Consider the following 112577-nt stretch of genomic DNA (forward strand, 5'->3'; position numbering starts at 1 on the left):
GGGGAAGATGACGGCGGGCAGCCGCTGACCCCAGCCCAGTTCCGTCATCATCATGAACAGCGGTACGACGCCGAGTTGGGGCGGCACCATCATGGGGAGATGGTCGAGTCGGCGTGGCGGGGATGGCTGCTGCACCACGGCCACTGATCCGCGTCTGTCCTGACCTGCGGAACGTTTCCGCAGGTCACGGCAGACGACAACGGTGTTCAGTGCCGCGTTGCCCGATACCCCCCGCCCGTAGTTGACTGTGGTCCCGGGCCGAACACAGGAGGCGCTTTTCATGGGGGCTGGCCACGATCACGGGCACGCGCACGGCGCGCACGGCGGCGGTACGGCGACCGCCGCGTACCGCGGGAGACTGCGGGTCGCGCTGTCGATCACGCTCACCGTGATGGTGGTCGAGATCGTCGGCGGGGTGGTCGCCGACTCGCTCGCCCTGGTGGCGGACGCGGCCCACATGGCGACGGACGCGGTGGGCCTCGGCATGGCGCTCCTCGCGATCCACTTCTCCAGTCGGCCCCCGAGCGACCGGCGCACCTTCGGCTACGCCCGCGCGGAGATCCTGGCCGCGCTCGCCAACTGCCTGCTGCTGCTCGGGGTCGGCGGCTACGTCCTGTACGAGGCGATCCAGCGGTTCGTCACCCCCGCCGACACCGACGGCGGTCTGACCGTCGTGTTCGGTCTGGTCGGTCTGGTGGCGAACATGATCTCGCTGTCCCTGCTGATGCGCGGGCAGAAGGAGAGCCTGAACGTGCGCGGCGCGTTCCTGGAGGTGGCCGCGGACGCGCTGGGGTCGCTCGCGGTGCTGATCTCGGCCGTGGTGATCCTCACCACCGGCTGGCAGGCCGCCGACCCGGTCGCCTCCCTCGCCATCGGCGTGATGATCGTGCCGCGCACCTGGAAGCTGCTGCGGGAGACCCTCGACGTGCTGCTGGAGGCGGCCCCCAAGGGCGTCGACATCGCGGAGGTGCGGGCCCACATACTGGCTCTGGACGGGGTCGAGGACGTCCACGACCTGCACGCGTGGACGATCACCTCGGGGATGCCGGTGCTGTCGGCGCACGTGGTCGTGCGTTCCGACGTGCTCAGCGCGATCGGCCACGAGAAGATGCTGCACGAGCTCCAGGGCTGCCTCGGTGACCACTTCGACGTGGAGCACTGCACCTTCCAGCTGGAGCCCGTCGGGCACGCGCGGCACGAGGCCCGGCTGTGCCACTGAGGACACCAGTTCGGCCGGTGACACGCCCGTTCTGACGGAATGCAGCGATCCGGCGAACGGGTGCGTCCTCATGCTCACAGCCCCGCCCCGGACGGTTCCGCCGCCGCCGCGCCGGGCACGCTCCCCTGCCGGGAGTGCCGGATTCGTACGGCACACTTGGGGCGCGAAGACCGAAGTGAAGGATGGGTATGCCGATCACACCTGCCACCGCGACGCACAGGCCGCCGAACGGCACCGCGGACGCGATCCTGCTGGAGCTGGTCGACGAGAACGGTGTGACGATCGGCACCGCGGAGAAGCTCGCCGCGCACCAGCCGCCGGGGCGGTTGCACCGCGCCTTCTCTGTGTTCCTCTTCGACGAGCGGGGCCGGCTGCTGCTCCAGCAGCGGGCGTCCGGCAAGTACCACTCCCCCGGTGTGTGGTCCAACACCTGCTGCGGCCATCCCTATCCCGGCGAGGCGCCCTTCGCGGCGGCGGCCCGGCGGACGTTCGAGGAACTGGGGCTCTCCCCGTCGCTGCTCGCCGAGGCGGGCACGGTCCGCTACAACCACCCGGACCCGGATTCGGGGCTGGTGGAGCAGGAGTACAACCACCTCTTCGTCGGGCTGGTGCAGTCCCCGCCGCGGCCGGACCCGGAAGAGGTCGGCGAGACGGTCTTCGTGACCCCGGCCGAGCTGGCGGAGCGGCACGCGAAGGACCCCTTCTCGTCCTGGTTCATGACCGTTCTGGACGCGGCCCGTCCGGCGGTCAGGGAACTGACGGGCCCGTCCGCCGGCTGGTGAGCGGCCGGGGGCCGGCCGGGCCTACGGCAGCTCCGCGGGCTTGAGCGGCACGGCGGCCCAGATCACCTTGCCGCCGCTCGCCGTGTGCTCCACGTCGCACATGCCGCCCGCCTCCCGGGTGACCTCGCGCACCAGGAGCAGACCGCGGCCGCCGGTCTGTCCGTGGTCGGCCTCCAGGGCGGTCGGGCGGTAGGGGTGGTTGTCCTCGACGGACACCCGTACCCACGCCGCGCCGACGGCGACCTCCACGGCGAGCATCGGTGACAGCAGGGCCGCGTGCCGCACGGCGTTCGTGACCAGCTCCGAGACGATCAGCAGCAGGCCCTCGACCAGGTCGTCCGAGACCGGCACGCCCTGGCGGTGGAGCAGGTCCCGTACGGCGTGTCGCGCCTGCGGGACGGAGGCGTCGACCGCGGGGGCGGTGAACCGCCACACGCCTTCGTACGGCAACGGATCCGGCGGCCCGGGGTCGCGGGGCTGGTCCGTTCCGTCCGGGCGTGGGCCGGACCCGCGCCCATGGTTGTTCATCGTCCGGTCGCCACCCTCGCGCTCGATTGTCACCACACGTCGAGTGTTGGCAACCGGCTCGGTCACCCGGAGAACTGAACAGAAGTCAGCTGGTATCGAGCGCTTCTGACCGTTGGCGCAAGTCCCGATGAGGTATGGGACCGTTCTTGTCCTCCCGTGTGTCGGCTTCGTGGATTTTTCGGGTTGTACGGGTTTGCCGACGCGGACGACGAGGACGACGAGGGACCCGCGGGTCCCTCGACCGGGGCGGATAGCATCCGGCGCATGGAGCCCCAGCTGCTGCACGGTGTCGCCGACGCGGTCGCCACCGTCGTCATCCACCACCCGGCCAAGCGCAACGCGATGACCGCCGCGATGTGGCGGGCGCTGCCGCCGCTGCTCGACACGCTGGCGGCCGACCCGGGCGTACGGGCCCTGGTGCTGACCGGTGAGGGCCCGACGTTCTGCGCGGGCGCCGACATCACCACGCTCCGGGGTTCCCCGAAGGAGGCGCAGGGGCTCGCGGTGCGCGCCGAGGAGGCTCTCGCGGCCTTCCCGAAGCCGACGCTGGCGGCGGTCCGCGGGCACTGTGTGGGCGGCGGGTCGCAGCTCGCGGCGGCCTGCGATCTGCGGTTCGCCGAGGAGGGCGCGCTGTTCGGGGTGACTCCGGCGAAGCTCGGGATCGTGTATCCGGCGTCCTCCACCCGGCGTCTGGTGTCGCTGGTGGGACCGGCGACGGCCAAGTACCTTTTGTTCTCCGGGGAGTTGATCGACGCGGGGCGGGCGCTGCGCACCGGGCTGGTGGACGAGGTGCTCCCGGAGGGCGAACTCGACGGGCGGGTCGCCGAGTTCGCCCGGATCCTGGTGTCCCGCTCCCAGCTGACGCAGGCCGCGGCGAAGGAGTTCGCGGACGGTCGCACGGACCGGGACGACCACTGGGCCGGGCAGGCACACGGCAGCGGCGACACCGCGGAGGGCGTCGCCGCGTTCCTGGAGCGCCGGCAGCCGCGGTTCACCTGGACTACGTCAGCATGAAGCGGCTGCGGGCCCGCAGCCGGTCGACGAGGTGTGCGGGCGCCTTCTCGGGCGACCCGGCGTCGTAGGGCGGCTGCGGGTCGTACTCCGTGGCCAGCTGGACGGTCCGGGCGTGGTCGTCGCCCGCGATCCGGCCGAGCAGGGTCAGGCCCATGTCGATGCCGGAGGAGACACCGGCGGCGGTGACGTACTTGCCGTCGAGGACGACCCGCTCCCCCGTGGGCACGGCTCCGAAGGGCTTGAGGTGGTCCAGGGCGAGCCAGTGCGAGGTGGCGCGGCGGCCGTCGAGGAGACCGGCGGCGGCGAGCAGCAGGGAGCCGGTGCACACGGAGGTCGTCCAGGTGCTGGTGGCGTCGGCGGTGCGCAGCCAGTCCAGGAGGGTGCCGTTCTCCATCTGCGCGCTCTGGCCGGGGCCGCCGGGCACGACCACGATGTCGGGGCCCGGCACGTCGGCGAGCGTCCGGTCGGCGACGAGGGCCAGGTCGCCGGTGTCGGTGCGCACGGGACCGGTCCGCTCGGCGACGAAGACGGTCTCCGCGTCCGGGAGGCGGCCGAGGGTCTCGTACGGGCCGACGGCGTCCAGGGCGGTGAAGCGGTCGAAGAGGACGATCGCGATCTGCATGAACTTCCTTCCGGGAGTTTGACACTTCGGGACTTCGGGACTTCGGGATTTCGGGGGGCTTGCCAGGGGCGTTCAGCGGGGCGCGGGGGCGGGGCGGAACCGGCGGCGGTACTCGGCCGGGGCGGTTTGGAGGGTCTTGACGAAGGCGCGGCGCATCGCCTCGGGGGTGCCGTAGCCGCTGGCGCGGGAGATCTCCTCGACGCCGTCGGCGGTGTCCTCCAGGAGACGGCGGGCGTGTTCGAGGCGGACCCGGTCGACGTAGCGGCCGGGGGTCATGCCGGTCTCGGCGCGGAAGGCGCGGGCGAAGTGGCGGGGCGACAACCGGGCGCGTCCGGCGAGGGACTCGACGCTCAGGTCGTCGGCGGGGTGCTCGGTGATCCACTGCTGGACCTCGCGCAACGGTGCGCGCTGGGCGGTCTGGGCGGCGAGCTGGGCGCTGAACTGGGCCTGGTTGCCGGGCCGGCGCAGGAAGACGACCAGGTGGCGGGCGATGGTGAGCGCCACGTCCCGGCCCAGGTCCTCCTCGACCAGGGCGAGGGCGAGGTCGATCCCGGAGGTGACGCCCGCGGAGGTGGAGACGTGTCCGTCGCGGACGTAGATAGGGTCCGGGTCGACCTCGACGGCCGGGTGGTCGCGGGCGAGCCGGGCGCCGTACGCCCAGTGGGTCGTGACGCGGTGGCCGTCGAGCAGTCCGGCCTCGGCGAGCAGGATCGCGCCGGTGCACACCGAGACCAGGCGGCGGGCGCGCGGGCCGTGCTCCCGCAGCCAGTCGGTCAGCGCCGGGTCGGGGCTTCGGGTGCCCCGGCCGCCCGGGACGAGGAGGGTGTGCGGATCGGGGGCGCCGGCGAGGGCCTCGTCCGGTACGAGGGCCAGGCCGCTGGAGGCGCGTACGGCGGCGCCGTCCAGTGAGGCCGTGCGGAGCCGGTAGGTGCCCGGGGAGTGCCGCTCGGCGCCGGCGAAGACCTCCCAGGGGCCGGTGACGTCCAGGCTCTGGACGCCGTCGAAGAGGACGAGGAGAACGGTGCGCTGCGCCATGCGGACGATTCTTCGGCGGCCGGAGCACGGCCGCAATGACGAGTAACCCACCTTTCCTGCCACGAACGGATCGCGTCCCGCCCTGGCCTGGATCAGGTACCGACGGGACCCGACGCTGCGAGAGCTGGACATGTACCGGCGCACCGAGCGCGCGGCGCAGGTCCGGGCTGGGGCGAAGGCCCTGTGGATACGCCGCGAGGAGTTGTTCATCGTCGATGACATCGACCTGCGGCGGATGAAGGTGAGAGGGATGCTCGACAGCAGGCGCCGCATCATCCGGGTCGAGAGCACGAACGCGGACAAGCGCCGCCGCGCAGTCATCGAAGGCGATCACGGGCTGGAGCCGATGGCGATGTTCGTCGGCCGCGGCGGACGAATGCCGACCCGACAGCGCTGGGAGCAGATATTCGACGCCGCACATCTGCGCGCCGTGGGGCTGAGCGAGGAGCCCCGGGTCGGCATCGTCATGCCGCGGGGGGTCCGGATCCACGACACTCGGCACACCTTCGCGGTCTACATGCTGCGGCTGCTGACGAAGCCGCTCCCTGGACCTGCCGATCCTCCCGAAGCACACCGAAGGCATCCGCTCCAAACTGGAACGCCTGCTCAGCCGGGGCATCCTCATCGAAGCCGAACTGATCAGTTTCCAGGCGGGAAAACAGATCGGTTTCCTCACAATGAAGGTGAGGCGAGCGGGTGACGGGCTGAGATCTCAGGGCTTCAAGATCATCCTGTGACCCCTTTTGGGCTTACCTCGGCGATCCCCCCTGGAGGGCCGCGTCGGTGTCCGCGGTGGCCAGCATGCTGTTGATGTTGGCGCCGGCCAGTGCGCCGGCCGCTGCGGAGGCCCCGACCTGGGCGGTCAGATCGGTGGCGTTGCCGGCCACCCACACACCCGGCACCTCGGTGGTGCCGGCCATGCCGGAGGCGAAACCGCGGCCCATGTTGTTCGGCAGGTCCTGCACCGGCAGGCGCAGACCTTCCAGGCCCTGGGTGCGGGCCTGCATCTGCGCGGCGACCGCGAGGACGCGGCGGGCCACGACCTGGCCGTCGGCCAGGCGCACCCCGGCGAGGGCACCGTCCTCGTCGTTGACGACCTCGGTGACCGGGGTGTCGATGACGCGGATGCCGCGGGCGGCGAAGCGGGTGCGGCTGTCCTCGTCCAGGTCAGTGCCGTGGGTGAAGTAGGTCAGGTCCTCGGTCAGCTGACGGAACAGAAACGCGTGGCCGATGGAGGCCGCGCCGGTGGCGAGGATACCGATGGGCTCATCGCGCACCTCCCAGCCGTGGCAGTACGGGCAGTGCACCACACTGTGCCCCCAGTGCTCGGCGAGCCCGGGCACCTGTGGCAGCACATCCGTGAGGCCGGTGGCCACCAGGATGCGGCGAGCGGTGATGCTGCGGCCGTCGGCCAGGGTGACGGTGAACCGCAGGTCCCCGTCCACCGACGGGGCGGCGGACTCGGCCGAGATCACCTCGCCGAACACGACGCGTCCGCCGTACTGGCGCACCTGCTCCCGGCCCCGTCGAAGGATCTCGGGCGGCGGGGTGCCGTCCAGGGCGAGGAGGCCGTGCACGGCCTTCGCGGGCGCGTTGCGCGGGGAGCCGCTGTCGATCACGACGACCGAGCGGCGGGAGCGGGCGAGGATCAGTGCACCGTTCAGCCCCGCGGCGCCCCCGCCGATCACCACCGCGTCGACGGTCCCCTCGGCCAGTGCGTCGCTCGCGTACGGAGGAGTCGCCACAGCCATGGCCTCCTGCCTTTCCTTGTCAGTCATGGTTCGGTCAACCCTTCGGGTTCTGGGCGGTTGGAGGGGGGTCAGCCGTTCAGGAAGCCCAGGATGTGGTCGGCGACCGTCTTGGGCTGTTCGAAGTGCAGGAAGTGCCCTGCGCCGGGTATGACGATGCGTTCGAGGCCGTTCGTGAACAGGTCGTCCATGCCGTCGCTCAACTCCACGGAGATGCAGTTGTCGTCGGCACCGTGGAGGTAGGGCGACGGGACGGTGAGGGCGCCGAAGGCCCGGGCTTGCAGGGATTGGGTCACCTCGTCCGCGGGCGGCGATCCGGCGGATGCGTCCCCGGCGATCCAGTGGACGCCCCGCCGGCGATCTAGCGGGTGGACCCGGTGTGCTCCCGCACAGTCGCCGCCTCGCTCGCCGTCGCCCCGGCCCCCGGCTCGGCGCTCTTCCTCGCGAACCCGCGCCGTCCCGGCAGGACCGCGAGGACGATCAGTGTTCCGGCGGCCATGATGATCCCGCCGATGAGGCTGGTCTGGGCGACTCCGTGGGCGAAGGCCTGGTGGACGGCGTCCACGGCGGCCTGGGCCTGCTGGGGCCCGGCGGAGGGATCCTGCCCGACCCGCTCCGCGACGGCCAGGCCGGCGCCGACCGAGTCCTTGGCGGTCTCCATCGCCTCCGCCGGGAGCCGGTCGCCCACCAGGTCGGTCAGCTCGTCGCGGTAGGCCGTGCCCAGCAGCGAGCCCAGCACCGCGATGCCCAGCGCCCCGCCCAGCTCCAGCGCGGTGTCGTTGACACCGCCGCCGACGCCCAGCTCGGACTCGGGGAAGGAGCCCATGATCGTGTCGGTCGCCGGGGAGATGGCCAGTCCGAGCGCGAGGCCCAGCATCATCAGCGGCGCCAGGAAGTCCCCGTACGTCGACCCCTTGTCGATCTGGGTGAGCAGGAACATGCCCGCCGTGCCGACGGCCATGCCGGTCACGGCCATCACCCTCACGCCCAGCTTCGGGGCGAGCACCCCGGTCGCCGCGGACCCGAGGAACACCGCACCGCCCAGCGGCAGCAGCCGTACACCCGTGTCCAGGGCGCCGTAGCCGAGGACGAACTGCAGGAACTGCGTCGAGTAGTAGATCACGGCGAACATGCCGAAGAAGAAGAACATCACCGCGAGCATCGAGCCGCTGAAGGGCCGCAGCGCGAACTGTCGGACGTCCAGCATCGGGTGCGGGTGCCGCAGCTCCCAGGCGACGAAGGCGACCAGACCGACACCGGCGACCACGGCGGCGGTGACGGGGCCGGCGCCCCAGCCGGAGTGCGGGCCCTCGATGGCGGCGTAGATCAGGGAGCCGACGGTGACGATCGACAGCAGACCACCGACGTAGTCGATCCGGCCCATGCCCTCCGCCTTGGACGGCGGTACCAGGGCGAGCGCGCCGAACACGGCGAGGACGGCGATCGGCACGTTGATCAGGAAGGTCGAGCCCCAGGCGTGGTCCTCAAGCAGCCAGCCGGAGACCAGCGGGCCGACGGCTACCGCCACCCCGGAGGTCGCGGCCCAGGCGGTGATGGCCTTGGCCCGCTCGCTCCGGGGGAAGGTCGCGACCAGCAGGGACAGCGTGGCCGGCATCACGACCGCGGCACCGACACCCATGATCGCGCGGGCCGCGATGACCAGCGAGGTCTCGTCGACCATGCTCCCCATCACCGAACCGCCGGCGAAGATCAGCAGACCCAGCACCAGCGCGCCGCGCCGGCTGTACTTGTCGCCGATCGCGCCCAGCACCAGCATCAGCGCCGCGTACGGAACGGTGTAGCTGTCGACGACCCACTGCAGATCACTGCTGCTCAGGCCCAGGTCGGTGGTCATGTCGGGGGCGGCGACGATCAGCGACGTGTTCGCCATCACCGTGATCAGCAGGCTCAGGCACAGCACGAGCAGCGCCCACCAGCGCCGCGCGTACGGCCCGGGCATCTTCTCCACGGGGGTGTTTGCAAGGAAGGGCATCAGTAGCTCCTGAGAGGGGGCGGGGCGGACGGGCGGGAGCACTTAATTGCCCATCAATGTGCAGACTAGTTTATTGCCCCTCGCTGTGCAACTATCGCGATGACTCCCTCCTCCCACCCGCCCTCGAGGTACCGACGTGACCAGCCGACCAGCACGAACACCGACGACGAGGCCGAGACGGTCTCCGGCCCGGCCCCACGAGACGCCGCCCTCTCCTGCTCCGACTTCGACTTCGTCCCCCTCGCCGACTTCGACCTCGGCTTCGGCGCAGCGTCGGGACGCGCGGGCCACCCGTGCCCGGATCCTCGACGCGGCTCGGCGGGAACTGACCCGCGACCCCGACAGCAGCCTGGAGGACATCGCCGGTGCCGCCGGTGTGGCCCGGCGCACCGTGTACGTCCACTTCGCCGGCCGGGCCGCGCTCGTCGAGGGCCTGGCCGCCGAGGCCGCGGAGGCGATCCGGCGCGCCGTCGCGGGTGCCCCGGCCCCGACCCCCGACGCCGTCGCGGACATGGCGCGATTCGTCCTCATGGTGTGGCCCGTCGGCGACCGCTACCGCGCCCTCATCCGGCTGGCCCGCGGCCATGACCTCGCACGCGCACGCGTCGACGAACTGCTGACCCCCGCCCGCTCCATGGCCACGAGGGTCTTCGCCCACGGCCGCCGACAGGGCGTCTTCCAGACCACCGTCCCGCCCGACCCGCTCACCCGAGCCATCGAGGCCGAACTGCTGACCCTGCTCGACTGCGTCGACTGCGGCCTGTGGTCCGACGACGGCACCGGCGCCGCCACCGCCGCCCTCATCGCCGCCGGAGTCGCCCCGGACACCGCCGCCGCGAAGGTCGATCACGTACGGAAGTCCGGGTCGCCCCCGAGTCCCGTCTGAAACCCGCGCCCGTGGGTCGACGAAGTCGGACGACGACAGCGAGGCACGGGCCCGCTCGGCGGAGGCGACCGTCTTCCTGTCGTACGCGGACCTGTCCGACGCCCTAGTCCTGGAACTGACCCGGGGCTACGGTTCCGACCGGATCCGCGCCCGCGTCCTGACCACCCTCGGCTTCGAGGTCACCGCGACGACGACCGTCCCGGCGGCCTCCGGCAACCGCGTCACCTTCAAGGACTTCAAGGTCGCGGGCCGCGTCGCCCTGCCCGAAGCCGGTGAGACGTTGCCCGGCCAGGTCTTCGCCGAGCCGATCGCGCCACGGAACTTCTCCGACGGCCTCCGACTGCGCTCGGTCACCACCACGGAGCAGGGCCTCACCGCCCACTTCTCCGGCAAGTCGGTCACCTTCCGCCGCGACGACGCCCGGGACACCTCGTCGAACGGGTCGGCCGGAGAGAAATCAGGTGCCGTGGGCCGGAAGAGCCGTAGCCATCGCCGACGCAACCTCCTCGACCACCGCGCTCGCCCGGTCCTCCGGCACGCCGGCCGCGATGAGGGTGGCCGTGGCGATCCGGTGCCCGTCGTCCTCCAGCGCGCCGGTGTTGACGGACTCCACCAGAGCCACGATCAACGCCATCAGGCCTGCGCTCTGCACGGCCGGCGGCAGATGGGAGTGGAAGACGCCGTCCCGCTGCCCGCGCTCCAGGATCCCGATGGCGGCCTCCTGGGCCGGCGCGAGCACCTCGTCGAGGCGCTCGGAGCCGAGGTCCCGCCGGGTGAGCGCCAGCAGCATGCGGTAGCGGTCGCCCACGGGCCACATCCGGAGTACGAACCACGCCAACGCCCGCTCGGCCGACTCCCCCGGCTCCGGCCCGGCCTCCACCGCGTTCCGCAACGTCTCGGCGGCTTCCTCGGCGAGCGCCTCCAGCAGCGCCGCCCGCCCCGGGAAGTGCCCGAAGAGGGTGCGCCGGACGACCCCGGCGGCCCGCGCCAGCTCCTCCAGCGTGACATCGGGGTTCCGCCCCAGCTCCTCACGGGCCGTGGCCAGGATGCGCGCCCGGTTGGACCGCGAATTACGGCGCAGCGGCTCGCGGGCCACGTGCTTGCTCACGGAGAACCTCGCAGCATCGAAGGACGGACGAACGGCCCCCCATTTTGTCACGCCGAGCCGAAGCCCCCGTCTCACGCCCCAGCGGCCGCTGCCTCACGCGAGACCCGCCCCACCTCGTCGCCCCGAAGCTGGGCCGACGCGGAACCGAGCGCGCCTGGTGCGGCCCTCGCGCTTGTTCCTCCAAGAGAGCCCCGGCGCGCCGGGCGCCGCCGCCGACCTCGTCCGTCGCGGCCATCCCACCGGCCACCCCCGTCGGATCAGACCGCGAACTCCCGGATCACGATGTTCCGGAACACCGCCTGCCCGTCGATGGTGAAGAGGGTCGGCCCGGTGTCGGACACGTCGGGGAAGACCACGGTCGAGTGCGCGTACCGGCCGTCGTCGACGAACATCTCGACGGACGTGCGGTCGACGAGGACGCGCAGGCGGAGCGTGCGGGCGGACAGGTCGAAGGGCGTCCGGTTCTCCTGCCAGCGGTCCGAGGCATCGAGGCCGGCGGTGCAACCGCGGTCGACGAAGGCGTAGTCGCCGTAGACCCCCACGTCGACGTGCCGCCCGCCGTCCGCCGAGCGCCGCAACTGCCAGCCCGGCACCCGTCAGTTGGTCCCAGGTGATGTCGCAGGTCAGTCCTTCTGGTCCCGGTCGGGGAACGCCTTGCCGGCGTGAAAACATGATCGAGGCGCCCGTCCGCCGACTCCTGTAGCTCGTTGGGACTCCAAGCCCGCAGGTCAGTCTGGTGCAGGGGCCGCTGCGGGGCCTTGCCTTGTTGCCGTAGGTCACGAACGGGCTACGGTTCTTGGCGTGCTCTGAGACAGCGGCCTGCGAGGTCCGATGTACATCATCGTTGTTCCTCACCTGGAAGTCGTGAGACAGGAGAGGGCCTGAGACATGCCAGCTGTTCATGAGCCGCACCGGGGCGACGGGCACCTCGCCGCGCTGATGTCCGCGGGGCTCGACGGCCTGGAGGCCCTGGTGACCCATACCGCGACCGGCAGGGGCATGACCCCGAAGTGGGTGCGCGGCACCCGCGGCTGGACCCGCAAGGACTGGGAGGCGGCGGCCGGGCGGCTGCGGGAGCGCGGACTGCTCGTCGAGGCCGGCGAGCTGACCGAGCAGGGGCTCGCGCTGCGCCAGGAGATCGAGCGGGAGACGGACCGGCTGGACCGGGCTCCCTACGAGCACCTGGGCGCGGACGGTTTCGCCCGGCTGACCGAGCTCGGCGCCGGCTTCGCGCAGGCCGCGCTCACCGCCGGGGCCTTCCCCGCCGATCTGTTCGGCAAGCGCTGAACAGGCCGGAGATCAACTGCCGAGGCATGCCGGGCCGTTCTTGAGGTACCCGTTGCCTTCCCGGTCGTCGTGACCGGGAGAGGAGAGGGGAATTTCCGTGTTCCGTGCGATCGCAGACGTACTCCGCCAGATCGGTGGGGCCATCGCCACTGTCGTGACCCTGCCCTTCCGTGCGGTGGCGCGCCTCTTCGGCGGCGCCTCCAGCTCGACCCGCAGCCGCCGGGCCTGACCCGCGCGGGACGTTCGCCGGGCCCGCGGCACCGTGCCGCGGGCGGCGGGCCGTCCCCCCGGCCCGCCGGGAATCCGCCCTGAACCCCGAGTGTCGGTGTCACCTGCCACAATTGCCGCGCAACCTCAGTGGAGAAGGCGGTACGGGATCGTGACGACACCCCTCGTAGGGTCCATCGAAGGCAGGATCGCCGAGGAACTCGGCGTGCGGGAGCGGCAGGTCCGGGCGGCCGTCGAGCTGCTCGACGGCGGCTCGACGGTTCCCTTCGTCGCTCGCTACCGCAAGGAAGCGACCGAGATGCTCGACGACGCGCAGCTGCGCACGATCGAGGAACGGCTGCGCTATCTGCGGGAGCTGGAGGAACGGCGGACGGCGATCCTGGAGTCGGTGCGCGAGCAGGGCAAGCTCACCGAGGAGCTGGAGGCGCGGATCCGCGGCGCGGAGACCAAGGCGCGCCTGGAGGACATCTACCTGCCGTTCAAGCCGAAGCGGCGCACCAAGGCGCAGATCGCCCGCGAGGCGGGCCTGGAGCCGCTGGCGGACGGACTGGTCGGCGACCCGACCGTGGAACCCCTGGCCGCGGCGGCCGCCTTCGTGGACGCCGACAAGGGCGTGGCCGACCCGCAGGCCGCCCTGGACGGCGCGCGGGCGATCCTCACCGAGCGGTTCTCCGAGGACGCGGACCTGATCGGCGAGGTGCGCGAGCGCATGTGGGCGCGCGGGCGGCTGGTCGCCAAGGTGCGGGAGGGCAAGGAGGAGGCGGGCGCCAAGTTCGCCGACTACTTCGACTTCGCCGAGCCGTTCACCGCACTGCCCTCGCACCGCGTCCTCGCCATGCTGCGCGGCGAGAAGGAGGAGGTCCTCGACCTCGTCCTGGAGCCGGAGGAGCCGACCGACGGGCCGTCGTCGTACGAGGGGATGGTGGCGCACCGGTTCGGGATCACCGACCGGGGCCGTCCCGGCGACAAGTGGCTCAAGGACACGGTCCGCTGGGCCTGGCGCACCCGCATCCTGGTGCACCTGGGCATCGACATCCGGATGCGGCTGCGCACGGCCGCGGAGGACGGGGCGGTCGACGTCTTCGCGGCGAACCTGCGGGACCTGCTGCTCGCGGCGCCGGCCGGCACCCGCGCCACGCTGGGCCTGGACCCCGGTTTCCGTACGGGCGTGAAGGTCGCCGTGGTCGACGCGACCGGCAAGGTCGTCGCCACGGACGTCATCCATCCGCACGTCCCGGCCAACAAGTGGGACGAGGCCATCGCCAGGCTCGCCCGGCTGGCGAAGGAGCACGCGGTCGAACTGATCGCGATCGGCAACGGCACGGCCTCCCGTGAGACCGACAAGCTGGCCGGTGAACTGATCGCCAAGCACCCGGAGCTGAACCTCACCAAGGTGATGGTGTCCGAGGCGGGCGCCTCCGTGTACTCGGCCTCCGCCTTCGCCTCGCAGGAGCTGCCCGACATGGACGTGTCGCTGCGCGGCGCCGTGTCGATCGCGCGCCGGCTCCAGGACCCCCTCGCGGAGCTGGTGAAGATCGACCCGAAGTCGATCGGTGTCGGCCAGTACCAGCACGACCTGTCCGAGGTGAAGCTGTCGCGTTCGCTGGACGCGGTGGTGGAGGACTGTGTGAACGGCGTCGGTGTCGACGTCAACACGGCGTCGGCCCCGCTGCTCTCCCGGGTCTCCGGCATCACCTCCGCTCTCGCCGAGAACATCGTGGCGCACCGCGACGCCAACGGCCCGTTCACGTCCCGCTCACAGCTGAAGGCCGTGGCCCGGCTCGGTCCGAAGGCGTTCGAGCAGTGCGCGGGTTTCCTCCGCATCCGCGGCGGCGACGACCCGCTGGACGCGTCCAGCGTGCACCCCGAGGCGTACCCGGTGGTGCGGCGCATGGTGAGGACGGCGGGCAGCGAGGTCGCCTCGCTGGTCGGCAACACGGCCGTGCTGCGCTCGCTGAGGCCGGACGACTTCGTGGACGAGACGTTCGGTCTGCCGACCGTGACGGACATCCTCAAGGAGCTGGAGAAGCCCGGGCGCGACCCGCGGCCCGCGTTCAGGACGGCCACCTTCAAGGACGGCGTCGAGAAGATCTCCGACCTGTCCTCCGGGATGATCCTGGAGGGCGTGGTCACGAACGTGGCGGCCTTCGGGGCGTTCGTCGACGTCGGTGTCCACCAGGACGGGCTGGTGCACGTCTCGGCGATGTCGAAGACGTTCGTCAAGGACCCGCGGGACGTGGTGAAGCCGGGCGACATCGTCAAGGTGAAGGTGCTCGACATCGACATCCCGCGCAAGCGGATCTCCCTGACGCTGCGGCTCGACGACGAGGCGGCGCCGCAGGAGCGCCAGCAGGCCGGGGGCGGCGTCGAGCGCCGGCAGCGGGGCGCGCGTCCGCCGCAGCAGCGGCAGAACCGTGGAGTCGGTGCGGGCGGCGGGGGCGGCGGCGGCGCGCGTCAGGCGACGCCGCCCGCCAACAGCGCGATGGCCGACGCCCTGCGCAAGGCGGGCCTCGCCGACCCCAAGAAAGGCAGGCGCTGAAGGGCAGGCGCTGAACGGCGGGAGTTGAGCGGCGGTCGCTGAGCCGTCCGGCCCGGGTTCTCCGGTACGGACGGGGCCGGGCCGGGCCGGGACGGTTCGTCCGTAGGCCGGCACCATGCGGTCGGCCTCGGCGACAGGGATGCACCGCGGGCGCGCGGCACGGCGGTCAGCGACGCCTCCGGCGTCAGGCCCAGCCGCCAGGCGCCCGGCGGGCCGTCAGCGCTCGGTCACCTTGCCGTCGGCCACCTCGAAGCGGCGGGTCACACGGACGGCGTCCAGCATGCGGCGGTCGTGGGTGACCAGGAGCAGCGTGCCCTCGTAGGCGTCCAGGGCCGCCTCCAGCTGTTCGATGGCCGGCAGGTCCAGGTGGTTGGTCGGCTCGTCCAGGACCAGGAGGTTGACGCCCCGGCCCTGGAGCAGGGCCAGCGCGGCCCGGGTGCGCTCGCCCGGGGAGAGGGTCGACGCCGGGCGCAGGACATGCTCCGCCTTCAGGCCGAACTTCGCCAACAGCGTGCGGACCTCGGCCGGTTCGGTGTCCGGCACGGCCGCGCCGAAGGCGTCCAGCAGGACCTCCGGGCCGTGGAACAGCTTGCGGGCCTGGTCGACCTCGCCGGTCAGGACACCGGACCCCAGGGAGGCGGCGCCCACGTCCAGCGGCACGCGGCCCAGCAGGGCGCCGAGCAGGGTGGACTTGCCCGAGCCGTTCGCTCCGGTCACCGCGATCCGGTCCGCCCAGTCGATCTGCAGGGAAACCGGGCCGAGCACGAAGCCGCCGCGCCGGACCTCGGCGCCCCGCAGGGTCGCGACGACGGCGCCCGAACGCGGGGCCGTCGCGATCTCCATACGCAGCTCCCACTCCTTGCGGGGCTCCTCGACGACGTCAAGGCGTTCGATCATGCGCTGCGTCTGGCGGGCCTTCGCGGCCTGCTTCTCGCTGGCCTCGCTGCGGAACTTGCGGCCGATCTTGTCGTTGTCGTTGGCCGCCTTGCGGCGGGCGTTCTTCACGCCCTTGTCCATCCAGGAACGCTGGACCTGGGCCCGCTCCTGGAGGGCTGCCTTCTTGTCGGCGAACTCCTCGTAGTCGCCGCGCGCGTGCCGCCGGGCGACCTCCCGCTCCTCCAGATAGGCCTCGTAGCCGCCGCCGTAGAGAGAGATCTGCTGCTGGGCCAGGTCGAGTTCGAGGACCTTGGTGACCGTGCGGGTGAGGAACTCGCGGTCGTGGCTGACCACGACCGTGCCCGCCCGCAGGCCGCCCACGAAGCGTTCGAGGCGTTCCAGGCCGTCCAGGTCGAGGTCGTTGGTCGGCTCGTCGAGGAGGAAGACGTCGTAGCGGGACAGGAGCAGCGAGGCCAGTCCGGCGCGGGCCGCCTGGCCGCCCGACAGGGCCGTCATCGGCAGGTCCAGGTCGACCGCGAGGCCGAGTCCGTCGGCGACCTCCTCGGCCCGCTCGTCCAGGTCGGCGCCGCCGAGCCCGAGCCAGCGCTCCAGGCTCGTGGCGTACGCGTCGTCCGCGCCCGGGGCCCCGTCGACGAGGGCCTGCGTGGCCTCGTCCATCTGCCGCTGGGCCTCGGCCACGCCGGTGCGGCGGGCGAGGAAGTCCCGTACGGTCTCGCCCGGCCGGCGCTCCGGCTCCTGCGGGAGGTGGCCGACGGTCGCCGACGGCGGGGACAGCCGCAGCTCCCCCTCCTCCGGGGCGGTGAGGCCGGCGAGCATCCTGAGCAGCGTGGACTTGCCCGCGCCGTTGGCCCCGACCAGGCCGATCACATCACCGGGCGCGACGACGAGGTCGAGCCCGGAGAACAGGGAGCGGTCGCCGTGGCCGGCGGCGAGGTTCTTGGCGACGAGAGTGGCAGTCATCAGGGAGCCGATCCTAACGGGCGGCCCGCGCGGTCCGCGTCCCGGTTTCTCAGTGGGCCATCGCCGCCACCAGCACGCTCCCCGAGGTCCGCGCCACCACGAAGGACTCCCCCTTGACCGCCCTGGCGTCCAGGGCGATCCGGTGGTGGCCCGGTTCCAGGACACCGTCGAAGAGCTCGTGGGTGTGGGTGCGGTGGAGGCGGTCGAGACGGTACGCGGTGAGGACCACCCGGCACGGGGAGGTGACCTCGATGCCCGCCTCGCCGTCGGCGGCCAGCAGGCGGGTGAGGCGGCGCCGGTCCACCGGGCTGCGGTCGAGGGCGTGCTCGATCTGGGCGACGAGGAGGGGCACGATCGGGGCGAGTCCGTCCACGTAGGCCACCTCGACGCCGGCCTGGTCGAAGGAGCGGCGTACGGTGGCCCGTTCCTCCGGGGTGACCGCGCGGCCGAAGGCGACGGCTCCGTAGGCGTGCAGTTCGTCGGCGGAGATGTCGTGCGTGCCGTGGGTGATGTCGGCGCCGATGCCGATGATGCGCAGCGCGGCGGCGAGCTTGGCCAGGAGGGCGGCCCGGGCGCCGACCAGCAGGACCCGGCGGCGGGTGCCGACGGTCTCGCCGGTGTCACCCGTGTCGCCGGTGCCGTCGAGCAGGGAGGCCAGAGCCGCCCGATACTCGGCGCCGTGGAAGCGGAAGGGGCCGATGCCGTGGTAGCCGTTGAGCCGCAGGTCGGCGTGTTCGTCCGTCTGCCAGGCGAAGTCCCGCCAGACGTAGTCGTCGCCGTCGCGGACGATGACCGCGGTGACGGCGCCGCACCCCAGGTCCGCGCACTCGGGGCAGCCGTAGACGACGAAGCGGCCGCCGGGCAGGGGCGCCTCCGTCTCCAGGAGCAGGGTGCGGACCTGGGCGGTGAAGAGGGCGGGCGGGACGTCGGAGGCGAGCGGGGAGACGGCGTCGAGGTCGGAGAGCTGGAAGAGGAGCGGGCGTCCGTCGACGATGAAGTCCACGAAGTCGCGGTGTACCTGGTAACCACCGTCGGCGAGGACTCCACCGGCACGCATCGCCGGTGCCAGGCCGAAGGTCGCGTATGCGGCAGACATGCTGTGAGTATTCCCGCAGCGGGACCGCCATGAGCACGGCATGACACATTCCGCTAACGTCCCCGTGTGGAGAGCGGACTGAGGGGTGACGTCGTCGTGGTCGGCGGCGGGGTCATCGGGCTGACGACGGCCGTGGTGCTCGCCGAGCGCGGCCGGCGGGTGCGGGTGTGGACGCGGGATCCCGTGGAGCGGACCACCTCGGCGGTTGCCGGGGCGCTGTGGTGGCCGTACGCCATCGAGCCGGTCGCGTCCGCGCGCGCGTGGGCGCTGCGCTCGCTGGACGTCCACGAAGAGGCGGCGGCCTCGCCCGAGGTCACCGGCGTACGCCTGGTCGAAGGGGTACTGGGCGAGGCGGACCTGGACGAGGCCCTCGCCTGGGCGGGCGCCCGGATGCCGGGGCTGCGGGCGGCGACGGCCGCGGAGTACGCCGGGACGGGCGTGTGGGCCCGATTGCCCCTCATCGACATGTCGACCCACCTGCCGTGGCTGCGGGAGCGGCTCCTGAAGGCGGGCGGGGTGATCGACATCCGTACGGTGTCCGACCTGGCCGAGGTCGACGCGCCGGTGGTGGTCAACTGCACCGGGCTGGGCGCCCGCGCGCTCGTGCCGGACCCGTCGGTGCGTCCGGTGCGCGGGCAGCTGGTCGTCGTGGAGAACCCCGGCATCCGCACCTGGGCGGTCTCCACGGACGCCTTGGGGGCGAAGACGTACGTCTTCCCGCAGCCGGGCCGGCTCGTGCTGGGCGGCACGGCGGACGAGGACGCGTGGGCGCTGGAGCCGGATCCCGAGGTCGCGGAGGCGATCGTACGGCGGTGTGCGGTGCTGCGGCCGGAGATCGCCGGGGCGCGGGTGCTGGAGCACCGGGTGGGGCTCAGGCCCGCCCGGCCCGCGGTCCGGCTGGAGCGTGAACCGCTGCCCGGCGGGCGGGTGCTGGTGCACAACTACGGTCACGGCGGTGCGGGCGTGACCGTGGCCTGGGGATGTGCGGAGGAGGCGGCGGACCTGGCCGTCGCCTCCCCCGCGTGAACGCGATGCGAGCCGGACGTGAGCAAAGTCAGCAGTCGGTGACCGGCTCACCGGCGGTGAGGTGGTACGGGGCGCGCTCGTCGAGGAGCAGGGGGACGAGGGCGCGCAGGGACTGGCGCAGCGGGACGTAGGTGTCCTTCGTCCGCACGCCGTGCAGGGCGAGTTCGTCCTGCACCTCGGCGTACTGGCCGGCGGTGAGCCGGTAGCCGCAGGGCGGGTCCGCGATCACCTCGGCCGCGTCCGGCGGGTCGTTGTCGGCGCCGCCGAGGTAGACCGGCCCGGTGTCGGCATGACCCGCGCGCCGGGCCGTGGCCGTGGCCGCCTCGACCTGCGCGCGCCGCTCCCCGGCGAACCGGAACAGTCCCTTCAGCGCGGCCAGTTGGGAGTCCACCCGGCGTCGGTTGTTGACCGGTTCCGGGACCTGGGTCAGCGGCTCGACCCGGCTCTCGATGAGCAGGCCGAGCGCGTGCTTGATCCCGGACAGGTTGCGCAGGATGCGTTCCTGCCCGTCCCCGGCGACCTGCCGGATCGGCTCGCCGGTGACGGGGTCGGTCCAGATGCCGTACGTGCCGGTGGAGTGTCCGGCGCGCTGTGCGGCGGGGCGGACGTACGCCTCGGACAGGGCCCGGGCCTGGTCGTGGACGGCCGCGTCGGTGTTGAGGTTGCGCGGCCACAGGTCGAACAGGTCCTTGTCGTAGTACGGGGGCGTGCCGCCGTACTCGTGCAGGTCGTAGATCACGTCGGGGCGCCGGTCGCGGATGATCGCGGCCATGGCGCGTCCCTCGGCGGTCCGCAGGGCGATGTGGTCGCGGTTGATGTCGACGCCGTCGCTGTTGCCGCGGGTGCCGGCGGCGCGGCCGTCGGGGTTGGCGGTGGGCACGACGAGCAGGGTGGTGCGCTCCAGGAACCGGCGGGTGGGCCGGTCCTTGGCGTACGCCAGGTCGCGGACCGTGCTCAGGCAGGCCTCCCGGCCGGAGGGTTCGTCACCGTGCTGACTGCACACGAGCAGCACCTTGTTCGGTGCGTGTGCCGCGCCGATCCGGACGAGCTGGAGGGGGCGGCCCTGCTTCGTCGTGCCGACGCGGGTCATCGAGACCCGGGCGCTCGCGCGGTCGACGGCCGTGAGGAAGGACCGCTCCTCGCTCTCGCCGGTCCAGCGGGCGCCGTCCGTCCGCTCGAAGCCGGTGCGGGGCGGGGGCTCCGCGGCGGCGGCCGGTACCGCGGCCAGGGAGGCGGCCAGGGCCGCGGTGGTCAGGGTCAGCGCGCGGATCATCGGCCGCCCCCGGGTATCCGCTGGGCGGCGCGCGGTGCGGCCACCCCGTCGAGGGGGGCGGCCTCGGGCCCGGTGGCCGCGGACCCGGCGGTGGCGCGGGCGAAGGCGGTGGTGCCGCCGACGAACGGGACGCGGGCCGCGGTGCGGGACAGGTCGAGCGTCAGCGTGGGCCGCGTGGACGGCGGGTCGATGAGGTCCTTGTCGGTGCCCGCGACGATCAGCGCGAGGCGGTGTCCGGCCGGGACGACGTGGTCCGTGGCGCCCAGGTCCAGGGTGATCGTGTAGGCCTTGCCCGGGGTGAGCGGGACGCCCTTGCGGTCGGAGGCGTACGTGCCGAGGTCGGCCCAGCCGCGGCTGACGACCGTGTGGTCGACGTCGGCGGTCCTGGCCCGGGTCTCCTTGTAGCAGGCACTGTCGCCGGTGGTGCTCACGCCCCAGCAGGTGCGGTCGGTGAGCGTGGTGATCCCCTCGCCGCTCGCGCCATAGTCCCGGACGGTGTCGGGGCCGAGGTCGACGAGGACGGCGGACAGGTGGGCCGTCGAGGTGGTCGGGGTGGCGGTGACGGTGACCTTCGAGGAGCCGGACAGGCGCAGGTCGCGGGTGAGCGGCCCGGTGGTGAAGCCGGCCTTGTCGGGCGTGGCGGTGTCGATCCGCTCGGCCCAGTCGGTCTCGCTCGACCGCGGGTCGTCGGTGAACGTCTCGGTGCCGGTGCCCTTGCGCAGGCCGAGGGCGCCGACGCCGTCCCGCGCGCCCTCGGCGGGGCGCAGGGTCGTGGTGGCGGTAGCGTGCGGCGGCCAGGCCCGGGAGGTGACCCACTGGTCGGGGTGGCGTTCGATGTCGGCCATCGGCTCGCGGTCGATGCCGTTGTCGTAGCCGAGGAGTTCGTGGTCGAACCAGCGGTGCAGGGTGTCGACCCAGGCGGCGCGGCGGAAGTCGAAGGGGTCGACGTGGCCGGTCTGGGAGAGCCAGATCTTGCGCTCGACGCCGTTCTTCGCGAGGGCGTCCCACCACGGACCGACGTGCTGCATACGGACGTTGAGGTCCTGCATGCCGTGGACGAGGAAGACGCTGGCCTTCACCTTGGAGGCGGCCTTGACGTAGTCGCGCTCGCTCCACAGCCTGGTCCGGTCGCCGGTGCGCGGTGCCTGCTCGACCAGCTTCCGCTGCACGGCGGCGCACTTGGCGCGGGCGTCGGGGCTGTCGACGTAGTCCGACAGCCAGTCGGGGCCGGAGTCGTACAGCGGGGCGCCCTGGGCGAAGTAGTAGTCGTACCAGGTCGAGATGGCGCCGATCGGGACGATGGTCTCCAGGCCCTCGACGCCGGTGGCGGCGACGCCGTTGGCGACGGTGCCGTCCCAGCTCTTGCCGATCATGCCGGTCCTGCCGTTGGTCCAGGTCGCCTCGGCGCGGGTGGTGCCGGTGCGGCTGGTGTAGGCCTTGCCGCGGCCGTTCAGCCAGTCGACGACGGCCTTCGCGGACTGGATGTCGGAGCGTCCGCCGACGTCCACACAGCCGTCGGAGCGGTTGGTGCCGGCGAGGTCGACGCCGACGAAGGCGTAGCCGCGGGGCACGAAGTAGTTGTCGTAGAACAGCGGCATCTGGACGACTTCGCCGCTCGCGTCGTACGTCTTGAGCTGACTCTCGTTGCCGCGCCCGCAGCAGGAGTAGTACGGGCTGGCGTCCATGATCACGGGAACCTTGCGGCCCTGCCGGGCGGGTTCGCGCGGCCGGACGATGTCCGCCGCGACCCGGTCGGTCCTCCCGTCGCCGTCGCCGTCGAGTCCGGTGTCCACCCAGACGGCTTCGCGGACCGCGTCGTCGTACGAGTGGACGGGCCGGCTCTCGCGCGGGGCGGCGTGGGCGGCGGCCGGGGTGAGAAGGGTGGCCATCAGGGCTGTGAGGGCCACCGCGGCGAGCGGTCTCCAGGTCGTTAAGCGCATGCGTGTCGGCATGCGCGGACGGTACATCGGTCAACTCCCGCGCAGAAGAGGGCCGTCACCCGCGCGCGGTGCCGTCGCAACGTCCGCGGCGCGACATGTGACGGCCGAATGGCATGTGTGTGACAGCGGCGGCCATGGACAGGTTTGGTCTCACAGGCACTGAATAGGCTTCGAACAGACTTCGGTCCCCTACGACTTGGAGCTTTCGTGCACCGCAGAATCTTCGCGCCGGGCGCACTCGCCGCGGCCACGCTGCTGCTGGCGATCCCGGCATCGGCCGCGAGCCACACGCCCGGCGCACCGGGCATCGGCGACCCCTACTACCCGGACTACGGCAACGGCGGCTACGACGTCTCGCACTACGACCTGCGGCTCCGGTACCAGCCGCGGACGGACGAGCTGGAGGGGACGGCGACGCTGCTGGCCCGCACCACGCAGGACCTGTCACGGTTCAACCTGGACTTCCTGCTGGACGTGAGCGAGGTGCGGGTGGGCGGCGTGCGCGCGGCGTTCACCACTTCCGGCGAGCACGAACTGGAGATCACCCCGAAGACCCCGCTGCCCAAGGGCACGGCGGTCACGATCGTGGTGCGCTACAGCGGTGTGCCGTCGTCGAAGGAGGCGTACGGCTTCACCAACTGGCTGCGCACACCGGACGGCGCAGTCGCGGCGAACGAGCCCGAGGCGGCCTGGTGGTGGTTCCCGAGCAACGACCACCCCCTCGACAAGGCCACCTACGACGTGTCGGTGCAGGTGCCCGACGGCACCCAGGCCATCTCCAACGGCACGCTCCAGTCGACGAGTTCACGGGCCGGCTGGACGCGGTACAGCTGGCGGTCGAACAAGCCGCAGGCCACGTACCTCGCGACGCTGGCCGTCGGCCGGTTCGACGTCACGACCGGGACGACCGAGAGCGGCATCCCGGTCCTGAACGCCTACAGCAAGGACCTCGGCGACCACGCCGCCGCGGCCCGGGCGAGCATCGAGCGGACCGGGGAGATCGCGGACTGGCTGACCGAGTACTTCGGGCCCTATCCGTACAACGCGCTCGGCGGGTACGTGCCGAACGTGACCACCGGGTACGCGCTGGAGACGCAGACCCGGCCGTTCTACAGTCCGCGGCAGTTCGCGAACGGATCGAACACCTCCGTGGTCGTGCACGAGCTGGCCCACCAGTGGTACGGCGACCTGGTGTCCGTCGCGGGCTGGAAGGACATCTGGATCAACGAGGGCTTCGCGCGGTACGCGCAGTGGCTGTGGTCCGAGCACGAGGGTGAGGGCACGACGCGGGAACTCGCCGACCACGTGTACGCCTCGCACCCTGCCGACGACCCGTTCTGGACGGTGCGGCCCGGTGATCCGGGGCCGGAGAACCAGTTCCACCTCGCGGTCTACGACCGGGGCGCGCTGGCCCTGCAGGCGCTGCGCGACGAGATCGGCGACGAGGCGTTCTTCGCCGTCCTGAAGGGCTGGCCGCGGACGTACGCGCACGGCAACGCGTCGGTGGCCGACTTCCGCGCGTACGCCGAACAGGTGTCCGGCAAGCCGTTGGCCGCGCTGTTCGACACCTGGCTGTACCAGCCGGTGAAGCCGGCAGCGGCCGCGGCACGCGACGCGTCCGTCGCGCGGGGCACGGCGGCGGCCGTACCGCCGAAGTCGTGGGCGAAGATCGCGGCGACGAACGACGTGCACGCGCACTGAGAGCTCGCGCGGGCGCCGGGGGGTTCGGTCCGTCCGGCGGTCCGCGGTGGGCAGGCGCGGGGCGCGGGGGCTGGTCGCGCAGTCCCCCGCGCCCCTTGCGCGCGTCCCTGACCGTCCGCCGGCAGATGTGGACGCGACCGCCGCGCGGCGGCTCGGCACGGCCGCGGAGTACGCCGCCGACGTGAGCGTGGGGAAGCGTACGGCACCGCTGACACCGCCGTCGGGCTGCTACTTCGTGAGGCTGGACAGTTCGTTGTCCGCCTTCGTCGACACCCTGCGCCGGACACCGAACCAGCCGCCGGTCAGGAGGACGGCGATGACAGGGATGAGGAGGAGGGTCCTGCGGCCCACCTCGGGGTCGTTGCCCATCATGGCGAGGCAGGCGAGGAGGAAGGCGATCGTGGTGATCTCCGTGACCGGGCTGAACGGCAGGCGGAAGGAGGGGCGGGCCAGCAGGCCTGCGCGGGCGCGGCGGACGAGGACCAGGTGGCAGACCATGATGATCACCCAGGTGCTGATGATGCCGAGGGAGGCGACGTTCAGCACGATCTCGAAGGCCTGGTGCGGCATGAGGTAGTTCAGGCCGACGCCGAGCACGCACACCGCGCAGGTCAGCAGGATGCCGCCGTAGGGCACCTGGCTGCGGTTCATCCGGGCGGTGAACTCCGGCGCGGAGCCCGCCATCGCCATGGAACGCAGGATGCGGCCGGTGGAGTACAGGCCGGAGTTGAGGGACGACATGGCGGCGGTGAGGACGACCAGGTTCATCACGTCGCCCGCCGCCGGGACGCCGATCTTCGACAGCACCGTGACGAAGGGGCTCTCGTCGGCGGAATAGGCGGAGCCGGGGAGGAGGAGGGCCAGCAGGACGACCGAGCCCACGTAGAAGAGGCCCACCCGCCACATGATCGAGTTCACCGCGCGCGGGACGACCTTCTCCGGCTCGGCGGTCTCGCCCGCGGCGACGCCGACCAGCTCCAGGGCGGCGTACGCGAAGATCACGCCCTGCATGACGAGGACGACCGGCATCACGCCGTGCGGGAGCACGCCGCCGTTGTCGGTGATCACGCCGACCCCCGGGGTCCGCCCGCCCACCTCGTGCTGCGTGGCCAGCAGGAAGACGCCGATCAGCATGAAGCCGACGAGGGTGGCGACCTTGACGATCGCGAACCAGAACTCCATCTCGCCGAAGTACTTCACCGAGATCAGGTTCACCGCCAGGACCACCGCGAGGGCGATCAGGGCGAGCACCCACTGCGGGATGTCGGTGAACGGGCTCCAGTAGTGCGTGTACAGCGCGATCGCGGTGATGTCGGCGATCCCGGTCGTCGACCAGTTCAGGAAGTACATCCAGCCGGCGACGTACGCGCCCTTCTCCCCGAGGAACTCGCGCGCGTACGACACGAACGAACCGGAGGACGGGCGGTACAGGACCAGCTCGCCGAGCGCCCGCACCACGAAGAAGGCGAAGACGCCGCAGACGAGGTAGGCGAGCGCGAGCGCGGGGCCCGCGTTGTGCAGACGGCCGCCGGCACCCAGGAAGAGCCCGGTGCCGATCGCGCCGCCGATGGCGATCATGTTGACGTGACGGGCCTTGAGGTCCTTGCTGTATCCGGCGTCGCCCGCGTCCGCGGGCACCTGCGCCACGTCGGTGCGGGAGACGGCCTGGGCCGATTCCACGGCGTCCTTGCTCACGGGTGGTTCCACTCTCTGGTGCGCCCCCGGCGGGTCCCGCTCGGGTGTCCGGACGTGTCTGGGTCCGTGCCCCCGGTCGGGGCGCGGACCGACGGGGCGCCTTCCCCGGAAACCACGCGGCACGCGATGACACACATCACACGGACGAGCCTTCACAGGGGCCTCAAGAGTCCCGGACGAAGCTTCACACCATCGGTGACACATGCCCGGTGAGACAGCGATACTGCTGCACATGACGACCGACGCCGAGGAGCCGACCCTCACGATCGACGAGCTGGCCGCGCGCGCGGGGGTCACGGTCCGCACGGTCCGCTTCTACGGCACCAAGGGTCTGCTGCCCCCGCCGGTGCTCGGCCCACGGCGGGTCGGTCACTACGGGCGGGACCATCTCGCGCGGCTCGCGCTCATCGAGGAGCTGCAGCAGCAGGGCATGACGCTGGCGGCCATCGAGCGCTATCTGCACCGGCTGCCGCCCGACCTGAGCCCGCACGACCTGGCCATCCACCGCGCCGTGGTGGCCTCGTGGGCGCCGGACACGGTGGAGACGGTCACCCGTGAGGAGCTCGGGCGGCGGGCCGGGCGGGAACTGGACGACGGCGAGGTGGCGCGGCTCGCCGCGATGGACGTGGTCCGGGCCGACGACGGCGACGGCGGGTACCGCGTCGACCTCGGGCTGCTGCGGCTCGGCGTCCGGCTGCTCGACGTACCGCTGTCGCAGGAGGCGATCCTCGCGTCGCGGAAGGTGCTCATCGAGCACTCGCGCGCGGCGGCCCGCGAACTGGCGCGGCTCTTCCACGACGAGGTCTCGGAGCGGGACGCCCGGGACGTGAGGTCGCTGTCCGAGCACATGCACCCCCTGGTGGTGCAGGCACTGCTGACCGCCTTCCAGCGCTCGCTGAAGGAGGAGCTGCGCGAGTGGCTCACACCCGCGCAGTCGCCGGTGGCCGGCTCGTCCGGCACCCCCGGCGCCCCCGGCACGTCGAGCTCCCCGGGGTCAGCGGTGGGCCGGTCCGCCTGACACGTCGCGTGTCTGGCCGGTCAGGCCGCCGCCGGCCTCGTCGACCACGTACAGCAGGGTCGAGACGAGGTCGGGCGGCCCCCCGTCCCTCCGCACGGCCGCGATGGCGTTGACGGTGATGTCGTGGCGACCCAGTGCCGCCGCCGGCGCGCGGGGCCCGGAGCGGGCAGCTGCCGGATGCGACGGCGTTGGACGGCGTCATGTGACCTGTACGGGTGTCTCAGACCCAAGGTGTCTCAGTGGGTCAGCACACCAGGCAAGGGGGCTCTCACGGTACCTGTATCACCAGGGTCTCCCAGACGTTCAGAACGCCTGTCAACCTGGTTGAGTCGAAAGCGCCGACAACGCTCCATGGACACGCACTGCAGCTTTACCCCCGTCAGTTCATCAGCTGCCCCGAATTCGCGACCGTGTCGGCGCACTTTTCCACGACAGAAGGGACGGAGACCAATGGCGGACAACCAATGCACCACTCACACAGGACTTTTCGATCTGCGTGGGAAGTACGCTCTTGTCACTGGCGGCACCAGGGGAATCGGGATGATGATAGCGCGCGGCCTTCTCCAGGCGGGCGCCCGCGTCGTCATCAGCTCACGCAAGGCAGACAGGTGCGCGGAGGCACAGCGTCTGCTGTCCGAATTCGGCGACGTTCGAGCAATCCCCGCCGACCTGTCCAGGCACGACGAGTGTCAGCGCCTCGCTGACCTTGTCCAGGCTGACTCGGAACGCCTGGACATCCTCGTCAACAACGCGGGAGCCATGTGGCGCGAGCCGCTGGAGACGTTCCCGGACGAGGCCTGGGACGCAGTGATCGACCTCAACCTCAAGTCGCCGTTCTGGCTGGTGCAGGCGCTGCTCCCCGCACTTCGCAAGGCGGGCACCGCCGATGATCCCGCGCGGATCATCAACATCGGCAGTATCGCCGCCATCCACGTCGCCCAGGCGCCCAACTACTCGTACGCCAGCAGCAAAGCGGCACTCCATCAACTCACCAGAGTGCTTGCCAGAGAGCTGGGCCCACAGCACGTCACGGTGAACGCGGTAGCACCGGGAGTGTTCCCGTCGCAGATGATGGCGTCCACGCTCGATGCCATCGGCGACACGATCGCCGCGGCGACACCTCTGCGCCGGCTCGGCCGCGACGACGACATGGCGGGTATCGCCGTGTTTCTCGCCAGCCGGGCTGGGTCCTACCTCACGGGCACCATCATCCCGGTAGACGGCGGCACCGCGACGACCGCATCGGGTACCCCTTAGATTGCGGGACGGGCTTACGGTGAGGGGATGGCCACGATGGATCTACGCACCGAGATACGGGAGTTTCTCAGCTCGCGTCGCGCCCGCATCACACCCGAGCAGGCGGGCCTGCCCGCTTACGGCGGCAACCGTCGGGTCAAAGGTCTGCGCCGCGAGGAGGTAGCGCTACTGGCGGGGGTATCGGTCGACTACTACGTGCGCATGGAGCGCGGCAGCCTCGCCGGTGCTTCCGATGGCGTGCTCGAGGCGTTGGCCTCTGCCTTGCAACTCGACGAGGCCGAGCGTGACCACCTGTTCCACCTCGCGCGTCAATCCGGGGCGCCCAGCGGCCCACGCCGGCGCAGGCCTGCCGTGACGGTGCGCTCGACGTTGCAGCAGGTGCTCGACGCGATCTCCGATGCGCCGGCCTGGATCGGTAACGCCCGTTATGACGTGCTCGCCATGAATCAACTCGGTCGTGCGCTGTATTCCCCGGTGCTGGCCGACCCGCGACGGCCCGCGAACACATCACGGTTCGTCTATCTGAACCCCGAGACGGCCAGAGATTTCTTTGTCGACTACGACCGAATTGCCGGTGACGTGGCCGCGAAGCTACGCATGGAAGCCGGCCGCAATCCGCACGACGAGGAGCTGATCGCCCTGGTCGGCGAACTGTCAACGCGCAGTGAGCTGTTTCGGCAGCGGTGGGCATCTCAGGACGTGCGGCTGCACCGGTCCGGCCGCAAGCGGGTGCGCCATCCGATCGTGGGCCAACTCGACTTGGACGTCGAGTCCTTGGAACTGCCCGCCGAACCCGGCTTGCACCTCATCGTCTACACCGCACCCGCGGGCACGCCGACCGCAGACAATTTGGCGCTCCTGGCGTCGTGGGCGGCCACCCAACAGACGCTCGCGACCGAGATCGAAGCACACAACGGATAGTCCGACCCCTTCAGCCGTACTAGTCAGCGGACCATGACGTGGGGCGACAATCGCGAATGCAGCGGATTCAGCGAGCGGCCGGCGCGGTCGTCGGCTCAGCGGTGGGCGACGCCCTGGGCGCCCCCTTCGAGTTTGGCCCCGAGGGAACGTTCTCCGCGCGGTTTCCCGCGCCTGGTGCCGGTGGCGAGATGTGCGGAGGCGGTGGCTGGGACCCCGGCGAGGCCACTGACGACACGCAGATGGCCGTCCTGGTCGCGGAGTCGCTGCTGGAGCGGGGCGGGCTGGATCTGCCGGACATCTTCGCCCGCTTCCAGCGGTGGGCGGCATCAGAGCCGAAGGACATCGGCTTGCAGACCGAGGACGTCCTGACCAACGGCATGCCCTGGGACCTCGCCGCCGCGATCCATTTCCAGGTCAATCAACGAGCAGCGGGAAACGGCTCTTTGATGCGGGCATCCACCTCCGCGGTTCACTTCGCACCCGCCGGCCAGGAAGCCACCATGGACGCGGCCCACCGCATCGCTGCCCTCACCCACGGCGACCGCGCGGCCTGGGAAGGCACCGCGATCTTCCACGAACTCATCCGCCTCACGTTCGAGGACACCGACCCCCTCGGTGCGCTCCCGGACATTTTGGCCCTTGTCCACCCCGACCACCGCGGCCGCTACGCCACCGTCCTCGCGCCCGACTGGCACCCCGATCAGGCGACCGAGTTCAACGGTGCCGTCTGGCCCTGCCTGGGCTCAGCCGTCTGGGCCTTGCGCACCACCACCAGCTTCGAAGACGCGATACGCGCGGCGATCGACCTCGGCGGTGACACGGACACCGTCGCCGCGGTGACCGGAGGCCTCGCGGGGGCGTACTACGGGCTGGACGCAATCCCCGCGCGCTGGACCCAGCCGCTCCATGTCCCCCTCCCAGGCTTCGACGGACGGGTGCTGCACCTGGCAGATCTGCTCCACCTTGCACACCGCCTCGGAGGCTGAACCGGGTGCTGCTCCGCACTCTCCACGAACTCCGGCCTCAGCCGCAGTCACCTGACCAGTGGCTCCGCAAGAAGGACGACTCGATCTGCTTCGACATCGAATCCGAGCACCGGATGACCATGGGCACCCTCCGGATGCATCAGCACCGGCTTGCCCAACCGCCGCCCGATCTCCCGCAAGAAGCCGCAGAACAGTTCAAGTCGCTCCTGCCCCTGCACCTCGCGCAGATCAATGTCGAAATCGATCTCCTCGTCCGAGGAGAAACGGAAGATCGCCAGCACATCAGCTCTCAGCCAGACACGCAGGCTCGGGGACTCAGTATCCGCTGCCCGAGACGGTGCAGCCGCCGCCCGGGGCAGGGGAAGCACCCTCTCTCCTTCGGAGTATCGGCACTTCCAGCCCTTCTCCACGACGAGATCCAGTACGTCTTGCCAGTTGTGCCCCGAGGCATCAGGGACACTCACGTCCGGTAGCGATCCCATCAGGTCCGGATCGAAGCCGGCCGTCGGAACGCCCCCGGTGCGGGACGGACGGGTGCGGGCGGGTGCCCGCACCCGCGCGGTCAGCGGTCGTCGCCGAAGGTCTCCCCCTTCTCCGCCTTCTCCACCAGCAGCGCCGGTGGCGTGAACCGCTCCCCGTAGCGTTCGGCGAGTTCACGCGCGCGTGCCACGAAGCCGGGCAGGCCGGTACCGGCCCCGCCGCCGTCGTAACCGTTGATGTACTGGAGGACCCCGCCGGTCCAGCCCGGGAAGCCGATGCCGAGGATCGATCCGATGTTGGCGTCCGCGACGGACGTCAGCACGCCCTCTTCGAGGAGCCTGACGGTGTCGAGCGCCTCGGCGAACAGCATGCGTTCCTGCATGTCCCGGAAGGGGATCTCGGCTCCTTCGCGCGTGAAGTGCTCGCGCAGGCCCGGCCACAGTCCGGTCCGCCCGCCGTCCTCCCCGTACGCGTAGAAGCCCGCGCCGCCGCTGCGGCCGGTGCGGCCGAATTCGTCGACCATGCGGTCGATGACGGCCTCGGCGGGGTGGGGCGTCCAGGTGCCGCCCGCCTCCTCGACCGCCCGCCTCGTCTCCTGGCGGATCCTGCGCGGGAGCGTCAGCGTCAGCTCGTCCATCAGGGACAGCACCTTGGCCGGGTAACCGGCCTGGGCCGCCGCCTGCTCGACCGACGCGGGCTCGATGCCCTCACCGACCATCGCGACCCCCTCGTTGAGGAAGTGCCCGATCACGCGTGAGGTGAAGAAGCCGCGCGAGTCGTTGACGACGATCGGCGTCTTGTTGATCTGCCGGACCAGGTCGAAGGCGCGGGCGAGTGCCTCGTCGCCGGTGCGCCGGCCCTTGATGATCTCGACGAGCGGCATCCTGTCGACCGGCGAGAAGAAGTGCAGTCCGATGAAGTCGGCCTGGCGTTCCACGCCGTCGGCCAGCGCGGTGATGGGCAGGGTGGAGGTGTTGGAGCACAGCAGCGCGTCCGGCTCGACGACGTGCTGGATCTCCTGGAACACCTTGTGCTTGAGCGAGGTGTCCTCGAAGACGGCCTCGATGACGGCGTCACAGCCCGCGAGGCCGGCAGGGTCGGCCGTCGGCGTGATGCGTCCCAGCAGCGCGTCCGCCTTCTCCTGGGTGGTACGGCCGCGGGAGACGGCCTTGGCGCACAGCTTCTCGGAGTAGCCCCGGCCCTTGACGGCCGCCTCCAGGGACACGTCCTTCAGGACGACGTCGATGCCCGCGCGGGCGCACGCGTAGGCGATGCCCGCGCCCATCATCCCGGCGCCGAGGACACCGACCTTGCGGACCTTGCGGGGCTCGACGCCCTTGGGGCGGTTGGCGCCGGAGTTGACGGCCTGGAGGTCGAAGAAGAACGCCTGGATCATGTTCTTCGCCGTCTGGCCCGCCGCCAGTTCGACGAAGTAGCGGGCCTCGATGACCTGCGCGGTCTCGAAGTCGACCTGGGCGCCCTCGACGGCGGCGGCGAGGATGTTCCGCGGGGCCGGGTAGGGGGCGCCGTTCGTCTGCTTGCGCAGGGTGGCCGGGAAGGCGGGCAGGTTCGCCGCGAACTTGGGGTGGGCGGGGGTGCCGCCGGGGATGCGGTGACCCGGCCTGTCCCAGGGCTGCCGCGACTCGGGGTGGGCCTCGATGAAGGCGCGGGCCTTTTCGAGCAGCTCGTCCTGGGTGGCGGCCACGTCGTCGACCAGGCCGTTCTCCAGGGCGCGCCGGGGGCTGTACTGGGTGCCCTGGAGGAGGACCTTCAGCAGCGCGTCGGCGATGCCGAGCAGGCGGACCGTGCGGACGACGCCGCCGCCTCCGGGGAGCAGGCCGAGGGTGACCTCGGGGCAGCCGATCTTCGAGCCCGGCGCGTCCAGGGCGATGCGGTGGTGGCAGGCCAGGGCGATCTCGTACCCGCCGCCGAGGGCCGCGCCGTTCATGGCGGCGACGACCGGCTTGCCTAGGGTCTCGATGCGGCGCAGGTTCCGTTTGATCGCCATGCCGCCGTCGAACAGTTCCTGGGCGGTCTCGGGCGTGACCCGGATCAGGTCGCGCAGGTCGCCGCCGGCGAAGAAGGTCTTCTTCGCTGACGTGATGATGACGCCGCGGACGGTGTCCTTCTCGGCCTCCAGGCGGTCGGTGATCACCGCGAGGGAGTCGCGGAACGCCTGGTTCATGGTGTTGGCTGACTGGTCCGGGTCGTCGAGGACAAGGGTGACGACGCCGGTGCGGTCCTGTTCCCAGCGGATGGTGGTGCTCTGTGTCATGACAGGGTCTCCGTAGAAGTCTCTTGGGTCCGGATTCCGCCGGGGATTCAGACGCGCTCGACGATCGTGGCGATGCCCATGCCGCCGCCGACGCAGAGCGTGGCCAGGCCGTACCGCTTGTCCTGGCGCTCCAGTTCGTCGACCAGGGAACCGAGGATCATCGCGCCGGTCGCGCCGAGCGGGTGGCCGAGAGCGATGGCGCCGCCGTTGACGTTGACCTTGTCGAGGGACAGGCCCATGTCCTTGACGAAGCGCAGGACGACCGCCGCGAAGGCCTCGTTGATCTCGACCAGGTCGATGTCGTCGATCGTCAGCCCGGCCCGGGCCAGCGCCTTGCGGGTGGCCGGCGCGGGACCGGTGAGCATGATGGTGGGCTCGGAGCCGGAGACGGCGGCGGAGACGATCCGCGCGCGGGGGGTGAGCCCGTAGCGCTCGCCGATCTCCTCGGAGCCGATGGCGACCAGCGAGGCGCCGTCCACGATGCCGGAGGAGTTGCCCGCGTGGTGGACGTGGTCGATCTTCTCCACCCAGTGGTACTTCTGCAGCGCCACGGCGTCGAAGCCGCCCAGGTCGCCGATGTCCGCGAAGGACGGCTTGAGCCGGGCGAGCGAGTCGGCGGTCGTCCCCGGGCGGGGGTGCTCGTCGTGGTCGAGGACGACGAGTCCGCTGCGGTCCCTGACCGGGACGACGGAGCGGTCGAAGCGGCCCTCCTTCCAGGCGGTGGCCGCCCGCTCCTGCGAGAGCGCCGCGTACTCGTCGACGTCCCGCCGGGAGAAGCCCTCGATGGTCGCGATGAGGTCGGCGCCGATGCCCTGCGGCACGAAGTTGGTGGCCAGGTTGGTCATCGGGTCGTTGAACCAGGCGCCGCCGTCCGACGCCATCGGCACCCGGGACATGGACTCGACGCCGCCCGCGAGGACCAGGTCCTCCCAGCCCGAACGGACCTTGGCGGCGGCCATGTTGACGGCCTCCAGGCCCGAGGCACAGAAGCGGTTCTCCTGGACGCCCGCGACCGTGTCCGGCAGTCCGGCGGCGATGGCGGCGATCCGGGCGATGTCGGAGCCCTGGTCGCCGACCGGGCCGACGACGCCGAGGACGATGTCGTCGACGGCGGCCGGGTCCAGGCCCGGGAAGCGGTCGCGGATCTCGTGGATGAGCCCGACGACCAGGTCGATGGGCTTCGTGCCGTGCAGGGCGCCGTCCGCCTTGCCGCGGCCGCGCGGGGTGCGGATCGCGTCGTACACGTACGCTTCGGTGCTCACAGGTCAGGCCTTTCGGGTGAGGGTCAGCCCAGCAGGGAACGGCCGATGATCTCCTTCATGATCTCGGTGGTCCCGCCGTAGATGGTCTGGATGCGGCCGTCGGTGAAGGCCCGGGCGATCGGATGCTCTGTCATGTAGCCGTAGCCGCCGTGCAGTTGGAGGCAGCGGTCGGCGACCCGCTTCTGCAGCTCGGTCGCCCACCACTTGGCCATGGAGGCGTGCACGGCGTCGAGTCCGCCGTTCACGTGGTCCTCTGCGCAACGGTCGAGGAAGGCTCGGGTGACGGCGCACTCGGTGGCCATCTCGGCCACCTCGAAGCGGATGTGCTGCTTGCTCGCCAGGGGCCGCCCGAAGGCCTCACGCTCCTTGACGTACCGCGTGGTGATCTCCAGCAGGTGCTCGGCGGCGGCGATCGCGGCGACGGCGATGCTCAGGCGTTCCTGCGCGAGATGGGTCATCAGGTGGGCGAAGGCGCCGTCGAGCTCGCCGAGCAGGTTCTCCTTGGGCACGCGCACGTCCTGGAAGAACAACTCGGCCGTGTCCTGGGCCTTCTGGCCGATCTTGTCGAGGTTGCGGCCCCGCTCGAAGCCCGCCATGCCGCGCTCGACGACGAGCAGGGACAGGCCGTGCGCGCCGCCCTGCGGTCTCGTCCTCGCCACGACGATCACGAGGTCGGCGAGGATCCCGTTGGAGATGAACGTCTTGGAGCCGTTGAGCAGCCAGTGGTCGCCGCGGTCCGCCGCGTGCGTCCTGATGCCCTGGAGGTCGGATCCGGCGCCGGGCTCGGTCATGGCGATGGCGGTGATCAGGGTGCCGTCGCAGAAGCCGGGCAGCCAGCGCCGCTTCTGCTCCTCGGTGGCGAGGCCGGTCAGGTACGGGCCGATGATGTCGTTGTGCAGGCCGAGGGCGAGCCCCGGAGTGCCCGCGCGGGTGAACTCCTCGGCGAGGACCATGCTGTGGCGGAAGTCGGCGGTGCCGCCGCCCCCGTACTCCTCGTCCACGGCGAGTCCCAGCAGGCCCTGCTTGCCGGCCGCCCGCCAGGCCTGTCGGGAGACGATGCCGTCCTTCTCCCACTGGTCGTAGTACGGCAGCACCTCGCGGGCCAGGAAGCCGCGCACGCTCTCGCGGAACGCGTCGTGCTCGGGGGAGAAGATGCGCCGCTTCATGGTCGGTCCTTCATGCGTGGCCCTTCATCGTGGCCTTTCAGGAGGCCGGGTACGTGCCAGTCGCGCGCCACGTCCGCCGTGTCGGCGCCGGGCCGGGCGGGGCCGGTGCGGACCGCTGTCGGGGTCGCCGAGAAGCGGGGCGCGGGTGCGGGCTGGGTGATGCCGCCGTGGTCGGTGAAGGTGCCGCGCGCGGCGAGGTGCGGGTGGTGCGGGGCCTCGCGCAGCGACAGGACGGGGGCCACGCAGGCGTCGGTGCCCTCGAAGACCTCCGTCCACTCGTCCCGCGTACGGGACCTGAAGCGGGCCGCGACCGCCTCGCGCAGTTCGCTCCAGCGGGTCCGGTCCGTGCGGGCCGTGGCGAGGCCCGTGAGGCCGAGCAGGTCCAGGAACGTGTCGTAGAACCGGGGCTCCAGGGCGCCGACCGCCATGTGGCGGCCGTCGGCGGTCTCGTAGGTGCCGTAGTAGGGGCAGCCGCCGTCGAGGAGGTTGGCTCCTCGCCGGTCCTGCCAGCCGCCGGCGGCGAGCATCCCGTGGATCATCGCGGACAGGTGCGCGGTGCCGTCGACGATGGCGGCGTCCACCACCTGGCCGGTGCCGCTCGCGCGCGCGTGGTGGAGGGCGGCGAGGACGCCGACGACGAGGTAGAGGGAGCCGCCCGCGTAGTCCCCGAGCAGGTTGGCGGGGACGGCCGGGGGCTGGTCCGGGGCGCCGATCATGCCGAGGGTGCCGGTGAGGGCGATGTAGGCGATGTCGTGGCCCGCGCGCGGGGCGAGGGGGCCCTGCTGGCCCCAGCCGGTCATCCGGCCGTAGACGAGTCGCGGGTTGCGGGCGTGACAGGCCTCGGGGCCGACGCCGAGACGTTCGGCGACCTGCGGCCGGTAGCCCTCGACGAGGATGTCGGCGTGCTCGGCGAGGTCGAGGACGCGGGCGGGGCCGTCGGCCGCCTTCAGGTCGACGATCACCGAGCGCTTGTTGCGGTTGGTGACGTCATAGGCCGGATCGATCGCGAGCCCCTGGCCTCCGGGCCGGTCCACGCGGACCACGTCGGCGCCGAGGTCGGCGAGGAGCATGCCGGCGAACGGGCCGGGCCCGATACCGGCCAGCTCGACCACGCGCACGCCGGTGAGCGGGCCCTGCCCTGGCGTCGTTGCCATCCAGCCCCCAGAGATCTGACACACATGATGTAACACCAGTGATGCTAAGAACGCCGTCAGCCCGGCACAAGACCTGGGCGAGCAAGCGCTCAGTGGGCTGCCCGGCCCGCCGTCCGCTCAGCGCGCGTCCAGCTCCGCCGTCCGCCGCTTCGTGGCGATCGTGCGGTAGCTCTCCTCCACCCAGTCGCACAGCAGCCCGGCGGCGGGGGCGCCCTGCCCCTCCAGCGGGATGCTCACCCAGCCGGATCTGCCGAGGCCGTATCCGGCGGGTTCGGCGCCGGGGCAGGTCAGCGCGTGGGCGTGGGCGGCCTCGTCCCTGAGCTTCACCGTGACGCCCAGCGGATGACTGCCGTCGTCGACGCCGAGGAAGACGAACACCTTCTTGTCGACCTTGGCGACGGTCTCGCCCCAGGGGAACTCCTCCGTGGCACCGGGCATCCCGAGCGCGAACGCGCGCACCTTCTCCCACGTCCTCAGGGCTTTCTTCGGCACGGCCACCTGCCACCTCCGGCCTCGTCGTCGGCCACCGCACTTCTCACGCTAGCCTCGGCCACCGACAACGGCGCGTGCGACGCGGGACCAAGGGGTGTCATGAACAGGCCGAACAGGGCGGATCGTCCGTACGACATCGTGCTCTTCGGAGCCACCGGCTTCGTGGGGGCGCTCACCGCGGAGTACCTCGCCGCGCACGCCCCGGAGGGGCTGCGCTGGGCGATCGCCGGGCGCAACGAGGGCAAGCTGCGGGACCTGCGCGAGCGGCTGCCCGGCGGCACGCGGCCCGGGGTGGTGCGGGCGGACGTGGCCGACCCGGCCTCGCTGCGCGCGCTCGCCGAGCAGGCGCGCGTGGTGGCCACGACGGTGGGCCCCTATGTGACGTACGGCGAGGAACTGGTCGCCGCGTGCGCGGACACCGGCACGGACTGTCTGGACCTCACCGGCGAGCCGGAGTTCGTGGACCTGATGTACGTCCGTCATGACGCCCGCGCGCGGGAGACGGGCGCGCGGCTGGTGCACGCGTGCGGTTTCGACTCGGTACCGCACGACCTGGGCGTGTACTTCACGGTCCGGCAGCTGCCCGAGGGGGTGCCGCTCAGGGTGGACGGGTTCGTGACGGCGGACGCGGCCTTCTCGGGCGGCACGTTCGCCTCGGCGCTCAACCAGGTCGCGCGCGGGCGGCAGATGATCGCCGCCGCGCGGGACCGGGCCCGGCACGAGCCCCGGCTGATCGGCCGGCGGGCCTGCGCTGCGACCGCGGTGCCGCGGTACGCGCCGGAGGTCGGTGCCTGGGCGCTTCCCCTGCCGACGATCGACGCGCAGGTCGTGCGGCGCTCCGCGCGGGCGCTGGAACGCTACGGGCCCGACTTCCGCTACCGCGAGTACGCGGCGGTACGGCGTCTGCCGGTGGCGCTGGGCGGGGTCGCGGCGGTGGGCGCGCTGGTCGCGGCGGCGCAGTTGCCGCCCGCGCGGCGCTGGCTGTCCCACCGCGTCAGGCCGGGGGACGGGCCCGGTCCCGACCAGCGGGCGAAGAGCTGGTTCAAGGTCCGCTTCGTCGGCGAGGGCGGCGGCCGGCGCGTGTACACGGAGGTGGCGGGCGGTGATCCGGGATACGGCGAGACGTCGAAGATCTTCGCGGAGTCGGCGCTGTCCCTGGCCTTCGACGACCTGCCGCCGAGCGCCGGCCAGGTCACCACGGCGGTCGCGATGGGCGACGCGCTGACCGGGCGGCTGCGCCGGGCGGGGATCACGTTCCGGGTCGTCGCGACCCGCTGACCCGGCTCTACAGAGGCCACTGGACGACGGTGTAGATCATGCCGCCGATCCAGCCGAGCCCCGCCAGCACGGCGAGGATCAGCGCGGCCGTCACTGCACGCTCGACAGGCCGGTCGGGGTCGGCGAGGGGCTTGGGCGCGCGGTGTGTCGTCATGCGGCACAGCCTGCCGAGCGGGCCCGCGCCCGCGCATCCGTACAGGTACTCAGAAGGGATACTCAGGCCGGCCGTCCCGTCAGGCGGTCGCCGTCCCGTCAGGCGGTCGCCTCCCCGTCAGGCGGTCGCGTCCTTCAGCGCGCTGCGGCACAGCGCGTCGGCCGCGCGGGTCGTCTCCGGCAGGCGGTACCGGGGGGTCAGCGCGAGTGTGTGGGCGCAGGCGCCCGCGAGGCCGGCCCGGTGGCCGACGGAGACGAACACCGGTTTGACACCGTCGCGGGTGCGCAACGCGCGGCCGACCTCCTCGGTACCGGCGAGCAGGGGGGACGTACTGCCGCGCGGGGTGCCGGGATCGTCGTACGTGAAGGTGAAGGGGTTCTTGGCGACGCCGATGGTGGGCAGGCCGGTGAGGACGCCGAGGTGGCTGGCGAGGCCGAAGCGGCGCGGGTGGGCGAGGCCGTAGCCGTCGCAGACGACCAGGCCGGGCGGGCACGGCAGCCGGTCGAGGGCGGCCAGCACCGTCGGGATCTCCCGGAAGGCGAGCAGGCCCGGCACGTAGGGGAAGGAGACCCGGCCGACGGCCGTGGCCCGCGCGACGACCGTGAGCCGTGCCGCGTCCAGCACGACGGCCGCGGCCACGACGAGGTCACGCTCGTCGTCGTAGGCCACGTCGACGCCGGTCACGTGGCCGGTGCCGGGCGGTGGGCCCGGCTCGTCGAGGATCACCCGTGCCCGCAGCTCGTCCTGGACCGCGCGGGCCTCGTCCTCGGTCGCGGGCCAGCCCGCTGGAATGCGTACGGTCGTCATGGTGGTGACGAGCGTACGGTCCGCGCGCGGGCGGCCTCGGCGCCGGGGTCAGCCCTTGTCGCCCAGCGCGCGCTGGAGCTGACTCTTGTTCATGTCCGAACGGCCCTGGATGCCCCGCTTCTTGGCCTCCTCGTAGAGCTGGTCGTACGTGGGGCCCTGAGAGCCCTTGCCCGACCGCTGGCCGCCCCGCTTGCCGGACGACATGTCCCGGGTCGAGGTGCGGCTGGCGGTCTTCGCCTCGCCGGACCGGGCGCGCTCCTTGTTCACCGTCCGCGCGGCGATCTCCTCGGCGCGTCCGGCGCTCTCACCGCGGTCCTGCGCACTCTTCTTGATGTGCTCGTACTGGCGTTCCCGCTTGGGGCTGGAACCACTGGGCATGTCCGCTCACTCCTCTCACGTGGGTGAACGGGTACCCGGATTCCGGCGGACGCGGCCTGCCGGTCGCGGTCAGCTTTCCAGGCGGGCCACCCGCCCCTGCTCACCGGCCGCCCAGCAGCTCAGGTCGGGGGTGCAGTCCACGGTGTCGTAGGAGCCCGTGTCCACGGTCCGCCAGGTGCGGCCGCCGTCCGTGGTGAGGTCCGTGCCGGCCGGCCCGACCGCGAGGGCGGCCGTGCGGCGGTGCGGGAGCCAGGCCACACCGGAGCGGTAGGCCGGCGGCGGCTCGGCGGCGGGCCGCCAGGCGCGGCCCCCGTCGGCGGTGCGGGCGGCCGGGCGCGGAGAGGCCTGGTCCGGGCGGTGGTCACCGCCGACCGCGAGGCCGTGCGTACGGTCGCGGAAGGCGAGCGCGAAGACGCCACGGGCCGGGTCTCCGGCGGGGATCGGCACGTCGGAGGCCGTCCAGGTCAGCCCGCGGTCGGCGGAGTGCAGCACCCGCGCGCGGGCGGCCCCGCCGGTCGCCAGCCACACGTCCCGGGGGCCGGAGGAGACCAGGCACTGACCGCTCGCCGCGAAGCCCGCCTCGCCCGGCTGCGCGGCCGGCATCCCGGCGCTGGGCAGCACCGTCCAGGTACGGCCGCCGTCGCCGGTCGACAGGATGCGGAACTTCCCGTCCACCGGGTCGCTCATCGCGAGGCCGTGACGGCGGTCGAAGAAGGTGAGGCAGTCGTAGAAGGCCTCCGGGTCGGTGTTGCGGAAGGACTCGGTCCAGGTCTCACCGCCGTCGTCGGTGCGGTACACGCGGGACGCCTCGCCCTCGCCGATGGCCAGCACCACGGCGCGCCGCGCGTCGAACGCCTCAATGTCCCGGAACTGGAGCGCGGCGGCGCCCGGCGGCGAGACGTCGCGCCAGCTCGTCCCGCCGTCGGTGGTGCGCAGCACGGTGCCCTGCGTTCCGGCGACCCAGGCGGTGTTCCGGCCGACCGCCGACAGGCCCCGGAGGCGGACCCCGGGACTCGCGGTGTCCTTGAGCTCCCAGTGCGGGGTCCGGCCCGGCGCCTGGTGTGCCTGCGCGGGTGCGGCGGTCAGGGCGGCGAGCGCCGCCACGCAGACCGCCCCCACGGCCACCGTCCGGGCCGGACGGCTCCTCCTCGTGCGTCGCGTCATCCCCAAGCGCCTCATGGCGGGCGAAGCTAGCCCAGCGTCCGGGTGCCGTCCAGAGGGCCGCGTCCGCCGTGTGCGGGTTTGCTCCACTCGCCCCAAGTGTCCTTCACGTCCCACGAGAAGAGCTCGGTCACTCCCGTGAATGAACGCGGTGACAGAGGTCACTCGATATTCGTGTGCACGGATCGACTGATTCCGACGTCTCTTCCAGTGCCCGGCCTCATCCCCGGAAGTCCGTCCAGCCGTCGCAAGGGAGCAAGGCGTTGTCCATCGTCATCGAGCAGCCCGTAGAGGCCCGTCTCGTCGCCGCCGCGCCGCGGATGCCGAGCATTCCCGCCACCCTGCACTACGACCGGCGCGACCCGTTCGCCGTCCGCATGACCTTCCCGGCCCCGGCCACCCTGGAGGGCGTGGAGGTCTGCTGGACCTTCAGCCGCGAGCTGCTGTCGGCCGGTCTCCAGGAGCCCGAGGGCCACGGGGACGTACGGGTGCGGCCGTACGGGTACGACCGCACCGTCCTGGAGTTCCACGCCCCCGAGGGCACCGCCGTCGTGCACGTCCGCTCGGGTGAGCTGCGGCGCTTCCTGGAGGCGACCAGCGAGCTGGTGCCGGTCGGTCTGGAGCACCTGCAGCTGGACCTGGACCACGACCTGGCGGAGCTGATGCGGGACGCCTGCTGAGCCCTGCGCGTCCGCCCGCCGAGCGTCTGCCGGGCGGACCGGCGCCCTCGGACCGGCACCCTCGGACCGGCCGGGCTCACACCCAGCAGCGCGTTGAGCTCCCGTGGCCGAGCCCGTCCGTCGGCGGCTCGTAGGTCCCCGCGGGCGGCGCTCGTAACCGGCCAGCACGTTCAGCGGCCCGTCGATCCCGTCGACGAGCGCCTTCACCACCCCGGGCTCGACGGCCCCGGGGACGAAGATCCCGTCGGCGCCCGCGGCCAGGAGGACGTCGGTCCTCTCCAGAGGGCGGTCCACTCCCCCGGCGCCCCGCAGGAACGTGTCGATCCGGGCGGTGACGAACAGCGGCCCGCCGTGCGCGTCGGCGGCCTCGCGGGCGGCGGCGACGCGTTCCGCCCGCTCGGCCGCCGGCGGCAAGGGGTCGCGCCCGGATCGTGCCGGCCACCCCCGCCGCATCCCGCGCGTCGCCGCTCTCGATGTCGGCGCTGACCGGCTCGTCCACCGCGGCGGCGATGCCCGCCACGGCCGTCAAAGCCCGGTCGCGGTCCAGGGTGTCGCCGTCGCCGCGCCCAGGGCCCAGGCCAGGCCCGTGCTCGTGGTCGCCACCGCCGCGGCACCGGCGTGCTCCGTGCTCGACGACGCCGGCACCGGCGGTGTCCCGGACGCCCGGCGGGACGAGGGGGCGGCCCCGGACGTGCAGGGCGCGGAAGGCGAGCGCGCGGCCGTGGCCGGTGTTCCGCTGCGCCACGGGGATCACTCAAGCAGCCGTCGCCCGCGCGGTCCGGCAGGACTCCGGCAGGGAGGCCGGTTCAGCCGGCGGCGGACAGCGCCACCCTCGTCGTGCGCACCTCCCGGACGACCGTGCGCAGCACGGCGGCCGCCGCCCCGCCGCGCTCGGTGAGCTCGTCGAGACGCCCCGGTACGCGCTCGGCGCCGGGCAGCAGACCGGCGGCTTCCGCGAGCGCGGCGAGGGCCGCGTCCCGCTCGGACAGCTCCGGGACCGGGAGCGGTCCCCGCACCGCCTCCCGCGCCTGATCGCACAGCGCCGCCACCACGGCGTTACGGTCCAGGGCGTACTCCACGGTCGGGAACACCCCGAGGACCCGTCGCTTCTCGGCCCGCAGATGGCCGTCGGCGGCCAGCTGCTCCCGTACGGCGTCCAGCGTGATCCGCGCCCGCAGGGTCACCCAGGTCCGCCACCGGTGCGGCCGGGACTCCCGGATCAGTTCCAGGAGTCCGTCGAGGACCGCGTCCCCCGTGCCGGAGTCCAGGTCGGCGGGCGTGGCGATGCCGTCGTCGTCGATGAGCAGGCCGCGCTGCGCCAGTTCGACGAGGGCGCCGGCCCGGACCAGAGGGGGCAACCGGCCGGCACCGCCGGTCTCCGTCTCCGTGCTGTCCCAGGCCAGCAGGCACAGGCGGGCCGGGAGCGAGAGCGAGCCGTGGGGCACGGGGTCTCCTTCGGAGGGTGGGATCGGGGCCGACGTTAATGCGTTGACAGCCGTCGAGAGCCGCTCATACGGTGTTGGCGGTTCTGTTGCCGTCGATAGGAGAAGGACGTTGCTCGTCTGAGGTTGTGAGACACCGCGTCACACACCTGGGGTGTGTGCCGCCGCGTGCGACCTCGGCGTTCGAGCCGTCCTTCGTGGAACAGGGCTCCTCCCCTGCCCCGGACCCCTCCTCCCTGGTCGCCGGTGTCTCGATACGCGTCTGCCCGTACCCGCATCGAGCAACCGCGGAGGCTTCCGTATGTCTGCGTCCATCACCTGTACGTCCCTCTCCTTCACCTGGCCCGACGGCACCCCCGTCCTCGAGGGTCTCGACGTCGCCTTCGGTCCGGGCCGCACCGGTCTCGTCGGCGTCAACGGGTCGGGAAAGTCGACCCTGCTGAAGCTGATCGCCGGTGAACTGAACCCGTCCGACGGAACCGTGCGCGTGGCGGGCGAGGTCGGCCATCTCCCGCAGAACGTCACCCTCGACACCTCCCTGCGGGTCGACGAGGCGCTCGGCATCGCCGCCCGGCGGAGCGCGCTGCACGCGATCGAGGCCGGTGACGTGGCCGACGAGCACTTCGAGACGGTCGGCGACGACTGGGACGTGGAGGAACGGGCCCTCGCCACCCTCGGAGAACTCGGGCTCGGCCACATCGAGCTGGACCGCACGGTCGGCGAGGTGTCGGGCGGCGAGTCGGTGCTCCTGCGGCTGGCCGCGCTGCTGCTGCGCCGACCGGACGTGCTGCTGCTCGACGAGCCCACCAACAACCTCGACCTGTACGCGCGCGGGCGGCTGTACGCGGCCGTCGCGGCCTGGCCGGGGGTCATGGTCGTGGTCAGCCACGACCGTGACCTGCTCGACCTGGTCGACCAGATCGCCGATCTGCGCGCCGGCGGGATCACCTGGTACGGCGGCAACTACTCCGCGTACGAGGAGGCGCTCGCCACCGAACAGGAGGCCGCCGAACGGATGGTGCGCGTCGCCGAGGCCGATCTGAAGAAGCAGAAGCGCGAACTGGCCGACGCCCACCTCAAGTTGGCCCGCCGCAAGCGGTACGGGCAGAAGATGTGGGACCAGAAACGCGAACCGAAGGTCGTCATGGGGGCCCGCAAGCGCGCGGCACAGGAGTCCGCGGGCAAGCACCGCATCCTGCACGAGGAGAAGCTCGCCGAGGCGAAGGAACGGCTCGACGAGGCGGCGGAGGCCGTACGGGACGACGACGAGATCCGCGTCGACCTGCCGTACACGGCCGTACCCCCGGGCCGTACCGTCCTCACCCTCCAGGACCTGCGCCTGCCCTACGGCGCACGGGCGGAGGGAGGCTTCGAGCTGCGCGGTCCGGAGCGGATGGCGCTGATCGGGCGCAACGGCGCGGGCAAGACGACGCTGCTGCGGACACTGGCCGGGGAGCTGGAGCCGCTGTCCGGCGAGGCGCGGACGCATGTCCCGCTCCGCTTCCTGCCGCAGCGGCTGGACGTGCTCGACGGCGAGCGGACCGTCGCCGAGAACGTGGCCCGGTTCGCGCCGGACGCCACCAACAACCGGATCCGGGCCCGGCTCGCCCGCTTCCTGTTCCGGGGCGCCCGCGCCGACCAGAAGGCGGCCACCCTGTCCGGCGGCGAACGCTTCCGGGCGACGCTCGCCGCACTGATGCTGGCGGAGCCCGCGCCGCAGCTGCTGATGCTGGACGAGCCCACGAACAACCTGGACATGGCGAGCGTGCGGCAGCTGACGACCGCCCTGGAGTCCTACGAGGGGGCGCTGATCGTGGCCAGTCACGACCTGCCGTTCCTGGAGTCGGCCGGCATCACCCGGTGGCTGCTGCTGGAGAACGGAGAACTGAGGGAAATCACGCCAGAAGCTGTCGGGTATTCCTTCTAGCGTCGGGCGCATGACCGATGTCATCACCCTCACCGGAGCCCGGCAGAACAACCTCAAGGACGTCACACTCCGCATCCCGAAGGGCCGGCTGACCGTGTTCACCGGCGTTTCGGGGTCGGGGAAGTCGTCCGTCGTCTTCGACACGATCGCGGTCGAGTCGCAGCGCCAGCTCAACGAGACGTTCACCTGGTTCGTGCGCAACCGACTGCCCAGGTACGAGCGGCCGCACGCCGACACGCTGGAGGACCTCACCCCCGCCATCGTGGTCGACCAGAGGCAGATCGGGGGCCACTCCCGGTCCACGGTCGGCACGATGACCGACGTCTACTCGGTGATCCGGGTGCTGTTCTCCCGGCACGGCACCCCGAGCGCCGGACCGGCGACGGCGTACTCGTTCAACGACCCGGCGGGCATGTGCCCCGGCTGCGACGGGCTCGGGCGGGCGGTACGGCCCGACTGGGACCGCATCCTGGACCCGCAGCGGTCGCTGGCGGACGGGGCGGTGCGCTTCCCGCCGTTCGCGGCGGGGACCTGGCAGGGGCAGGCGTACACGAACTCCGACGACCTGGACCCGCACAAACCGGTCGGCGCGTTCACCGCCGCCGAGCGGGAGTTCCTGATGCGCGGCCGCCCCGGCAGCAAGGTCACCGTCCACGGCAGCGGCGGCACCTGGACCACCGAGTACGAGGGTCTCGCCGACCGGTTCGAGCGGCTCTACCTGAAGCGCGACCTGTCCGCCATGAGCCAGAGGACCCGCGATCTCGTACGGGAGTACCTGGCCGAGGGCACCTGCCCGGCCTGCGCCGGCGCGCGGCTCAACCGGGCGGCGCTCGCCACCCGGATCAACGGCCGCACCATCGCCGACTGCACCCGGATGCAGGTCAGCGACCTGATCGGCGTGCTGAAGGAGATCGACGACCCGGTCGCCGCGCCCATCGCCGGGGCCGCGGTCACCGCCCTCGAACGGATCGACGCGATCGGCCTCGGCTACCTCAGCCTCGACCGGGAGACCGCCACGCTCTCCGGCGGCGAGGGGCAGCGGCTGAAGACCGTGCGCCATCTCGGCTCCAGCCTGACCGGAATGACGTACATCTTCGACGAACCCAGCGTGGGTCTGCACCCGCGGGACGTCGGACGGCTCGGCGACCTGCTGCTGCGGCTGCGCGACAAGGGGAACACCGTGCTGGTCGTCGAGCACGACCCGGACGTCATCGCGCTGGCCGACCACGTCGTCGACATGGGGCCGGGCGCCGGCGCCGACGGCGGACGGGTGGTGTTCGAGGGGACACCGGCCGCGCTGGCCCGGGCGGACACCCCGACCGGGCGGTGCCTGCGCCGCCGTACGCCGGTCAAGGACGAGGTGCGGCGGGCCACCGGCGAGCTGGCGGTGAAGGGCGCCGACCGGCACAACCTGCGGGACGTGACCGTGCGGTTCCCGACCGGGGTGCTCACCGTGGTGACCGGGGTCGCCGGGTCCGGGAAGAGCACACTGGTCGCGGAGTTGACCGCCGCGCACCCCGACGCCGTGGTCGTCGACCAGTCGTCGATCGGCATCTCCGGGCGGTCCACTCCGGCCACCTACGTCGGCGTCATGGACACGGTCCGGAGGATCTTCGCCCGGGAGACGGGGGCCGAGCCCGGGTTGTTCAGCTTCAACTCCACCGGCGCGTGCGGGACCTGCGAGGGGCGCGGGATCATCTTCACCGACCTGGCGTTCATGGACCCGGTGACGACGACCTGCCACGACTGCGAGGGCCGGCGCTTCAAGGACGAGGTGCTGCGGCTGACCGTCGGCGGCCGGTCCGTCGCGGACGTCCTGGAGATGACGGCCGGTCAGGCGCTCGGCTTCTTCGACGACCCGGGCGTACGGCGCCGGCTGCGCGCGCTGTCCGACGTCGGCCTCGCCTACCTCACCCTGGGGCAGCCGCTGTCCACGCTCTCCGGCGGCGAGCGGCAGCGCATCAAGCTGGCGACGCGGCTGCACCGGACGGGGACGGTGTACGTCCTGGACGAACCGACGACCGGACTGCACATGTCCGACGTCGACGGGCTGCTGACGCTGCTGGACCGGCTGGTCGACACGGGCAACACGGTCGTGGTCGTCGAGCACGACCTGGACGTCGTGGCGCACGCCGACTGGGTCATCGACCTCGGCCCGGGCGCGGGCCGCGACGGCGGCCGGATCGTCTTCGAGGGCACGCCCCGCCAACTCCTCGCCGCGGAGGGCTCGTTCACCGGCGAACACCTGCGGCGGGTGACGGCGGAAACGACGAAGGTCGTCAGGGGGCGGTGAGGGGAGACGGTGAGACGGGGCGGCGAGACCCGACGGCGAGGCGCGACGACGGGACGGTGAGGCGGGGCGTGCTGCCCCGGCCGGCCGGGACGGGTGCGACCGTCCCGGCCGTTCCGACGGGCCGGGGCCCGAGGGTCGGAGGGCGGAGGGCGGGGACCCGAGGCCGGGGGCCGGGGACCCGAGGCCGGGGGCCTGGAACCCGAGGCCGGGACCCGGAGGCCTGGAACCCGAGGCCGGGACCCGGAGGCCGGGGACCGGAAACCGGGACCCGGAGGCCGGAAGCCGGAGCCCGGGAACCGGAGCCCCGGAACCGGAGCCCCGGAACCGGCGGCAGGCTACGCTTCCCGGTGTCCCAGGCCGTTCACCGCCACGGTGGCCGCCTCGGCGATCAGCGCGTCGCGGTGTGCGGCGCCCTGCTCGTCCCGGCTGGACAGGACCGCCAGCACGATCGGGTCGGCCCCGTCGTCCGGCCACACCACGGCGATGTCGTTGCGTCCCCCGTAGCCGGCGGTGCCGCTCTTGTCGGCCACGGTCCAGTCGTCCGGGAGGCCGGCCATGATGAGCGTCTCGCCGGTGGTGTTCGTCTTCATCCACGTCCTGAGGAGCGCGCGCTCGTCCCGGTCCAGGGCCTTGCCGAGCAGGAACGCCCGCAGGCTCCCGGCCAGCGCGCGGGGCGTGCTCGTGTCACGGACGTCGCCCGGCGTGCCGTCGCTGAGCTCCGGCTCGTACCGGTCCATCTCGGTGACGTCGTCGCCGAGTCGTTCCAGGACCTTCTCCAGGCCGTCGGGGCCGCCGAGTTCGTCGAAGAGCAGGTTGGCCGCCGTGTTGTCGCTGTACCAGAGGGTGGCGGCGCACAGCTCGCGCAGACTCATCCCGGTCCCGACGAAGTTCTCCGTCACGGGCGAGTTGGCGACCACGTCCTCGCGCGAGTAGGTGACCACCTTGTCGATGCCCTCCGGTCCGCGCTTGTGGAGCACCGCGCCCACCGCGAGCGCCTTGAACGTCGAGGCGTACGCGAACCGTTCGTCCGCCTGGTAGGCGACCGTCCGGCCGGTGCCGGTGTCCAGGGCGTAGACACCGAGCCGCGCGTCGAACTCGCGCTCCAGCTGCCGGAACGCGCCCGCGGTGGCTCCCGGGGCCGCCGCGGAGGACGCGGAGGACGCGGAGCGCGGGGAGTCGGCGGCGGAGCCGGACGCGGCCCCGGTCTCCTGGCCGCATGCCGGGAGCGCGGCGAGGGCGAGTAAGCCGGCCGCCCAGGCGGCGCCGCGGCGCTTGCGATGCGGGTACGTCATGGGATGGACCTCCAGGACCGTCGAAGGGCTCGTCGAGGGAGTACTCGTCGAGCGACTTGTGGATCGTCGTGTCGTGATGGAACGCCGTGCCCGGGAAGCACCCGGCACGGAGACCACCCTCGGGGCCGAAGGGCACCGCTGTCCAAGACACTTGGACGCGCTCCCATGCTGTTTTGGCATAGTGGGTCCGTGGATCTTGTAGCGGCCTGCCGTGCGTTCGTCAGCGTGAGCGAGCACGGCAGTTTCACGGTGGGCGCGGCGGCGGCCCGGACGGCCCAGTCGGTCGTGAGCCGTCGCGTCGCCGCGCTGGAACAGCGCCTGGGCGAACGGCTGCTGGAGCGGTCCCCGCGTGCGGTGACCCTGACAGCGTTCGGCCGGGACATGCTGCCGCTGGCCCAGCAGCTGGTACGGCTGGCCGACCGGCTCGACCACGAGGCGGAGACCGCACGGCACAGACCGCTGCGCGTCGCCGTCCCCGCCATCTGCCCCACCGGTGCCCTCGCCCACCTCATCGCGGCGGCGCACGACCACGGGATCCTCCTCGACCCGCGCCCCGCCGGTCCCGCGGAGCGCGCCGACCTGCTGACGTCCCGGCAGGTGCGCGCGGCCCTGCTGGCGGTACCGCCCCGCGAGGCGGCCTGGACGGTACCCCTGGGACTGGCGCTCGCGGACGACCCGGGCGGCTCGGCGGTCTACCTGGACGTCCTGCGGCCCGGCCGGGCCGGGCGCGAGCGGAGGCCGCGCCGCGTGTGGCTCCAGCCGGAGGACGACGTGCCGCACGTCCGGGACCGTCTGGTCCGCCTGCGCGACGCCGTCGGGCTGCGCCCGGCGCAGCTGGCCGTGGCGCGGACCGTGGCCACCGCCGCGGCGGACGTGCTGAGCCGGGGCGACACCCTGCTGTGCTCGCCGGCGCAGGCCCGCGAACTGAGCCTGCACTGGCGGCCCGTCGGCGAGCTCGGCCCCGGTTTCGCACGGGGGTACGCCCTGGCCGTGGCCGACGAGGCGGACGCCGACGCCACCCGCACGGGCCGCACGTGCGCGGACGCCGTCGCCCGGTGCCTGGGCGCCACACAGCCCGCACGGCCCGCGGAGCCCACGCAGCCTACGCAGTCCCTACGGCCAGTGCAGTCCACGGAGGAGTCCCTGTGAACACGAACACCGAGAGACTGCTCGGGCAGCTGCGCCGGACCTTGCGCGAGGGCGGACTGGGCGGCTCGTTCCTGGTCCGCGACCTGGACACCGGCGAGGAGATCGGCATCGAACCCGACATAGAGTTCCCCGTCGCCTCCCTCACCAAGGTCCCGCTCGCGCTGGCGACGCTGGAACGCATCCGGCGCGGTGAACTCGACGGCGCCGCGACGGTCGAGGTGACACCCGGGCGGGTCACCACCCCGGGTCCGACCGGCCTGAGCCGGTTCCGCCACAGCGCCCGGATCGCCGTGGACGACCTGCTCTACCTCAGCGTCTGCATCAGCGACAGCGTCGCCGCCGACGCCCTCTTCGCGCTCACCCCGCCCGACCAGGTCGCGGCGACCGTGCACGCCTTCGGACTGCGGGGGATCTCCGTACGGCACACCATGCACGAGCTGACCGAGACCCCGGTGGAGCGCTTCGACCCGGCGGAGGTGCACCTCGCCCACGCCCTCGCGATCGAGTCCGGCACCCCGGGGCGCGGCCACCGGTTGCCGCAGCTGGACACCTCGCGCGCCAACACGGGTACGGCACGCGCGTTCGTCGACCTCCTCCAGGCGCTCTGGCGGCCCCGGCCGCGCACCCCGGGCGCGCAGACCCCGGCGATCCACCCGGACATCGCCGCACGCCTGCGCGGTCTCCTGGCCGACAACCTGCTGCGCCACCGCCTCGCCCCGGACTTCACCTCCGACGCCTCCACCTGGTCGTCGAAGACCGGCACCCTGCTCAACCTGCGCCACGAGGTCGGCGTCGTCGAGCACGCCGACGGCCGGACCTACGCCGTCGCCGCCCTGACCGAGTCGCAGGTGGCCGCGGGCAGCCAGCCCGACGCCGAGGCCCTCATGGGCCAGGTCGCCCGCCGCCTGCGCGATCATCTCCGGTCCGGGTCCGCCTGACCGGGACGCCCGTCCACGCGCGGCGCCGGCACGGCTTCGCCACCCGCGCCGGCGGCCCCGGGGGTGTCGTCCGCCGGCAGGGCGCTGCATGATGGTCCGCTGACGCCCGACGGATTCCGGTGATCCCGGAGCACCGCCGGCCCGGTCCCGACACGTCCCACCCGATACGGAGTCACGCTCGTGCCCAGCAAGAAGGCCCTCGTCCGCCGCCCCGGTCCGCGCCTCGCCGAAGGTCTGGTGACGCACATCGACCGGGACACGGTCGACGTCGGCCTCGCGCTCGAACAGTGGAAGGCGTACGTCGAGGCCCTGCGCACGCACGGCTGGGAGACCATCGAGGTGGAGGCGGCCGACGACTGCCCGGACTCGGTGTTCGTCGAGGACACCGTCGTCATGTACAAGAACGTCGCGCTGATCACCCGGCCCGGCGCCGAGTCCCGGCGCCAGGAGACCATGGGCGTCGAGGAGGCCGTGGCCCGCCTGGGCTGCTCGGTGAACTGGGTCTGGGAGCCGGGCACCCTGGACGGCGGCGACGTGCTGAAGACCGGCGACACGATCTACGTCGGCCGGGGCGGACGCACCAACGCGGCCGGCGTGCAGCAGCTGCGGGCCGCCTTCGAGCCGCTCGGGGCGCGCGTCGTCGCCGTGCCCGTGAGCAAGGTGCTGCATCTGAAGTCGGCGGTCACGGCGCTGCCGGACGGGACGGTCATCGGGCACATCCCGAAGGTGGACAGGCCGTCGCTGTTCCCGCGGTTCCTGTCGGTGCCGGAGGAGTCCGGGGCGCACGTGGTGCTGCTCGGCGGCGACAGGCTGCTGATGGCGTCGAGCGCGCCGAAGACCGCGGACCTGCTCGCCGACCTCGGCCACGAACCGGTCCTGGTGGACATCGGCGAGTTCGAGAAGCTCGAGGGCTGTGTGACATGCCTCTCGGTGCGGATGCGGGAGTTGTACGCCTGACCTGGTCCACGCGGTGGCCTTTCGGCCTTTAACCTGCGGTTCCGGAATCGTTCGCCACGCCGGGGGTACACGCCTGATCAGGGATCTTTACATCGTTCTTAACCTACGGTCTCGTAACCTACGGGTACGTAGCCTACGATTCCGTAGGTACAGGCAGGCACCGCTCGCCGGCCGTTTCCGACTTCAGTTCCGCGTCCCCATGGAGTACCCGTGACGATCACTTCCCCTCACCTCGGCAGCCCGTCCTCCGCCTGGACCGACGCCCGCCTGCTGTACGCGCTGGAGGAAGTGGTCGAGCAGGAGCTCAACCGGCACCTGAAGGTCGCCAAGGACTGGATGCCGCACGAGTACGTGCCGTTCAGTGACGGCCGCAACTTCCCCGGCATCTTCGAGGACGGCGAGGCCTGGGAGAAGGAGCAGTCCAAGGTCACCGAGATCGGCCGGATCGCGCTGGTGGTCAACCTTCTCACGGAGGACAACCTCCCCAGCTACCACCACGAGATCGCCTCCCTCTTCGGCCGTGACGGCGCCTGGGGCACCTGGGTGCACCGCTGGACCGCGGAGGAGGGCCGGCACGGCATCGTGATGCGCGACTACCTGCTCACCTCGCGCGCGGTGGACCCGGACCAGCTGGAGCAGTTCCGGATGGCCCACATGAGCGAGGGCTTCGAGTCGGACAACCGTCACTCCATGCTCCACTCGGTGGCCTACGTCGCCTTCCAGGAGCTGGCGACCCGCGTCTCGCACCGCAACACCGGCCACCAGTCCGGGGACCCGGTCTGCGACCGCATGCTGGCCCGCATCGCGACCGACGAGAACCTGCACATGGTCTTCTACCGGAACCTGCTGAAGGCGGCCTTCGAGCTGGCGCCCGACCTGACGATGCAGGCGGTGCGCGACGTGATCGTGAACTTCCGGATGCCCGGCCACGGCATGCCCGGCTTCGAGCGGGCCGCCGCGCAGATGGCGATCGGCGAGATCTACAACATGCGCATCCACCACGACGACGTGCTCCAGCCCGTGCTGCGCTTCCTGAGGGTCCTGGAGATCGACGGCCTCGGCCCGGAGGGCCTCAAGGCGCAGGAGGAACTCGGCCTGTACATGGGCGGCCTGGACTCCGAGGCCGCGAAGTTCGACGAGAAGCTGGCCGCGCGCAAGGCGCGGATGGCGGCCCGCGCCGCCGGCTGACGCCGCGTACGGGGGGTCGGGTGCGGCCGGAACGACCGGAACCGGGTGTCCCGGTTCCGGAGCCCGGCGCGCGCCCGCCCGGCCCGACCGCCCCGGCACGACGCCCCCGCCCTGACGCCGTGGACCGGGGCGTGCGGTCGAGTTGCGGTCCGGCGGCGCCTTGGGCCGGGGTCGCAGCGTGACGGCGGGCCAGGGCCTTCAGCCCGACGGCCGGCCATGGCTTCGGCGCGTCAAGGTCGCGCGCGCCTCAGCTGCAGGCGTTCCTTCTCCGACAGGCCGCCCCACACGCCGAAGCGCTCGTCGTTGGCCAGCGCGTACTCCAGGCACGCGGTCCGCATCTCGCACATGCCGCAGATGCGTTTCGCCTCCCGTACCGAGCTGCCCGGCTCGGGGAAGAAGAAGTCCGCCCCGGTCTGTGCGCACAGGGCCTGGGTCTGCCAGCCGGGACCGGCCGGGGTGATGGTGTCGATGTGCATGGACCAGAGCGTGCCGGGCGGCGGAAAACGTTCCATCAACGTGCGATCAACGCCGCGTCCGAGGCCTCCGGCCGCCCGATGATGACCCGGCCGGGCACCCCGGCGCACGGCGGCGCGCGGAGCGCGGTACGACAAGACGACGTCCGCCGGTCACCCAGGGTGACCTGACCCGTCGGCCGGACCCCGCGCGTGTGTCAGTGCGCGGTGCGAGACTCGGCAGTGCAGGCAACGGGACCCCTCAGAGGAGGGCAGAGATGCTCACCACCCGTTATGTCACCGGCGCTCCGAACTGGCTCGACCTCGGCACTCCCGACATCGAGGGCGCCGCCTCCTTCTACGGCGCGATCCTCGGCTGGCGGTTCCGGCCCGGCGGGCCGGAGGCCGGCGGTTACGGCTTCTTCCAGCTCGACGGCAGAACGGCCGCGGGCGGCATGCAGACCACCCCGGACCAGGGCCCGCCCTCCTGGACCGTGTACTTCCGGACGCCGGACGCCGACGCCACCGCGAAGGCGGCCGAGCAGGCGCACGGCTCGGTGCTCATGCAGCCCATGGACGTCATGGATCTCGGCCGCGCGGCGATCCTCGCCGACCAGGCGGGCGTGTCCTTCGGCATCTGGCAGCCCGCGGCCGGCAAGGGCCTGGACGTCGTGCAGGAACCCGGCGCACTGTGCTGGCTGGAGCTGTACACACCGGACCTGCCCGCGGCCGCCGGTTTCTACCACGCGCTGTTCGGATGGGAGACCTCCGCCTTCACGTTCGCCGGGAACACGTACACCACCGTCCATCCCCAGGGCACCGAGTCCGGCGCCATGTTCGGCGGCCTCGTCCCGCTGGAGGACGACCCGACCCAGGCGGCGTCCGGGACCTGGCTGCCGTACTTCGAGGTGCCGGACGCGGACGCGGCGGTCAGCACGGCGCGGGAACGGGGCGGCACGGTGCGCCTGCCGGCGACGGACCTGGCCGACGTCGGCCGGATCGCCGAGCTCGCCGACCCGTACGGTGCCCGCTTCGCGGTGCTCAGGAGCGCGCCGCCGCAGCAGGTGTAGCGGCGTCAGGCGGTGGCGCGGCGGACCAGGGTCGTCGGCAGGACGACGCCGGGCGGTGCCGCCTCCTTGGCGGTGGTGGGGCGCTCGGGGCCGCGCAGCAGCAGGCGGGCCATCAGTCGGCCCATCTCCTCGATGTCCTGACGGATCGTGGTGAGCGGCGGATCGGTCTGTTCGGCGACGGGCAGCATGTCGTCGAAGCCGATCACGGCGACGTCCTCGGGCACCCGCCGCCCGTGCTCGCGCAGTACCCGCAGGGCACCGGCGGCGGTCAGGTCGTTGGCGGCGAACACGGCGTCCACGCCGGGGCAGCGGTCGAGGAGTTCCCGCATCGCCAGCTCGCCGCCGGCCGGCGTGAAGTCGCCCTCCACCACCATCCGCGGGTCGGCGTCGGGCAGGACGTCCCGGAACCCGTCGAGCCGGTCCGCCGCCGAGGTCTGGTCGAGAGGGCCGGTGATGTGGGCGACGTGGCTGCGGCCGAGGCCGACGAGATGGCGTACGGCCTGGCGGGCGCCGCCCCGGTTGTCGCTGTCGACGTACACGACGCCCTCGCCGTCGCCGTCGTCGTTCCAGCCGGGGCGTCCCCCGAAGACGGTGGGGATGCCCGCCCGCCGGATCAGCCCGGGCAGCGGGTCGTCGAGGTGCAGCGAGAACACGAGCGCCCCGTCGACGTGACCGCCGGCGAGGTAGCGGCCGACCCGGGCGTGGTCGTCACGGCCCTCGGTGAGCAGCAGCACGAGCTGGTTGTCGTGAGCCGTCAGCTCCTTGCTGATCCCGCGCAGTTGCAGCGCGAAGAACGGGTCCGCGAAGACCCGGGTCTCCGGTTCGGCGACGACCACGGCGATGGCGTCCTGCCGTCTCGTCACCAGGCTGCGGGCGGCCTGGTTGGGCACGTACCCGAGCTCCTCGACCGCCCTCCGGACCCGTTCGACCAGCGGCTCCCGCACACCGTCCCCGCCGTTGACCACCCGGGAGGCGGTGGCCCGCGACACCCCGGCCAGCGCGGCCACGGCCTCCAGGGTGGGACGCGGCACTGTCTCGGTCACTTCGGGACTCCTCACCGGCGGGTGCCGATCAGGATAGCCCTGGTGAGAGAGCGGGAGTGAGAGCGCTCTCGACGTCATCGCCGGCGCCCGTGCCCGGGATCTCGGGGCGCCGGGTACCCGCTTGGGCGGTCAGTGGGCGTGCCCGGACCCGTGCTCGTGCGGCTCGTAGCCCGGGATCGTCCCGTCCGTCTTCTTGACCAGGAACAGCCCCACCATCCCCATGTCGGAGTGGCTCTGCACGTGGCAGTGGTACATCCACGCGCCCGCCCCGACGCCCTCCCCCGCGATCACCTGGAAGCCGAAGGAGTCCGCCGGGCCCACGATCTTGTTGTCGATGACCTGGCTGGGGTCGTCGGGCCCGGTGAGCATGCCCGTGCGGTTGTCCGCCCAGCGGTGACCGTGCATGTGGAAGGTGTGGTAGAACTCGCCGTGCGTGATCATCACGAACTCGACCCGGTCCCCTACCGTGGCCTCGAAGTCCGGGCCGCTGTGCGCCGGTTGGTTGTTGATCAGCATGTCGTTGAAGACGACGGTGTGCGTCCTGTCGGGCAGGACGTCCCCCTCGCGCCGGACGATCACCGGACCGTACAGGCCCCTGCGGATGCCGCCGGTGCCGTGTTCCGTGCCGACGACGTGGTCGTGGTAGTGCCAGTAGCCCGCGCTGCCGGCCCGCCAGGTGCCGTCCTTGCGACGGCCGGGGGCGTGGGTGCGCCAGGTGTAGGTGCGGGTACCGCCCGGCTCCACGTCGCTGCGGTTGAGCTTCGTGCCGTCGCTGGTGATCTCGTAGTCCAGACCGTGCACGTGCAGACTCACCGCGACGTCCATCGTGTTCTCGAACTCGATGTGCAGCGTGTCGCCCTCGTTGAGTTCGATCAGCGGTCCGGGGATCGTCGCCCCGCCCTTCTCGAAGCCGTATCCCATCTGCCCGTCGGCCAGCTTCTCGGCGTACAGCTTGAGGCGCCTGACCTCGCCCCCGGCCGGGGCGGTGCGCGCCGGGGTGGCGGCACTCATGGCCTCGGGTCCCAGGGACAACGATGTCGCGACGACCGCGCCGCCCAGCAGCACACGCCGGTTGAATCCGCGTCTGTCCATGCGGAACTCCCCACCCTGATACGGAATTTGCGGAGGCGCACCTGTGATGAACGGGTGAGACGGTAGCGGTCCGGCTCCCGTTTCTCCACACCCAGGACAAAGTTCGTGCCAGTCCGGTCATACGTATTGGCGCGTCACGCAAAGGGGTCTAGCTTCCTTTGCGCTGTCGCTGTGACCGAGGAGGTGCCCATGCACTTACGAGGGTTGAGCACGAAAGGCGCGAGAAGCACCGGACGACGGGCCTGGGTAGCCGCCGTGGCCGGCGGGGTCGTCGCCGCCGGGCTGCTGTCGGGCCCGACCGCCACCGCGCGTCCGGATCCGGATCCGGGCCTGACAACGATGTCCGTCACGTCGCCGCCGGGCGGCGCGAACGTACGGGTGCTGCTCTTCCACGGGTCCGCGGCGGCCGGGGACGAGTCCCCCGTCGTGAACGCCGGGATCCAGGCCATCGAGAACCTCGGGCTGACCGGCCCGGCGGACCAGCGCTACGAGGTCGAGGCGACCGGCGACGCCGCGGTCTTCACCGACGAGGCGGAGTTGGGCACCTACCACGCGATCGTGTTCCTGACCGGCGGCGGAGACATCCTGGACCCGGAGCAGGAAGCGGGCCTGGAGGCCTACATGGAGGCCGGCGGCGGTTTCGTCGGCCTCCACGACGCGGCCCGCGCGGAGCCGTACTCGGACTGGTTCACCGGTCTCGTCGGCGCCCGCCCGGCCGCGTCCAGCCCGACGGCCGTGCAGCGGGCCACCGTCGAGGTCGGCGACCGTCGTCATCCGGCCACCCGGGACCTGCCGGTCCAGTGGAAGCGGCCCGACCGGTGGTTCAACTGGGTGAAGAACCCGTCGGGAGACGTGCATACAGTCGCCCGTGTACGGGAGTCGACCTACCAGCCGGGCGCGAGCGCCAACGGCTGGGACCACCCCGTGAGCTGGTGCCGGGACTACGACGGCGGACGCTCCTTCTACACCGCCATGGGCGGCACGGTGTCGTCGTACGACGAGGCGGACTTCCGCGCGCATCTGCGCGGCGCGCTGCTGTGGACCACCCGTCTGGCGCAGGCCGACTGCAAGGCGACCGTCACCGGCAACTACAGGGCGGAGCGGCTCACCCAGCCCAACCAGCCCGGCCTGAACGACCAGATCGGCGAACCGCACGGCCTGGTCACCGCGCCCGACGGCCGGGTGCTCTACATCGGCCGGGGCGGCGCCGACTCCTCCCAGCCCGTGATCACCGACTGGAACGACCCGGACATCGGCAAGGGCCGCGGGGAGATCCACGTCTACGACCCGGCGGCCAAGAAGGTGACCCTGGCAGGCGAGTTGACCGTCTTCGGCAACAAGGGCGGCGGCGACGAACTGGTCAAGGTCGAGGAGGGCCTGCTCGGCATCGAACTCGACCCGCGCTTCCAGCAGAACGGCTGGGTGTACCTCCACTACACACCCCACGCGGGACTCGACCGCGACAAGCGGATGGCCGAACGGCGCGTCTCCCGCTTCACGTTCGACCTCGCGACGAACAGACTGGACCTGGGCAGCGAGAAGGTGCTGCTCACGTGGCCGGTGCAGGTGCACAGTTGCTGCCACGCGGGCGGCGGGATGGCCTGGGACTCCAAGGGCAACCTGTACATCGCCACCGGTGACAACAACTCCAGCGGTTTCAGCGGCGGTTACTCCGGCAACAACCCGCAGCCGGCCTACAAGGGCGTCTCCTTCGCCGACGCGCGCCGCACCGCCGGCAACACCAACAACCTCAACGGCAAGATCCTGCGCATCCACCCGGAACCCGACGGGACGTACACGCTCCCCGAGGGTAACCTCTTCACCGGGCGGGAGACCGCCGAGGGCGGCGGCAAGACCCGCGGCGAGATCTATGTGATGGGCGTGCGCAACCCGGCGCGCATCTTCGTGGACCGGCAGACCGACATCCTGTACGCGGGCTGGGTCGGCCCGGACGCCGGTGCTCCGTCGCCGACCTGGGGCCCGGCGAAGTACGACACCTTCGCCGTGATCACCAAGGCGGGCAACCGGGGCTGGCCCTACTGCATGGGCAACCGGCAGCCCTACCGGGACCGCAACCTGCCGGATCCGGCCCAGCCGCTCGGCTGGTACGACTGCGACCACCCGAAGAACGAGTCGCCGAACAACGACGGCCTGGTCAACCTGCCGCCGGTCACCGGCAACAACATCTGGTACTCCCCGCAGGGCGGCGCGCCGGACTTCCCGCGCGACGCGAACGGTGTCCCCTCGTACCGGCAGGAGGAGGCCACCTACCGGCTGCCGTGGCTCAAGGGCGGCGGACAGGCCGCGATGAACGGGCCGGTCTACCGCTACGACGCGGCGAGCACCAGCTCCACGAAGTGGCCCGCCTACTGGGACGGCAAGTGGTTCGTCGGTGACTTCTACGACGCCGACCAGCCGCGCAACGCCGTGCTCACCGACCCGGCGAACCACGGCGACGGCGGTCTGCCGGTCCACGCGGAGTCCCTGAAGAAGATCGTGCCGATCGGCAACGACGGCATCAAGAACCTCATGGACTGGAAGTTCGGTCCGGACGGCGCCCTGTACGTCCTCGACTACGGCCGCGGCTTCTTCACCTCGGACGCCAGGTCGGCGCTGTGGCGGGTCACGTACACCGGCGGCGGGCCGACCCCGGCCGCCGGTCAGCTGGCGAGGGGGACGCGGTGACACGGCAGCGAAGAATGTGGACGGCCCTGTTGGCGGCCGTGCTGGTGATGCTCGGGCTGCAGGCCGTGTCCGTCGCGGAATCCGAGGAGGTGGCGGAACCGGCCGCCGCCCAGGTGCTCACCTGGACCGCCGGCAACGACATCGACAGGTACACCTCCGCGCCCGCGACGGCCGTCGCGGGTCCGGCGACGATCGTCTTCGAGAACAGCGCGGCGACCGGCAACACCACCGGCATGCCGCACACGCTGACGTTCGTGACCTCGGATCCCGAGTTCAACGACGACGTGGCGCTGAACATCCTCGCCAACCCGCACGACGCCATGGGCGGCCGCCACACCGCCGAGGTCACGCTCACCCCGGGCCGGTACTTCTACCACTGCACGATTCCCGGCCACGGTCAGATGCAAGGCATCCTCGTGGTGACCGAGGGCGGCGGCGAGGACACCACACCGCCCGAGACGGCCGCGCAGGTGACCGGGGCGCAGAACGCGCAGGGCGAGTACGTCGGTTCGGCGAGCGTCGCGATCAGCGCGACCGACGAGGACGGCGGTTCGGGTGTCGACGGCATACAGTACGCGGTCGGAGATACGGGCGACTGGCTTCCGTACACCGCACCCGTCGTCGTGGACCAGGCCGGCAGTCACACCATCCGCTATCGCGCACTCGACAAGGCGGGCAACGTGTCGCCGGAGAAGAGCGCGCGGTTCACGGTCGTCCCACCGGCCTCCGACGACACGACGCCACCGGACACCTCGGCGACGGTGAGCGGCCGGCAGAACACCGACGGGACCTACGTCGACATGGCCACCGTCACCGTCACGGCCTCCGACACCGGCTCCGGGGTCAACACCATCGAGTACGCGGTCGGCTCCGGTGCCTGGCAGCCGTACACCGCCCCCGTGATGGTGCACCAGGCGGGCGCGCACACCGTCCGCTACCGGGCCACCGACAAGGCCGGCAACGTGGCCGCGGAGAAGAGCGTGCGGTTCACGGTGGTCCCGGCACTCCCGCAGGACACGACCCCGCCGGTGACGGGTGTGGCCGTCGACGGTACGCGGAACTCCGACGGGGCGTATGTGGGCCGGGCGAGCGTCACCGTGAGCGCCACCGACAACCACGGCGGTTCGGGCGTCGACCGGATCGAGTATTCCCTCGACGGTGGCCCGTATATCGCATACAGCATCCCCGTGGTGGTCGACCGTGCGGGCGCGCACACCGTGGCGTACCGGGCGAGCGACAAGGCGGGCAACACCTCCGCCGCCCGCACGGTGAGCTTCACGGTGGTGGCCGGCGGGGTGCCCGCGCCCCCGTGCCCGGAGTACGACGAGCGGTTGACGGTGATCGTCGGCACGGTCGACTCGGGTGTGCCCAACCGGGTGACGAACAACCGGTGCAGGATCGGCGAGTTGATCGAGGACGAGAAGGAGTGGACCTCGCAGGCGCTGTTCCTCAAGCACGTGAGAGCGGTCCTGGACAGGCTTCTGAAGGAGAAGGTGGTCGACCAGCGCGAGTACGACGCCGTGCGGGAGGCGGCCCGCGCGTCGGGGCTCGGCACGCCCGGCCAGACCGAGGGCTACCGCCCGATCCTCGACGGCAGCGCGGATTCCTTCGCCAAGTGGCGGCAGGCGGGCGGCGGTTCGTTCGCGCTGAACGCCGACGGGTCGATCACCTCCGGCACCACGCAGGCCGGCCTGGGCATGCTGTGGTTCCCGCAGCGCACGTACGGCGACTTCTCGCTCAGGCTCCAGTGGCGCGACGACGCTCCGGGCACCGGTAACGCCAACTCCGGTGTGTTCGTGCGGTTCCCGTGGGTCCATGACCACCCGGAGGAGTCGCGGCCGGAGTGGGTCGCCATCAAGTACGGGCACGAGGTGCAGGTGCTCGACCGGCCCGACGGCGACATGTACAAGACGGGCTCGGTCTACGGCTTCGACCGGGTGGGGCTCGCCGGTGCCGGCGTCACTCAGAAGGGCACCTGGAACGACTACGAGATCCGGGTGGTCGGCCAGCACTACTCGGTCCACCGCAACGGCGTGCTGATCAACGAGTTCGACAACCTCGGCGGCCAGGACTTCTCCCCGCCCCGCCCGGACGACCCGGGCACGGACGGGCGGCGGTTCGCCTCCGGCTACATCGGCCTCCAGGTGCACGGCACGACGGACGTCGTCTCGTACCGGGACATCCGGATCAAGGAGTTGTAGGCCACCGGGCCACCGGGCCACCGGGCCACCGGGCCACCGGGCCACCGCACCGTGAGGTCACGCCCCGGGAGGCGCCTTCGGCGAAGGCGCCTCCTTCCTCGCCTTGCTCGGCTGCACCCGCTTCGGCTCCCCCGGCATCTTCGGGTACTCCGGCGGATACGGCAGATCACCGAGCCCGTGATCGTGCTCGTCGCGGCGCGCCAGTTCCAGGAGCGCCTCCAGCGAGAAGGCGTGCTCGTCCATGCCGGCGTGCACGTCACCCAGTTCGGCGAAGCGGCCCGGCATGGTCGCGATGTCGAAGTCCCGGGGGTGCGCGGGGCCGACCTCATCCCAGCGCAGGGGCGCCGAGACCGGGGCGTGCGGGCGCGGACGTACGGAATAGGCGGAGGCGATCGTGCGGTCCCGGGCGGTCTGGTTGTAGTCCAGGAAGATGCGGGCGCCCCGTTCCTCCTTCCACCACTTGATCGTCACCTGGTCCGGCATCCGGCGTTCCATCTCGCGTCCGACGGCGATGGCCGCGCGCCGCACCTGGGTGAAGGTCCAGTGCGGCGCGATGGGGACGAAGACGTGCAGGCCCCGGCCGCCGGAGGTCTTGGGCCAGCCGCGCAGGCCGCCGAACTCGTCGAGGACGGCGCGCAGTTCGTGGGCGGCGCGGACGGCGTCGTCGTAGTCGGTGCCGGGCTGCGGGTCGAGGTCGATGCGGAGTTCGTCGGGGCGGTCGACGTCGTCGCGGCGCACCGGCCAGGGATGGAAGGTGAGGGTGCCGAACTGGGCGGCCCACAGGACGGCCGCCTCCTCGGTGGGGCACATCTCGTCGGCGCTGCGGCCGCTGGGGAAGGTGATGTGGGCGGTCGGGATCCAGTCGGGCATGTTCTTGGGTGCCCGCTTCTGGAAGAAGGACTCGCCGGTGACTCCGTCCGGGTAGCGCTCCAGGGTGGTCGGCCGGTCGCGCAGGGCGCGCAGGATGCCGGGGCCGACGGCCTGGTAGTAGCGGGCGAGGTCCAGCTTGGTGAAGCCGCGCTCCGGGAAGAAGACCTTGTCCGGGCTGGACAGCCGTACGGTCCGGCCGCCCGCCTCCAGTTCCACCGCGTCACCCATGCGAGCCACGGTAGGCGCGCCACACGAACCTCGCACACCGGGCATTTCATTCGGTCTCGGAGCAGAATCGGAGCATGGATCTGCCCGTGATGCCGCCCGTGAAGCCCATGCTCGCCAAGTCGGTGGCGGCGATCCCGCCCGGCATGCACTACGAGGCGAAGTGGGACGGGTTCCGGGCGGTGGTGTTCCGCGACGGGGCCGAGGTGGAGCTGGGCAGCCGCACGGGCAAGCCGCTGACCAGGTACTTCCCCGAGCTGGTGGCGGCGTTGCGGGAACGGCTGCCGGAGCGGTGTGTGATGGACGGGGAGATCGTCATCGCGCGGGACGGGCGGCTGGACTTCGACGCGCTGACCGAGCGCATCCACCCGGCGGACTCCCGGGTGCGGACGCTGGCCGAGCGGACGCCGTCGTCGTTCGTGGCCTTCGACCTGCTGGCGCTGGCGGACGAGTCCTTGCTGGACGTCCCGCTGGTCGACCGCCGGGCGCTGCTGACCACGGCCCTGTCCGGGGTGACGGCACCGGTGCACGTGGCGCCGGCGACGACCGACATCGACGTGGCGCGGCAGTGGTTCGAGCAGTTCGAGGGGGCCGGTCTGGACGGGGTCGTCGCCAAGCCGCTGACCGTGCGCTACCTCCAGGACGAGCGGGCGATGTTCAAGGTCAAGCACGAGCGGACGGCCGACGTGGTCGTCGCGGGCTACCGCCTGCACAAGAGCGGCCCGGTCGTCGGCTCGCTGCTGCTCGGTCTGTACGACGACCGGGGCGCCCTCCAGCATGTGGGCGTGTCCGCCGCGTTCCCGATGAAGCGGCGCGCCGAACTGGTCGAGGAGCTGGAGCCGCTGCGCCTGGACGACGTCAGGGGCCACCCGTGGGCGGCCTGGGCCGAGGCGGCGGCGCACGAGAGCGCCCGGCTGCCCGGCGCGCCCAGCCGCTGGTCGGGCAAGAAGGACCTGTCCTGGGTGCCGCTGCGGCCCGAGCGGGTCGCCGAGGTGGCGTACGACCACATGGAGAACGGCGCGCGCTTCCGGCACACCGCCCGCTTCCGCCGCTGGCGCCCGGACCGGACCGCCGAGAGCTGCACCTACGCGCAGCTGGAGGAGCCGGTGCGCTACGACCTGGCGGAGATCTTCGGTCCGCCGGCCTGACTCAGGGGGTCATCAGCACCTTGACGGCGCCGTCCCGCTTGCGCTGGAACATCTCGTACGCGTGCGGGGCGTCCGCCAGCGGCAGCCGGTGGGTGGCGAAGTCGTCCACACCGAGCGGGTCCTCGTCGGTGAGGTACGGGATGATGTCGTCGACCCAGCGGCGGACGTTGGCCTGGCCCATCCGGATCTGGATCTGTTTGTCGAACATGGTGAGCATCGGCAGCGGGTCGGCCATCCCGCCGTAGACGCCGGACAGCGAGATCGTGCCGCCCCGGCGCACCAGCTCGATGGCGGTGTGGAAGGCGGCGAGCCGGTCCACGCTGAAGCGTTCCGCGAACGGCCCGCCGATCTTGCGCGGCAGCAGAGCCGAGGCCTGCTGGGCCAGCTTGGCGACGGCGCTGCCGTGGGCCTCGGTGCCGACGGCGTCGATCACGGCGTCCGGGCCGCGCCCGTCGGTCTCGTCGCGGATCGCCTGGACCAGCTCCTTCTCGCTGTCGAAGCTCCTGAGGTCGTACGTCTCCACGCCCCGCGCGCGGGCCCGGCGCAGCCGCTCGGTGACCAGGTCCACGCCGAACACCCGGCCGGCGCCGCGCACCTGCGCGACCCGGCACGCCATGTCCCCGATCGGCCCGAGGCCGAGCACGGCGACGCTGCCGCCCTGCGGGACGTCGGCGTAGGCGACCGCCTGCCAGGCGGTGGGCAGCACGTCGGAGAGGTAGACGAACCGGTCGTCGGGCGGGCCCTCGGGGACCTTGATCGGCCCGTACTGGGCCTGCGGCACGCGCAGGTACTCGGCCTGGGCGCCCGGTACGGCGCCGTACAGGCGGGTGTAGCCGAACAGGGCGGCGCCCATGCCCTCGCTGGTGACCTGGGTGGTCTCGCACTGGGTCGGCAGGCCGGTCATGCACATCCAGCAGCCGCCGCACGCGATCTGGAACGGCACCACGACCCGGTCGCCCGCGCTGAGGTCCGGAACCCCGGCGCCGACCGCCTCGACGATGCCCATGGGCTCGTGGCCGAGGATGTCGCCCGGTGTCATGAACGGGGTGAGCACCTCGTAGAGGTGCAGGTCGGAGCCGCACAGCCCGGTGGAGGTGACGCGGATGACGGCGTCCGTCGGCTCCTGGATCGTCGGATCGGGCACGCTCTCCACCCGTACGTCCCGCTTGCCCTGCCAGGTCACTGCCTTCATCGCGCGCTCCTCGTCACGTCGGCGTGTCCGGTGTGCGGTGGCGTCCGGGTACCCGGACGCCACCGCCGTGAATCGCCACGCACGACGGCACCTGGGCCGATCGGCCTACCCGACGAGCGCAATCGGAATCGATCGGGTATGGCCAGCAATGCACCGATAAGCGCACAATCAAGAGCACGAGATGGGTGGCACGGTGGGCATGGGACAGAAGGCACGCACGCGGCGCGCCGCCACGACGGCCGCGCTGCTGGCCGCCACGCTGACGGCCTCGCTGGCGGCGGGCTGCACGGGTGCGGGCGGCCCGGCCGACGACGGCCGCGGACAGTCGCCTTGGCCGCGCCAGAGCCGGAGCGAGGGGCGGGACGAGGGGCGGGACGAGAGCGGCGCCACCGGTGCTTCCGTACTCGCCGTGAAGCTCGACAACGCGCGGGCGGCCCGGCCCCATTCCGGCCTCGACGCGGCGGACCTCGTGTACGTGGAGCAGGTCGAGGGCGGGCTGAGCCGGCTGATGGCGGTGTACGCGACCGAGCTGCCGAAGACGGTCGGGCCGGTGCGCAGCGCCCGCGAGTCGGACCTGGAACTGCTGCGCCAGTTCGAGCGGCCGACGCTCGCCTTCTCCGGCGCGCAGGGCAAGCTGATGCCGCTGATCGACGGGGCGCCGCTGGACGCGCGGACCCCCGAGAAGGCGGCCGGCGCCTACTACCGCGGCGCCGACAAGACGGCCCCGCACAACCTCTACCTGCGCCCGAACGAGCTGATGGCCTCCGCGCCCGGCGCCGCCGCGCTGACGACCGGCTTCCGCTACGGCGCCGCACCCGAGGGCGGGGAGCCCCAGGTCTCCCGGACCGTGCGCTATCCGGCGGCCCGCTTCACCTTCACCTGGTCCGCGGAGCGTGACAGGTGGCTGGTCTCGACGGACGGGGCGCCGACCGAGACGACCGACGGGAAGCGGGTGGCCCCGGCGACGGTCGTCGTGCAGCACGTGAGGGTGCGCGAGTCCGCCTTCCGTGACTTCCTCGGCAACAACACGCCGTACACCGAGACGGTCGGCTCCGGGACGGCGGAGGTGCTGCGCGACGGCCGCTCCTACGACGTGCGCTGGGAACGCGGGTCGGCCGCGGACGGCACCGGGTTCACGACGGCGGACGGCACGCCGGTGAACTTCGCCGAGGGACAGGTGTGGGTCGTGTTCACCGAGGCGTGAGGCGACGGGCGAGGGCTCAGGGCCGGGTGGCGAGGGGTTCCGTGGGGTTGCGCAGCCCTTCGGCCGCGTCCGAGACCCGTCGGATGAGGTCGAAGAAGACGCTCTGCTCCTCGGCCGAGAGGGGCGCCAGGAACACCTGGTTCATGCGGGCCGTGCGCACGGTCAGCTTGCGGTGGGTGCGCAGCCCCTCGTCGGTCGGACGCAGCAGGAAGCGGCGGCCGTCCTGCGGGTCGCGGACCTTGTCGAGCAGTCCGCGCCGGTCGAGCCGGCTGATCACCTCGGCGATGGTGGACCGGTCGAGCCCCACCCGCTCCCCCACCGTGCGCTGGTCGAGCCCGGGTTCGGCGACCAGTGCGTTCAGGACCGCGAACTGCGGCGAGGTGATCTCCTCGGAGACCATCGTGTTCCACAGCAGGTAGTGCGCCTGCTGCAGCCGCCGGGCGAGGTGCCCGGGGTGGGTGGAGAGGTCCACCGCGGCCATGTGCGCTCCCGAGGTCGTATCCGTTGGTGCACTGAACAATACCCGGCGAGGTGGACACTGTCCCGGATCGTCACAACGAACCGACCTCGGCTTTCTCCTGGGTCTTGACGCCCCGGCCCGCCGGTGGCAGCGTGAAGGACACCTCGCTGAAATAATCAGTGCCCTGACTAATTGCAGACCTGGGTGCGCGTACGGGATGGGGCTTCACGGATGGACAAGGTGGTCGCCACGGCCCTGGAGGCCGTGGCCGATGTGCCGGACGGCGCGTCGCTCGCCGTCGGCGGCTTCGGGCTGAGCGGTGTGCCGAACGTACTGATCCAGGCGCTGTACGAGCGCGGGGTCGGCTCTCTCGGCGTGGTCTCCAACAACTGCGGGGCGATGGACACCGGCCTGTCGGTGCTGCTGTCGGCGGGGCGGATCGCCCGGGTGACCGGCTCCTACATCGGCGCCAACAAGGAGTTCGCCCGCCAGTACCTGGCCGGGGAGCTGGAGGTCGAGATGATCCCGCAGGGCACCCTGGCCGAGCGGCTGCGGGCCGGCGGCGCGGGTATCCCCGCCTTCTACACCCCGGCCGGCGTCGGCACGCAGGTCGCCGACGGCGGGCTGCCCTGGCGCTACGACGGCTCCGGCGGCGTCGCGCTGGCGTCCCCGCCGAAGGAGGTGCGGGAGTTCGACGGCACGCAGTACGTGCTGGAGCGGGGCATCCGCACCGACTTCGCGCTGGTGCGGGCAGCCAAGGGCGACCGGTACGGCAACCTGGTCTTCAACAAGTCCTCCCGCAACTTCAACCCGCTCGCCGCGATGGCCGGCCGGGTGACCGTCGCCGAGGTGGAGGAACTGGTGGAGCCCGGCGCGCTGGATCCGGACGCGGTGCACCTGCCGGGGATCTTCGTGCAGCGGGTGGTGGCGCTCACTCCCGAGCAGGCCGCCGACAAGCAGATCGAACGACGTACGGTGTCCGCGCCCGCGGCCCGGGGAACGGTGGGCGACTGATGGCCTGGACGCGTGAGGAGATGGCCGCACGGGCCGCCCGCGAGCTGGAGGACGGCCAGTACGTCAACCTCGGCATCGGTCTGCCGACGCTGATCCCGAACCACCTTCCGCCCGGCGTCGAGGTGATCCTCGAATCCGAGAACGGCATCCTGGGCACCGGCCCCTACCCCGCCGAGGACCAGGTCGACCCCGATCTGATCAACGCGGGCAAGGAGACCGTCACGGTGCTGCCGGGCGCCTCCTTCTTCGACTCGTCGCTGTCGTTCTCGATGATCCGGGGCGGGCACATCGACGTCGCCGTGCTGGGCGCCATGCAGGTGTCGCAGACGGGCGACCTCGCCAACTGGGCCGTCCCCGGCAAGCTGATCACCGGGATCGGCGGGGCGATGGACCTCGTCCACGGCGCCCGCAAGGTCATCGTGGTGATGACCCACACCGCCAAGGACGGCTCGCCCAAGATCCTCGCCGAATGCGCGCTGCCGCTCACCGGCAAGGCCTGCGTGCACCGGATCATCACCGACCTCGGCGTCCTGGACGTCACCGAGGACGGCCTGGTGCTCGTGGAGACGGCGCCCGGTGTGGACGTCGACGAGATCACCGGCAAGACCGACGCCAAGCTGACCGTCGCGGAGGACCTGAAGTGAAGCCCGTCTACATCGTCGACGCGGTCCGTACCCCCATCGGGCGCTACAACGGCGCGCTGGCGTCGGTGCGGCCGGACGACCTGGCCGCCCACGCCCTGCGGGAACTCCTCGCCCGCACCCCCCAGTTGGACCCGTCCCGGATCGAGGACGTCTACTTCGGCAACGCCAACGGCGCCGGCGAGGAGAACCGCAACGTCGGCCGCATGGCCGCGCTGCTGGCGGGCCTGCCCACGTCGGTGCCCGGGGTGACCGTCAACCGGCTGTGCGCCTCCGGACTGGAGGCCGTGATCCAGGCGGCCCGCGCCATCGGCGTCGGGGACGCCTCCATCGCCGTCGCCGGCGGCGTGGAGTCGATGACCCGGGCGCCGTACGTGCTGCCCAAGTCGGACAGGCCGTTCCCGGCCGGGCACACCGAGCTGTACTCCACCACCCTGGGCTGGCGCATGGTCAACCCGCGGATGGAGCCGCAGTGGACCGTCCCGCTCGGCGAGAGCGCGGAGCTGATCGCCGACAAGCACCGGATCAGCCGCGAGCAGCAAGACGAGTTCGCGCTCTCCAGCCACCGAAAGGCCGCGCGGGCACAGGCGGAGGGCCTGTTCGACGCGGAGCTCGCGCCGGTGTCGATCCCGCAGCGCAAAGGCGAGCCGGTCGTCTTCGGCGCCGACGAGTGCGTACGCCCGGATGCGTCGCCGAGCGCCATGGCCAGGCTCAAGCCCTCCTTCCGCACCGAGGACGGCACGGTCACCGCGGGCAACGCCTCCCCCCTGAACGACGGCGCCGCCGCGCTGCTCCTGGTCGACGAGGACGGGCTGAAGGCCACCGGCCGCGAGCCGCTCGCCCGGATCTCGGCGACCGGGGTCTCCGCTCTGGACCCGCACTACTTCGGTCTCGCGCCCGTCGAGGCGGTCAACCGCGCGCTGGCCAAGGCGGGCAAGGGGTTCGACGAGCTGTCCGTCCTGGAGCTGAACGAGGCCTTCGCGGCCCAGGTGCTGGGCTGTGTGGCCGAGTGGCCCGCGTTCGACCCGGCGATCCTCAACCCGCAGGGCGGGGCCATCGCCCTCGGCCACCCGCTGGGCGCCTCCGGGGCCCGGCTCGCCGGCACCGTCGCCCACCAGCTCGCCCGCCGGGGCGGCGGAACCGGCGTCGCCACCCTCTGCATCGGCGTGGGCCAGGGCCTCGCCCTCGTCCTCGAGCGCTAGCCGCTCCGCCGGACGTGCCGTCCGAGAACCGCGGGCCGGCCGTGGCTGGTCGCGCAGTTCCCCCGCCCCCTCCAGGGACGCGATCCGCGCCCCTGGTTCGACGAGACCGTCGGGAATCCCAGGAACCCTCATGACTCTCACGCAGTACGACATCGACCAGGAGATCGCGGCCGAGCGCGCCGCGTACGAGAAGCGGATCGCCGACGGGGCGCCCGTCGAGCACCAGCCGCGCCGCGACTACGCCCCGTACCGCTCCTCGGTCCTGCGGCACCCCACACAGCCGCCGGTCGCGATCGACGTGAGCCGGGACCCGGAGCTGGTGGAGCTGTCCTCCCCCGCCTTCGGGGAACGGGACATCACCGAGATCGACAACGACCTCACCCGGCAGCACGACGGTGAGCCGATCGGCGAGCGCATCACCGTCTCCGGCCGGCTCCTGGACCGGGACGGGCGTCCGGTCCGCGGGCAGCTGGTCGAGATCTGGCAGGCCAACTCGGCCGGCCGCTACGCGCACCAGCGCGAGCAGCACGACGCCCCGCTGGACCCGAACTTCACCGGCGTCGGCCGCACCCTGACCGACGACAGCGGCTTCTACCGGTTCACCACCGTCCAGCCGGGCCCGTACCCGTGGCGTCAGCACGTCAACGCCTGGCGGCCGGCGCACATCCACTTCTCGCTCTTCGGTTCGGCGTTCACCCAGCGGCTCGTGACCCAGATGTACTTCCCGAACGACCCGCTGTTCCCGTACGACCCGATCATCCAGTCGGTCACGGACGACGCGGCCCGGCAGCGACTGGTGGCGACGTACGACCACAACCTGTCGGTCCCGGAGTTCTCGATGGGCTACCACTGGGACATCGTGCTCGACGGGCCGCACGCCACCTGGATCGAAGAAGGACGCTGAGCTGCCATGACGAAGATCGACACAAGTCGTCCGGAGACCGTGCTGCCCACCCCGTCGCACACGGTCGGACCCTTCTACGGCCACGCCCTGCCGTTTCCCGGCGGCGGCGACATCGCCCCGCTCGGCCACCCCGACACGATCGCCCTGCACGGACACGTCTACGACGGCGAGGGCCGGCCGCTGCCGGACGCGTTCGTGGAGCTGTGGGGGCCGGACCCGGACGGCAACCTGCCGACGGTCGACGGTTCGATGCGGCGCGACCCGGCCAGCGGCGGCTTCCTCGGCCGCAACGGCGTGGAGTTCACCGGCTGGGGGCGGGTGCAGACCGACGCGAGCGGCCACTGGTCCGCGCGCACGCTGCGGCCGGGGGCACGCGGGCGCAGCGCCCCGTACCTGAGCGTGTGCGTCTTCGCGCGCGGGCTGCTCGTGCACCTGTTCACCCGGATCTACCTGCCGGGCGACGAGGCGGCGCTGGCCGCGGACCCGCTGCTGGCGCGGCTGGACGCGGCGCGGCGCGACACGCTGATCGCCGAGGACCAGGGCAACGGCACGTACCGTTTCGACATCCGCCTTCAGGGCGAAGGCGAGACGGTCTTCCTGGAGTTCCAGTGACTGCTGCGTCGTCCGCCTTCTCGGACACCGGTCTGCTCGCCCCCGGGTGGGCGGACTCCCCCGCCGCGTCCGCGACGAGCGACGGCGCCTTTCTCCAGGCGCTGCTCGACGCGGAGGCCGCGCTGACCCGCGCCCAGGCCACGCTGGGGCTCGCCCCCGCCGAGGCCGCTACGGCGGTGACCGGGGCGGCCGACGCCGGCCGCTTCGACGCGGGTTCGCTCGCGCGGCGCGCGCGCAGCGGCGGGAACCCCGTCATCCCGCTGGTCGCCGACCTGACGCAGGCGGTCGGCGAGGAGTACGGCCCGTACGTCCACCGGGGCGCCACCAGCCAGGACATCATGGACACGGCGACGATGCTGGTGGCCGGGCGGACCCTGGCCCTCGTCCTGGACGACCTCGGCCGCACCGAGCGGGCACTGGCCCGGCTCGCCGCCGAGCACCGGGACACGGCGATGGCGGGGCGGACCCTGACCCAGCACGCGGTACCGACGACGTTCGGGCTCAAGGCGGCCGGATGGCGGTCGCTGGTGCTCGACGCGCGGGACCGGGCGACGGCCGTACGGGACGCGCTGCCCGCCCAGCTCGGGGGCGCCGCCGGCACGCTGGCGGCGTTCGAGGCGTACGGCGCGGCGGACCCGGCGGCCGTGCCGCAGGCCTACGCCCGTGAGCTCGGCCTGCGGGCGCCCGCGCTGCCCTGGCACACCCTGCGCACCCCGGTCGCCGACCTCGCGGGCGCGCTGGCCTTCACCGCCGGGGCACTGGGCAAGGTCGCCGCGGACGTGCTCACCCTGTCCCGCACCGAGATCGCCGAGGTGACCGAGGGCAGCGGCGGCGGGTCGTCGGCCATGCCGCACAAGGCGAACCCCGTCCGCTCCACGCTGCTCGCGGCCGCGGCCCGGCGTGCTCCGCAGCTCGCGGCCACGCTGTACGGGTCGCTGGTGGCGCAGGACGAACGGCCGGCCGGGGCCTGGCACGCCGAGTGGGAGCCGCTGCGGGACCTGCTCCGGCTGGTCGGCGGCGCGGCCCGGGACGCCGCCGAACTGGCCGAGGGACTGCGGGTGCACCGCGGCGCCATGCGGCACCACCTCGACCTCACCCACGGGCTGATCGTCTCCGAGCGGCTGTCCGCCGTGCTGGCACCGCTGCTCGGCCGGGCCCGGGCCAAGTCCCTGCTCACGGACCTGGCCCGGCGTACGTACAGCGAGGGCCGGCTCCTGCGCGAACTCCTGGCCGGGGAAGCCGAGTTGACGAACCTCGACGTCGACCTCGACGAGCTCACCGACCCCGCCCGCTACACGGGTGCCGCCGCCGCCCTCACCGACCGTGCTCTGGAGCGACGTTGACCGACCGGCTGCTCAACCACCGTACCGAGGGGCCCGCCACCGCTCCCCCGCTGCTGCTCGGGCCCTCGCTGGGCACGTCGTACGCCCTGTGGGACCGGGTCGCGCCCGAACTGTCCGTCACCCACCGGGTGATCCGCTGGGACCTGCCCGGCCACGGTGGCTCCGCGGCCGGCCTGATCGGTCCCGGCGCGACCGTCGCCGACCTCGCCGGCCTGGTGCTCGCGCTCGCCGACTCCCTGGGCGTCGACCGGTTCGCCTACGCGGGCGTGTCGTTGGGCGGCGCGGTCGGGCTGCACCTGGCCGTGCACCACCCTCAGCGGGTGTCGTCGCTGGCGGTGATCTGCTCCTCGGCCCACTTCAACGGCTCCAAGCCGTGGCGGGAGCGGGCCGAGCAGGTCCGGCGCGAGGGCCTGGACCGGCTCGCTCAGAGCGCCGACGCCCGCTGGTTCACCGACGGGTTCACCGTGCCGGAACTCGTGCGCGACCACCGGGACGCCGACCCCGGGGCGTACGCCGCGTGCTGCGACGCGCTGGCCGCGTTCGACCTGCGGGACCGGCTGGACGGCATCCGCACACCCACCCTGCTGGTCGCGGGCCGGCAGGACCCGGCGACCCCGCCGGCCCATCTGCGGGAGATCGCGGACGCCGTCCCCGGCGCCGCGCTCGTCGAGATCCCCGGCGCCTCGCATCTCGCGCCCGCGCAGTGCCCGCAGGCGGTGCTCACGGCCCTGCGAGCGCACTTCGACGGCGGCGCGAAGCGGGGCATGGAGGTACGGCGCCAGGTCCTCGGCGACACGCACGTGGACCGGGCGCAGGCCCGGCAGACCCCGTTCACCGCGCGCTTCCAGGACTTCATCTCCCGTTACGCGTGGGGCGAGATCTGGACCGACACGACCCTCACCCGCCGCGAGCGCAGCATGATCACCCTGACGGCCCTGGTCGCGCACGGCCACTACGACGAGCTGGCCATGCATGTACGGGCCGCCCGGCGCAACGGGCTCACGCCCGAGGAGATCGGCGCGGTGCTGCTGCAGACGGCCGTGTACTGCGGGGTGCCCGCGGCGAACTCGGCCTTCGCGACGGCCCAGCGGGTGCTCGCGGAGGAGGACGGCACGGCCGGGTGACCCTGGCGGTGGCGGTGTCAGGAGCACCTCGCCGACGCCCGCGTCCGCGTCCCGTGCCCAGGGTGGAGACATGTCCTGTCGGGCCGGGAGGTGAGCGCCGACGGGCATGAACTGCCGTCGGCGGTCGACTGCTTGGTGCCGGTCGCGCCGACCCGCGCCCTGCCGCCCACGCCGCGTGCCGATGCGCCAGGGCGCCAAGGCGCCCGCGTGGATCGTCGGCGTCGGCTCTCGGCGGCCAGGAGCCCGCCGACGTCGGCGCCCCCTCACCTCACCCGCGGCCACGGCGCCATCTCGGCGTACCGCGGCAGCGCGCTCGCGCTCGCCGTCCACACCCGCCTGCTCACCGGGCAACTGGACGGCAGCGCCGTCGCGGTGAACGTGCTGCACCCGGCGCAGCCGCCCGCCGACGGCCTACCCCAGCCCGCGCCCCGTCTCCAACATCGCGCTCGCCTGGACCGCCAGCCCGTCCGCCCCGCAGGAACGCGCCAGGGCCAGGCCCCGCTCCAGTTCCACGACCGAGCGGGACAGGATGCCGTACTCGACGCGGGCCGCCGCGTGTTCGTACTGGCAGGGCGAGGCCTCCAGGTAGGCGACCGCCTGGGCGGCCAGCCGGACCGCGCGCTGGCCGGTCTCCAGGGCGGCGGCGCAGCGCAGGGCCTCACCGATGGCGGTGTCCGTGCCGAAGCGCTCGGCGTGCCGGCGGGTGTCGGTGGCGAGCTGGGCGGCCCGGCCCGGGTCCTCCACGGCGAGGGCGCGGGCGAGGTCGACGGCCCCCGGCACCAGCACCGGGTTGTGGTGTCCGCGCGCGGCCGCGGCCTTCTCGGCGGCCTCCAGTTCGTTGACGCCTTCCTCGAAGCGGCCGACCGCGAGCAGGAGACGACCCCGCACCGAACGGGGGTCAGGCAGCACGATGGTGGACGGGTAGGGCGGGGCGAAGCCGTACTGCTCGGCGATCGACCAGGCCTCGTCGACATGACCGCGGGCGAGCAGCGTGTCGACGAGGTTGCAGGTCGCCGACCAGTACAGGGGCAGGCCGCGGCCGACGCGTTCGGCGATGCGCAGCGACTCGCGCAGGGACGCCTCCGCCTCCCGGAGCCGGCCGCGCCTGCGGTGTCCGAGGCCGACGTAGGCGTGCGCCAAGGCCAGGTGGCCGCCGCTCCAGCCGGCCGACTCGTAGGCGCGCAGGGCCTCGTTGAACAGGCTGTCCGCCCGGTCGAGCCGGTCGGTGTAGGCGTACGAGGAGGCCAGCATCATGGGGAGTTCGACGCCCCACTCGGTGTCCGTCCAGCCCAGTCCGGGCGCGAGCAGGCCGTTGACGAGGGCGCGGTCGCACAGTTCGACGACCTCCTCGGCGTTCTCCCCGTGGGTCATGGCGTCGAAGCCGCGCAGGATCAGCAGGGCGCGCTCGGCGTTGTCCCGGCCGGTGCAGCCGCGGGCGAGCCCGGCGAGGCGCTCCGAGCGCCCCGGGGAGGTGGCCTCGCCCGCGTGGATGCCCTCCCACATGTACTGCACGGCCTGCAACCGCATCCGGGCGGGCCCGGGTTCGTGCCGGGCGGCCTCCGCCTCGACCGTGCGGACGGCCTCCTCCAGCTGGTCGTTGTGCAGGAGGGCCTGGGAGAGGCGGAAGACGGCGTCGACGCGGGCGGCGCCGTCGAGGCCCGGCATGGCGAGCGCGGTCTGCAACTGGTCGATGGTCCGGGCGGGCGCGGTCAGCAGGGTGGCGCAGCCCAGTTCGTAGAGCACGCGCGCGTGCACCTCGGCCGGCGGGGGTTCCAGCAGAGCGCGTTCGAGGCAGCGGCGGGCCGCGTCGGGGGCGCCGACGGCGAGATGGTCCCGGGCGGCCTCGCGCAACTGCTCGACGAGTTCCTCGTCGTCGTCCGGGTGGACCTGGAGCAGGTGCCGGGAGGCGGCCGCGGCGCCGAGGCCGGAGTCGGTGACGACCTGGGCGGCGATGCCGTGCATCGCGGTGCACAGGGCCGGCGGTATGGAGTCGTAGACCGCGGTGGCGATCAGCGGGTGGACGAACTCCAGCTCGCCGCCGCCCGCTTGGGCGTTCGCCGGGTCGGGGGCGGTCAGGATGCGGGCGTTGCGCAGCAGTTCGGCGCAGCGCACCGCCTCGGCGCGGCTGAGGGTGGCGAGCTTGGCCACCAGGTCGACGGAGATGCCGGTGCCGAGGATCGCGGCCGCCCAGGCGAACCGGGTGGCGTCGATGCCGAGTTCCTCCAGGCGGGCGACGAGGCCGCCGCCGCGGGCCGCGCGGTTGAGGGCGCGCAGTTCGCCCGCCGCGGCCTCGGTGGGTTCCAGCGCGCTGTCACGCACCTTGGCGAGGAGTTCGACGGTCTCGTACGGGTTGCCGTCGGTGACGGCCCACACCTCGCGGCAGAACGGGGCGTCGGCGTGGTCGCCGAGCGTGGCGCGGGTGAGGCCGGCGGTCGCCTGCGGGGTGAGGGCGCTCAGGGTGGTGACGGGGCGGCCCGCGGTGGCGGCGACGGCGTCCAGGAGCCGGGCGCTCTCGCCGGTCACCTCGCCGGGGCGGCGGGCCACCACGACCAGCACCGACAGGTGGTCGAGGCGCTCGGCGAAGGCGGCGAGCCAGCACAGGGTCTCCTGGTCGGCCCAGTGGGCGTCGTCGATCAGCAGCACCAGCGGCCAGTCCCGGCGGGCCAGCCGGCGCACCGCGGCGACCAGGCCCTCGGTGACGCCCTGCGGGTCGGCCTGCCGCTCGCCGGGTTCCGTGATGCCGAGGGCGGGACCGGCGATGTCGTACCAGTCGCCGAGGTACTCACGGGCCTCCTCCGGCATCAGCGACAGCAGCGCCGGCTGCAGCAACTGCCGTACGACGTTGAAGGGGACGGACCTGAGGGTCTCGCCGCCGCGGGCCGACCACACCGTGCAGCCGTGCCGTTCGGCGATGCGCCGGGTCTCGGCGAGCAGGGCGGTCTTGCCGAAGCCCGCCTCGCCCCGGATCACCAGCAGGCTGCCCGCGGAGGAACCGTCGGCGCGCAGGGCCTCGATGGCCCGTACGACGGCGTCGACTTCCTTCTCGCGCTCCCACAGGGCGGCCGAGGCTGCCGCCGTGGGCCCGACCTCCGTCATCCCGTTCCCTCCCCCACAGTCGCCCGAACGACGTACAGAACTCGAGCGTAGCCCTCCGGCTGCCGAAGCGGAGGCCGGTCGGGGTACCTGTTGCCGTGACGGGTGATTTCGGGTACGGGCGGTCGACGCGACGCGCCCGTGACCAGCCGTCACCCTCTCTGACTGTCCGTCAGAATCCGTCCCGCGACGGGCCGGGGAAGGTCATCGGCGCCGGGGAGAGGCACGTCTCGGGAGTGGGGGGCGTCTGCTCTTTGGCCGCGCCGGACGTAGGCGCTGGCCGGCGACGCGGGCGGCCGGCACCACCCCTGTCAGGCCGGCCCACCCGCTGCCGGCGCCGCCCAGGCCGGACCGGACCGGACGGGCCGGACGAGCCGAACCGGCCGAACGAGCCGAACCGGCCTGCGTGGGACGAACCAGCCGAACTTGACGGAAACATGCCGGAATCGGGCCGGCCTGACGGGATCCCTCTCATCCCTCTTTCACCGAGTGCTCATACGGTGGGGGCATGACGCAGGAGACTCCCCCCGGCTGGTATCCCGACCCCGGGCAGACAAGTGACGCTCCCGCCACCGAACGCTGGTGGGACGGTAAGGCATGGACGGACCAGACCCGCCCCGCGGGATCGGCCGCCGCGTGGGGTCCCCCGACGCCGGTGCCGGCCCCCGGGGCGTACCCGGCGTATCCCGGCCACCCGGGATACCCTGGCCGGCCGCCGGGCGGCTCGCGGCGCGCGCTGCGCACCGGCATAGCGGTGGGCGCGGCCGTCGTGGTCCTCGCCTGCATAGGTGCGGGCGTGTACGCGCTGTCCGACGGTGGTGGCGGGAACGGCGGCACGGCCACCTCGCAGCAGCCGGGGCCGGGCGGGTCCGGCGGCCAGGGCGGCCCGTTCGGCGACTCCGGGGGGCCGGGAGGCTCCGGCGGGTCCGGCGGGTCGGGTGGTCAGTCCCCCGAGCCCGACCAGTCGCCGGCGCCCGGCCAGTCCGAGGCGCCGAAGATCGAGAGCGGGTCGGTGACCGACGCGATCGACGGGATCAGCCTGCCGATCCCGGACGGCTGGTACGGCCAGGAGATCTCGGTGGGGGCGCAGGTCACGTCGGACGACTCCTACGACTGCCCCGGCGACACCTCCCAGACGTGCACGAAGGGCGGCGCCTACTCGGCGCCCGCGCTCGCGCTCGGCACCAGCGGATCCACGGCCGAGCAGGTGGCGAAGGCGGACATCTCGGTCAACGCCGAGGAGTCGTACGGCAAGGGCTACGGCGAGCTCACCTCGCACGACGTGCTGGCCTCCGAGGCGGTGACCGTGGCCGGGCAGAAGGGCTACCTGGTCCGCTGGAAGGCGGTCACCAGCAAGGGCTCCGACGGGTACGTCCAGTCGCTGGCCTTCCCCTCCCCCGCGAACCCGCAGCAGATGGTCGTCGTCCGCTTCGGCGTCGACGTCGGGGAGTCGCAGTCCGTCATCGACGACATCACCAAGGGCATCAAGGTGTCGACGGGCGGCGGCAGCGGCCAGGACGTCTGACACGCCGGCATCCCCGGCACCCCGGCATCCGGGACGCGCGTCGGCCGGGTGGGGCGCCTCTCCGCTCAAGAGGAACCCCACCCGGCCGGGGGGTGCGCGCCGCCCCCGTCCCCACGGTGCGGCGCGTGCGGGTCGCCGTCCGGTCATCCCGTGGACGGCGGCCCGGGTCTCAGGCCAGTCCGAGGGCCGGCAGCACGGCGGCCTCCACGAAGCGGACCAGGTATGCGGGGTCGGCGTACTTTCCCTCCAGGACGGGCCGGGCGCGCAGGACGCCGAACATCTGCGCCGGGACGTACTCCAGCGCCGGATGGTCCGCCGCGACCTCGCCCCGCTGCACGCCCCGCCACAGGATCTCCTTCAGCGCGGCGATCTCCGGATCCACGAGCGCCTCGCGCAGCGCCCGGGCGAGCTCGTCGTCCTGCGTGACGGCATGACCGAGCGCGTGGACCAGCTTGGTGTCGCTCGTCGACCAGGCGCCCGCCGCCCGCGCGGCCTCACGCAGGTCCCCGGCGAGCGAACCGGTGTCGATGCCGACGAACCGCACCTGCCTGCTGGCGCGCAGGGCCGCCGCCACGAACTGGGGCTTGGTCCGCCACTGCCGGTAGAGCGTCGACTTGCTGCACCGCGTGCTGGCGGCGATCCCCTCCATGGTCACGGAGTCGTAGCCGCACTCACGGATCTGTTCGAGGACGGCGTCGAAGAACTCCCGCTCACGCTCGGGCGTGATCTTGGAGCGGCGCGAGGCGGCGACCGTCTCCGGTCCGTCCGCGGCCTGCGACGTCATCAGCACTTCTCCCTCGCTCGGTCCGGCGGCCCAGGGCCGGCATCCCAGTGATTCCCGTGTGTCGCATGTCAATCGATACGCCAGTGTACCGGTACGCAGCTGTATCGGTACACTGGCGTATCGGTACGCACCCGTACCGATGACTTTCCGGTACGGCGCGAGTCACCAGCTCGTCCGCTGCCGGCACACGCACCATCGTCAGCGAAAGGGCCGGGGGATGAATGCCCGCACCGAGCCTTCCCGAGCGTCCCGAGCGGAACCGGCCGCGACAGCGCGCCCGCCGCTCGTCCGTGAGCTGCTGCTCGTCGCAGGGCTCTTCCTCGTGTACAAGTCCGGCCGGCAGCTGGCGACGGGCCACACCGCCGAGGCCTTCCGCAACGCGCACCGCGTGTGGGACCTGGAGCGCGCCGTCCACCTGCCGGGCGAGGGCTCGGTACAGTCCCTGCTGCTGCACGGCGACACGCTCGCGCACCTGGCGAACACCTACTACGCCACGGTCCACTTCCCGGCCACCGCGGCCTTCCTGGTCTGGCTCTATCTGCGCCGCCCCGCACACTACGTCCGGGCCCGCCGCGCCCTCGCCGCGCTGACCGCCGCCGCCCTGGTGCTGCACCTGGTGTTCCCGCTCGCCCCGCCGCGGATGCTCGCCGCGGCCGGTCTGGTCGACACCGCGCGGGTGTACGGCCCCTCGGTGTACGGCCCGCCGCGGACCGACCACCTGTCGAACCAGTTCGCGGCGATGCCGTCGCTGCACTTCGGCTGGGCCCTGATGGTGGCGATCGGCCTGATCGTGGCGACCAGGTCCCGCCTGCGTTGGCTGTGGCTGCTGCACCCGCTGCTGACCCTGCTGGTGATCGTCGGGACGGCGAACCACTACTGGCTGGACACGCTCGCGGCCAGTGCCCTGCTCGGTGCCGCGCTCGCGGTGATCCACCTTCCGCACCGGACGGTGTCCACGGCCGGCCGGGTGCCGGACCGGCTCGTGCCGGCCGACGGGGACGTCCTGGTCGGAGCGGGCCGATGAACGCCACCCTGCTCGCCGTCGTCCTGTCCCTGTTCTCCGCCGTCGCCTACGCGGCCGCGGCCGTCGCCCAGGAGCGCCTGGCCTCCCGCAGCCCCGGCTCGGGCCTGCTGCGGCTGCTGGGTGCGGGGGCCTGGTGGTGGTCCGTCGGGCTCAACGCGGCGGCCGCGCTGCTGCACGTCGTCGCCCTCACGTACGGTCCGCTGACCGTGGTCCAGCCGCTCGGCGCGCTCACCCTGGTCGCGGCCGTGCCCCTGGGCGCACGGGTCGCGGGGCGGCGGGTCAGCGCGGTGGAGTGGCGGGGCACCGCGCTCACGCTGGCCGGACTCGCCGCGATCCTGGTCACCGCGTCCGGGCCCGCGCCGGACGACGTGCTGAACGTGCCCGAGGCGCTGGCGGTCACGGGCGTGACGGCGACGCTGATCGGCATGCTGGCGCGGCCGGGTGCCCGCCCCGGCCTGCGGCACGCGACGGCGTCCGGCTTCGCCTCCGGGGTCGCCTCGGCGCTCACCCAGACCGTCACGGTGGCGGCGACCGACCGTTCCGGCCCGCTGCTCAGCATCGAGGTGATCGGGGTGGCGCTGCTCGTCGCCGCCCTCGCGACGGGCGGGCTGCTGTTGTCCCAGACCGCCTACCGGGGCGGGCTCGGTGCCCCGCTCGCGGTGGTCACCCTGGCCAATCCGGTGGCCGCCGCGGCGATCGGGCTGGTCCTGCTCGGCGAGCGGCTGCAGGGCGGCGCGGCGGGCGTGCTCCTCGCGCTGGCGGGAGCGGGCCTCGCGTCCTGGGGTGTGCTGCTGCTGACCCGGGCGGCACCGCACGTCGCACCGCAGGACGATCACCCGGTGGCGGCCGTGCTGGCGCTGGCACCCGGCTCGGCGACGGCCGAACCGGTGCTGGTGCCCCGGCCGTCGGAGCCGGGACACCTCACCCCTTTGTGAACAGGGTGTACAGCGTGAACAGGGTCGAGCGGGTGACCGGAGTGAGCGGGCTCAGCCCAGTCCGCGCGAGTCCTGCTTGAGCGCGGTGTCGACGGTGAGCGCCGTCGCCACCACGAGGCTCAGCAGCGGCTCGGGCAGCTGGTAGTGGATCTGCAGGACGTAGTTGTCCGCGGTGGTGAACATCGTCTTGGCGAGGCCTTCCCAGGTCTTGGTGATCCGGGCGACCTCGTTCTCGGCGTGGTCGACGATCGCGAAGTTCCAGGCCCGCCAGTTCTCCGCCTTGATCGCGCCGATCTGCTGACCGTCCACCTTCATCGCGAAGCTGATCTTGCCGATCATGTTCTGCTGGGCTATCTCGCCGACCGGCTGACCGTCGGGACGCGTCACGATCACCCGTGACTTGAGGAACTTCCGCGGCCGGGTCAGGAGCAGCACCGGCTGCCCGTAGGCGTCGCGGATCTCCAGTCGGTGCGTCATGAACTGGTCGATGCTGGCGACGAAGCGCAGGATCTTCTTCAGCGCGCTCTGCCCGACCTGGACGACCGAGCCGAGCTGGTTGCCGTTCTGGTCCATGACCTTGTACTCGTTGGTCAGCTCGATCAGCTTGGCCTTCTGGTTCACCACCAGGACCGGCTCGGTGAACAGACTGCCGCCGCCGGAGCCGCTCTGCGCGACCCCGGCCTGCTGCTGCACCTGGCGCTGCACGCGCTGGTCCGTTCCGGCCTGCTGCTGCGGCATCTGCGGGGCCGCCTGCTGCCCCGGCCGGGCCTGCGCCGCACCCTGCTGCTGGTCCTCGTTGGTGTGCTCGGTCCACTGCGCACCGTCCCAGTAACGGAGTGTCCGGGGAGCCCCGTGCGGGTCGGGGTACCAGCCTGCAGGTGTGTTCGATTGCGTGGTCACCGGGGCACACTACCCCGGCGCCATCGGTTTCTGGCCAGCCCCGTGAGCCGCCCCGGACCAGGCTTCACTCCGTCATGACCGCCGGGTCGCTCACACCCGGACGCCCGTTCTCGACATGTCCGGCGAACCGCCGCACGAACGCCGGGTCGGCCTCGCACGTGACGGTCAGGTCGTACCAGCGCCTGCTCGCCGTGAGGTCGACCGTGTGCCGCACGGTGGTGCCGGCCCGTACGGTGAAGGTCCTGGCCCGGCCGCCGTAGCCGTCGGCGACCTTCAACCGGGCCGTGCGGGACGCCCTGTTGGTGAACGTCAGCTCGACGTCGTCGCCGGTGTGCCGCGCCCTGACCTCAGGTCCGGCCTTCTTGTCCGCCCCCTTGAAGACGCGCAGGAAGCCGTTGGGACCGTGCACGGTCAGGTCGTACGACCCCTCCGAGGACGCCGAACTCCAGGTGTCCGCGACGGTCCTGCCGGCCTCGGTGGTGTACATCCACGGACCGTCGGCGCGGTTGCCGGAGGTGACGTGGAAGGCACCGCCGGCCCTGGCGCCGGAGGCGAAGGTGAGCGTGAACGTCCCGGCGGACGTGTCCGCCGAACCGTCCACGTACGGCGCGTACTTGAGCGGCCGGGCCGGGCGCAGACCGCGTTCCTGCCGGGGCAGGCGCGGGTCGGCGGGCGGGATGGGCCGGTAGTCGGGGTGGCGGTCGCGGTCCTGCGGCTCGTAGCCGTCGGTGTCGGGCAGCGCGGCGGGCCGGGGATCCCTGCGGGAGAAGTCGAAGGCGGAGGTGAGGTCGCCGCAGACCGCCCGGCGCCACGGCGAGATGTTCGGCTCGCGCACGCCGAAGCGGCGCTCCATGAAGCGCAGGATGGAGGTGTGGTCGAAGGTCTCGGAGCAGACGTAACCCCCCTTGCTCCAGGGCGAGACGACCAGCATCGGCACCCGCGGGCCGAGCCCGTAGGGGCCAGCGGCCCGCTGGGGGTCACCCTGGTAGAGGTCCGGGCCCACGTCCACCGTGGACCTGCCCTGGCCGGCGTCGCGGGGCGGCAGCGGCGGCACGACGTGGTCGAAGAACCCGTCGTTCTCGTCGTAGGTGATGAACAGGGCCGTCTTCGCCCACACCGCGGGGTTCGAGGTGAGCGCGTCGAGCACCTGGGCGATGTACCAGGCGCCGTAGTTGGAGGGCCAGTTGGAGTGCTCCGAGAAGGCCTCGGGGGCGGTGATCCAGGAGATCTGCGGCAGCCTGCCGGCCTTGACGTCGGCCTTCAGCAGGTCGAAGTAGCCGTCGCCGTTCTTCACGTCGGTACCGGTGCGGGCCTTGTCGTACCAGGGGTCGCCGGGCTCGGCGTCGCGGTACGTGTCGAAGTAGAGCAGCGAGTTGTCGCCGTAGTTGCCGCGGTAGGCGTCCTGGATCCAGCCCCAGGATCCGGCCGCGTCCAGGCCGTCGCCGATGTCCTGGTAGATCTTCCAGGAGATCCCGGCCTCCTCCAGGCGCTCGGGGTAGGTCGTCCAGCCGTAGCCCAGTTCGTCGTTGCCGAGGACCGGTCCGCCGCCCCGGCCGTCGTTGCCGGTGTGACCCGTCCACATGTAGTAGCGGTTGGGGTCGGTCGACCCGATGAACGAGCAGTGGTACGCGTCGCAGACGGTGAAGGTGTCGGCGAGCGCGTAGTGGAACGGGATGTCCTCACGGGTCAGGTACGCCATGGTCGTGGCGCCCTTCGCGGGCACCCACCGGTCGTACGCGCCGTCGTGGTAGGCGGCCTGCCCGTCGGGCCAGGAGTGCGGCAGGCCTTCGAGGAACTGCATGCCGAGGTCGTCGGCGTCCGGGCGGAAGGGCAGCAGGTCCTTGGTGCCGTCCGACTGGTACCAGACCGGCTTGCCGCTCGGGAGCGTCACCGGGCGCGGGTCTCCGAAGCCGCGGACGCCCCGCAGCGCGCCGAAGTAGTGGTCGAAGGAACGGTTCTCCTGCATCAGGACGACGATGTGCTCGACGTCCTCGATGGTCCCCGTGCGGTGGTTGGCGGGGAGCGCGGCGGCGCGCTGGATGCTGTTCGACAGTGCGGTGAACGCCGTGGTGGCGCCCGCGAGCTGGAGGAATCTGCGCCGGTTGACTTCGGGCATGGCTGAGGGAACCTCTTCGCTTCGAGGGGTGAGACCGCCCGGGTGATGACGGACTGCGCGCGTTCGGAGTGTTCCAAGAGCACCGAACGTCAGGGAAGGGTGTGGTGGCGCCGATGTGAAGGTCGCGGGTACGCCAGGTGTGCCGGCCCCGGGGCCGGTACGGCAGACGTGCCGGCCCCGGAGCCGGTAAGCCACACGTGCCGGCCTCGGAGCCGGAGAGGTCGCGCCGTGCCTTCCGCGAGACGGAAGGGGCATTGCCGCACCGCGACGTCCTTCCGGATGATGGCGCCACCGAAGACAGACGGGAGCCGCTTCCATGCCTCACATGACCGCCTTCGCCAGGAACCAGTGGTACGTCGCCGCCTACAGCCACGAGGTCGGCCGCGAGGAGCTGCTCGGCCGGACGATCCTCGGTGAGCCGCTCGTGTTCTACCGCACGGAGGAGGAGGGCACGCCCGTCGTCCTGCACGACCGCTGTGTGCACCGCCGCTACCCGCTGTCCGAGAGCCGCCTCGACGGCGACCGGATCGTGTGCGGCTACCACGGGTTCACCTACGACACGACCGGCACGTGTGTGTACGTGCCGGGGCAGAAACGCGTCCCGCGCACCGCCCGCGTCGCGTCCTACCCGGTCGTCGAGCAGGACTCCCTCGTCTGGGTGTGGATCGGCGACCCGGCGCTCGCCGACCCGCGGGCGATCCCGCGCGCCCGGCACCTCGACTCCCCCGGCTGGGTCACGGTCCGCGGCATGGAGCCGATCGACGCCGACTACGGTCTCCTCGTCGACAACCTGCTCGACCTGTCCCACGAGACGTATCTGCACGGCGGGTACATCGGCACCCCCGAGGTCGCCGAGACGCCGATCACCACGGAGGTCGACGAGGGCGCGGGGATCGTGCGGGTGAGCCGGCGCATGGACGACGCCGCCTGCCCGCCGTTCTACGCCAAGTCCACCGGCATCGAGGGGCGGATCACCCGCTGGCAGGACATCGAGTACCACGCGCCGTGCCTGTACCTGCTGCACAGCCGGATCGCACCGGTCGGCGTGGAGCTGGAGCCGGACGGCACCGACCCGGACGGCTTCCACACCGAGATCACGTACGCCATCACCCCGTCCGACGACGGCAAGGTGTACGACTTCTGGATGGTCTCGCGCGACTGGGCGACCGAGAACGCCGAGGTCACCGAGTTCCTGCGGGGCAACAACCACACCGTGGTCATGCAGGACGTCGACGCGCTCAACCTGCTGCAGAAGACGCTCGGCACCGAGCGGGCCGGCTATCAGGAGCTGAGCATCAACATCGACACCGGGGGCCTCGCCGCCCGCCGTATCCTCGCCCGGCTGGTCGAGGAGGGCGACAAGCCCGTGGAGAAGGTCCTGTGACGGAACCTGTGACGGAGCTCTTCCCCGACCGGCCGCGTGAGGTCTACCGCATCGACTGGCTGCCGGGCACGGACGTCCTGCACGGCACCTGTCACTGCGGTCGCGAGCACACCTCTCAGGACCCCGTCGAGATGTGGGAGTGGATGCTGGCCCACCCGCAAGGGCACGAACCGCAAGGACACGAGCCACGGGGAAACAGCTCATGAGCGCGTACGAAGCCGAACTCGTGGTCGTCCGCCGGGAGCCGGCGGCCGACGGCGTGCTCGCCCTGACCCTGCGCCACCCGCTGGGCGAGCCGCTGCCGGCCTGGGAGCCGGGCGCCCACATCGACGTCGTCCTCGGCCCCGGTCTGGAACGGCAGTACTCGCTGTGCGGTGACCCGGCCGACCGCACCGCGTGGCGCATCGCGGTGCTCCGCGAGCCGGACGGGCGCGGTGGATCCGCCTACGTGCACGAGCGGTTGGCGCAGGACGACACGGTGCGGGTGCGCGGTCCGCGCAATCACTTCCCGCTGCTGCCCGCCCCCCGCTACCGGTTCGTCGCGGGCGGCATCGGCATCACGCCCATCGTGCCGATGCTGGCCGCGGCCGAGGCGGCGGGCGCCGAGTGGAGCCTGCTGTACGGCGGCCGCACGCGCGCGTCCATGGCGTTCACCGAGGAACTGCGCGAGTACGGCGACCGCGTCACGATCGCTCCCCAGGACGAGGCGGGGCTGCTGGACCTCGCGCCGGTGCTCGACGGCCTGCCCGAGGGCACCCTGGTGTACTGCTGCGGTCCCGGGCCGCTGCTGGACGCGGTGGAGGAGCGGTGCCCGGCCGGGGCGCTGCACGTCGAGCGCTTCCAGCCGAAGGTGCAACGGGCGGGCGCGGACGCGGAATTCGAGGTCGAGCTGGCCCGCAGCGGCCGTACGCTGACCGTCCCCGCGGACGTGTCGGTGCTCGACACCGTGCGCGCCGCCGGTGTCGAGGTGCTGTTCTCCTGCACCGAGGGGACCTGCGGCACCTGCGAGACGGACGTCCTGGACGGCACTCCGGACCACCGGGACTCGGTGCTCAGCGACGAGGAACGCGAGGCCGGCGAGACGATGCTCATCTGTGTGTCCCGGTGCCGGGGGAAGCGGCTCGTGCTGGACCTGTGATCCGCAGGTCGGCCTCGATCCGGGCCACCGCGGTGAGCAGGTGCGGCAGCAGGTCGCCGCGGACCGAGGCCACGGAGGTACGGCCGGCGTGCACGGCGATGTTCACGCCGGCCACCACCTGTCCGTCCCGGTCGCGCACCGGGGCGGCCACCGACCGGAGCCCCTCCTCCAGTTCCTGGTCGACGAGCGCGTACCCCTGCCGCCGCACCCGGCGCAGTTCGGCCCGCAGCGCGTCCGGCGTGACGACCGTGCGCGCGGTCAGGGGGCGCAGGTCGGCGCGGGCGAGACGGGCGTCGATCTCCTCCTCCGGCAGGTCCGCGAGGATCACCCGGCCCACGGAGGTCACGTGCGCCGGGAAGCGGGTGCCCACGGTGATCGTCGCCGACATGATGCGGCGGGTCGGCACCCGGGCGACGTACACGACGTCGTCGCCGTCCAGCACGCACAGCGACGACGACTCCCGTATCTCCGCGACGAGTTGCTCCAGGTGCGGCTCGGCGAGCTGCGGCAGCGTCAGGCCCGCGAGGTAGGCGTACCCGAGCTCCAGGACCCGCGGGGTGAGCCGGAAGTGCCGGCCGTCGCAGTGGACGTATCCGAGATCCGCGAGGGTGAGCAGCAGCCGGCGGGCGGCGGCGCGGGTCAGATCGCAGGCGCGGGCCACCTCGCTGAGCGTGCGCGCCGGGTTCTCGGCGTCGAAGGAGCGGATGACGGCGAGGCCCCGTTCGAAGGACCTCACGAAGTGCGGTGCGCGGACCGGTTCGGGCATGACGCCCTCCTGACTGTCAACGGCCTTGCCATCCTTGCCCATTGACCGTGCCGGACGGCCGTCTCTCCATTCCCTCCACCCCGGCCGAGCACTAGTGTGCGGTGTGCGCACAACCTGTCGGAACACCGTAGTCTGCACAGGAGGAGCCATGCGTCGTCTGTTCGCCGGTCTCGCGGCCGGCACCTTCCTTCTCGCCACGGCGGCCTGTGGCTCGTCCGATGACTCCGGTACGCCGGGCAAGGCCGCGTCGTCCGGCGGCACCACCACCGTCAAGCTGGGGCTCATCCCCATCGTGGACGTGGCGCCCGTCTACCTCGGGCAGAAGAAGGGCTTCTACGAGAAACACGGCCTGAAACTGACCGTCACCACCGCGCAGGGCGGCGCGGCCATCGTGCCGGGTGTCGTCAGCGGCCAGTTCCAGTTCGGCTTCAGCAACGTGACGTCGCTGATGATCGCCCAGTCCAACAACGTGCCCGTCAAGGCCGTGGTCAACGGCATCGCCTCGACGGGCGTGCAGGGCAAGGACTTCAACGCCCTGATGGTGAAGAAGGGCAGCGCCATCACCTCGGCGAAGCAGCTGGAGGGCAAGAAGGTCGCCATCAACACCCTCAAGAACATCAACGAGACCGCGGTGCGCGAGGCCGTGCGCGAGGCGGGCGGCGACCCCGACAAGGTCACGTTCGTCGAGCTCGCCTTCGACCAGATGCCCGCCGCCCTCGACCAGGGCCAGATCGACGCCGTGAGCGTGGTCGAGCCGGCCAGCGCCACCGTCAGGAGCCAGGGCGGCGTGGAGATCGCCTCGCCCCTGGTCGACGTCGCCCCGGACCTCACCGTCGCCATGTACTTCACCTCCACGCGGTACGCGCAGCAGAACCCGGAGGTGGTGCGGAAGTTCGAGGCGGCCACCGCGGAGTCCCTCGCGTACGCCGACGCCCACCCGGACGAGGTCCGCGCGATCGTCACGACGTACACGAAGATCCCGGCCCCGGTGCTGGAGCAGGTGACGCTGCCGAAGTGGCCGGCCGAGGCGAACCGCGCCTCCATCGAGACGCTGCGCCGACTGGGCCAGGACGACGGCCTGTTCAAGGCGGAGCCCGACCTGGACAAGCTGCTGCCGTGAAGGGTCTGGACATCGCACTCGGTACGGCCGGACTCGTTCTCTTCCTCGCCCTGGGCGAGGCGGTGCCGCGGCTCGGCCTGGTCAAGGAGGCGTACTTCCCGCCCACCAGCCGCATCGCCGACGCCTTCGCCGGCGAACTCGCCGACGGCACGTTCTGGACGGCGCTCGGCGACACCCTCACCGGCTGGGCGGTGGGGCTGGCGGTCGCGGCGTGCGCGGGGATCGTCGTGGGCCTCGTCCTCTCGGTCGTGCCGTATCTGCGGGAGGCGACCGCCTCCACCATCGAGTTCCTGCGCCCGATCCCGTCGGTCGCGCTGATACCGCTGGCGGTCCTGCTGTACGGGACGGAACTGCGCTCGGTCCTGCTGCTGGTGGTGTACGCCTCGTTCTGGCAGGTGCTGATCCAGACGCTGTACGGCGTGCAGGACATCGACCCGGTCGCCGAGGAGACGGCACGCTCGTACGGTCTGGGCACCTGGGCGCGGATCCGGTACGTGCTGTGGCCGACCGCGCTCCCCTATGTGATGACGGGGGTGCGGCTGGCGGCGGCCGTCGCCCTGATCCTCACCATCACCACCGAACTCGTCATCGGCGCGCCCGGGTTGGGCGCCCGGATCGCCGTGGCGCAGAACTCGCAGGCGGTCCCGGACATGTACGCGTTGATCGTGGTGACCGGACTGCTGGGCCTGCTGATCAACGTGGGCGCGCGGTCGGTGGAGCGGCGGGCGCTGGCCTGGCACCAGTCGGTGCGCGGGGAGGTGGCGGTGTGAGGCGCTTCCTGCTGCGTGTGGTGTTCGTCCTGGCGCTGCCCGCGGTCCTGTTCACCGTGTGGTGGCTGGCGTCCGACGACAGCACGGACGTGTACTGGCCTCCGCTCGGGACCATCCTGGCCGCCTTCCCGGACGTCTGGACGGGCGAGCGGCTGCGCACGGACGCGCTGCCCAGCGTGCTCAGGCTCACGGCCGGTTACACGACGGCGGCCGTGGCGGGCGTCGCCCTCGGCACGGTCATCGGCTCCTTCCGGCGGGTGCGGGCGGTGTGCGAACCGGTCCTGGAGTTCCTGCGGGCGGTGCCGCCGCCCGTCCTGATCCCGGTCATCATGCTGTTCGCGGGCATCGGCGACACGATGAAGATCCTCGTGATCGCGAGCGGCTGCGTGTGGCCGGTCCTGCTCAACACCGTCGAGGGCGTGCGGGCGGTGGACTCCGTGATGGCGGAGACCGCCCGTTCGTACGGCATCACGGGCGCCGCGCGCCTGCGGCACGTGGTGCTGCGCTCGGCGAGCCCGCAGATCTTCGCGGGGCTGCGCCAGGCCCTGTCCGTCGGCATCATCCTCATGGTCATCAGCGAGATGTTCGCCGCCAGCAGCGGTCTCGGATTCACCGTCGTCCAGTTCCAGCGCGGTTTCGCGATCCCCGACATGTGGACCGGGATCCTGGTGCTGGGCCTGCTGGGCTTCCTGCTGTCGGTGCTGTTCCAGCTGGCCGAGCGGCGGGCGCTCGGCTGGTACCACGGTCTGCGCGCCTCCACCCGGCGGTCCCGGTGACGTCCGAGAAAGGGCAGAGCATGCTCGACGTACGCGGCCTGAAGAAGGTCTACGAGGGGTCCGGGCGGCGGGTGGAGGCGGTGCGCGACCTCACCTTCACCGTCGCCGCGGGTGAACTCGTCTGTCTGGTGGGCCCGTCGGGCTGCGGCAAGACGACCCTGCTGAAGTGCATGGGCGGACTGCTCGCGCCGACGGCGGGCGACGTGCTCCTGGAGGGCCGGAAGGTGACCGGTCCGCCGCCCGGGATGGCCTTCGTCTTCCAGGAGTACGGCCGCAGCCTGTTCCCGTGGATGCGGGTCGGCGAGAACGTCGAACTCCCCCTGAAGCAGAAGGACCTGAGCAAGGCGCGGCGACGTGAGCTGGTCGCGGACGCGCTGCACTCGGTGGATCTCGCGGACGCCGCCGGGGCGTATCCCTGGCAGCTGTCGGGCGGCATGCAGCAGCGGGTCGCCATCGCCCGCGCGCTCGCCTACGAACCCCGGGTGCTGCTGATGGACGAGCCGTTCGCGGCGGTGGACGCCCAGACCCGCGCCGACCTGGAGGACCTGGTGCGGCGGCTGTGGCGGGAGCGCGGCATCACGATCCTGTTCGTCACCCACGACATCGACGAGGCCGTCTACCTCGGCGAGCGGGTGGTCGTGCTGTCCGCCTCCCCCACCGTCGTGCAGGAGCAGCTCAAGGTCGATCTGCCGGACGAGCGCGACCAGTTGCACACCCGGGTGGCCCCGCGCTTCGCCGAACTGCGGACCCATGTCTACGAGCAGATCCAGGCGGCGAAGCGCGGAGCCCCGGTGCCGGTCACGAAGTCTGGTACGCCTCCACCTCACTGAGCTGGGCCGCGGGCCAGCCGGTGTTCGCGGTGGCGCTCAGCCGCAGGTGCCGCAGGTTCGTCCCGCTCGGCAGGGCGACGGTGACGGTGTTGCCGGTCGCCCGGTCGAAGCGGTACCCCTGCGCGGCGACGACCGTGGAGTACGCCGTGCCGTCGGTGCTGCCCTGGACCGAGAGGGTCTGGGTGCGCGCGCCCCACGCGGATGACGGCGGCAGCTTCAGCACCAGGCGGCGCACCTGCTCGCTCGCCCCGAGGTCGACCGTCCAGGACTGCGGGAAGGCGTGGTTGGCGGACTCCCAGTAGCTGGCCGCGTCCCCGTCGGCGGCCTTGCCGGGCGTGTAGACGTCCTGCGAGCCGGTCGCCGTGGCCGGGCGGCCCCGGACGAGGTTGCGGTCCGGGTCCGGGTCGGGGTTGCCCTGGCCGGGCTGCGGCCAGGTCGAGCAGTCCGCCCAGGTGGTGTCCCAACCGGAGTTGCCGCCGCCGTCGGTGAGGGTGAAGGTGCCGGAGCCGGCCGGGTAGGGGCAGTTGTAGACGCCGGCCGCGCCGACCCCGGTGGCCGTGACGTCGCTGAACCCGACCGTCCCCGGTGTCTCCGCCTGCACGACGACCGTGCCGGTGTTGCGCACGGTGGCATCGCTGATGTGGACGTTGTCGACGCGATGGCCGCGACCGCTGCCCGACACGAACTCGAACGCGCTGTAGGGGCTGTCGGTGACGACCGTGTTGCTCACGTTCACGGTCGCGTTGACCGCGCTGTCGTAGGAGTCGACGCGCAGAGCACCCATCGGGTGGTTCCAGTTGGGGTTCATCGCCCCGGTGCGCACGAGGGTGTTGCCGTCGACGGTGATGGTGCCGGCCAGCGGGTGGAACGGGTCGAGGAACTTCTGGTTGGAGATCGCGATGCCGCTGCCGAGGGCGTTGGTGTCGGAGACCAGGTTGTTCCTGACGGTGATGTCGGTGCCGCCGTAGATCGCGATGCCGTTGGCCAGGTTCGGCTGGGTGATGGTGTTGTTCTCGAAGCTGCTGTTCGTGTTCGGCGCGTACAGCGACCACATGGCGAGCGCGTCGTCGCCCTGGTTGCGCAGGAAGTTGTTGCGGACGCGGACCCCGCGCGCGTTGCCGTTGAGGTTGAGGCCGTCGGCGGTCATGTCGAGGAAGCGGCTGTTCTCGACGACCAGGTTGTCGTTGGTGCCGGTCAGCCACAGGCCGACCTTCAGGTGCTGGAGCCACATCCCGGAGACGGAACTGTTCGGGCCGAGGGAGCCGTTGACGAAGTTGTCCGGGCTGGAGTCGACGCGTTCGGTGACCTCGCCGATCACCGCGAAGTCCCTGATGTGGACGCCGCCGGAGGAGGAGGTCTGGTCGATGAAGCGGGAGGCACACACGACGGAGTGCCAGTTGCCGGCGCCCTGGAGGGTGACGTTCTGCACGCCGCTCAGCGAGGACGTCAGCCGGTACTCGCCCGGTGGGATCCACACCACTCCCCCCTGGGCGGCCGCTATCGCGTGGCGGAAGGCCTGGGTGGAGTCGCCCGCGCCGCTCGGGTCGGCGCCCCTGGAGGTGACCGACACGGAGCCGGCGGGCTGGGTGGCGGCGTTCGCGACCTGCTCGAAGTCGGCGACGTCGACGGTGACCTCGGTGCCGGTCGACTGGAAGGCGACCTTGTCGCCCGCCTGGACGTTCCGGCCCAGCAGCAGCCGGGCGTTGTCGTAGAAGTGGTGGGTCCTGGATCCGGCGATCCAGGACGTGTCGACGTGGGAGTACTTGGAGGTGACGGTCAGGGTCTGCGCGATCCTGGTGCCGTTGACGTACACGTCGAGCGTGCCGGACTGGCCGTCCGGAACGCTGTGGGCGACGTTCACAGCGTTGGCCGCGCGGGGCACGGTGAACTCCACCCGCCGGCCCGAGGTGAGCCGTACGGCCTGGCGTCCCGACGCCTCCGAGGCGAGGGTGCCCTGGGTGAAGTCGGGGCCGATCTTCGTGCCGGTGGTGGTCGCGGACTCGGCCTCGACCGAGGTGAAGGGCAGGGTGGCGCCCGCGGCCGCCTGAGCGGCGGGGGCCGTGGCGGTGAGCAGACCGGCGGCGAGGGCGACGACCATCGCTGCTGGCATGCCCCTGGCAGCTCTGTTTCCGTGCATGGGCTGATCCCTTCGTGTGGGGGTGCGGGGACAGCGGGGTGGGCGGTCACCCGGTCCGGCCGCGCGCGTCAGGTGCGCAGCCAGACCGCGGTGTCCTTCGGCAGCCGGCCCGTGGCGTCCAACGGGCCGCTGGCTAGCAGGAGTCGGCTGTGTGCGGGCAGTTCGGCAGGCGTGTCGGCGAGGTTCACCGCGCAGGCGGTCCCGGCCGCCCTGGTGAAGGCCAGGACACCGTCCGGGGCGGGCTGCCAGACGAGGGGCCCGTCACCGAACACGGGCCGGAGCCCGATCGCCTCGCGGTAGAGGGAGAGCATCGAGGAGGGATCGTCGCGCTGACGGTCGACCGCATACGACATCCAGTCGACCGGCTGCGGCAGCCACGGCTCCTCGTGTGAGCCGAATCCCGCGTACGGCTCGTCGGCCGCCCACGGCAACGGCACCCGGCAGCCGTCCCGCCCCGGGTCGGTGCCCCCGGAGCGCAGATGCATCGGATCCTCGATGCGGTCGCGCGGGATGCCGGCCTCGGGCAGTGCGAGCTCCTCCCCTTGGTAGACGTAGACCGCTCCCGGCAGCGCCAGCGACAGCAGGGCGGCGGCCCGGGCCCGCCGGGTGCCGAGGGCGAGGTCGGTCGGGGTGCCGAAGGCCTTGGCGGCGAAGTCGAAGCCGGTGTCGGCGCGGCCGTAGCGGGTGACCGTGCGGGTGACGTCGTGGTTGCACAGCACCCAGGTCGCCGGAGCGCCGACGGGGGCGTGCTCGGCGAGGGTCTCGTCGATCGCGGTGCGCAGCCGCCCGGCGTCCCAGGGGCAGGTCATGAAGGAGAAGTTGAAGGCGGTGTGCAGTTCGTCGGGGCGCAGGTAGCGGACGAAGCGTTCGGTGTCGGGGAGCCAGACCTCACCGACGAAGACGCCGTCGTACTCGTCCGCGATCGCCCGCCAGGCCCGGTAGATCTCGTGGAGTTCGTCGCGGTCGACGTAGGGGTGCGGGTCGCGGCCCTCGGCGAGGTCCGGCAGGCGGGGGTCCTTGGCCAGCAGGGCGGCTGAGTCGATGCGGACGCCCGCCACCCCCCGCTCGAACCAGAAGCGCAGGATGTCCTCGTGTTCCCGGCGGACGGCGGGGTGCGCCCAGTTGAGGTCGGGCTGCCCGGGAGCGAACAGGTGGAGGTACCAGTCGCCGTCGTCGACGCGGGTCCAGGCCGGTCCGCCGAACTCCGAACGCCAGTCGTTGGGCGGGAGTTCACCGTGCTCGCCGCGTCCGGGACGGAAGTGGAACAAGGCCCGCTCGGCTCCTTGGGCGAGCGCCGCGCGGAACCAGACGTGCTGGTCGGAGACGTGGTTGGGGACGATGTCGACGATGGTGCGGATGCCCAGTTCACGCGCCTCGGCGATGAGTTTCTCCGCCTCGGCGAGCGTGCCGAAGACCGGGTCGATCACCCGGTAGTCGGCGACGTCGTAGCCGCCGTCCTTCATCGGGGAGAGGTACCAGGGGCTGAACCACAGGGCGTCCACGCCGAGTCCGGCCAGATACGGCAGCCGGGCGCGGACGCCCGCGAGGTCGCCGGTGCCGTCGCCGTCGCCGTCCGCGAAGCTGCGGACGTACACCTGGTAGATGACGGCGGAGCGCCACCAGTCCGAACGGGCAGGGGCGGGCTGTCCCACGGTGCGTGCCTTTCTCTCGGATCTCTCGGATCTCTCGGATCTCTCGGAGGAAGGGCGTCAGCCCTTCGTGCTGCCCGCGCTGATCCCGGCGATGATGTGCCGCTGGAAGATCAGGAACATCGCGACCATGGGGATGCTGGCGATCACCATCGCGGCGATGAGCACGGTCAGTTGGATGTTCTGCGACAGCTGGACGAGTGCCACGCTGATGGGCTGCTTCTCGGTGTCGGAGAAGACCATCAGCGGCCAGAGGAAGTCCTGCCACACGGCGACCAGGGCGAAGATCGACACCACGCCGAGGACGGGCCGGGACATCGGCAGCACGATCGACCACAGGACGCGCAGCGTCCCGGCCCCGTCGATCTCGGCGGCCTCCAGGACATCGCGCGGGATCTGGTCGAAGAACCGCTTCAGCAGGTACAGGTTGAAGGCGTTGGCGACGGCCGGCAGCCAGATGGCGAGCGGGTCGTTGAGCAGGCTGACATGGATCAGGGGCAGGTCGGCCACGGTGAGGTACTTCGGCACGACCAGCGCCTGGGCCGGAACCATGAGGGTGGCCAGGATGCCGCCGAGGACCAGCCTGCCGAAGGCGGGCCGCAGCCGGGACAGGGCGTAGGCGGCGGCCGTGCAGAACACCAGCTGGAACAGCCAGGCGCCGGACGCCTGGACCACCGTGTTCCACAGGTGCGTCGGCAGCCGCATCAGCTCCCAGGCGTCGCCGTAGCCGTCGAGGTGCCACCGCTCGGGGACCAGGGTGGGCGGGGTCCGCGCGATCTCGTCCGGCGACTTCACCGCGCCGCTCACCATCCAGTAGACGGGGAACAGGAAGGCGAGCGTGAACAGCAGGACGGTGCCGGTGAAGACGCTCCAGTAGACGGCCCGGCCGCGCGGGCGGGCCAGGGTCGCCGGGGAGACGAGGGTGCGGGTGGTCATGTGTCCTCGCCTCGGGAGCGGGTCAGTCGCAGGTACACGGCGGAGAAGGCGCCGAGCAGCACCAGGAGCATGACGCTCAGGGCGCAGGCGCCGCCGAAGTCGTTGTAGAGGAAGGCGTACTTGTAGATCAGGTACAGGACGGTGACCGTGGCGTTCTCCGGGCCGCCGCCCGTGATCACGAACGGTTCGGTGAAGACCTGCATCGTCGCGATGATCTGAAGCAGCATCAGCATGAGGATGACGAACCGGGTCTGCGGGATCGTCACGTGCCTCACGCGCTGGAGGAGCGAGGCGCCGTCCAGTTCGGCCGCCTCGTACAGCTCGCCGGGGACCGACTGGAGGGCGGCCAGGTAGATCAGCACGGTGCCGCCCATGTTGGCCCAGGTCGCGACGGCCACGAGGGAGACCAGCGCGGTGTCGGCGCCGTTGGACCAGTTGCTGGTGGGCAGGTGGGCGAAGCGCAGTGCCTCGTTGGCGAGGCCGGCGCCCGGGTCGTAGAACCACTTCCACAGCAGGGCGCTGACCACCGGCGGGATCATCACCGGCAGGTAGACCACGACCCTGAAGAAGGCTCTGGCGTGCCGGAGTTCGTTGAGGACCAGGGCCATCACGAACGGGACGGCGAACCCGATCAGCAGGGCGAGCAGGGTGAAGGTGAGCGTGTTGCGCCAGGCGGCGGCGAACTCGGGGTCGTGCCACACGCGGGTGAAGTTGGCGGTGCCGACCCATTCGGGGTCGGAGCCGGGCGTGTACGTCTGGAAGGCGATCACGACCGCGCGGATCGCCGGGTACCAGGAGAACAGGGCGAAGCAGACGAGCCCGCCGAGGAGAAAGGCGTAGGCGCGGGCCTGGTCGGCGAGGCGGCGCCGCCTCGCCTCCCGTGCCGGGGGCGGCGCCTTGACCGGGCGTACGGCGACCGTCCCGGCCTCTCGCCGCGCAACCGTCCTGGTCATCGGGTCAGCTCCGGGCCAGGATGCTGTCGATCTTGCCGGAGGCGTCCTTGAGGAGCCGGTCGATGTCGGCGTCCTTCTTGGTGAGGACGGCGGAGACGACCCCGTCGAGGACGGAGTAGATCTGCTGCGCGTGCGGCGGCTCGATCTTCATGTCGAGGCTCTGGTTGCCGTCGAGGAAGGCCTGGTAGTTCTCCACGGGCACGTTGGCGTGGGCGTTCTTGACCTGCTGGTCCTTGGCGTCCGCGGCGCCGGTGAACAGGCGCGGCTCGGGCAGGCCCACGGGGGCGTCGTGCTTCTTGGCGCGCGCGTAGTCGCCGAGGAAGCCGTCGCCGGGGGTGAGGAACATGTGGTCGAGCCACTTGAGGCCGGCCCGGATCTGGTCGGGGCTCGCCTTCTTGCCGACCATGTAGCCGTCGCCGCCGATGAGCGTGCCCTGTCCGCCGGGCATCGGGGCGAGCGCGAGATCCTCGTAGTCGCCGCCCTTCTCCTTGACCAGGATGGGGATGTTGTCGGGGGCGGCGAGGTACATGCCGAGCTTGCCGGACCCCATCATCTGCTGGGCGTCGTTGATGACCAGGAGTTGCTTGCTGCCCATGGAGTCGTCGGTCCAGCGCATGTCGTGCAGGTTCCGCAGGACCGCGCGGCCCTCGGGGGTGTCCACGGTGGCCTTCTCGCCGTCGGGGCTGACGACGTCGCCGCCCTGCGAGTAGAGCTCGGCGGTGAAGTGCCAGCCGCCCTGGTTCTGGGCGCTGTAGTCGGCGTAGCCGACGGTGCCTTCGCCGAGTGCGGCGATCTTCTTGGCGGCGGCCCGGACCTCGGGCCAGGTGGCCGGGGGCCGGTCGGGGTCGAGGCCGGCCCGCTCGAACAGTGTGCGGTTGTAGATCAACCCCATGGAGTATCCGGTACGCGGTATGCCGTAGACCTTGCCGTCGACCGTGTACACGTCCCGCAGCTGCTTCTGGATGCTGCTGTAGCTCTTCAGCTCCTTGACGTACGGCGTCAGATCGGCGGCCTGGCCGATGTCGACGACGTGCCGGGCGTCCGTGAAGTACGTGTAGAAGACGTCCTCCATCTGCCCGCCGGCGAGTTTGGCGTCGAACGTCTTCGGGTCCTGGCAGGGGAAGGCGTCGTGCGGGACGACGTCGATGTCCGGGTTCCGCTTCTCGAAAGCGGCGATGTCCTCCTCGAAGAACGCGCGGTCGGCCTTGGCGCTCTTGGGCGGCATGCAGTTGACCGTGATGCGGGTCTTCCCGTCCGCGGGGTCGTCGTCCGCCCCGCAGGCGGTGAGGGCGAGGCAACAGACGCTGAGCGTGACGAACGTACGGCGGAACCCGGTGCTTCTCATGGGTGGACCCCTCTGGGCAGGAGCGGTGGGCGCCGCACACTCAAGCACCGGCAACAGGGGTCCGCAAGATGTCGCGCAGAGATTGCAATTAATCGACCATCGGTCGGCTGTCAGTCGCGCGGGGCTTGCGCGGTGGAGCCCCGTACCACCAGCTCCGGCTCGAAGAGCAGCTCCTCGGGCGCCACGGAAGCGCCGTTGATCTGGGAGTTCAGCATCTCGACGGCCGCCCTGCCCATGGCTTCGATGGGCTGACGGACGGTGGTCAGGGGCGGTTCCGTGCAGTTCATGAACGCGGAGTCGTCGTAGCCGACGACCGACACCCGCGAGGGGACGTCGTACCCCTTGCGCCGGGCGGCCCTGATCGCGCCCAGCGCGAGCGGGTCGCTGGCGCAGATGATGCCGGTGACCCCCTGGTCGATGAGCCGGGACGCCGCCGCGTGTCCGCCCTCGATCGAGAACATGGCGCGGGCGACGTGCGCGCCTGGGAGGTCCTCGGCGAGCGTCCGGGCGGCGGCCAGTTTGCGGGCGGACGGCACGTGGTCCTCGGGGCCCAGTACCAGCCCGATCCGCTCGTGCCCCAGCGAGGCCAGATGCCGCCAGGCCTGCTCCACGGCGACGGCGTCGTCGCAGGACACGCCCGGGAAGCCGAGACGTTCGATGGCGGCGTTGACCAGGACGACCGGGATCTTGCGGTCGGCGAGCAGCCGGTAGTGGTCGTGCGGCGCGTCGGCCTGCGCGTACAGGCCGCCGGCGAAGACGACTCCGGAGACCTGCTGCTGCAGCAGCAGCCGTACGTAGTCGGCCTCGGAGACCCCGCCCCTGGTCTGCGTGCACAGCACCGGCGTCAGCCCGAGCTGGGCCAGGGCGCCGCCGATGACCTCGGCGAACGCCGGGAAGATCGGGTTCTGCAACTCGGGCAGCACGAGGCCCACCAGCCGGGCGCGTTCCCCGCGCAGCTGCGTGGGCCGTTCGTAGCCGAGGACGTCCAGGGCGGACAGCACCGACTGCCGGGTGGCCTCGGAGACGCCGGGCTTGCCGTTGAGCACCCGGCTGACCGTGGCCTCGCTGACCCCGACCTTCTTCGCCACCTCAGCAAGTCGTCGCGTCATGTGCGCAAGAATAGCGCAAGAAACGCAAGCAGCTTGCGTAAAGACGAGGAGGCCCGCCTGCCTCTACCGGGCTGCCCACAGGCCGCGCACGTGACCGAGGTGCCGGGTCATCACCTCGCGAACCGCGGTGCCGTCCCGGGCCAGCAGCGCGTCGAGGAGTTCGAGGTGTTCCTCGGCGGAGGCCAGCAGCCGGCCCGTCTCCAGCAGGGCGGTGAGGCCGTAGAGGCGGGAGCGCTTGCGGAGGCCGCCGACGACCTCGACGAGGTGGGCGTTGCCGGCCAGCGCGAGCAGCCCCAGGTGGAAGCGGGTGTCGGCCTCGACGTACGCGATGAGGTCGCCGGCCACGGCGGCCTGCACGATCTCCCGGGCGGCCGGCCGCAGCGCCTCCAGCGAGACCGGGTCGGCGGTCGTGGCCAGGTCCACCACGGTCGGGATCTCGACGAGGGCGCGGCCGGGTGCGGGAGGGACGAGGGGACCGGTGGGGGCGGGGCCAGGTCAGGGACCAGGACAGCGGGACGAGCTGACAAGGCGCCGTCGGCGACCTGAACGCCGACGGTGCCTGTCAGGCCTCGGGGGCGGGCACCACGCTGAGGTGACCCGCCGTACGACGCAGACGCACCGTCCGTCGTGCCGTGGATGCCGGGCGGCGCGCGGGGCGCAGGACCAGCGTCAGGCGGGTGTAGCCCATGTCCCGCAGACTCCGCGGGGTCTCGTCGACGACCCGGCAGTCGGTCGCGCCCCAGCGCGGGTCGGGGTGCACCAGGGGGCGGACCGCGCCGTCGTGCTCGACAGCCCGCTCACCGACCGCGCGGATCCAGTGCGGCAGGCCCTGCCGGTAGGCGGCCTCCATGATCGGGTCCTGGGCGATGTCCCGCCGGAGGGCCAGCAGCGCGTGGTCGTGGGCGTGCCGCTCCAGGGCGGCGGCGAAGTGCGCCAGCATCGGCAGGCACCAGCGCGCCTCGTGGTCGGCGAGGACCGTGCTCGCGTCGGGGTGGAACAGGACGAACCGGAGGAAGTTCTCGCCCGGCATGGCCGTCGGATGCGGGCCCACACCACGGAAAAGTGACGCGAAAGCGGTGTTGGCGAGCACGACGTCCCAGCGGTGGTCGAGGACGACGGACGGGAAGGAGACCGCTTCCAGGAGGGTGGCGTAGTCCTGGAGATACGCCTGGGCCTCAAGACTGTCGGGGACGGGCCTCGGTACGGACCGCTGCCCACCTGCCTGATATGCCATCGGGAGGTCACCCCTCTTGCCTCTGCGGCCTTCACGCGGCGCCCTTGATCCTGCTTCGCCGACGCGAGCGGTGTCAACTATCGTGGCATTTCGTGCCGGTTGACGGCTGAAATTGGCCACAGTTGTGGCGAGACCTGGATGTGAGTTCGAACAACCCGCTACTCTCCGGGAAGTTCACGGCAATCGCCTGTGAGAAGCCAGTGAGAGAGACGTAGGAGATCTGTCGGTGTCGGTTGGCTTCGAGGGTCCCGGCGACGCGGCGTCGGCTGTGCTGTCGGCCGTCGTCGCCCGTGTCACCGCACTGGCCGACCGGCTCGGCGTACCGCACGCGGAGGTCTTCGACACCGGCCGCCTCTCCGTCGCCTCCGGTGTCCCGGAACCCGTGGTCAAGGCCCTGCTGAGCGGCCGGCCCGCCGGTGAACCGGATGTGCAGGCCCGGTTCCTGCAGCGCCTGGACCTGCTGCGGCGCACCCGCCTCAAGCCCAACGGGCGCAAGTACACCCAGCAGGAGATCGCCGACGGGGCGGGCATGTCCCGGCAGCAGGCCGGGGCGCTCATCAACGGCGACCGGCGTCCCACGATGGAGCACTGCGACGCCATCCAGCGCTTCTTCCGGGTGCACGCCGGATTCCTCACGGCCGAGGACCCCGAGGCGCTCGCCGGGGCCCTCCAGCGCACCGAGCAGGAGCTTCTGCAGAAGCTCGCCGAACGGGAGGCGGCCGCGGCGCTCGGCGACCCGCTGGAGCGGCTGTTGCAGGACCACGGTGTCCGCGGGATCGCCTGGCGGGCCGCGCAGTTGCCCACCGACCAGCACCGGGACAAGGTCGCCGAGTGGCTGGACATGCTCCTGGAGAGCGTCAAGCGGCCCGAGTCCTGATCCGGGGGAGAACTGTGGGCATCGGCAAGGACATGCGCCGCCTGTGCGGCGAGTTGGTGGAAGAGCTGTCCCTCCCCGCACCGGCGCTCCCCGCCGACCTGTACGGGGCGCTGTGCGGCGCGATGAGCAGACGCCGCGGCCGTCCCGTCCTCTTCCGGACCGCCGCCTTCCCGCCCGGCACCGCCAGCGGGCTGTGGCTCGACATGGCCGACCAGGACCTCGTCGTGATCGAGGAACGCACCGCTCCCGACCATCAGTTGGTGATCCTCGGCCACGAGCTGTGGCACATGAAGGCCGGGCACTGCGGTCACCACGTCGAGGGGGCCGCGGTCGCCGCCCGTCTGCTGCACGACGAGGCGGACCTCGGGGCGACCGTCCGGAAGGTCGCCGCGCGCGACCGTTTCGACCTGGCCGACGAGAAGGAGGCCGAGACCTTCGGCCTGCTGCTGGCGAGCAAGTGCCGTACCTGGCTGGCGGGTTCGTCGTTGCGGGGGCCGGTCCCGCGCGATCACCTGGCGGGCCGGATCGAGGCGTCCCTGGGCTATCTGGGGCCGCAGGGCTGAAGCCGGCCGAAGCCGGGCCCTGGTGACCGAGCCGTCTCACGTCGCGCTGCGCTCGCTCGCCTCCCGCCGGTCGCGTTCCTTCGCGCGGTTGCGGGCGCTGTCGGGATGGCCGGCGGTGGTGCCGGGGCGGCCCTCGCACAGGAGGTCGCGCCAGTGCTCGCGGCTCCAGTGCGCCGGGGTCGTGGTGGCGGTGAACTCCTCGACGAGGGAGACGAAGCGGGCCGGGTCGCTGTGGAACGGGAAGTGGCCCGCGCCCTCGAAGATCTCCAGCCGGCTGCCCGGCATCGCCTCGTGCGCGCCGGACGCGTGCCGTACGGGCACCACGCTGTCCCGGTCGCCCCACAGCAGCATGGTCGGCATCCCCTCGGTGAGATAGCAGCGGTCGAGCATCGTGACGACCTGGCCGCGCCAGTCGACGACGGCGCGCAGGGTGCGGATGAAGGCGTTGCGGGCGGTCTCGTCGGGCAGCGCGTCCACGAGGGTGAGCAACTCGGCGGCGTCCTGGCCGAGATCGGTGTCGAGGAGCCTCATCATCCGCACGGCGAGGCCGACCTGGAGCCGCATACCGGGAAGTCGCAGCGCGGACAGCATGAGGTGGGCGCCGGGCAGCGAGACCAGCCGCAGCACGGGGTTGACCTCGCGGCCCACTCCGCCCGCGCTGACCAGGACGAGCCGCTCGGTGCGTTCGGGGAACTGGTAGGCGAACTGCATGGCCACGCCGCCGCCCAGGGAGTGGCCGAGAAGGGTCGCGGACTCGATGCCGAGCGTGGTGAGCAGATCGCGCACGCCGTTGGCGTAGGCGGCCACCGAGTAGTCGGCGCGCGGCTTGTCGGAGGCGCCGTGGCCGAGGAGGTCGGGGGCGATGACGGTGTGGCTGCGGGCGAGGTCGGGGATCAGGCGGGCCCAGGTGGCGGAGGAGTCGCCGATGCCGTGGATGAGCACCAGGGGCGGGCCCTCGCCGGCCATCCGGAACGCGCGGCGGTATCCGTGCACCACGCGGTACCGGAGCTGGAGTTCCGCCTCGCTCACCGAGCGCAGCCGTACGGTGCGCGCCGGGCACCGCCGGGGAGCGTCGACCACGTGCTCGCCTCCTGTTCCGGTGGGCCGCGAAAGAGCGGCCGAAAGCGCTTCGTTCCAGCGTAGAGCCGCATTCCCCCAGGGGGTTTCGGCGAGGTTTCGCCTCCGCTAAGCGGGCGAACCGGCGTGCGGCGGAACCGGATTGTCAGTGGTGGGCGGCAAGCTGGACATGCGCCGCCGTACGGGGGCGTACGCGCCGCCGGCGTGACCGACGACCACGACCTGGGGAGAGCCGCCCGATGCACACCGCCGTACTGACCGATCGCGAGCGCACCGCCGTCCAGGCCTATCTGCGGCTGCTGCACACCGTCCGTGCCGCGTTCGACGCGGAGTCCGGCCCGCCCGGGTCCGGCCGGCCACCCGTCGTCCCGCCCGCCGTGCTCGCCGAGGCGGAACGGGCGCTGGCGGAGGCCGGACTCGCGGGCAACGAGGGGGAGTTCTTCCGCCTGCTGCACAGCTGGTGCCCGCCGGAGCCGTAGCCCCGCGCATCCCGCGCCGCGCCGCGTCGTGCCGCGTCGTGCCGCGTCGTGCCGTACGTCAGTCGTGCGGCACGGTGACGGACGTGGCCACCAGTCCGGGCCCGACGGTCCAGCGGCCGTCGAAGTGCCCGAGCCGTCGGCCGCCCACCACCGGGCCGGGGACGAGGAGTTCGGCGCGGAAGGTGCCGTGCAGCCGCTCTCCGGGGTCGACGAGGATCTCGATGTCGGCCTCGGAGAAGTCGAGCCACCGCCCGGTGAGGGGGAACCACGCCTTGTAGACGGACTCCTTGGCGCTGAACAGGAGCCGGTCCCAGTGGGCCCCGGGGTGATCCCGGGTGAGCCGGAGCAGGCGCTGCTGTTCCGCGGGCAGCGCGACGGCGCCCAGGACGCCCTCCGGGAGCGGTCCGTCGGGTTCCGCGTCGATGCCGAGGGAGGCGAGGTCACCGACGCGGACCAGCGCGGCGGCGCAGTATCCCGCGCAGTGGGTCATGCTGCCGGTCAGGCCTTCCGGCCACCGGGGAGCGCCGCGTTCCCCGGGCAGCACGGGCTGCGGCGGCACGCCGAGTTTCTCCATGGCCCGGCGGGCGCAGGAGCGTACGGCGGCGAACTCGCGCCGCCGCTTGCCGACCGCCTGGGCCACGACGGCCTCCTCCTCCGGGTACAGGCGGGTGTCCTCGGACACGTCGTGGCCGTACGCCTCGACGGTCACCACCGGTCCGGGCAGCAGTTCCTCGATCACCGGGCCGCGGCCTCCCTCGGCGCGATGCGGCGCAGCCGCCCCGGCGGCCCGGGGCGCTTGCGCCACTCGCGCGGGTAGCCCACCGACACCTCCTCGAAGCGGACACCCTCGTGCCAGGTGGTACGGGGGATGTGGAGATGGCCGTAGACCATCGTCTCGACGCGGAACCTGCGGTGCCAGTCGGCGGTGAGGCGGGTGCCGCACCACATGGCGAACTCCGGGTGCCACAGGACGTCCGTCGGGTGCCGGTCCAGCGGGTAGTGGTTGACGAGGACGGTGGGCAGGTGGCCGGGGATCGCGGCGAGCCGGCGTTCGGTCTCGGCGACCCGGGCCCGGCACCAGGCCTCGCGGGTCGGGTAGGGGTCGGGGTGCAGCAGGAACTCGTCGTTGCAGACGATCCCGGTGCCGTGCGCGTACGCCAGTCCCTCCTCCTTGGTCGAGCAGCCGGCCGGCAGGAAGGAGTAGTCGTACAGCAGGAACAGCGGGGCCACGGCGACCGGGCCGCCGGGGCCGTTCCAGACGGGGTAGGGGTCCTCGGGGGTCGTCACGCCGAGGTCCCGGCACAGGTCGACGAGGTGGTCGTAGCGGGCGGCTCCGCGCAACGTGACGGTGTCCTTGGGGTGGGTCCACAGTTCGTGGTTGCCGGGGGCCCAGACGACCTTGCGGAAGCGGCCCGCGAGCGTCTTGAGGGCCCAGCGGATGTCGGCCGTGGTCTCCGCGACGTCGCCGGCCACGAGCAGCCAGTCGTCATCGGTCTCCGGCCGCATCCGTTCGACCAGCGCGCGGTTCTCCTCGTAGCCGATGTGCAGGTCGCTGACGGCCAGCAACCGTCCGGCACCACCGACCGTCGACGTCACCTCTCGCCCCCTCCGAGCTCGCGAATGCGACCACGAGACCACATCCCCGGCCCCGAGGACAAGGGTGGATCGCGTCGGCCGATCTTCGGGTGCGGACGGGGGCTCTTAGCCGCGCGCCGCGGGCCTGCGGCGACGCTCCGCCCCGGGTTCCGGGATCAAAGTGAGCATGATCGGATAATCCGTAACACGCGCGTTGCACGAGGTGCCCCTCGGAAGCCGTATGATCGCCCCAACACCCACCGCCATGCACGTCCCTCGCACGGGGCGGTTCGGTGTACCTCCCACCACCCTGCCCGGGCACGGGCGTGCTCCGCCCTGCCCGTGAACCACGAAAGGCGGCCTGCATGGTCTCTCGCGTACGCGTCTGGCTCAACCGCACGTACGCGGAGAACGTGTTCTTCATGGATCAGCTGCGGAGAAATCCCAGCGACCGCGCCGTCGAGATCCATGCGACGCACGGCGACGCCGACTCCCCCGTGCTGGCCGCCGCCGACACCGCCGACCTGGAGCCGGAGGGCCTGTCCCCGGCCGCGTACGTCGAGTACGCGCTGGACCAGTGCGTACGGCGTGGCATCGACGTGTTCGTACCCCGGCTGCACCAGTCGGCGATCGTGGCGCACCGCGCCGAGTTCGAGGCGGCCGGTACGGCGCTGCTGGCGCCGCCGCCCCAGGCCGTGGCCGTCTTCCACGACAAGGTGATCGCCTACGAGGCCGTCCAGGCGATCGGGGTGCCGGTGCCGTCGTGGTGGCGGGTGCGGTCCGCCGACGAACTGCTGTCCGCGGTCGAGGAGTTGGAGGCGGGCGGCCACAAGGCGTGCTTCAAGCCGGCGTCCGGTGCGGGCGGGGTGGGCTTCCGTGTCATCACGCGCACCCCCTTCGCGCTCGCGCAGCTCAACGGTTTCCCGAGTCCGTACGTCCCGCTCGACCTGGTGCTGGAAGCGCTGAAGCAGGCCGAGGAGCCGGTGGACTGGCTGGTCATGCCGCGGCTGGAGCAGCCGGAGGTGTCGGTGGACTGCCTCACCGGGCCCGACAACCGGATCCGGCTGGCCATCGGCCGCACCAAGAACGGCCGCCGCCGCGGGTTCACGCTCGCCGAGCAGTGGCTGGAGCCGGCCCGGCGGATCGCCGAGGGCTTCGGGCTGCACTACCTGTCCAACATCCAGTTCCGGATGCTCGGTGAGACGCCGGTGCTGATGGACGTCAACACGCGTCCGGCGGGCGGGCTGCACCAGCTGTCGCTGTGCGGGGTCAACGCCCCCTGGGCGGCGGTGCAGTTGGCGCTCGGCGAGGACCCGGGGGAGATCACTCCGCCGTTCCTGGGCCAGGACTACACGGTGGTGTCGGGGCTGCGGCCGCTGCGGGCCGCCTCGATCCCGCACCAGCGGACGGAGGACGCCGAACCGTTGCCGCCGGCGGTGGAGCGGACACCGGTGGACGCCGTGCGGGAGGTCGGCTCCGTGCGGGAGGTCGGCTCCGTCGGAGAGGCCGATGCCGGCAGGAAGACCGACTCCGTCGGGGCTTCGACCCAGGTGCTGCCGCTGTAGGCCATCCGCCGACTGATGACTGACGACTGACGACTGCCGGGGGCGCGGCCGGCCGCGCGACGTCACAGGCGCGCGGGGCGGTGTACGACGGCTCGGCGGCGGAACCGTCCGCCCGAGCCTGAGCCCCTGGGTAGGGGGCGGGGCACGCCGGGCGCGCCCCGCCCCCGTTCCGGCTCTATCGGCCGGTGGTGCCGCGCCGCAGGCGGAGCGTCAGGATCTGGAAGGGACGCAGCGAGACCGCGACCGCGCCGTCGCCGTCCGCTTCAGCGTCCTCCAGCGGCCGCTCCAGCAGGTCGGTGACCTGGGCACCGGCGAGCGGGAATCCGGTGCGCAGCACGCCCCGGGCGCGGCCGCCACGCGACTCGTACAGCCGCACGACCACGTCGCCCGACGCGTCGTCGGCGAGCTTGACCGCCTCGACGGTCACGCCCGCGCCGTCCACCGAGACGACCGGCTCGGGGGCCCCGGCCGCATCCGCCACGCGCAGCGGCAGGTTCAGGGAGTAGCCCTCGGCGACCGCGTCCTCGATGCTCGCGCCGGGGAGCAGCGAGTACGTGAACCGGTGCCGGCCCTGGTCCGCCTCGGGGTCCGGGATGCGCGGGGCGCGCACCAGGCTGAGGTGGACCGAGGTGGTCGTACCGCCGTCCTCGCGGACCGTGCGGGTGACGTCGTGGCCGTACGTCGAGTCGTTGATGACCGCGACGCCGTAGCCGGGCTCGGCGATGTGCACCCAGCGGTGGCCGGAGACCTCGAAACGGGCCGCCTCCCAGCTGGTGTTGGTGTGGGTGGGCCGCTGGACGTGCCCGAACTGGATCTCCGCGGAGGAGTGCGCGGCCCGGACGTCCACCGGGAAGCCGGCCTTGAGGATCTTCTCGGCCTCGTGCCAGTCGATGTCGGTCTCGAAGTCGACGCGGGGGCTGCCCGCGCGGACCGTGACGGTCTGCGTGATCGTCGAGCCCTTGCCGAAGGAGCGCGTGACGCGGATCGCGCCGATGAGCGGGTCCGATTCGACGACGGCCACCGACTCCGCTTCCAGCAGGTCGGTGTAGCGGTTCTTGTAGTGCTTGTCGATGTCCCAGGCGTCCCAGTAGTTCGGCAGGTCGGTGTGCAGGCGGAGCAGGTTGCCCTTGTCGGCGAGCACTTCGCGGTCCGACCGCAGATCGTAGACAGAGGACAATGTGCCGTCTTCGGCCACCTCGACGCGGATGAGCCCGTTGTCGAGGACCCGTCCCTCGGCCGTCACCGGCTGCGGGGGCTGGGCGCCGGTCAGGGGCCCGCTGCCGTTCGCGGGCACCTCCACGTACGCCGGTGCGCCGTCGGCCGTACGGACCACCTCGGCGCGGTCGAACGGGCTCGTGTTGAACACCCGGGTGCCCCCGGCGCCCAGCGCGGCGACCGCCTGAGCCGTCAGCGTCTCCAGTTCCTCGGCGACCCGGGCGTATTCGGCCTCCGCCTCGCGGTGCACCCAGGCGATCGACGACCCCGGCAGGATGTCGTGGAACTGGTGCAGCAGGACCGTCTTCCACAGGCGGTCGAGCTTCTCGTACGGGTAGGCGTAGCCCGGCGCGTGCAGCGCCGCCGTCGTCGCCCACAACTCGGCCTCGCGGAGCTTGTGTTCGCTGCGCCGGTTGCCCTGCTTGGTGCGGGCCTGGGAGGTGTAGGTGGCGCGGTGCAGCTCCAGGTAGAGCTCGCCGTTCCAGACCGGGGCGTCCGGGTACTCCTCGCGGGCCTTGGCGAAGAAGTCGTCGGGGTGTTCCACCACGACCTTGGGCGAACCCTCCAGGTCCGCGAGCCGGCGCGCGCGTTCCATGATCTCGCGGGTGGGACCACCGCCGCCGTCGCCCCAGCCGAAGGGGGCGAGGGAGCGCGAACCGCCGCCCTTCTCCCGGTAGTTGCGGACCGCGCGATCCATCTCCTCGCCGCTGAAGCGGGCGTTGTAGGTGTCGACCGGCGGGAAATGGGTGAAGATGCGGGTGCCGTCGATGCCCTCCCACCAGAAGGTGTGGTGCGGGAACTTGTTGGTCTGGTTCCAGGAGATCTTCTGGGTCAGGAACCACTCGTTGCCGGCGAGCTTGGCGAGCTGCGGGTAGGCGGCGGTGTAGCCGAAGGAGTCCGGCAGCCAGACGCCCTTGGTCTCGACGCCGAAGTGCTCGATGAAGAAGCGCTTGCCGTGGATCAGCTGGCGGGCGATGGCCTCGCCGCCGGGCAGGTTGCCGTCGGCCTCCACCCACATGCCGCCGACCGGCGCCCACTGGCCCTTCCTCACCGAGTCCTGGATGCGGGCCCACACGTGGGGGTAGTGGTCGCGCACCCACTCGTACTGCTGGGCCTGCGAGCAGGCGAAGATGAAGTCGTCGTACTCGTCGGCCAGCGATGTCACGTTGGAGAAGGTGCGGGACGTCTTGCGCTTGGTCTCGCGGATCGGCCACAGCCAGGCGGAGTCGATGTGCGCGTGGCCGACACCGGAGATCGTGTGGGCGCTGGCGTGGGCGGGCCGCGCCAGGACCGGCGCGAGCACCTCGCGGACGGCCGGGGCGCTGCCGGAGACGTCGTCCAGGTCCAGGGCGTCCATGGCCCGGTCCAGGGCGTGCATGATCTCGTGGCGGCGCGGCTCGTGCTCGCCGAGGTGGACCATGAGCTCGCGCAGCACCTGGAGGTCCAGGTCGAGGTGCCAGACCTGCTCGTCCAGCACGGCGATGTCGGCGCGCTGGAATGTATACAGTGGACGGTCGCCTGCGGTCAGTACATCGCCGAGCGGGGTCGGTGCCGTGAAGCCGTTCGCCAGGATGTCGGGGTTCGACGCCGCCTCGACGAGATAGTCGATCACCTCGCCGCCGGTCGCCGGGTTGGCGATCGGCACGTACTGGTTGAGCGGGTTGACCGCCTTCAGCGGTGTCCCGTCGGTCAGGTGGACCAGCGCCTCGGCCTGGTTGCCCGGCCAGTCGCCCACGAAGCCGAGGTCGATGACCGCCTCGACGCGCCGGCCGGCCCACGCGGCGGGCACCTGTCCGCGCATCCGGAACCAGGTGGTGCCCCAGGGCGGCCCCCACGGGGTGTCCATCGCGAAGGGCTCGTAGGCCGCGGCGGCGGCCTCGGCGAAGGGGACCGGCTCACCCGGCGCCTGCCAGGCCTCCACCTCGAAGGGGACGGTGGCCGCGTAGATCGCGGGCTTGATGCGCTGGGTGTGGACGCGCTCGACGCGCTCCTCGATCCGGCGGCGTTCGTCGTGCATGAGGATCTCCAGGAAACCGGGGAAGCCAGAAGGGGGGAAAGCGCTTACCGAGAGCGCCTACTCAAGGTACGCCAGGCCGGGATGGACGTCGGTGTAGCCGTCGACCAGCCGACGGGCCACGTTCACGGAGTCGACCAGCGGGTGCAGCGCGAAGGCCTTCACGGCCGTCGCGCGCGAGCCGGACTCGGCGGCGGCCAGCACCTCGCGCTCGACCGCCTTGACCGCGCAGACCAGGCCGGTGGCGTGGTCCGGCAGCGGGGCGACAGCGACCGGGTGGGCGCCGTTGGCGTCGACCAGGCAGGGCACCTCGATGACGGCGTCCGGGTCGAGCACCGAGAGGGTGCCCTGGTTGCGCACGTTGAGGATCAGGGTGGTGCGCTCGTCGCGGGCGATGGCCCGCATCAGGGCGAGGGCCACCTTCTCGTAGCCGCCGGACAGGTCGTCGGCGTCGCGCTCGCCGGCGCCCGCCGTCTGACGGTTCTCGGACATGTACGTGGCCTCCCGCTCGGCGCGGGTGCGGTCCCAGGCGGTCAGGGCCGCGGCGCCGGGGCGGCGCATCTCCTCGTAGAAGCGGGCCTGCTGGTCGGCCAGGAAGGCGCCGCGGGTCTTCTCGGCCTGCTGGTAGGCGCGGACGGTCTCGCGGTTGAAGTAGTAGTAGTGCAGGTACTCGTTCGGGATCGCGCCGAGGGACCGGAGCCAGTCCACGCCGAAGAGCTTGCCCTCCTCGAAGGAGCCGAGCAGTTCGGGGTCGGCGAGCAGGCGCGGGAGCTCGTCCCGGCCGGCGACGCGCAGGCCGCGGACCCAGCCGAGGTGGTTGAGACCGACGTAGTCGATCCACGCCTCCCGCGGGTTCGCGCCGAGGACGCGGGCGATCCGGCGGCCGAGGCCGACCGGGGAGTCACAGATGCCGATGACGCGGTCGCCGAGGTGACGGGACATGGCCTCGGTGACCAGTCCCGCCGGGTTGGTGAAGTTGATGACCCAGGCGTCGGGGGCGAGGCGGGCCACCCGCCGGGCGATGTCCACCGCCACCGGCACGGTCCGCAGGCCGTACGCGATGCCTCCCGCGCCGACCGTCTCCTGGCCGAGGACCCCTTCGGCCAGCGCCACCCGCTCGTCGTTCGCCCGGCCCTCCAGGCCTCCCACGCGGATGGCGGAGAAGATGAAGTCGGCGCCGCGCAGCGCCTCGTCCAGGTCGGTGGTGACGGTCACCCGGGGGGCGTCGGGCACGTCGGCCGCCTGCTCATGCAGTACACGGGCGACCGCATACAGTCGGCTGTCGTCCAGATCGTGCAGAACGACGTCGGTGACCCGGCCTTCGGCCCGGTCCGCCAGCAGCGCCCCGTACACGAGTGGCACCCGGAATCCGCCGCCGCCCAGAATCGTCAGCTTCACGCTGCCCCTGCCTTTCCTGCCAGCACCACGTCGACACCGGCCTCCTCCAGGGAGGCCCGCGTCGCCGGGTTCACCGGCGCGTCGGTCACCACCACGTCCAGGTCCTCGGGACCGCAGACCTTCGCCATGCCCGTACCCGGGAACTTCGCCGAGTCGGCGAGCAGGACGACCTTGTCACCGGCGTCGATCATGGCTCGTTTCACCGGGACCTCGACGACGGTCGTGTCCATCACCTGCCCGCCCGGGCGCACTCCGCTGGTGCCGAGGAAGAGCCAGTCGGCGTGCAGCTGGCGCAGGTTGTCCTCGGTGAGGAAGCCCACCAGGGAGCGGTACTCGCGGCGGACCATGCCGCCGAGCAGCACCAGCTCGATGCCCTCGTCGTCGGCGAGCTCCTCGTAGACCACCAGGTTGCTGGTGATCACGGTGAGCCGGCGGCCGTGCAGCTGCCGGGCCAGGCGGTAGGCGGTGGTGCCGATGTCCAGGAGCACCGACTGGCCGTCGGCGACCATGGCGGCGGCGCGCGCGGCGATGGCGTCCTTCTCCGCCACCCGCACCTCGGCGACCTCGTCGAAGGGCTGATCGCCCTCGTCGACCACGGCGCCGCCGTGCACCCGCGTCAGCAGGCCGTCCTCCTCCAGTTTGACCAGGTCACGCCGGACCGTGGCGGGGCTCACGCCCAGCTGCTCGGAGAGATCGGTCACGGCTGCGGGGCCGCCGGAGCGCAGGGCCCGCAGGATGAGTTGGTGTCGTCGTTCTGCCAGCACACGGCGAACACTACTCGTCATCTTCAATCATTTCCATGCTCAGGTCTGCTCGGGTATTGACCAATCTCACCGAGCAGCGCACGATTCCGGTCACCGAAATGAAGAGTTTTGACGAGCTCTCCCGACGAGAGGATGTGCGCGTGGACGCCGACCAGCCTCAGGTGCTGCTGACCGGGCTGCTCTTCTACGACCTCGTCCTCACGGGTCTGGGCGGGCAGCCGACGCCCGGCGAGGAGATCTGGACGGCCGGTATGGGCTGCGGCCCGGGCGGCATCGCCAACCTGGCCGTCGCCGCCTCCCGCTTCGGTCTGAGCACCTCCCTGGCCACGGTCTTCGGCGACGACTTCTACGGTGCGTACTGCCAGGAGATCCTGGCCGGCCAGGAAGGCGTCGACCTCTCGCTCTCCCGCGTCGCCGACGGCTGGCACACCCCGGTCACCGTCGCGCTCGCCCACGGGAGCGACCGGGCCCTGGTCACCCACGGCCAGGAACCGCCGTACTCGCAGGACGCGCTGATGGGCGACCCGCCCGAGGCGCTGACGGCCCTCGTCCACCTCGAGGCCGAACCGCGCGCCTGGCTCGCCAAGGCCGCCGCGAACGGCACGCGGATCTACGCCGACGTCGGCTGGGACCCCACCCGGCAGTGGTCCACCGGCCTGCTGGACCAGCTCTCCCTGTGTCACGCCTTCCTCCCGAACGAGACCGAGGCGATGGCCTACACCCGCACCGACAGCGCGGTCGCGGCCCTCGGCACGCTCTCCGAGCTGGTGCCGGTGGCCGTGGTCACGCGGGGCGGGGACGGTGCCGTCGCCGTCGACCAGACGACCGGCGAGTACGCCGACGTCCCGGCGCTCGACGTCGACGTCCTGGACGCGACGGGCGCCGGGGACGTCTTCGCCGCGAGCTTCGTCGCGGCCTCGCTCGGCGGCTGGCCGCTGGAGCAACGGCTGCGGTTCGCGGTCCTGGCCGCCGGGTTGTCCGTACAGCATCACGGGGGCGCGCCGGCGGCCCCCGGCTGGTACGGCGTCGACCGCTGGTGGCGCTCCCTGACGGACCCCGGGCTGCGGCGGACGTACGGCTTCCTGGCGGAGCGGCTGCCTCAGGACCCCGGCCCTCCCGTGCGGCACGCCCCCGTCACGCCGCCCGCACGGCAGTACTGACCCCAGCGGGGGCACTGCCCCTGCGCCGACCGCCCCCACGGCAGCACAGCCCTCTACGCGGCACTGCCCCCACGCACCTGCACCACCCTGAATCGTCCCCTGTGGGACGTCTCGAACAGATCCGAAAGGCGGTGGGAGCTGTGCGGCTCTCACGAAGAGGCCTGCTGCGCGCGGGCCTGGCCGGTACGGCCGCCACGGCGCTCGGCGGCCTGGCGTCCGGCTGTGCCGTTCCGACCGGCTCGACCGGCCGGAACATGGTCCTGTGGTACTGGAGCGGCGGCCTGAGCGACACCGTCGTAAAGGAGGCCCAGGCCCGCTACGGCAAGGACGTCACCCTCAAGGCCCAGCAGATCGGCGGCTACTACCGGTCCAAGCTGCTCACCACCATGACCGGCCGCGCCCACATCCCCGACATCGCCGGGCTCAAGGGCGAGGACATGGCCTCCTACCTGCCGAACGCCGACCAGTTCGTGGACCTGCGCACGCTCGGCGCCGAGAAGTACAAGAGCCGGTACCTGGACTGGAAGTGGCAGCAGGGCATCGCCGACGACGGCACCCTCGTCGGCTTCCCCATCGACGTGGGCCCGGTCGTGCACTACTACCAGACCGCCGTCTTCGAGAAGGCCGGCCTGCCCTACGAGCCGGACGACGT

General features: G+C 72.1%; 97 protein-coding genes and 6 pseudogenes (1 of these 103 running past the window's edge). 50 read left to right on the forward strand and 53 right to left on the reverse strand.

Translation table 11 applies throughout. The features are described 5' to 3' along the window. A pseudogene (locus tag ACWD0J_RS08070) lies at positions 1-93 on the reverse strand (carbohydrate ABC transporter permease); the annotation flags it as partial. A 187-nt stretch (positions 94-280) separates the two neighbouring features. Here ACWD0J_RS08070 and ACWD0J_RS08075 point away from each other — a divergent pair. Next, positions 281-1219: a cation diffusion facilitator family transporter gene (locus tag ACWD0J_RS08075; protein WP_451494919.1), complete on the forward strand. Its 939-nt coding sequence runs from the start codon at positions 281-283 to the stop codon at positions 1217-1219. Between the two features lie 188 nt (positions 1220-1407). Beyond that, on the forward strand, positions 1408-2001 hold the full coding sequence (gene idi / locus ACWD0J_RS08080) for an isopentenyl-diphosphate Delta-isomerase (protein WP_451494920.1): 594 nt from the start codon (positions 1408-1410) through the stop codon (positions 1999-2001). A 21-nt stretch (positions 2002-2022) separates the two neighbouring features. On the opposite strand, the gene ACWD0J_RS08085 is transcribed toward idi, so the two are convergent. Next, positions 2023-2529 (reverse strand): ATP-binding protein, encoded by a 507-nt coding sequence (locus tag ACWD0J_RS08085; RefSeq protein ID WP_451495027.1) that lies wholly within the window; start codon positions 2527-2529, stop codon positions 2023-2025. Positions 2530-2793: 264 nt separating this feature from the next. Between ACWD0J_RS08085 and ACWD0J_RS08090 the strand changes: the two genes are divergently transcribed. Beyond that, on the forward strand, positions 2794-3543 hold the full coding sequence (locus ACWD0J_RS08090) for an enoyl-CoA hydratase/isomerase family protein (RefSeq protein WP_451494921.1): 750 nt from the start codon (positions 2794-2796) through the stop codon (positions 3541-3543). Here ACWD0J_RS08090 and ACWD0J_RS08095 read toward each other — a convergent pair. Beyond that, positions 3530-4165 carry a DJ-1/PfpI family protein gene (locus tag ACWD0J_RS08095; RefSeq protein ID WP_451494922.1) on the reverse strand — a complete coding sequence of 212 codons (636 nt, stop codon included), beginning with the start codon at positions 4163-4165 and terminating at the stop codon, positions 3530-3532. The two genes, ACWD0J_RS08090 and ACWD0J_RS08095, sit on opposite strands and share 14 nt — an antisense overlap. A gap of 72 nt (positions 4166-4237) precedes the next feature. Next, the gene (locus tag ACWD0J_RS08100; protein ID WP_451494923.1) at positions 4238-5200 is read right to left on the reverse strand and encodes a GlxA family transcriptional regulator; all 963 of its coding nucleotides are present in this window, start codon (positions 5198-5200) and stop codon (positions 4238-4240) included. 130 nt (positions 5201-5330) lie between these two features. Here ACWD0J_RS08100 and ACWD0J_RS08105 point away from each other — a divergent pair, with 130 nt between their 5' ends. Beyond that, positions 5331-5900: a hypothetical protein gene (locus ACWD0J_RS08105; RefSeq protein WP_451494924.1), complete on the forward strand. Its 570-nt coding sequence runs from the start codon at positions 5331-5333 to the stop codon at positions 5898-5900. Between the two features lie 49 nt (positions 5901-5949). Here ACWD0J_RS08105 and ACWD0J_RS08110 read toward each other — a convergent pair whose 3' ends face one another. The 3 genes from ACWD0J_RS08110 to ACWD0J_RS08120 form a co-directional block, all read right to left on the reverse strand. Then, entirely contained in the window at positions 5950-6951 is a 1002-nt protein-coding gene (locus ACWD0J_RS08110) for an NAD(P)/FAD-dependent oxidoreductase (RefSeq protein ID WP_451495028.1), read from the reverse strand. 68 nt (positions 6952-7019) lie between these two features. After that, on the reverse strand, positions 7020-7244 hold the full coding sequence (locus ACWD0J_RS08115) for an alpha/beta fold hydrolase (protein ID WP_451494925.1): 225 nt from the start codon (positions 7242-7244) through the stop codon (positions 7020-7022). 65 nt (positions 7245-7309) lie between these two features. Next, positions 7310-8941 carry an MFS transporter gene (locus ACWD0J_RS08120; protein ID WP_451494926.1) on the reverse strand — a complete coding sequence of 544 codons (1632 nt, stop codon included), beginning with the start codon at positions 8939-8941 and terminating at the stop codon, positions 7310-7312. Between the two features lie 301 nt (positions 8942-9242). Between ACWD0J_RS08120 and ACWD0J_RS08125 the strand changes: the two genes are divergently transcribed. Further along, positions 9243-9827, forward strand: a complete 585-nt coding sequence (locus ACWD0J_RS08125) for a TetR/AcrR family transcriptional regulator (protein WP_451495029.1) — start codon at positions 9243-9245, stop codon at positions 9825-9827. Between the two features lie 457 nt (positions 9828-10284). On the opposite strand, the gene ACWD0J_RS08130 is transcribed toward ACWD0J_RS08125, so the two are convergent. Together ACWD0J_RS08130 and ACWD0J_RS08135 are read right to left on the reverse strand one after the other, a co-directional pair. Next, positions 10285-10935 carry a TetR/AcrR family transcriptional regulator gene (locus ACWD0J_RS08130; RefSeq protein ID WP_451494927.1) on the reverse strand — a complete coding sequence of 217 codons (651 nt, stop codon included), beginning with the start codon at positions 10933-10935 and terminating at the stop codon, positions 10285-10287. Positions 10936-11192: 257 nt separating this feature from the next. Next, a pseudogene (locus tag ACWD0J_RS08135) lies at positions 11193-11562 on the reverse strand (GH32 C-terminal domain-containing protein); the annotation flags it as partial. A gap of 282 nt (positions 11563-11844) precedes the next feature. Here ACWD0J_RS08135 and ACWD0J_RS08140 point away from each other — a divergent pair. The 3 genes and pseudogenes from ACWD0J_RS08140 to ACWD0J_RS08150 form a co-directional block, all read left to right on the forward strand. Next, a pseudogene (locus tag ACWD0J_RS08140) lies at positions 11845-12222 on the forward strand (SCO6745 family protein); the annotation flags it as partial. A 97-nt stretch (positions 12223-12319) separates the two neighbouring features. Next, entirely contained in the window at positions 12320-12451 is a 132-nt protein-coding gene (locus ACWD0J_RS08145; protein ID WP_256122763.1) for an LPFR motif small protein, read from the forward strand. 150 nt (positions 12452-12601) lie between these two features. Further along, the gene (locus ACWD0J_RS08150) at positions 12602-14989 is read left to right on the forward strand and encodes a Tex family protein (RefSeq protein ID WP_451494928.1); all 2388 of its coding nucleotides are present in this window, start codon (positions 12602-12604) and stop codon (positions 14987-14989) included. Positions 14990-15205: 216 nt separating this feature from the next. On the opposite strand, the gene ACWD0J_RS08155 is transcribed toward ACWD0J_RS08150, so the two are convergent. Together ACWD0J_RS08155 and ACWD0J_RS08160 are read right to left on the reverse strand one after the other, a co-directional pair. After that, positions 15206-16846: an ABC-F family ATP-binding cassette domain-containing protein gene (locus ACWD0J_RS08155; RefSeq protein WP_451494929.1), complete on the reverse strand. Its 1641-nt coding sequence runs from the start codon at positions 16844-16846 to the stop codon at positions 15206-15208. 49 nt (positions 16847-16895) lie between these two features. Further along, a complete protein-coding gene (locus ACWD0J_RS08160; RefSeq protein ID WP_451494930.1) occupies positions 16896-17942 on the reverse strand; it encodes an oxidoreductase in 1047 nt (348 codons plus the stop codon). A gap of 66 nt (positions 17943-18008) precedes the next feature. On the opposite strand from ACWD0J_RS08160, the gene ACWD0J_RS08165 reads away from it, so the two are divergent. Next, positions 18009-18968, forward strand: coding sequence for an FAD-dependent oxidoreductase (locus tag ACWD0J_RS08165; protein WP_451494931.1), 960 nt, complete (start codon positions 18009-18011; stop codon positions 18966-18968). A gap of 28 nt (positions 18969-18996) precedes the next feature. Here ACWD0J_RS08165 and ACWD0J_RS08170 read toward each other — a convergent pair whose 3' ends face one another. Both ACWD0J_RS08170 and ACWD0J_RS08175 read right to left on the reverse strand, forming a co-directional pair. Beyond that, on the reverse strand, positions 18997-20241 hold the full coding sequence (locus ACWD0J_RS08170) for a M14 family metallopeptidase (protein ID WP_451494932.1): 1245 nt from the start codon (positions 20239-20241) through the stop codon (positions 18997-18999). Beyond that, complete coding sequence (locus ACWD0J_RS08175; protein WP_451494933.1) at positions 20238-22193, reverse strand: Xaa-Pro dipeptidyl-peptidase; 1956 nt, start codon at positions 22191-22193, stop codon at positions 20238-20240. The genes ACWD0J_RS08170 and ACWD0J_RS08175 overlap by 4 nt, the downstream gene beginning before the upstream one ends. Positions 22194-22388: 195 nt before the next feature. Here ACWD0J_RS08175 and ACWD0J_RS08180 point away from each other — a divergent pair, with 195 nt between their 5' ends. Beyond that, entirely contained in the window at positions 22389-23882 is a 1494-nt protein-coding gene (locus ACWD0J_RS08180; RefSeq protein WP_451494934.1) for a M1 family metallopeptidase, read from the forward strand. Positions 23883-24110: 228 nt separating this feature from the next. Here the strand turns inward: ACWD0J_RS08180 and ACWD0J_RS08185 are convergent, their stop codons facing one another. After that, on the reverse strand, positions 24111-25577 hold the full coding sequence (locus tag ACWD0J_RS08185; protein WP_451494935.1) for an amino acid permease: 1467 nt from the start codon (positions 25575-25577) through the stop codon (positions 24111-24113). A gap of 232 nt (positions 25578-25809) precedes the next feature. Here ACWD0J_RS08185 and ACWD0J_RS08190 point away from each other — a divergent pair, with 232 nt between their 5' ends. The 4 genes from ACWD0J_RS08190 (at position 25810) to ACWD0J_RS08205 (ending at position 29759) form a co-directional block, all read left to right on the forward strand. Then, on the forward strand, positions 25810-26595 hold the full coding sequence (locus tag ACWD0J_RS08190) for a MerR family transcriptional regulator (protein ID WP_451494936.1): 786 nt from the start codon (positions 25810-25812) through the stop codon (positions 26593-26595). Positions 26596-27045: 450 nt separating this feature from the next. Further along, positions 27046-27852, forward strand: coding sequence for an SDR family oxidoreductase (locus ACWD0J_RS08195; RefSeq protein WP_451494937.1), 807 nt, complete (start codon positions 27046-27048; stop codon positions 27850-27852). A 27-nt stretch (positions 27853-27879) separates the two neighbouring features. Then, positions 27880-28773, forward strand: coding sequence for a helix-turn-helix transcriptional regulator (locus ACWD0J_RS08200; protein ID WP_451494938.1), 894 nt, complete (start codon positions 27880-27882; stop codon positions 28771-28773). A 56-nt stretch (positions 28774-28829) separates the two neighbouring features. Further along, positions 28830-29759, forward strand: a complete 930-nt coding sequence (locus ACWD0J_RS08205) for an ADP-ribosylglycohydrolase family protein (protein ID WP_451494939.1) — start codon at positions 28830-28832, stop codon at positions 29757-29759. A 47-nt stretch (positions 29760-29806) separates the two neighbouring features. Here the strand turns inward: ACWD0J_RS08205 and ACWD0J_RS08210 are convergent, their stop codons facing one another. The 6 genes from ACWD0J_RS08210 to ACWD0J_RS08235 form a co-directional block, all read right to left on the reverse strand. Further along, on the reverse strand, positions 29807-30241 hold the full coding sequence (locus ACWD0J_RS08210; RefSeq protein WP_451494940.1) for a hypothetical protein: 435 nt from the start codon (positions 30239-30241) through the stop codon (positions 29807-29809). 80 nt (positions 30242-30321) lie between these two features. Beyond that, positions 30322-32514: a 3-hydroxyacyl-CoA dehydrogenase NAD-binding domain-containing protein gene (locus ACWD0J_RS08215; RefSeq protein ID WP_451494941.1), complete on the reverse strand. Its 2193-nt coding sequence runs from the start codon at positions 32512-32514 to the stop codon at positions 30322-30324. 47 nt (positions 32515-32561) lie between these two features. After that, on the reverse strand, positions 32562-33776 hold the full coding sequence (locus tag ACWD0J_RS08220; protein ID WP_451494942.1) for an acetyl-CoA C-acetyltransferase: 1215 nt from the start codon (positions 33774-33776) through the stop codon (positions 32562-32564). Positions 33777-33799: 23 nt separating this feature from the next. Continuing rightward, positions 33800-34942 carry an acyl-CoA dehydrogenase family protein gene (locus tag ACWD0J_RS08225; protein ID WP_451494943.1) on the reverse strand — a complete coding sequence of 381 codons (1143 nt, stop codon included), beginning with the start codon at positions 34940-34942 and terminating at the stop codon, positions 33800-33802. Continuing rightward, on the reverse strand, positions 34939-36096 hold the full coding sequence (locus ACWD0J_RS08230; RefSeq protein WP_451494944.1) for a CaiB/BaiF CoA transferase family protein: 1158 nt from the start codon (positions 36094-36096) through the stop codon (positions 34939-34941). Before ACWD0J_RS08230 ends, ACWD0J_RS08225 begins: the two co-directional genes overlap by 4 nt. A gap of 117 nt (positions 36097-36213) precedes the next feature. Further along, positions 36214-36594 carry an MmcQ/YjbR family DNA-binding protein gene (locus tag ACWD0J_RS08235; protein WP_451494945.1) on the reverse strand — a complete coding sequence of 127 codons (381 nt, stop codon included), beginning with the start codon at positions 36592-36594 and terminating at the stop codon, positions 36214-36216. Positions 36595-36687: 93 nt separating this feature from the next. Here ACWD0J_RS08235 and ACWD0J_RS08240 point away from each other — a divergent pair, with 93 nt between their 5' ends. Next, the gene (locus ACWD0J_RS08240; RefSeq protein WP_451494946.1) at positions 36688-37866 is read left to right on the forward strand and encodes a saccharopine dehydrogenase family protein; all 1179 of its coding nucleotides are present in this window, start codon (positions 36688-36690) and stop codon (positions 37864-37866) included. Positions 37867-37873: 7 nt separating this feature from the next. Here ACWD0J_RS08240 and mmpA read toward each other — a convergent pair whose 3' ends face one another. The 4 genes from mmpA to ACWD0J_RS08260 all read right to left on the reverse strand — a co-directional run bounded on the left by mmpA (position 37874) and on the right by ACWD0J_RS08260 (position 40369). Next, positions 37874-38020, reverse strand: a complete 147-nt coding sequence (gene mmpA, locus ACWD0J_RS08245) for a morphogenic membrane protein MmpA (protein ID WP_451494947.1) — start codon at positions 38018-38020, stop codon at positions 37874-37876. Between the two features lie 117 nt (positions 38021-38137). Then, positions 38138-38827: an endonuclease V gene (locus tag ACWD0J_RS08250; protein ID WP_451494948.1), complete on the reverse strand. Its 690-nt coding sequence runs from the start codon at positions 38825-38827 to the stop codon at positions 38138-38140. Between the two features lie 48 nt (positions 38828-38875). After that, the gene (locus tag ACWD0J_RS08255; protein WP_451494949.1) at positions 38876-39205 is read right to left on the reverse strand and encodes a plasmid stabilization protein; all 330 of its coding nucleotides are present in this window, start codon (positions 39203-39205) and stop codon (positions 38876-38878) included. A 69-nt stretch (positions 39206-39274) separates the two neighbouring features. Further along, positions 39275-40369: a WD40/YVTN/BNR-like repeat-containing protein gene (locus ACWD0J_RS08260; RefSeq protein WP_451494950.1), complete on the reverse strand. Its 1095-nt coding sequence runs from the start codon at positions 40367-40369 to the stop codon at positions 39275-39277. A gap of 260 nt (positions 40370-40629) precedes the next feature. Between ACWD0J_RS08260 and ACWD0J_RS08265 the strand changes: the two genes are divergently transcribed. After that, positions 40630-41046, forward strand: a complete 417-nt coding sequence (locus ACWD0J_RS08265; protein WP_451494951.1) for an SsgA family sporulation/cell division regulator — start codon at positions 40630-40632, stop codon at positions 41044-41046. A gap of 216 nt (positions 41047-41262) precedes the next feature. On the opposite strand, the pseudogene ACWD0J_RS08270 reads toward ACWD0J_RS08265, so the two are convergent. The 3 genes and pseudogenes from ACWD0J_RS08270 to ACWD0J_RS08280 form a co-directional block, all read right to left on the reverse strand. Then, positions 41263-41499, reverse strand: a pseudogene (locus ACWD0J_RS08270) (isocitrate lyase/phosphoenolpyruvate mutase family protein); the annotation flags it as partial. A 28-nt stretch (positions 41500-41527) separates the two neighbouring features. Continuing rightward, positions 41528-41800 (reverse strand): annotated as a pseudogene (locus ACWD0J_RS08275) (isocitrate lyase/phosphoenolpyruvate mutase family protein); the annotation flags it as partial. A gap of 52 nt (positions 41801-41852) precedes the next feature. Further along, positions 41853-42491: a GOLPH3/VPS74 family protein gene (locus ACWD0J_RS08280; RefSeq protein WP_451494952.1), complete on the reverse strand. Its 639-nt coding sequence runs from the start codon at positions 42489-42491 to the stop codon at positions 41853-41855. A gap of 298 nt (positions 42492-42789) precedes the next feature. On the opposite strand from ACWD0J_RS08280, the gene ACWD0J_RS08285 reads away from it, so the two are divergent. Beyond that, positions 42790-44415 (forward strand): ABC-F family ATP-binding cassette domain-containing protein, encoded by a 1626-nt coding sequence (locus tag ACWD0J_RS08285; RefSeq protein WP_451494953.1) that lies wholly within the window; start codon positions 42790-42792, stop codon positions 44413-44415. 10 nt (positions 44416-44425) lie between these two features. After that, positions 44426-46708, forward strand: coding sequence for an ATP-binding cassette domain-containing protein (locus tag ACWD0J_RS08290; RefSeq protein WP_451494954.1), 2283 nt, complete (start codon positions 44426-44428; stop codon positions 46706-46708). Positions 46709-47043: 335 nt separating this feature from the next. Here ACWD0J_RS08290 and bla read toward each other — a convergent pair whose 3' ends face one another. Continuing rightward, complete coding sequence (gene bla / locus ACWD0J_RS08295) at positions 47044-48000, reverse strand: class A beta-lactamase (protein WP_451494955.1); 957 nt, start codon at positions 47998-48000, stop codon at positions 47044-47046. A 189-nt stretch (positions 48001-48189) separates the two neighbouring features. On the opposite strand from bla, the gene ACWD0J_RS08300 reads away from it, so the two are divergent. From ACWD0J_RS08300 to ACWD0J_RS08315, 4 genes are all read left to right on the forward strand, one after another. Beyond that, positions 48190-49149, forward strand: a complete 960-nt coding sequence (locus ACWD0J_RS08300; RefSeq protein ID WP_451494956.1) for a LysR family transcriptional regulator — start codon at positions 48190-48192, stop codon at positions 49147-49149. Next, a complete protein-coding gene (locus ACWD0J_RS08305; RefSeq protein WP_451494957.1) occupies positions 49146-50087 on the forward strand; it encodes a serine hydrolase in 942 nt (313 codons plus the stop codon). The genes ACWD0J_RS08300 and ACWD0J_RS08305 overlap by 4 nt, the downstream gene beginning before the upstream one ends. A 180-nt stretch (positions 50088-50267) precedes the next feature. Beyond that, positions 50268-51044 carry a dimethylargininase gene (gene ddaH, locus ACWD0J_RS08310; protein ID WP_451494958.1) on the forward strand — a complete coding sequence of 259 codons (777 nt, stop codon included), beginning with the start codon at positions 50268-50270 and terminating at the stop codon, positions 51042-51044. A gap of 210 nt (positions 51045-51254) precedes the next feature. Continuing rightward, positions 51255-52232 (forward strand): acyl-ACP desaturase, encoded by a 978-nt coding sequence (locus tag ACWD0J_RS08315; protein WP_451494959.1) that lies wholly within the window; start codon positions 51255-51257, stop codon positions 52230-52232. Between the two features lie 230 nt (positions 52233-52462). Here ACWD0J_RS08315 and ACWD0J_RS08320 read toward each other — a convergent pair whose 3' ends face one another. Continuing rightward, positions 52463-52708: a WhiB family transcriptional regulator gene (locus tag ACWD0J_RS08320; RefSeq protein ID WP_451494960.1), complete on the reverse strand. Its 246-nt coding sequence runs from the start codon at positions 52706-52708 to the stop codon at positions 52463-52465. 254 nt (positions 52709-52962) lie between these two features. Here ACWD0J_RS08320 and ACWD0J_RS08325 point away from each other — a divergent pair, with 254 nt between their 5' ends. Then, on the forward strand, positions 52963-53754 hold the full coding sequence (locus ACWD0J_RS08325; RefSeq protein WP_451494961.1) for a VOC family protein: 792 nt from the start codon (positions 52963-52965) through the stop codon (positions 53752-53754). A 5-nt stretch (positions 53755-53759) separates the two neighbouring features. Here ACWD0J_RS08325 and ACWD0J_RS08330 read toward each other — a convergent pair whose 3' ends face one another. Both ACWD0J_RS08330 and ACWD0J_RS08335 read right to left on the reverse strand, forming a co-directional pair. Further along, a complete protein-coding gene (locus ACWD0J_RS08330; RefSeq protein WP_451494962.1) occupies positions 53760-54797 on the reverse strand; it encodes a LacI family DNA-binding transcriptional regulator in 1038 nt (345 codons plus the stop codon). A 129-nt stretch (positions 54798-54926) separates the two neighbouring features. Then, positions 54927-55889, reverse strand: a complete 963-nt coding sequence (locus ACWD0J_RS08335) for a multicopper oxidase domain-containing protein (RefSeq protein WP_451494963.1) — start codon at positions 55887-55889, stop codon at positions 54927-54929. A 255-nt stretch (positions 55890-56144) separates the two neighbouring features. Here ACWD0J_RS08335 and ACWD0J_RS08340 point away from each other — a divergent pair, with 255 nt between their 5' ends. Beyond that, the gene (locus ACWD0J_RS08340) at positions 56145-58574 is read left to right on the forward strand and encodes a ThuA domain-containing protein (protein WP_451495030.1); all 2430 of its coding nucleotides are present in this window, start codon (positions 56145-56147) and stop codon (positions 58572-58574) included. Between the two features lie 14 nt (positions 58575-58588). Beyond that, positions 58589-60775, forward strand: a complete 2187-nt coding sequence (locus ACWD0J_RS08345; protein ID WP_451495031.1) for an OmpL47-type beta-barrel domain-containing protein — start codon at positions 58589-58591, stop codon at positions 60773-60775. A 57-nt stretch (positions 60776-60832) separates the two neighbouring features. Here ACWD0J_RS08345 and ligD read toward each other — a convergent pair whose 3' ends face one another. Then, positions 60833-61873, reverse strand: a complete 1041-nt coding sequence (ligD, locus tag ACWD0J_RS08350; protein WP_451494964.1) for a non-homologous end-joining DNA ligase — start codon at positions 61871-61873, stop codon at positions 60833-60835. A gap of 74 nt (positions 61874-61947) precedes the next feature. Between ligD and ACWD0J_RS08355 the strand changes: the two genes are divergently transcribed. Further along, positions 61948-63018: an ATP-dependent DNA ligase gene (locus ACWD0J_RS08355; protein ID WP_451494965.1), complete on the forward strand. Its 1071-nt coding sequence runs from the start codon at positions 61948-61950 to the stop codon at positions 63016-63018. A gap of 1 nt (position 63019) precedes the next feature. Here the strand turns inward: ACWD0J_RS08355 and ACWD0J_RS08360 are convergent, their stop codons facing one another. Further along, positions 63020-64210, reverse strand: coding sequence for a zinc-dependent alcohol dehydrogenase (locus tag ACWD0J_RS08360; protein WP_451494966.1), 1191 nt, complete (start codon positions 64208-64210; stop codon positions 63020-63022). Between the two features lie 199 nt (positions 64211-64409). Here ACWD0J_RS08360 and ACWD0J_RS08365 point away from each other — a divergent pair, with 199 nt between their 5' ends. Next, positions 64410-65414 carry a DUF3048 domain-containing protein gene (locus ACWD0J_RS08365; RefSeq protein ID WP_451494967.1) on the forward strand — a complete coding sequence of 335 codons (1005 nt, stop codon included), beginning with the start codon at positions 64410-64412 and terminating at the stop codon, positions 65412-65414. Positions 65415-65430: 16 nt separating this feature from the next. Here the strand turns inward: ACWD0J_RS08365 and ACWD0J_RS08370 are convergent, their stop codons facing one another. Continuing rightward, on the reverse strand, positions 65431-65895 hold the full coding sequence (locus tag ACWD0J_RS08370; protein WP_451494968.1) for a MarR family winged helix-turn-helix transcriptional regulator: 465 nt from the start codon (positions 65893-65895) through the stop codon (positions 65431-65433). Between the two features lie 210 nt (positions 65896-66105). Between ACWD0J_RS08370 and ACWD0J_RS08375 the strand changes: the two genes are divergently transcribed. The 7 genes from ACWD0J_RS08375 (at position 66106) to pcaDC (ending at position 72714) form a co-directional block, all read left to right on the forward strand. Beyond that, positions 66106-66888: a CoA transferase subunit A gene (locus ACWD0J_RS08375; protein WP_451494969.1), complete on the forward strand. Its 783-nt coding sequence runs from the start codon at positions 66106-66108 to the stop codon at positions 66886-66888. Further along, entirely contained in the window at positions 66888-67532 is a 645-nt protein-coding gene (locus tag ACWD0J_RS08380) for a 3-oxoacid CoA-transferase subunit B (RefSeq protein ID WP_451494970.1), read from the forward strand. Before ACWD0J_RS08375 ends, ACWD0J_RS08380 begins: the two co-directional genes overlap by 1 nt. After that, on the forward strand, positions 67529-68731 hold the full coding sequence (locus ACWD0J_RS08385; RefSeq protein WP_451494971.1) for a thiolase family protein: 1203 nt from the start codon (positions 67529-67531) through the stop codon (positions 68729-68731). Before ACWD0J_RS08380 ends, ACWD0J_RS08385 begins: the two co-directional genes overlap by 4 nt. Before the next feature lie 130 nt (positions 68732-68861). Continuing rightward, entirely contained in the window at positions 68862-69635 is a 774-nt protein-coding gene (gene pcaH / locus ACWD0J_RS08390; RefSeq protein WP_451494972.1) for a protocatechuate 3,4-dioxygenase subunit beta, read from the forward strand. 6 nt (positions 69636-69641) lie between these two features. Then, positions 69642-70247 (forward strand): protocatechuate 3,4-dioxygenase subunit alpha, encoded by a 606-nt coding sequence (gene pcaG, locus ACWD0J_RS08395; protein WP_451494973.1) that lies wholly within the window; start codon positions 69642-69644, stop codon positions 70245-70247. Then, the gene (gene pcaB / locus ACWD0J_RS08400) at positions 70244-71590 is read left to right on the forward strand and encodes a 3-carboxy-cis,cis-muconate cycloisomerase (protein ID WP_451494974.1); all 1347 of its coding nucleotides are present in this window, start codon (positions 70244-70246) and stop codon (positions 71588-71590) included. The genes pcaG and pcaB overlap by 4 nt, the downstream gene beginning before the upstream one ends. Continuing rightward, a complete protein-coding gene (gene pcaDC / locus ACWD0J_RS08405) occupies positions 71587-72714 on the forward strand; it encodes a bifunctional 3-oxoadipate enol-lactonase/4-carboxymuconolactone decarboxylase PcaDC (RefSeq protein WP_451494975.1) in 1128 nt (375 codons plus the stop codon). The genes pcaB and pcaDC overlap by 4 nt, the downstream gene beginning before the upstream one ends. A 411-nt stretch (positions 72715-73125) precedes the next feature. Here pcaDC and ACWD0J_RS08410 read toward each other — a convergent pair whose 3' ends face one another. Further along, on the reverse strand, positions 73126-75810 hold the full coding sequence (locus ACWD0J_RS08410) for an ATP-binding protein (protein WP_451494976.1): 2685 nt from the start codon (positions 75808-75810) through the stop codon (positions 73126-73128). 505 nt (positions 75811-76315) lie between these two features. Between ACWD0J_RS08410 and ACWD0J_RS08415 the strand changes: the two genes are divergently transcribed. Then, complete coding sequence (locus ACWD0J_RS08415) at positions 76316-77332, forward strand: DUF2510 domain-containing protein (RefSeq protein WP_451494977.1); 1017 nt, start codon at positions 76316-76318, stop codon at positions 77330-77332. A gap of 169 nt (positions 77333-77501) precedes the next feature. On the opposite strand, the gene ACWD0J_RS08420 is transcribed toward ACWD0J_RS08415, so the two are convergent. Continuing rightward, entirely contained in the window at positions 77502-78116 is a 615-nt protein-coding gene (locus tag ACWD0J_RS08420; protein ID WP_451494978.1) for a TetR/AcrR family transcriptional regulator, read from the reverse strand. 217 nt (positions 78117-78333) lie between these two features. Between ACWD0J_RS08420 and ACWD0J_RS08425 the strand changes: the two genes are divergently transcribed. Both ACWD0J_RS08425 and ACWD0J_RS08430 read left to right on the forward strand, forming a co-directional pair. Further along, positions 78334-79140 (forward strand): phosphatase PAP2 family protein, encoded by an 807-nt coding sequence (locus tag ACWD0J_RS08425; protein ID WP_451494979.1) that lies wholly within the window; start codon positions 78334-78336, stop codon positions 79138-79140. Further along, positions 79137-80075, forward strand: a complete 939-nt coding sequence (locus tag ACWD0J_RS08430; protein ID WP_451494980.1) for a hypothetical protein — start codon at positions 79137-79139, stop codon at positions 80073-80075. The genes ACWD0J_RS08425 and ACWD0J_RS08430 overlap by 4 nt, the downstream gene beginning before the upstream one ends. A 51-nt stretch (positions 80076-80126) precedes the next feature. Here the strand turns inward: ACWD0J_RS08430 and ACWD0J_RS08435 are convergent, their stop codons facing one another. Both ACWD0J_RS08435 and ACWD0J_RS08440 read right to left on the reverse strand, forming a co-directional pair. Continuing rightward, positions 80127-80975, reverse strand: a complete 849-nt coding sequence (locus ACWD0J_RS08435; protein WP_451494981.1) for a phospholipid scramblase-related protein — start codon at positions 80973-80975, stop codon at positions 80127-80129. Between the two features lie 64 nt (positions 80976-81039). Continuing rightward, complete coding sequence (locus tag ACWD0J_RS08440) at positions 81040-83091, reverse strand: phosphocholine-specific phospholipase C (RefSeq protein WP_451494982.1); 2052 nt, start codon at positions 83089-83091, stop codon at positions 81040-81042. 316 nt (positions 83092-83407) lie between these two features. Between ACWD0J_RS08440 and ACWD0J_RS08445 the strand changes: the two genes are divergently transcribed. From ACWD0J_RS08445 to ACWD0J_RS08455, 3 genes are read left to right on the forward strand one after another with little or no spacing between them, the layout of a single operon-like run. Then, complete coding sequence (locus ACWD0J_RS08445; RefSeq protein ID WP_451494983.1) at positions 83408-84475, forward strand: aromatic ring-hydroxylating dioxygenase subunit alpha; 1068 nt, start codon at positions 83408-83410, stop codon at positions 84473-84475. After that, positions 84472-84681 carry a hypothetical protein gene (locus ACWD0J_RS08450; protein WP_451494984.1) on the forward strand — a complete coding sequence of 70 codons (210 nt, stop codon included), beginning with the start codon at positions 84472-84474 and terminating at the stop codon, positions 84679-84681. The genes ACWD0J_RS08445 and ACWD0J_RS08450 overlap by 4 nt, the downstream gene beginning before the upstream one ends. Beyond that, on the forward strand, positions 84678-85613 hold the full coding sequence (locus ACWD0J_RS08455) for a PDR/VanB family oxidoreductase (RefSeq protein ID WP_451494985.1): 936 nt from the start codon (positions 84678-84680) through the stop codon (positions 85611-85613). The genes ACWD0J_RS08450 and ACWD0J_RS08455 overlap by 4 nt, the downstream gene beginning before the upstream one ends. Here the strand turns inward: ACWD0J_RS08455 and ACWD0J_RS08460 are convergent. After that, on the reverse strand, positions 85564-86379 hold the full coding sequence (locus ACWD0J_RS08460; RefSeq protein WP_451494986.1) for an IclR family transcriptional regulator domain-containing protein: 816 nt from the start codon (positions 86377-86379) through the stop codon (positions 85564-85566). The genes ACWD0J_RS08455 and ACWD0J_RS08460 overlap by 50 nt on opposite strands. Positions 86380-86527: 148 nt before the next feature. On the opposite strand from ACWD0J_RS08460, the gene ACWD0J_RS08465 reads away from it, so the two are divergent. Genes ACWD0J_RS08465 through ACWD0J_RS08480 form a run of 4 tightly spaced genes read left to right on the forward strand, consistent with a single transcriptional unit; the run spans position 86528 to position 89875 of the window. Next, on the forward strand, positions 86528-87499 hold the full coding sequence (locus ACWD0J_RS08465) for an ABC transporter substrate-binding protein (RefSeq protein ID WP_451494987.1): 972 nt from the start codon (positions 86528-86530) through the stop codon (positions 87497-87499). Beyond that, complete coding sequence (locus ACWD0J_RS08470; RefSeq protein ID WP_451494988.1) at positions 87496-88269, forward strand: ABC transporter permease; 774 nt, start codon at positions 87496-87498, stop codon at positions 88267-88269. Before ACWD0J_RS08465 ends, ACWD0J_RS08470 begins: the two co-directional genes overlap by 4 nt. Further along, on the forward strand, positions 88266-89045 hold the full coding sequence (locus ACWD0J_RS08475; protein WP_451494989.1) for an ABC transporter permease: 780 nt from the start codon (positions 88266-88268) through the stop codon (positions 89043-89045). Before ACWD0J_RS08470 ends, ACWD0J_RS08475 begins: the two co-directional genes overlap by 4 nt. 20 nt (positions 89046-89065) lie before the next feature. Beyond that, entirely contained in the window at positions 89066-89875 is an 810-nt protein-coding gene (locus ACWD0J_RS08480; RefSeq protein WP_451494990.1) for an ABC transporter ATP-binding protein, read from the forward strand. Here the strand turns inward: ACWD0J_RS08480 and ACWD0J_RS08485 are convergent. From ACWD0J_RS08485 to ACWD0J_RS08520, 8 genes and pseudogenes are all read right to left on the reverse strand, one after another. Further along, a complete protein-coding gene (locus tag ACWD0J_RS08485; protein ID WP_451494991.1) occupies positions 89844-91985 on the reverse strand; it encodes a discoidin domain-containing protein in 2142 nt (713 codons plus the stop codon). The genes ACWD0J_RS08480 and ACWD0J_RS08485 overlap by 32 nt on opposite strands. Positions 91986-92080: 95 nt before the next feature. Next, positions 92081-93664: a glycoside hydrolase family 13 protein gene (locus tag ACWD0J_RS08490; protein WP_451494992.1), complete on the reverse strand. Its 1584-nt coding sequence runs from the start codon at positions 93662-93664 to the stop codon at positions 92081-92083. A 57-nt stretch (positions 93665-93721) separates the two neighbouring features. Further along, entirely contained in the window at positions 93722-94597 is an 876-nt protein-coding gene (locus ACWD0J_RS08495; RefSeq protein ID WP_451494993.1) for a carbohydrate ABC transporter permease, read from the reverse strand. Next, positions 94594-95550, reverse strand: a complete 957-nt coding sequence (locus ACWD0J_RS08500; protein WP_451494994.1) for a carbohydrate ABC transporter permease — start codon at positions 95548-95550, stop codon at positions 94594-94596. The genes ACWD0J_RS08495 and ACWD0J_RS08500 overlap by 4 nt, the downstream gene beginning before the upstream one ends. A gap of 4 nt (positions 95551-95554) precedes the next feature. Beyond that, on the reverse strand, positions 95555-96895 hold the full coding sequence (locus tag ACWD0J_RS08505; RefSeq protein WP_451494995.1) for an ABC transporter substrate-binding protein: 1341 nt from the start codon (positions 96893-96895) through the stop codon (positions 95555-95557). A 110-nt stretch (positions 96896-97005) separates the two neighbouring features. Next, positions 97006-98004: a LacI family DNA-binding transcriptional regulator gene (locus tag ACWD0J_RS08510; protein WP_451494996.1), complete on the reverse strand. Its 999-nt coding sequence runs from the start codon at positions 98002-98004 to the stop codon at positions 97006-97008. Between the two features lie 63 nt (positions 98005-98067). Beyond that, positions 98068-98454: pseudogene (locus ACWD0J_RS08515) on the reverse strand (GntR family transcriptional regulator); the annotation flags it as partial. Positions 98455-98566: 112 nt separating this feature from the next. Next, positions 98567-99238, reverse strand: coding sequence for an MmyB family transcriptional regulator (locus ACWD0J_RS08520; RefSeq protein WP_451494997.1), 672 nt, complete (start codon positions 99236-99238; stop codon positions 98567-98569). A gap of 226 nt (positions 99239-99464) precedes the next feature. Between ACWD0J_RS08520 and ACWD0J_RS08525 the strand changes: the two genes are divergently transcribed. Both ACWD0J_RS08525 and ACWD0J_RS08530 read left to right on the forward strand, forming a co-directional pair. After that, the gene (locus ACWD0J_RS08525; RefSeq protein ID WP_451494998.1) at positions 99465-100115 is read left to right on the forward strand and encodes a helix-turn-helix domain-containing protein; all 651 of its coding nucleotides are present in this window, start codon (positions 99465-99467) and stop codon (positions 100113-100115) included. 32 nt (positions 100116-100147) lie between these two features. Then, positions 100148-100678 (forward strand): toxin-antitoxin system, toxin component, encoded by a 531-nt coding sequence (locus ACWD0J_RS08530; RefSeq protein ID WP_451495032.1) that lies wholly within the window; start codon positions 100148-100150, stop codon positions 100676-100678. Positions 100679-100714: 36 nt separating this feature from the next. Here ACWD0J_RS08530 and ACWD0J_RS08535 read toward each other — a convergent pair whose 3' ends face one another. Further along, positions 100715-101758: an alpha/beta fold hydrolase gene (locus ACWD0J_RS08535; protein WP_451494999.1), complete on the reverse strand. Its 1044-nt coding sequence runs from the start codon at positions 101756-101758 to the stop codon at positions 100715-100717. A gap of 236 nt (positions 101759-101994) precedes the next feature. Here ACWD0J_RS08535 and ACWD0J_RS08540 point away from each other — a divergent pair, with 236 nt between their 5' ends. Then, positions 101995-102234: a hypothetical protein gene (locus tag ACWD0J_RS08540; protein WP_451495000.1), complete on the forward strand. Its 240-nt coding sequence runs from the start codon at positions 101995-101997 to the stop codon at positions 102232-102234. Positions 102235-102292: 58 nt separating this feature from the next. On the opposite strand, the gene ACWD0J_RS08545 is transcribed toward ACWD0J_RS08540, so the two are convergent. Together ACWD0J_RS08545 and ACWD0J_RS08550 are read right to left on the reverse strand one after the other, a co-directional pair. Further along, positions 102293-102973 carry a 4'-phosphopantetheinyl transferase family protein gene (locus ACWD0J_RS08545; RefSeq protein WP_451495001.1) on the reverse strand — a complete coding sequence of 227 codons (681 nt, stop codon included), beginning with the start codon at positions 102971-102973 and terminating at the stop codon, positions 102293-102295. Next, positions 102970-103830, reverse strand: coding sequence for a metallophosphoesterase family protein (locus ACWD0J_RS08550; protein WP_451495002.1), 861 nt, complete (start codon positions 103828-103830; stop codon positions 102970-102972). Before ACWD0J_RS08550 ends, ACWD0J_RS08545 begins: the two co-directional genes overlap by 4 nt. 344 nt (positions 103831-104174) lie before the next feature. On the opposite strand from ACWD0J_RS08550, the gene ACWD0J_RS08555 reads away from it, so the two are divergent. Further along, positions 104175-105374 carry an ATP-grasp domain-containing protein gene (locus ACWD0J_RS08555; RefSeq protein ID WP_451495003.1) on the forward strand — a complete coding sequence of 400 codons (1200 nt, stop codon included), beginning with the start codon at positions 104175-104177 and terminating at the stop codon, positions 105372-105374. Positions 105375-105549: 175 nt separating this feature from the next. Here the strand turns inward: ACWD0J_RS08555 and ACWD0J_RS08560 are convergent, their stop codons facing one another. Genes ACWD0J_RS08560 through ACWD0J_RS08570 form a run of 3 tightly spaced genes read right to left on the reverse strand, consistent with a single transcriptional unit; the run spans position 105550 to position 110765 of the window. Continuing rightward, positions 105550-108606 carry an alpha-mannosidase gene (locus ACWD0J_RS08560; RefSeq protein ID WP_451495004.1) on the reverse strand — a complete coding sequence of 1019 codons (3057 nt, stop codon included), beginning with the start codon at positions 108604-108606 and terminating at the stop codon, positions 105550-105552. 57 nt (positions 108607-108663) lie between these two features. After that, entirely contained in the window at positions 108664-110001 is a 1338-nt protein-coding gene (locus ACWD0J_RS08565; RefSeq protein ID WP_451495005.1) for a 6-phospho-beta-glucosidase, read from the reverse strand. Further along, entirely contained in the window at positions 109998-110765 is a 768-nt protein-coding gene (locus ACWD0J_RS08570) for a DeoR/GlpR family DNA-binding transcription regulator (protein WP_451495006.1), read from the reverse strand. Before ACWD0J_RS08570 ends, ACWD0J_RS08565 begins: the two co-directional genes overlap by 4 nt. Before the next feature lie 140 nt (positions 110766-110905). Between ACWD0J_RS08570 and ACWD0J_RS08575 the strand changes: the two genes are divergently transcribed. Continuing rightward, on the forward strand, positions 110906-111925 hold the full coding sequence (locus tag ACWD0J_RS08575; RefSeq protein WP_451495007.1) for a carbohydrate kinase family protein: 1020 nt from the start codon (positions 110906-110908) through the stop codon (positions 111923-111925). Positions 111926-112065: 140 nt separating this feature from the next. Continuing rightward, positions 112066-112577, forward strand: the 5' portion of a protein-coding gene (locus tag ACWD0J_RS08580) for an extracellular solute-binding protein (RefSeq protein ID WP_451495008.1). The gene runs 775 nt beyond the window's last position; the window shows 512 of its 1287 coding nt (coding positions 1-512); its start codon is at positions 112066-112068; its stop codon lies beyond the right edge, outside the window.

Source organism: Streptomyces sp. NPDC003011, assembly GCF_053591515.1.

Bases quoted from the DNA above. Each gene is read 5' to 3' on its own strand.
- ACWD0J_RS08075 (WP_451494919.1), top strand. From the start codon at position 281: ATGGGGGCTGGCCACGATCACGGGCACGCGCACGGCGCGCACGGCGGC.
- idi (WP_451494920.1), top strand. From the start codon at position 1,408: ATGCCGATCACACCTGCCACCGCGACGCACAGGCCGCCGAACGGCACC.
- ACWD0J_RS08085 (WP_451495027.1), bottom strand. From the start codon at position 2,529: ATGAACAACCATGGGCGCGGGTCCGGCCCACGCCCGGACGGAACGGAC.
- ACWD0J_RS08090 (WP_451494921.1), top strand. From the start codon at position 2,794: ATGGAGCCCCAGCTGCTGCACGGTGTCGCCGACGCGGTCGCCACCGTC.
- ACWD0J_RS08095 (WP_451494922.1), bottom strand. From the start codon at position 4,165: ATGCAGATCGCGATCGTCCTCTTCGACCGCTTCACCGCCCTGGACGCC.
- ACWD0J_RS08100 (WP_451494923.1), bottom strand. From the start codon at position 5,200: ATGGCGCAGCGCACCGTTCTCCTCGTCCTCTTCGACGGCGTCCAGAGC.
- ACWD0J_RS08105 (WP_451494924.1), top strand. From the start codon at position 5,331: ATGTACCGGCGCACCGAGCGCGCGGCGCAGGTCCGGGCTGGGGCGAAG.
- ACWD0J_RS08110 (WP_451495028.1), bottom strand. From the start codon at position 6,951: ATGGCTGTGGCGACTCCTCCGTACGCGAGCGACGCACTGGCCGAGGGG.
- ACWD0J_RS08120 (WP_451494926.1), bottom strand. From the start codon at position 8,941: ATGCCCTTCCTTGCAAACACCCCCGTGGAGAAGATGCCCGGGCCGTAC.
- ACWD0J_RS08155 (WP_451494929.1), bottom strand. From the start codon at position 16,846: ATGACTGCCACTCTCGTCGCCAAGAACCTCGCCGCCGGCCACGGCGAC.
- ACWD0J_RS08160 (WP_451494930.1), bottom strand. From the start codon at position 17,942: ATGTCTGCCGCATACGCGACCTTCGGCCTGGCACCGGCGATGCGTGCC.
- ACWD0J_RS08170 (WP_451494932.1), bottom strand. From the start codon at position 20,241: ATGATCCGCGCGCTGACCCTGACCACCGCGGCCCTGGCCGCCTCCCTG.
- ACWD0J_RS08175 (WP_451494933.1), bottom strand. From the start codon at position 22,193: ATGCCGACACGCATGCGCTTAACGACCTGGAGACCGCTCGCCGCGGTG.
- ACWD0J_RS08190 (WP_451494936.1), top strand. From the start codon at position 25,810: ATGACGACCGACGCCGAGGAGCCGACCCTCACGATCGACGAGCTGGCC.
- ACWD0J_RS08195 (WP_451494937.1), top strand. From the start codon at position 27,046: ATGGCGGACAACCAATGCACCACTCACACAGGACTTTTCGATCTGCGT.
- ACWD0J_RS08200 (WP_451494938.1), top strand. From the start codon at position 27,880: ATGGCCACGATGGATCTACGCACCGAGATACGGGAGTTTCTCAGCTCG.
- ACWD0J_RS08205 (WP_451494939.1), top strand. From the start codon at position 28,830: ATGCAGCGGATTCAGCGAGCGGCCGGCGCGGTCGTCGGCTCAGCGGTG.
- ACWD0J_RS08210 (WP_451494940.1), bottom strand. From the start codon at position 30,241: ATGGGATCGCTACCGGACGTGAGTGTCCCTGATGCCTCGGGGCACAAC.
- ACWD0J_RS08215 (WP_451494941.1), bottom strand. From the start codon at position 32,514: ATGACACAGAGCACCACCATCCGCTGGGAACAGGACCGCACCGGCGTC.
- ACWD0J_RS08225 (WP_451494943.1), bottom strand. From the start codon at position 34,942: ATGAAGCGGCGCATCTTCTCCCCCGAGCACGACGCGTTCCGCGAGAGC.
- ACWD0J_RS08230 (WP_451494944.1), bottom strand. From the start codon at position 36,096: ATGGCAACGACGCCAGGGCAGGGCCCGCTCACCGGCGTGCGCGTGGTC.
- ACWD0J_RS08240 (WP_451494946.1), top strand. From the start codon at position 36,688: ATGAACAGGCCGAACAGGGCGGATCGTCCGTACGACATCGTGCTCTTC.
- mmpA (WP_451494947.1), bottom strand. From the start codon at position 38,020: ATGACGACACACCGCGCGCCCAAGCCCCTCGCCGACCCCGACCGGCCT.
- ACWD0J_RS08250 (WP_451494948.1), bottom strand. From the start codon at position 38,827: ATGACGACCGTACGCATTCCAGCGGGCTGGCCCGCGACCGAGGACGAG.
- ACWD0J_RS08255 (WP_451494949.1), bottom strand. From the start codon at position 39,205: ATGCCCAGTGGTTCCAGCCCCAAGCGGGAACGCCAGTACGAGCACATC.
- ACWD0J_RS08260 (WP_451494950.1), bottom strand. From the start codon at position 40,369: ATGACGCGACGCACGAGGAGGAGCCGTCCGGCCCGGACGGTGGCCGTG.
- ACWD0J_RS08285 (WP_451494953.1), top strand. From the start codon at position 42,790: ATGTCTGCGTCCATCACCTGTACGTCCCTCTCCTTCACCTGGCCCGAC.
- ACWD0J_RS08290 (WP_451494954.1), top strand. From the start codon at position 44,426: ATGACCGATGTCATCACCCTCACCGGAGCCCGGCAGAACAACCTCAAG.
- bla (WP_451494955.1), bottom strand. From the start codon at position 48,000: ATGACGTACCCGCATCGCAAGCGCCGCGGCGCCGCCTGGGCGGCCGGC.
- ACWD0J_RS08320 (WP_451494960.1), bottom strand. From the start codon at position 52,708: ATGCACATCGACACCATCACCCCGGCCGGTCCCGGCTGGCAGACCCAG.
- ACWD0J_RS08325 (WP_451494961.1), top strand. From the start codon at position 52,963: ATGCTCACCACCCGTTATGTCACCGGCGCTCCGAACTGGCTCGACCTC.
- ACWD0J_RS08335 (WP_451494963.1), bottom strand. From the start codon at position 55,889: ATGGACAGACGCGGATTCAACCGGCGTGTGCTGCTGGGCGGCGCGGTC.
- ACWD0J_RS08345 (WP_451495031.1), top strand. From the start codon at position 58,589: ATGTGGACGGCCCTGTTGGCGGCCGTGCTGGTGATGCTCGGGCTGCAG.
- ligD (WP_451494964.1), bottom strand. From the start codon at position 61,873: ATGGGTGACGCGGTGGAACTGGAGGCGGGCGGCCGGACCGTACGGCTG.
- ACWD0J_RS08355 (WP_451494965.1), top strand. From the start codon at position 61,948: ATGGATCTGCCCGTGATGCCGCCCGTGAAGCCCATGCTCGCCAAGTCG.
- ACWD0J_RS08360 (WP_451494966.1), bottom strand. From the start codon at position 64,210: ATGAAGGCAGTGACCTGGCAGGGCAAGCGGGACGTACGGGTGGAGAGC.
- ACWD0J_RS08365 (WP_451494967.1), top strand. From the start codon at position 64,410: ATGGGACAGAAGGCACGCACGCGGCGCGCCGCCACGACGGCCGCGCTG.
- ACWD0J_RS08370 (WP_451494968.1), bottom strand. From the start codon at position 65,895: ATGGCCGCGGTGGACCTCTCCACCCACCCCGGGCACCTCGCCCGGCGG.
- ACWD0J_RS08375 (WP_451494969.1), top strand. From the start codon at position 66,106: ATGGACAAGGTGGTCGCCACGGCCCTGGAGGCCGTGGCCGATGTGCCG.
- ACWD0J_RS08380 (WP_451494970.1), top strand. From the start codon at position 66,888: ATGGCCTGGACGCGTGAGGAGATGGCCGCACGGGCCGCCCGCGAGCTG.
- pcaH (WP_451494972.1), top strand. From the start codon at position 68,862: ATGACTCTCACGCAGTACGACATCGACCAGGAGATCGCGGCCGAGCGC.
- pcaG (WP_451494973.1), top strand. From the start codon at position 69,642: ATGACGAAGATCGACACAAGTCGTCCGGAGACCGTGCTGCCCACCCCG.
- ACWD0J_RS08410 (WP_451494976.1), bottom strand. From the start codon at position 75,810: ATGACGGAGGTCGGGCCCACGGCGGCAGCCTCGGCCGCCCTGTGGGAG.
- ACWD0J_RS08415 (WP_451494977.1), top strand. From the start codon at position 76,316: ATGACGCAGGAGACTCCCCCCGGCTGGTATCCCGACCCCGGGCAGACA.
- ACWD0J_RS08420 (WP_451494978.1), bottom strand. From the start codon at position 78,116: ATGACGTCGCAGGCCGCGGACGGACCGGAGACGGTCGCCGCCTCGCGC.
- ACWD0J_RS08425 (WP_451494979.1), top strand. From the start codon at position 78,334: ATGAATGCCCGCACCGAGCCTTCCCGAGCGTCCCGAGCGGAACCGGCC.
- ACWD0J_RS08430 (WP_451494980.1), top strand. From the start codon at position 79,137: ATGAACGCCACCCTGCTCGCCGTCGTCCTGTCCCTGTTCTCCGCCGTC.
- ACWD0J_RS08440 (WP_451494982.1), bottom strand. From the start codon at position 83,091: ATGCCCGAAGTCAACCGGCGCAGATTCCTCCAGCTCGCGGGCGCCACC.
- ACWD0J_RS08445 (WP_451494983.1), top strand. From the start codon at position 83,408: ATGCCTCACATGACCGCCTTCGCCAGGAACCAGTGGTACGTCGCCGCC.
- ACWD0J_RS08455 (WP_451494985.1), top strand. From the start codon at position 84,678: ATGAGCGCGTACGAAGCCGAACTCGTGGTCGTCCGCCGGGAGCCGGCG.
- ACWD0J_RS08460 (WP_451494986.1), bottom strand. From the start codon at position 86,379: ATGCCCGAACCGGTCCGCGCACCGCACTTCGTGAGGTCCTTCGAACGG.
- ACWD0J_RS08465 (WP_451494987.1), top strand. From the start codon at position 86,528: ATGCGTCGTCTGTTCGCCGGTCTCGCGGCCGGCACCTTCCTTCTCGCC.
- ACWD0J_RS08480 (WP_451494990.1), top strand. From the start codon at position 89,066: ATGCTCGACGTACGCGGCCTGAAGAAGGTCTACGAGGGGTCCGGGCGG.
- ACWD0J_RS08485 (WP_451494991.1), bottom strand. From the start codon at position 91,985: ATGCCAGCAGCGATGGTCGTCGCCCTCGCCGCCGGTCTGCTCACCGCC.
- ACWD0J_RS08495 (WP_451494993.1), bottom strand. From the start codon at position 94,597: ATGACCACCCGCACCCTCGTCTCCCCGGCGACCCTGGCCCGCCCGCGC.
- ACWD0J_RS08500 (WP_451494994.1), bottom strand. From the start codon at position 95,550: ATGACCAGGACGGTTGCGCGGCGAGAGGCCGGGACGGTCGCCGTACGC.
- ACWD0J_RS08505 (WP_451494995.1), bottom strand. From the start codon at position 96,895: ATGAGAAGCACCGGGTTCCGCCGTACGTTCGTCACGCTCAGCGTCTGT.
- ACWD0J_RS08510 (WP_451494996.1), bottom strand. From the start codon at position 98,004: ATGACGCGACGACTTGCTGAGGTGGCGAAGAAGGTCGGGGTCAGCGAG.
- ACWD0J_RS08520 (WP_451494997.1), bottom strand. From the start codon at position 99,238: ATGGCATATCAGGCAGGTGGGCAGCGGTCCGTACCGAGGCCCGTCCCC.
- ACWD0J_RS08530 (WP_451495032.1), top strand. From the start codon at position 100,148: ATGCGCCGCCTGTGCGGCGAGTTGGTGGAAGAGCTGTCCCTCCCCGCA.
- ACWD0J_RS08540 (WP_451495000.1), top strand. From the start codon at position 101,995: ATGCACACCGCCGTACTGACCGATCGCGAGCGCACCGCCGTCCAGGCC.
- ACWD0J_RS08555 (WP_451495003.1), top strand. From the start codon at position 104,175: ATGGTCTCTCGCGTACGCGTCTGGCTCAACCGCACGTACGCGGAGAAC.
- ACWD0J_RS08560 (WP_451495004.1), bottom strand. From the start codon at position 108,606: ATGCACGACGAACGCCGCCGGATCGAGGAGCGCGTCGAGCGCGTCCAC.